Below are 114,198 nucleotides of genomic sequence, written 5' to 3'. Positions count from 1 at the left end.
ACACGGCGTGTACGAGGCCTTCCGGACACAGATCGAACGCGGAATCATCGAATATTGCGGTGCCACACTGGGATCGACAACCTTCGTTCACGAGTCGGACACGAAGAGCCGAGACGTCCTCGCCGCAGAAATCCACGACCTCAGCGAAAGCATCGCGTCCCGTGTCGCCTACCCTGCGACCGCGACTTCCCGTTGACGGTCAAAAACGGTCAACTGGCGCTTGACCGGCCCGTGGCCGCCCAGTAGCGAAGCGTGTCTCCCGAATGGCCGAGGTTGCGCGACAACTGATCAGCTGGGCGCACGCTATCGAGAAGTCCCCCGCACGCTTCGATTGCCCTACGCGAACCCGCGTTGGTCTCGTCGCACGTAATCAGGACGTCACTGAGCCCCACCGGGTCGTCGGCATACGTGAGCACTTCCCGCAGAGCAGCCGACGCTATCCCTTTCCGGCGTTCCGACGGCCTGACCCCATAGCCGATATGACCACCGACATCGGCCAAGAACTCATTCAAGCTGTGCCGCAACTGGATAGCACCGAGATACCTGCCGTCTCGAACGATCCACCAGTTGGTTGCCGGGACAATGTCGGGCCCCGGCAACGCCTCGGGCTGCGCCAACAACTCCTGCACCCAGTGCCCGAACCCATCGCGGGAGGCAAGGTCGAGATCCAGACGTTGCGCAACTCCCAAGGCCGAGCCGGGCTGATCCGCCTGCGGTCCGCCCCACTCGTCACGCGACTCCAACCAGGACACCCACAAGGCCTCGTCAGGCGCAACCAAATCGACTGTCATAGCAGCGATGCTACGTCGCACCCGCAATGGTCGAGACTTCGCCTCAATCCATCGCAAAAGCACATAGTGTCGATGTATGAGTGGACGATTCACAGCTGGGGTCTTTATCGTCGTCGTCAGTGTCGTCGCCGTTGCGTTGGTTTGGACCGGCGTTCGAGACTATGAATCTTTCACTCCACCGGTCGCGACGGCGGTCGATCGGGCAGACTGCCTCGCCCCTGATATCACCGCCGCGCTCGTAGCCCCCGAGGCACGCGACAGCAGCATCGCACTTCGCCCCGAGGGAAGTGGTTACCCGCCTCCTGATTTCAGCCCCGTTGCCGTTGTTCGATGCGAACGCGGAGAAACGTCCGACGGTGGGTTGACCATCGACTCCATACGCCTCGAGGGGGACATCCACGCGGTGGACGATGCATTCCGCGAACAGTCTCGTCGATTTCCTGCCAACGTCCGGGCCGACTGCGCGTACCGTCTCGTCCCGCCAGCCGGTTTGTGGCTGGTAGACGAAGCAGGAGCAGCCATACGCCCTACCTGGCCGACCGCGCCCTGCGGACTGCAAGAGAAACCACACGCAGCCCTGAGCCAACTACATGAGATCAGCCGCGCGCAGCATCCGGTCGACGGCATCTCCTCCGATGACGCCGGAACCTGCGCGGAGTCGATCGGACAACCGTTCCCGACGACCACTGAAGCTGACATGAGTCGCATGGCAGAACACGAAGACACTCACGCGCGCCCACTGACGGAAACAGCTTTGGCTACACCGATTTCCGACGTCGGCAGACTACTGGTGTGCCGCTATTCCACCGAACCGCCGCTGCCCGAGTCCCGAATCCGCTTGTCACGCCAGCAGAGTACTGATCTGATGGAGGTTGCATCCACCGCGCCACCTGCAGGCCCATGCGATCTCGTCGCCCATCACATCGCTTCGATCGACGTACTTCGTCCCGACGGATCGGGCGGCACGCGGATGGCAGTCGAACTCGACGGATGCCAACGCGTAAACCTCCTCGGACAACGTCAATTACCGCCCGCAGTCATTGCGCTCCTGTTGCAGTAGCGATGACCCACACCCGAGTTCATCGAGACTGATCGTAGAAAACCGACGATGAAATCACAGGTCTCGAATCGACGTGACGACAACCGGCCTGACCGGCTTGGGCGCCGCGCCGCAACTCGGTGGACGCGGCGCGAGTTCGGAGACTGCAGTCTCCACGGCCCATTGCCGGCCGTCCACATGTGCGACGACGCATGTCCCGTCACTCGCCTGCTCGATGACAGCCAAGTCGTCGATTCCGCAGGTTATTTGCTGTCGCACAGCAATTTCCGAAGCCTGCCCCGCAGGAGACCAACAACTCCGTCCACGCAGGCCTGGCAAATGGACCTGATCTCGGGAAGCCACCTCCACGGCCGTGACACTCTCACTTGCCGACAGACGGCCGTACGTATTGCCGCTCGGCAACAGGATCATCGACGGCGCGAATCGGTGCCCGCCGGTATGCGAACACTCCCACACCTGGGGTCCGAAGGACGACATCAGCGCTGCGGCGATCGGCCTGCCGAATACAGCGCAGCACTGGTCGCGCTTGCCGTGTGCGCAAACCAATACGACTGGCTCGGTCACTTGCTCGCCCAGTCCTGGTGGCGGCCCATCCAACAAGAAGAAATCGACGTCGAGTAATTCCATCGGCGAATCGATGTGCAACCTTTCACACCATGAGTCGCTCGGATCGGAGCGCGCAAGCAGGACGGTGTGTCCATCAGTCATCGGATCGGTGCGCCCGGGTCGCCGAACGAACATGATTCGTACGTTCGCTGCATCGGCTCGGCGGCTCAGCTCGGCGGCAAGCTCCTCCCCCAAGGCCGTACCGTCCAACACGTCACGACCCCACGCGGCATTGAATTCGAGGCATACCCAGCCCTGCACGACGGCAGCGCTGCCTGCCAGCGGCTCATCGACAGCAGACAGTGCGGAACAGGTTTCGGCTTCGATCACGAGGCCCATTGTGTCAGCCTCGCTGGGTGTCGATTAGCAAGTCCCTGTGGCCCAGTGACGCGGCAGCTCAATAGAACTTCTTGCCCTCCGCAAGCTGGTTCACGAACTTCTCGATCCGCCTGGCTCGCGTCTCCGGACGCTTTGCCTCCTGCAGTCGGTACGCGATGGTGAATCGGTTGGTGGAATTGAGCGTCGCGTAGAACTCACGAGCCTTCGGGTTTTCCGCGAGCGCATCGAGAAAGTCTTTCGGGACCTCGGCCTTGGCTGATCCCTCGTACGCGCGATCCCATCGACCGTCGGCCTTGGCCTTCTCGATCTCGGCGATGCCGGAAGGCTCGAGAAGTCCCGCAGCGTCGAGGCGGGCGACTATCTCGACGTTGCGTTTGGACCACGGACTCCGCGCGGTGCGTCGCGAAAACTTCTGTACGAAGAAATCGTCGTCGATTCGCCTTGCGAGGCTGTCGATCCAGCCGAAGCACAGGGCAACGTCCAACGCTTGGTCGTAGTCGATCGAACTGTGCGACGAGGTCTTCTTGGCCATTTTCAGCCAAAGGCCGGGGACCACCTCGTGGTTCTCGGACAGCCATCGACGGAACTCTGCTCCGTCAGCGAAGTATTCGGTGCCGAGTTCGACTGCCATCAGTGCTCCTCATTTTCGCGATACCCATACCCTGACAAAACCCTGCGACAAATATCCGAGAGTTCCGAGTGCGAGCACCCATTTGGCAATACTGACGGTCGAAGCGGCGCGAACCCTCGAGTCGGTGATCCTGTCGCGATGATCGAGGAAATGGAGTCCGACCACGTTCTCGACGTAGTCGCCGGCCGCCGACAGTACGGGCACTACGGCAAGGGCGCGCCGAGTTGCCGGGGAAAGGGGAACCCGCTCCCCGAGCCTCGTGCCCGCTGACCGCAAAGCCATCGCGTAGATCGCGGGATGTACGAAGTCGGGGTAGTAGTGACTACGAAATCGTGCCGTGGCCTCGTCGTCCATGGAGTCCAAGATCTCGACGTACCGGCGAGCGGAGAACGCCGTCTGCACTTCCAATACTTTGGGAGCCACCGGCCCGAGTAGGCGAGCAATATTCGCTTGTGAGACAACAAAAGCGGTGGTCCACAGTGCCATCGCCTTCGCAGATCCAGTTGGTGCCATGCCACGATCGTGCCATCTTCGCACAACAGAACGGAACGGCCCGACGGAAGAGCTCGCCGAAAATGTGAATGAGGTTGTAAAAAGCGGGCATCCCGTATCGATCATCGGTCCGATAGCGGGGAGCGCGCATGTCGCCCAAGTCCAACCCGACTGTTCTGTTCATCCACGGACTCTGGATGCACCCGACCACCTGGGACCCCTGGGCGCAGGTTTTCAACGCGCAGGGATACCCCACGATGGCGCCGGGGTGGCCAGGGGACGCGTCGACCGTGGGTGAGACGCGTGAACACCCGGAAGACATCGCGGGACACGGCATCGAGGACGTGACGGATCACTACGCCAAGGTGATAGCCGATCTCGACGAGCCACCGATCGTGGTGGGGCATTCGTTCGGAGGTTTGATCGCGCAGAAACTGCTGGGCCAGAAGTTGGCGACCGCGGCAATTGCCATCGACCCGGCTCAGCCCAAAGGGGTGTTGAAACTTCCCCTCGTTCAACTGGGCAGTGTTTTCCCGGTCCTGTCCAACCCCGGGAACTACCGGAAGGCGTACTCACACAACAGAGAGTCGTTCCACAAGTCCTTCGCCAGTGCCGTGTCCAAGGACGAGTCCGACGCATTGTTCGAGCAGTATGCGATTCCCGCCCCTGGTCGGCCGTTGTTCGAGGCAGCACTCGCCAACTTCGCGCCCCACAGCCCCGCTGCAGTAGATTTCAACGCCCGCCGCGGGCCACTCCTGATGATCGGCGGCGGCAAGGATCGCACAGTCCCGAAGGCCAGTTCGGACAGCTCGTTCAAGAAGTACGCCAAGGCCCCGACGATCAACGAATACAAGGTCTTCGGCGATCGAGGTCACTCGCTGACCATCGACCACGGCTGGCGTGAGATCGCGGACTACAGCCTTGCCTGGCTCGACAAGCAGGGCATGAGCCCGCCGCAAGGCAAGCACGAAAGTCAGTCTCAGCCGAAAGCTTGAAAACGACGGCGGTACACCTGCGGCGAGATTCCGAGATGCGTCGAAAATGCTCGTCGTAGGGATTCCGAACTGCCGAATCCCGCCAATTGCGCGGCTTCGGTCACCGAGTGGCCGGCATCGAGGAGCGCTTTCGCGGAGTCGAAACGGATCAACTCGACGTATTTGGCCGGCGTCGTACCGAGTTCTTCCCGAAAGAGCCTCGTCAGATGCCGTGGGCTCAGGTGCGCCAGGGCAGCCAGTTCGTCGACCGAGTACTCCCCCGCCGGATCGGCGGCCACCGCCTCGACCACTGCGCGAAGCGCGGGCACCCGGGGCCGCGGCCCGCTCAACGACGGCGAGAACTGTGACTGCCCACCTGGACGTTGGAGAAATACCACCAGAAGCTGTGCGACACGTCGGGCCATTTCTGCACCATGATCTCGCTCGAGCAATGCGAGCGCGAGGTCGATCCCGGCGGTCACACCCGCAGACGAGAACACCGTGCCGTCCTGGATGAAAATGGCGTCGGGAACTACCGTGATCTGCGGATAGGCGCGCGCCAGCGTTGCCGTGTGTTGCCAATGCGTCGTTGCGCGGCGTCCATCGAGCAGTCCACTCGCCGCCAGGATGAATGTCCCGGTACAGATCGAGGCAACCCGACCCGAACGTCTCGCCAGATCGCTCGCTGCCTCACGCAATTCCGGACTCACCGGCATCGACGGGAACACGTCGCCACCCATGACCAGCAACGTGTCGAAGGAACCGGAATCTGCGACGTCACAGTCGACCGGAATGCGCATGCCGGTCGACGAGTCGACATCGTGTCCACCTACCGAGCAGATCACCAACTCGTAGTTCGCTCCGCCGCGATTGGCCTCTGCGAACACCTCACTCGGACCTGCGACGTCGAGCAGTTTGACGCCGTCGAACACCAGGACGGCAACTCGATGCACTGCGGTCACGATCGCTCCCCTTCGTCCTGATCTGTGGACAGTATGGCCGAGATCAGGGTGCACCCGCGTGCGTGCTCGACCGACACTGGGACAGACCGAGAAATTCGCAGCAGCGACGAGCAGAGCAGGTACCGATGAACACGATCATTGCCGGTGTGAAAATCCCCGATTCGAAGATGGCTGCCGACGCCACCGAACTCGTCCGAGATACGGCGTCCGAGTTACTGTTTCACCACTCGCGACGCGTCTTCCTCTTCGGATCGCTGCAAGGCGCGCGTTTGGGACTGCACGCCGACCCTGAATTGCTATACGTCGGCGCCATGTTTCACGACCTGGGGCTCACCGAGAAATTCCGGGACAGTACGGCGCGATTCGAATTGGACAGCGCGGACGAAGCGCGGCGATTCCTCACCGGCTACGAAGTCGACGAAACCGACATCCGCAAAGTGTGGGAAGGCATCGCTCTACATACGACGCCCGAGGTCCCCTCGCGGCTGGAGCCCGAAATCGCCTTGGTGACAGCGGGTGTGGAGACCGATGTACTGGGAATCGGATACAGCGAACTCGACCGGGCCGACATCGACGCCGTCACCGCGGCCCACCCCCGTCCGGATTTCAAGAATCAGATCTTGAAGGCCTTCACCGACGGCTTCAAGCACCGTCCCGAAAGTACGTTCGGGACGGTGAACGCTGACGTACTCGAACATTTCGTGCCGGGATTTCGGCACATCGATTTTGTCGAGGTCATCCAGAACTCGGCTTGGCCCCAATAGAATTCGCAGTCATTTGGCCGCCTCACTCATCGCAGCGGCATCTTCTGCCCCGAACTTTTCCTCGAGGGTCTCCGGCGAATAGTCGAGGTCGATCTCGGCGACGTCGCGCCCGCGTGCAGACTCGATCGCCGAAAGTCGGCGCTGTGCACGGTCTGCGGCATACTCGAGGAACTCCTGATTGTCCAAACCGAACGGCTGCACCTCGAATTGATCGTTGACCCAGTTGATCATTCCGAGGGCCATGGGCATGAGTTCACCCATCCGCTGCTGGACGACGTCCCAGTTGTGATCGTCGGCGGCGACGTGCCTTCGGCAGGTGAACGTCCCCCAAGCCATGTGCCGTCGTTCGTCGTCACCGATCTTTCGCACCAATTGCTGCATGCCAGGGAGGATTCCGCGCGTCGCACAAACTTTCTGCCAGGCGTAGTAACCCGTCAGCGCCAGACTGCCCTCGATGACGTGGTTGTACGTGACGCTGGCACGCACCTGGTTGACCGGGCTGGGGTCTGTCTCGAGAATGCGTAGCGACGACGGCAGCTCCTCGTAGAACAGTTGCCGGTAGTACGGATTGTCAGCGACGTAGGAATGCAGGTCACTGGTCAATCCCACTTCGTCCATCCACAGCCGAAACACCTGGGTGTGCTTGGCTTCCTCGAAACAGAACTGCGTCAAGTACATCTCGTCGCCGAATCGTCCCTCGGTCGACATTGCTTTCATGAACGGTTGAATGTCTTCGGTGACGGCTTCTTCACCGGCGATGAACTGCGCACACAGGAAGGTGGCGCTGCGCTGTTGTTCGCTGGTCAGCTCCTGCCAGTCACGGGCATCCTGCGAAAAATCGAGGTCGGTTGGGTTCCAGAATTTGGCATTTCCCTTGGTGAACAATCGGAGTGGGAACGAATCCCAGTTCAACCCTCCCGACCGAAGAGAACTGAAACCTTCTCGCCCCGGCGAGGTGACAGTCATGACATTCCTTCTTCCCGAACCGAAGACAGATGCCCCACCAGCATGCCCGCAGAACTGAAACGTGAATCAGTTTTGACGAAATTCGATCTATTCCTTCAGGGAAACCCCCTTGGTCTCCATCACTGCGAAGAGCTTGGCGTTCATCTGAGCTGCCAGATCCGGCCGATACGAGCCGATGTTGAGCGGATTGGCGAGATTGTTCAGTTCCAAGGGGTCGGCTTGTAAGTCGTACAGTTCGTATTGCGGCGCAGCAACTCCCGCAGGATCGAAGTACATCGTGTACTTCCAGCGACTCTCGCGTATGCACCGAATGTGGTTGGGCTGCGTGACGATGTTCTGACCGTCGGGCGTCGCACAGTTCTGATCGTCGTAGGTGAACAGAATCGTGTCCTGAACCTGCGTGCTGGGACTTTGCGGATAAGCGGCAGCGTCGACGATGACCGGTGTCAGATCGGTACCCAGGAAGTTCCACGATTGACGCGCAGGCGCTTGGGCGAGCGTGGCGAGAGTGGGCATCACGTCGATCAACGACGCCAGGGCGTCGGTGCGAACGGGTTCGGGAAACAGCAAGGGGTTGCTGATGACCAGTGGAACGCGCAGTGTTTCCTCGTAGGCGTTGAACACTTTCTGCCGCAAACCTCCGTGGCTCATCCCCATCTCCCCGTGATCGGACATCCGAACGATCACCGTGTCGTCCAGCATCTGTGGAGTGGCTTCGATCGCGTCGAGCACGCTGCCGATGTGTTCGTCGACCACCCTGTGCATATAGGCGTAGAAGTTGATGTAGTTACGCGCCTGATCGGGTCCGAGCAGCGGCCCGAGCCCGGCTGCCAACAGCAGTTCCGACTGAACCTGGGCTGTCGGTTTGTGATTGAGCGCCAGGATCTCGTCGAAGGTGGGCGGCAAGTCGATACCCTGCTCGAAGGCGCCTGGCGCGTCCGATCCGTAGTTGTCGCACGTGCCGTTCATCGCGTTCCACGTCTGGGGGTACGCGAGGACATCGTGCGGGTTCACGAACGAGACGATCAGCGCCCAAGGCTGTCCGGATGCGACTGCGGGTCCGGAGAGAAACTCGACAGCTTCCTCGGCGACACGGCGATCATGGTCTGCGCACCCGCCACCGAAGTGATCCGGATTGGTGTCCTGGCCCGCGTCCGGCGGAATCCACCCCTCGAAGCCGAATCCTGCCACGTCCGCGCTTGTCGGATCACCACCCTCGACGCCTTTGCTCAGATGCCATTTCCCCCGGTACTGGACGTTGTAGCCGGCCGACGCCAGCAGCTTTGCCATGTTCTGTTCGGAGACCTGCAACTGGGGCTCGGTGGGTGAGACAGTGCCACCTTCGGTGAGCGTTCTGGTGACCCCGTGCTGCGCGGGGTAGAGGCCGGTGAAGAACGTACTGCGACTGGGCGAGCACATCGCGGTGTTGCACACTGCCTGGTCGAAACTCAGCCCGTGATCGGCAATCCTCTTGCGGTTGGGCAGATTCTGTTCAGCCCAGCCTTGTGGCCAGTACATCGGCCGGCGTTCCTGATCGGTGATGATGACAACGATGTTGGGTTTCTGCGGAAACCGATCGGCGGGTGCTGCTTGTACCGGCACCGCGCTCACCGCGCCGGCCGCGACGTCTGCCACTCCCGCGAGGACAAGGGCACCGACGCCACCGAGGAACGTCCGGCGCGGCAATGAATGACAATGCGGGGCTGGAACGTTCTCTGGGTTCACGGGCGTCGTCCTCTCGGAGGCGTTGTCGCCCCAGAGTTGACCGAATCACTCTTCGCTACACATGCGCGAGCAAACTGCCCGTGCGCTGATCAGTTCGATAACCCGATCCGCACAGCGCAGCGGATCCGGTGTCCGGCCGATACCGAGGGTGTCGACTATCGAAATCGTCCTTCGCACATCAGCCTCCTCGACACCCCACGACCAACCGAAGTCGTGATTCCAGAGCAGAACTGCGTTCTTCCCCGGATGGTGCCTGGCATGAACGGGAAGGACGATCACCGCATCCATGCTCGGCCCCTGCGGCCATCGGACGGTCTCACCGTGAACGGACCGTGCTACCGCGTCGACGTATTCGTGTGCGGACCAGTCGTTGCCGTTGGTATGCATGGAAGTACATTCGGTGCCACACACGTTTCGGATGGGTTCGTGGCATCACCGATCGAGTATTGCGCTTTCAGGAAATGAACGGCAACACAACGGATTCGAATTGGCGATGACCGTCGCGGTGGACACTGTGGCCGGTACGGAAAGAGACCAATTCGCAGCGTGCGACGGTGGCTGCAACAGCGTCGAGGCGAACAGGATCCACCATCCCGCCCAGACCTCCACGCAGGAACAACATGTCAGCCTCGATGAGCGGCAACCGATCCCACCACTGCGGATCCGGCCGGCGGAACTGCTCGAGCGCGGACCGCGTCATCGAGCGATCGAACGTCAACGCGGCTCGCGGATGCCGCACCAAACTTGTTGTGGCGTGCCACAGTTCTGGGACACTCGGCAATTTCCTCGCGAACACCTGTTCCGGGTCACCCGCACGTAGTGGTAACGGCGCTTCCTCGATGACCAACTTCCGCACCGCAGTGGGACGTTTCTGCGCGATCAACGACGCCGCGTGCCCGCCGAGCGAGTGGCCGACCAGGTCCACCTGCTCGAGTTCGAGATGATCACACACGTCCATGACGTCGTCCGCGAACTCCTCGAACAGATACGACGACGCACGAGCGCTCCGGCCGTGGCCGCGAAGGTCGACCGAGACAACTCGCCGGTTGCGTGATCGCAAGGTCCGCGCGAACTTGTCCCAGGTACCGCTGTCGCCGCCCATCCCGTGCACGAGGACTACCGGAGGCAGATCGGCCACACTGGGATGCGAGCCGGAATCGCGGTAGCTGATCTGGACCCCGCCGGCACTTCGTACGTTAGCGACACTCACGAGTTCCCAGGATAGACCCGTCCTCACGGATTGCTGACGCGGTCAGCCGAGGCTGCAACTCCCCTGGTCGCGTGACCTCGTCGTAGCGACCGAGTCCGATCCTCGCGATGTTTCGCAGCGACTCGCTTGCATCGGCGAAGTAGCCGCAATGCCCTCGAACGGCACCGGTACCGAAAACAATGGCTCCGTGCTGCGCCCGAACTGGAGACGGGCCGTGCCCGATGTGGCCGATCTTCACGCGTGGGAAGTAGCGGATCCAGTCCGACGGACCAAGCGCAGCCCAGAGATTTCCGGCAAAGCACAGGTCTTCGCGCGAACTGGTCCCCATCCCCGGACTACCCAGCACCACGCAATCGTCCACTCGCGCCGACGGGAGAGCGAGTCCGCACACCACGGCCCCGTAGCTGTGCCCGACGAGCGTCACATGCGCCGATCGCGGCAGGATACGAGTCAACCGCGCCAGATCTATCGCACCAAGTTCTGCAAGTGTCCGGGAGAACGACTCGAGAAATCCCCACGGCGTCCGATAACCGACCCACACGATCACCGCGACGCGGTCGTTCGGCCCGAGCGTTCGGAGCATCCTTCCCAGTGTCCATCCGCTCGCCCGTGGTCCTGTCGGACGGTTCTCGTCGAAGTAGTTTCCCAGTCCGTTGTCGTTGCCCGGCACGAAGATCATGATGTGCTCGGCTGTGGCGACATCGCCGAACACCTCCACGATCCGGCCTTCGCCGGACTCGTCGTATGCCAGAAGTTGTGCGTCGCGTAGCTCCATCGGCTCGTAGTGAAGTCGATCGGTTCCGGAAACGTCAGCTCGACCCGCCGTTTTCATGACACTCCTCGCGAAGAGTTGCAACGACGAGAATCATTGCAACAGTGAGTTTTTGAATGTCATCAACGCTAAGCGCCCGATGGCGTCAGTGCGATGGCGCCAGCGCCCCTACTGTTCGTACAGTCGACTCGACCATGTCCGGTACAGCTGGCTGTACCTGCGAGCTCATTCGTACACGCCCTCCACCGACCATCCACCGCCTTCACAGATCATCAGCAACGCCCGCGATTCCTCCAACAGCACCTGAGCCCGCGCGGCCGTGCGCGCCGAGGCTGCGTCCCACCATCGCTCGTCCACCGGCCAGGGCCCGGCCCATCCCTGCACTGCCCATTCCTTGCTCCCCCACTTCAGCCTTCCCGGCGGCGAGCTGAAGACACCGCGCTCAGTGACGTACACGGCGTTGCCGGCCACATCCTCCAGCCATACCTTGGGATTGTCGACGAAGATCGACCCCGGAGACGGCTGCGGCAGACGACCAGGCCACGGGGCTGTCGGATCATGAGCAGCTACCCGCTCGTCACCCAAGGGCAACAGGGTAATTCGCTCCGAGGGCCCTCGACCACCGCTCAGGACACCGACCTGAACCGATTCGCCGCCCAGAAGACCTTGCACGCGCACCAATGCTCGCCTGGCCCGCTCCTCCTCGTCGCCGACACCGCCCCACAGCCCCAACTGCAAAGCGCCGGCACTGACCACCTCCACCGGTTCCAGACGCAACACCGCTATGCCTGCGGTCGGCCGGGTCTCACTGCGCCCGGTGAGCCAGCCGTCCAGTTGCCATCGCACTCGATCGGCCGTTCCCTCCGGTGTCAGAGGTTCGGCGCAACGCCAAGTCCGAGAAAGATTTTCACCGTTGCCCGTGCTGGCCGAAATCGACAGGCGGGTGCACGCCACTGCGGCAGCCGACAATTTGTCGTGCAGGAGACTCGCCAAGGCGCGCCCGGCAAACGCTGCGGCATCCACCCGCTCGATCGACGGATCGTAATGCTGCTCCACTTCCAGATCCGGCGGAAGCGTCCGCGCCGACGGTGGCCGCTCGGGTTCACCGCGCGCCGCACGATGCGCGAGCACCGCATCGGCCCCGAAACGCGAAGCGACGTCCACTGCCGGTAAATCCGCGAAAGCACCGATGGTTCTGATCCCGAGCCTGCGCAGCAGATCCACCAACTCCCCGCGATGCGGCGCAGACAGACTGGGCTCGGCCGCCAACTCCGGCATGGGTAGCGGCGCCAGAAACCGTGCCCCCTCCCCCGGCGGCACCAGCGCTGCCCGGCGCGCGGCAATGACCGCTGTGGACAGTTGATCCGCCACACCCACCTGACTCTCGACGCCCGCAGCGGATGCCTGATCCACCAATCGTTCCGCCGCGGCTTCCTCCGAACCGAAGTACCGACTGACACCTCGCGCACTGAGCACCAACAAACCGGGACGGAGTACCTCGACGCCCGGTGCCACCGCATCGATGGCCGCGGCGACCGGCTCGAACAATCTGGCGTCGCGTTCCGGATCTGCCATCGCCACATACAGTTCCGGGCAGCGGGCCTGCGACTCGCGTCGGCGCAGGCCTCGTCGCACTCCCTCCGCGCGGGCCGTCGCCGAACATGCGATCACCCGATTACCCGAGGTGACCGCGACAGGATGCGTGGCAGGAAGATCGGCAAGCGCTGCCGCTGCCACCGCCGGCCAGTCCGGGCACCACAACGCCAGAACTCTGCTCACAGTGACACCACCCGCGACGACACCACCTGCTCCGACACCACCTGCTCCGACACGGCCTCGACCGGCCGGGAAGGTACCCACTCGACCCGCCCGGCTGCACTACAGATGTCCAGACGCGTGGTCCGGGGCTGGAACGAGCGCCCCCGAGCACGAACCGCGAGGCTCAGGGAACTGAGCCGACCACGCCCCAACTCACGGCCCTGACCGAACCCACCGTAACCATGAACCCGAGCGTCCAACCGAACTTCGGCCCCGTCCCAGTGACCTTCGGTGACAACAAGAGTCGAGCCCTTGCTCCGGGCGCGCGCCACCACCGCTCGCGCACGCGACGGGGATACCGACGCACCCGCCAATCCCAGAATCACCAGATCCATACCGTCGAGCAGCACAGCAGCGATCTCGACCGGATCCGGCCCAGGCGCCGGAATGAGCGCCAGACGTTCCAGTTGCGCACCCATCTCGTACGCCGCCAGCAATCCCAGTCGAGGTTGCCCGATGACTGCCACATGCCCCCCGGACGCCGTCACGGACGCGACCAATCCCAAGAGCAAGGAAGCAGCGCCCTCGACGGACACCACGGTTCCGCGCACCAAACCGCCCTGCGGTAGCAATGCCCCGATACCTTCCGGCACTGGGAGAACACCAGCCTTGTGCGCGCGGTCCACGACCGGTATTTCCCGGTCGGCAACACTCTCGAAGGCTGCTGCACTTGTCCCGGAAACACCAGCCACGGAAACACTCGGTCCCGAAAACGACGTATCGCCGCGAGAGGGAATGGACGCGATCTGTCGGCGGAGCTGTGCCAGCCGATCCTGACGGGACAACCCCGCCGCATCTGCCGACAGCTCCACCAACTCGGTCACCTCGGTCATCCCCATCCTCCGGAACACCGGAAAAACTCACTCGGCAGCAATCCATAACCAGCCGGCAAACCGCGGGGAAGTCGGGTCTGACATGCATCCAACGAACAGCAATTTCGAACATATTTTCGAACTGTTTTCAGTAAACCGTGTCACCCCCGACACGTCAAGCAGAGCAAAAAACCCAGTTCACAGGAGCCTCGAGCGTCACAGTGGCATCAATCCATTAACCTTGAGATGTGACAGCTCAGGAGCAGACCGGGAGGGGCATCGGGCCCGAATACCTGCTGGCGGGGCGGTACCGACTCCGCTCCAAGATCGGCGACGGAGGCATGGGCGCCGTCTGGCTGGCCCGCGACACCCTCCTCAGCCGTGACGTCGCGGTGAAACAGGTCACAAGCACGGAAGGCCTCGACACCGAAACGGCCGAAGAGGTCCGTGAACGTACATTGCGCGAAGGCAGGAACGCCGCAAAGCTCACCCACCCCCACTCCATCGCCATGTACGACGTCGCGATCGAGTCCGGTGAACCGTGGTTGGTCATGGAGTACTTCCCCGCCCGCAGCCTCGCCCAGGCGATGAACTTGGCCGACACGTTGCCACCGCTGGAGGTCGCGCAGATCGGCGCGCAGATCGCTGCGGCGCTCACCGAGGCGCACGCCGCCGGCATCGTCCACCGCGACATCAAGCCCGGCAACATCCTGATCGCCGACCGAGGCAAGTCTCTCGGCACCGTCAAGATCAGTGACTTCGGCATCGCCCGCGCAAAGAGCGACGTATCCGACACCCAGGACGAGGTCATCACCGGCACTCCCGCGTACTTTGCACCCGAAGTTGCCCGCGGCGACGATCCCACCGAGGCCAGTGACGTCTTCTCACTCGGGTCGACGCTCTACACGGTGATCGAGGGTCAACCGCCCTTCGGCATCGACTCGGACGCCATCGCTCTACTGCATCGTGTCGCCAAGGCCGAGATCTACCGACCCACCAAGTCCGGACCGCTCACCGACGTTCTCCTTCAGCTCCTCGAGCCGGACCCCACCCGTCGGCCGACGATGGCTCAGGCACGCGACGCGCTCGCTGCAGCCGCGACGGGCGGTGGCACGATCGAGCAGTTGATCGACGCTCCCGTCTACTCGTCCGAAGGCGCCGTGCCGGCGTGGGCTCACCGCACCACACAACTCGCCGACCCACACCGCCGCAATCGCCTGACCGGCTCCACGATCACCGGACTGCCTGCAGTGCAACAGAACACGCCACTGCGGAACGTCCCCAGCCCCATGGACATGTTCTCCTGGCCGCCGCGGATACCGACCGGCCCCGCCGATGCCAGCACCCGCGACAAGGTAGTGGCCTGGGCTCCCCTCGCCATGACAGGCATGGTTGCCGTCATCATCTTGGCCGCACTGATCGTCGTCATCCTGGTATTCACGGCCTGACCGGACGCTCTACGCGGGCAGAATGTTTGCGTTGAGGTGAAACACGTTGTCCGGGTCGTACTTCGCCTTGACGGCGGACAATCGCGCGTACTTCGCCGCACCGTAGGACGCTCGCACTCGGTCCTCGTCGACATCAGTCATGAAGTTGACGTACCCGCCTTGATTGGACGAGAACGGACGCAAGGCTTCCCAGGTCTCACGCACCCACGATCGATCCAATTCCAGTGTCCCGGCATCGGTGGCCGTAGCCGTCATGTTGCACACGTAATGTGGTGTGCGAGAACCACCGAACGCAGTGTCGTCCTCGCCGACGGAGGTGAAAGCTCCCTGCAGCGGAAAGATCGGCATGAAGGACATCGGCGACGATTTCTTGCCCGCTTGCTCGGTCAGAACATCGATCACGGCGTCGGAGAAATCCACCAGGTCCAAGGCCTTCTCATAGGCGTATGCACCCCATGGTTCCGATTCGTCGAGCATCGACTGTAAACCGATGTACGGGAGCGGGGTGACGAACTCGAACAGCGTCGGCACGCCCTCTCGAATCGGCGCAATCGCGTTCGAGTGTTCCTCTTCCGATCCGAAACCGGCTACCAGCAACGCGTATCCGGGCAGCAGGTGAAACTGATCCGGAACAAACGGTGCCGGAGGCGCGGACAAACCGACGGCAACCATCGCTCCGGCATTTCTCGGCAGGGCAGGCACCACTTCGCGGCACAGACGAAGCGCTGCGGGTCCGTCCTCCATCCCCCAGAAGAACAGTCCCAGATGCACTTCCGGACCGATCTCGCTCAGACGGTACTCGAACTCGGTGACCACTCCGAAGTTTCCGCCGCCGCCGCGCAGCGCCCAGAACAAGTCGCTGTGATCGTTCTCGGAGGCCCGCACGATCGAACCGTCGGCGAGCACCACCTCTGCCGACACCAGATTGTCGATCGCCAGGCCGAGCGTGCGCGTCAACCACCCCATGCCGCCGCCGAGGGTCAGGCCACCGACGCCGGTATCACTGATCACTCCACCGGTCACTGCCAATCTGTGTTCCTGCGTCGCGGCGTCGAGGTCGGCAATCGTCGCACCACCACCGACCCTGGCTCGCTTCGCGGACGGGGCGACACTGACTACGTTGATCGCACTGAGATCGATCATCACACCGCCTTCACACACCGAGGTACCTCGGTAGGAATGCCCACCACCTCTGACCGAAACCTCCAACGAATGGGCTCTGGCAAATGCAAGTGCCACAGACACATCCGACGCCGACCGGCACCTGGCGATCACCGCCGGACGATGATCGATCTGCCCGTTCCAGATCGACCTGGCGTCGTCGTACTCCGGATCTCGGGGGCTGAACACAGAACCCGTGATCGCCGATTTCAGTGGCGCGAACTCGACCGTCGTCATCATGCACCGCCCTCATCGGGTGTCGCGGTGAGAAGCAGGTACTCCCACTCCATCACGAACGGCTCGCTTCCGCTGCCGTACTTCTTTGCCAACTCGAGCAGATCGCGATCGAGCGCCTGCGTGCGGTCAGGATCGCCGGCGATGTTCCGGTACACCGCGATGGTCGGGCCGTAATTCTTCTTGAAGAAATCGCGGAAATCTTCCGGCCCGCTGAATGTGTCCACACGAAGTACGTCTTTCCTTGCGGCAACATCGCCGAGCAGATCACGAACATGGTTCTCGTCGCCCCACAAAGGCGCCGGCTGCGAACCAGGAGGCGGGGGCGGTGCATACGGCTTCATCGTTTTGAACATCTCGCCGATGAACCCCGTCGGAGTCCAACTCAGCACTCCGATCTTTCCGCCGGGTCGGCATACTCGCAAAAGTTCGTCCGCGGCGCGCTGATGATGCGGGGCAAACATCACACCGACGCACGAGAGCACTACGTCGAACTCGTTGTCGCCGAACGGAAGAGCCTCGGCATCGGCCTCCTGCCAATCGAGTTCGACACCCGCGAGCGCCGCGGCCTCCCGTCCTGCCACGAACAGTTCGGGAGCCAGGTCGGTGGCGATCACCTGCGCACCCAGCGCAGCCGCCGGAATGGCGGCGTTGCCGGACCCCGCCGCGACGTCGAGCACCCGATCTCCTTTCTGCACGCCGCATTCACGCACCAATACAGGTCCGAGTTCCGCGATGACCTGCGTCGCCACCGCCGGATAGTTACCGAGCCCCCACATTGCCCGGTGCTTGGCCTTCAGCTCCCGGTCCAACCCGAGAGTCCCCGTTGATTCACTCATTACCGTTCTCCTTCAATAATTTTCGTACTCGGAGCCCGACAGCGTTCATGCCGTTACTCCGACGCTACGACGACGGTTCGCTCCTCTCCAGTACGAAATCTGTACCGGAGCACCCCGGAGGCCTACGATCGAGAGATGGGGTCCTCGTACCACCAGTTCTGCCCCGTCGCCAAGGCGATGGAGCTACTCGACGAGCGGTGGACACTGCTTCTCCTCCGCGAACTGATCATGGGAAGCGAACATTTCAACGATCTCCGCCGCGGGCTGCCGCGAATGTCACCGACTCTGCTCTCGACCCGGCTTCACCAACTCGCGGTCGCCGGCATCGTGGAGCGAGAAGAAACCGACTGTGTCGTCAGCTATCGTCTGACCGACGCCGGCCGCGAACTGCGCCCTGTGGTCGAAGCTCTCGGCATCTGGGGTACCAGGTGGATCGGTGAACTGGGCGACGAAGATCTGGATCCGAAGCTGCTGCTGTGGGACATGCATCGCCGCGTGGATCATTCCGTGGTGCCTGAAGGCAAGACCGTGGTGCACTTCGCATTCTCCGGAGTACGTGGACATTCGCGGAACTGGTGGCTCGTCATCAATTCCGGTGAGGTGGACATGTGCGATATCGATCCGGGTTTCGACGTTGCAGTGTCGGTCTCTGCGGGCTTGCGGCAGATGACCGAGATCTGGCGAGGTAACCTGACCTGGTCGGACGCCATACGGTCCGGTGACGTCACCATTTCTGGGCCTACTGCGTTGCGTCGTAGCTTGCCTTCGTGGTTCGAGCTGTCGACTTTCGCGTCGATCCCGCGCCCCGCGTAGCGCGCGCTCACCAGCCCCGTTCCGTCCTGTTACAGAGCTGTTGCAGACCGTGACACCGTCGACGAACGGTGACCACCTGCCGGTGACACTGACCGAGAAGTCTCTGTTGTATGCCCAGCCACCGCGGAATCATCCGCTTCGTCGCACTCGGTGCAGTCGTGCTCGGTGCGGTCGCGCTCAGCTCCTGCTCGTACACAGAAGAAGCACAACCGAAGAGCGGTAACTACCTTGCCACTCAGCCTGATTCAGGACCCTCAGGCGGCGAGATCGAGGACGGCATCAGCTTGCAGGACACTCATGTGCCCGCGCTTGCTCGTCTCGATTCCGCACTGCTCGCGGCGCTCCAGTCGGCAGCGGCCGACGCACAGGCATCCGGCGTGGACATGCACGTCACGTCGGGTTGGCGGTCCGCGGCATACCAGCAGCGACTGTTCGACGAAGCCGTCGTCAAGTACGGCAGCGTGGACGAAGCGTCCAAGTGGGTGCACTCGCCGAGCCTGTCCAAGCATGTCAGTGGACAGGCCGTCGACATCGGACCGACCGACGCCGATGACTGGCTCATTCAGCACGGCAGCGATTACGGCCTCTGCCAGACCTACGCCAACGAGATGTGGCATTTCGAATTGGCAACCACTCCTGGCGGGGAATGCCCGCCACAACTGAGCAACCCCTCGGACGAGAGAGCGGAAGGCTGATCATGACACGAGTCAAACCAGCGAGACTGATTGCCGCACTGGCAGTCTTGATCCTCGGAGTCGTCGAATTCGAATTGGCGGTCAACACCACCGGTGGTCAGATCGTCGACCAACAACTCATGGTGGGCGCGGCCACCTCCGAACGCCTCAGCGTGTTCTCCGCCGAGTTCATCGGCCTCGTCACCCCGATACTGATAGTGGGAGGAGTGCTCGTGGCGCTCATGATCACATTGCGCAACAACCCGATTGCGCTAGCTTTACGCGTCGTCGTCGTGACCCTCGGTCCCATCACGACGGCCTGGGTTCTCAAACAATCGCTGGATCGACCGGACCTGAACGGTCTGGTGATGCACAATTCCTTCCCCAGCGGCACTTTGACGGCCATAGCTGCTCTGGTCTGCGCGATCGTGATCGTCACGCCCTCGAGGTGGCGGGCGGTCGTTGCGGTCAACGGTGCGCTGATCACCATCGGAACCGCGATCTCGGTAGTCGTGCTGCAATGGCACCGCCCGAGCGACGTGATCGGTGCACTACTGCTCGTCGGCTGCTACACCCTCGCTGTGTCGGCATTTCCGTTGAACACCAGCGTCGCCCGGCATGCGGTGCTGGCAGACTCAGGCAACGAGCGACTCTCGCGAGTGTGACCCCTGTACCCTTGGCTGACCGAGATTTCTCCGACCGCAGAAGGCCCCTGATCATGGCGAGTCCAAGGTGAGCTCATGGTGAGCATTCTTTTCATAGAAGACGATCCAGCCGTGGCCGAGGCAATCACGTTGGGACTGAACCGACTCGGGCACGACGTCAGCCATCGCCCCGACGGTAACGGTGATTTCGACGACGCCCTGGGTGCCACGGACCTCGTCCTACTCGACCTCGGGCTGCCGGGTGCCGACGGTTACGAGATCTGCCGACGTATCCGCACCCGAAGTTCGATCCCGATCATCATTCTGACCGCTCGGTCCGACGACATCGACACCGTCGCCGGCCTGGAAGCCGGTGCCGACGACTACGTCGTCAAACCGGCCAGTCCGCGCGTCCTCGACGCTCGTATCAAAGCCGTCGTGCGGCGCTCGGCACCGGCAACGACGCGCCCGGATGCGACGCCGGGTGCAGAGACGTTCGGCGACCTGGAATTGGATCGGTCGTCGCTGCAGGTCCGCAAGGCCGGGATGCTGCTGACCCTCACCCCGACCGAACTCCGACTGATCCTGGCGCTGACCGAGAACCCCGGACAGGTCCTGAGCCGCCGACAGTTGTTGTCCGCAGCCTGGGACCAGGAGTATCTGGGTGATTCCAGAATCGTCGATGCAGCAGTGCAGCGGCTGCGCGGAAAGATCGAGGACGACCCGGCCGCACCGACCGTCATCGAAACGGTGCGCGGGTTCGGGTATCGCTTCAACACCAGCCCAGCCCGATGAGACCGACCTGGCTTCAGGTCGACGGTCTGCGAACCAGGCTCGTGCTCGTGTTCATCGCAATCGTCGTGATCATCGCCGGGGCAACCGCGGGTGTCGTCTCGTTCATGGCACGGTCGTGGATCTATTCCAACGCTCAGGATGTCGCGACCGCACAATTTCGCGACGAACTGCAATACGTCAACGGAACACCGGTAGACGAGTTGACGCCTGCCAACCTCCAACAGATCTTCCAGTCCGACATGACGCTGATCGTCGACGGCGAAGTCATCCGTCAAGGATCCGTGGATGCGGCGACCATTCCGCCCAGCTTCGACGAAGGTTTGGACAGTCCGAAGCTGATCCGTTTCGAGAGGCTCGACTCCCAGCGCATCATGTTGGGAATGTCCGTCAATGTCGTGGACATGAGCGCGGACGACAGCTACGACAACGAGACATTGGTCAAAGCCGTCACCATCCGGCCGCTGGTCGGAGTGCAGGACAAGTTCGACGACCTGCTTCGAGCTGTCGGCCTCACCCTCGCCGCCGGTGTGTTGGTGAGCGGACTACTCGGGCTGTGGATCGCGTCGACGCTTGTCCGTCCGCTCAAACGCCTGGACAAGGCGGCCGCCCGCGCTGCCGACGGCGACCTCAGCGTCCGACTCCCCGAAGACGGAGTAGCCGAACTCGCCCAGGTCACAACAACGTTCAACAACATGGTCGCTCGCAACGAAGCGGTCATCCGAGGTCTGGAAGAATCGGAAGAGCAGTCGAGAAGGTTTGTCGCCGACGTCTCCCACGAGCTCCGGACGCCGCTCGCAGCACTGGTGCCGGTCAGTGAGATCCTCCGTGAAGAGATCCCCAATCTTCCGCCCGACGCCGCCGCTGCCGCGCGCATCGTGAGCAGTGAGATCGGCAAGCTCACTCGACTTGTCGAAGACCTCATCGAAATGTCTCGCCACGACTCTCAGCAAGCGCACCTCGTCCTCGACGACGTCGACCTCGTCGAATTGACCGAGCGCACACTCGAGAGCCGCGGATGGACAGACACCGTCGAACTGCGCGCACCCGAAAGTGTCAGCGCCAGAGTCGATTCGCGTCGGATCGACATTGTCGTCGCCAACCTCGTCGGCAATGCACTGCGCCACGGAGCGCCCCCGGTTCGCGTCGAGTTGAGCGTCGAATCCGGTTTCTCCGTCATCACCGTCGTCGACCACGGCCCCGGCATCTCACCCGAAGACCGGCAGGCGATCTTTCGGCGGTTCTACAAGGTCGACACCGCGCGCGGACGCAGCGAGGGCAGCGGACTCGGACTCTCGCTCGCCGTCGAGAACGTGCACCTGCACGGCGGCACCATCGGCGTCGACCAGGTGGATGGTCGCACGGTCTTCACGGTTCGCCTGCCCCGTCGCTGACCCCTTCCCGAGCGAACGTACCTTTCGGCGCACCCAAGGCGATCGTCGTACCGTTCACTCGAAAAGGGGTGGGCACTTCGCACCCTGAACCGTCCGCGTTTGACCAAATAATGGGATTCTGGTTTCAACATGTGAAACCACGGGAGTAGCGTCGGCATCGTCGAACAGCGTAGAGATCGGAGGGCACCATGACGCAGGCGTCGCGGCTGGAAAAGACGGCCGTCTCCCCGAAGACGTGGACGATGCTCGGAATCGGCGTCGCAGCCCAGGCCGCAGGCACCGTCTTCGTCAGCACCCCCGCCTTTTTGATCCCGCTACTGCATTCCGAACACGGCCTCTCGTTGACGCAGGCCGGAACTCTGGCCGCTGCACCCACTTTCGGCATGGTTCTCACGCTGGTGGCGTGGGGAGCGATGGCTGACAGATTCGGCGAGAAATGGGTCATCTCCATCGGGCTCGGCCTGACGGCGATCGCCGCGCTGGCCGCGACCACCACCGACAACTACACCCTCCTCGGGATCGCATTTCTGCTGGGCGGAATGGCTGCGGCGAGCACCAACGCTGCCAGTGGACGTGTTGTGGTCGGCTGGTTTCCCAAGGATCGGCGCGGCCTCGCGATGGGAATCCGGCAGATGTCACAGCCCCTGGGCGTGACCATCGCGTCGCTGACCATCCCGACTCTCGCTGCGAACGTAGGAATCGGTTCGGCCGTCGGACTGTCGGTAGCTCTCAACGGCGTTCTCGCCCTGATCTGCGCCGTCGCATTGATCAATCCCCCGCGGCCGGCGGCGCGGCCCACAGACATCCCGGCCGAAACGGTAAATCCTTATCGCTCGAACTGGTTCCTGTGGCGCATTCACGTCGTCTCGGCACTGCTGGTGTTTCCGCAGTTCACCCTCTCGACATTCGGTCTGGTCTGGCTGATCAGCGAGCAAGGATGGGACGCTGCGCCCGCTGGGCTCCTGATCGGGATCTCCCAGTTCGTGGGTGCACTCGGACGCATCGTTGTCGGCATCTGGAGTGATCGCGCCGGAAGCAGAGTAGGCCCGCTGCGGTTGGTTGCCGTCTCCGCGTCTGCGGTCATGTTGGCAATGGCGGCAGCCGGCGCAGCGCCTTGGGGCGTTCCCGCCTTGATCCTGCTGCTGGCAACCACTATCAGCGTCGCCGACAACGGTTTGGCATTCACTTCCGTGGCCGAAGCTGCCGGGCCGAAATGGCAAGGAAAAGCATTGGGCGCACAGAACACCGGGCAGTTCATTGCCGCGTCAGCAGTGGGCCCGGTGGTCGGTGCGCTGATCGGCGCGGTCGGCTACCCGCTCGCCTTCGCGATAGTCGCGGCATTTCCCGCCGCAGCAATTCTCTTGGTGCCCAGCCGCGATCGCGACATCAGCGTCTAGTCCCTCATCGGATTCGGTTGCACTGCAGGTCCCGTCAGATCACAATGCGGCTTGCAGGCAACCGAATCCGCTTCCTGAACAGGCTCTACTGTCGGAGTTCGGATCAGCGTCGCGGCGATCGCTGCACCGACCAACAGCAGTGCCACACAGATGTACATCGCGTACCGGAACCCGTCGGAGAAACTCGTCGGATCGACCAGACTTTCGGCGTCGATACCCACGAGGGCAGGCAAGGCCGCGACGGCAAGAAGTTGGCTCGTGCGAGCAACGGCATTGTTCACACCTGACGCGATTCCGGACTGCTCCACCGGTACCGAACCAAGCACCGCGGCGGTCAACGGCGCGACCATCACCGCCAGGCCGAGCCCGAACACCAGAACTCCCGGCAGCACGACGGTCAGGTACGACGCATCCGGGCCGATCCGCGTCATCAACACCAACCCCACCGCGGCAACGGCGGGCCCGACCGTGATCGGCAATCGCGGTCCGTGCGTCTGCGCGTAACTGCCCGCGCGCGAAGACAACAGCAGCAATGCCAAGGTGATCGGTACCGTTGCGACGCCGGCAGCCACCGGCGAGTACCCGGCAACCAATTGCAGTTGCAGCACGAGCAGGAAGAACACACCGCCCAGCGCCGCATAGACCGCAAGGGTCACCAGATTGGCCGCGACGAACATCCGCGAACGGAACAGGGACGGCGGCACAAGGGCACTCGGTGAGCGTCGTTCCACCACGACGAACAGGCAGAGCGCGATCACTCCGATCAGCCCGACTATCGGGTTGACCTCGATCAGCCCGTACGTCAGTGCGCCGAGACCGACTACTGCGCAGGCAGATCCGACCACGTCCAGGTGCTCGGGCGGATGCGGGTCGCGGCTCTCCGGTACATGGCGCACCGCTGCCCACACCACGACGATCGCCAGCGGGATATTGAGCAGGAATACCGATCGCCATCCCGCCACTTCCACCAGCCAACCACCGAAAAGCGGTCCGATGGCGCCGGCAACACCACCTAAACCCGACCACAATCCGATTGCCGCGCCGCGGTCCTCCTCACGAAGTGACGCGGAGATGATGGCAAGGCTGCCAGGTGTCAAGAGCGCAGCTCCCACTCCCTGCAGGATTCGTGCAATCACCAGAAACGTGATGTCAGGTGCAATTCCGCAAAGCAACGACGCGACCGCGAACCAGACCGTCCCCCACACGAATACCCGTCGCCGACCCCAACGATCACCGAGGGCTCCCCCGAGCAGAATCAGCGACGCCAAGGCCAAGGTGTAACCGCTGAGCGTCCACTGCAGTCCGGCGACACCGGAACCCAGTTCTTCACCGATGTGAGGAAGAGCAATGTTGACGACGGTGCCGTCGAGGAGAGCCATGCTCGAGCCGAGAACGGTGGCGGCGACAACCCAACGCCCACGCTTCGACGCGAGCGCCAGTGGTTCCGTCATCGGTCCATGGTGCGCCTTCACACGCAATCGCGAAAGAGCGCGCGGGAATTCAGTCGATCTGGCGACGATGTGCCCAACGCGTCAACGCATTGCGATTGGACTGCTGAGTCTTTCGCAGGACGTTCGATGCGTGAGTCTCGACCGTCTTCACGGAAATCACCAGGTCCTCGGCGATTTCACGGTAAGTGTACCCACGTGCCAGCAATCTGAGCACTTCGAGTTCTCGCGGAGTCAGCGAGTCGAGTTCCGGATCGAGTTGCGGCTCGGGTGCGTTGGAACGCCCGGTGAAGGAGTCCAGTACGAAGCCTGCCAGGCGAGGCCCGAACACTGCGTCACCACCGGCAACGCGTCGTACACCCTCGGCCAGTTCGGATCCCGAGATCGTCTTGGTCACGTACCCGCGCGCACCGCCGCGGATCACCGCGATCACATCCTCGGCCGCATCGGAAACGCTGAGCGCCAAGCACACCGGGCCGGAATCGATTCCGCGCAGAACTGCCACTCCACCACCGTCAGGCATGTGGACATCGAGCAGAACGACATGCGGTTTCGTCGAGTTGATACCCGCGATCGCCTCAGCGACGCCACCGGCTTCACCGACTACGTCCATGTCTGCCTCGCGCGAGAGTTCCGCCCTCACCCCGGAGCGGAACACTGCATGATCGTCGACAAGAAATACGCGGTACGGGGGCGGCGCAAGCGAAGTCACTGGGGCTGTTCCTCGGGGTTGTCGACACGGTCAGCAGTCTGGTCCCACTTTAGAGCAGAGTCACCGAGCGGCATGTGCACGCGGATCTCGGTGCCCTTTCCGATGTCGGATCGAACCACGACGCGGCCACCCCGTCGCTCGATGCGACCACGAATCGACTTGGCCAAACCCTGACGGTCCTCCGGCACCGCATTGACGTCGAATCCGACTCCGCGATCACGAACGAACACACTGACCTGGTCGCCCTCGACCTCGGCGAAAAGATTGATTTCCTTCTCCCCCGAGTGCTTTGCCGAGTTCACGAGAGCTTCACGCGTCGCACCGAGGAGCGCGGTGAACGCTTCCTTGGGCAGACCGTTCTCGACGCCTTCGCCTTCGAGTTGTACGTCGCCGACCGTGACGGGGCGGACCGTGACGCCATGCTGGTCCTCCACTTCACCGGCGATGATCTTCAGACCTTCGGTCAGGCTCGTGTGGTCGATATCCCCGCCGCTGAACAACCACTTGCGCAGCTCACGTTCCTGACCACGGGCCAGGCGCGCCACCTCTTGCGGATTGTCGGACTGCTTCTGAATCAGCGCCAACGTCTGAAGTACGGAGTCGTGCAGATGCGAGGCGATCTCTTCACGTTCGTCGTTGCGAATTCGGGCCGCACGCTCGGCGCCGAGAGCCCTCCACATCCGCAGCCACAGCGGCACCGTCAACAAACCGACACCGATCAGCGTCACCACCACGGCCAGCAGGGACGAGCGCAGTGCTTCGAGGTCGACCTGAGCGAGGACGACGACGCCGAGACCCAAGATGATCAAGGTCGCTCCCCCGACCACCCGCGCCCACGTGAGAACGGTAGGCCGCTGCGGCAAGCCGATGACGGTCCGGGGACCGTCGGAGTCGAACTCGCGCCACACCAAAGCGGCACCGATCGCGACGACGAAGAACGGTGCGAGCACCGAACCCGCCGTGCCGCTGAACAGCCAGGACAACGCGGCTGCGCCGCCCAATCCGAGTGCGATCAAGCCGTACGCCCGCTGCCGCTCGGCCGCGGACGGCTTCTGGGTGTCCGTGCCGGCTGAGGTGAAGATCCAGAGGGCGCCGTAAATCACGATGCCGGATCCGGCCATCGCCGCCAGAATCGCGAAGGCGACTCGAACCTTCAGGACGTCGATCCCGAGATGATCGGCGATACCGCCTGCAACACCGGCGACGATGCGACCGCCGGAGCGCCGCTCCAGCTTTCGCAATGGAACACCGCCCGGAATGGGCACACCCTTCTTCATGGGTACGGCATGCACCGGTACCCCGTTGACGGGCGGGCCTCCCGTGAACCCGGGAGCGGGACCGCTCACGAACGGCGGATCTGACAGATATTGCACATAGTCGATACTGGCACGAACCACTCGCAGTCACATCAGGGTCCAACCCTGAATCAGGGGGGCGCCCCTGGCCCCGATCGTCACAAAGATCAGGGTTGGCCCTGATGCGCGGAGGCCGCCCCGGAAGCCAGGATTGATTCATGAACAATCCGACTTTCCAAGAACAGATCCAGGATCTGTGGCGGACCCGCCCCGTGCGTCTGCCGGCACAAGGTCACGTGGCCGGGGTATGCGCCGGAATCGGATACCGGTACGGCATCGACCCCATTCTGGTACGTGTCGCGTTTGTGGCCTCCACTATTTTCGGCGGCTCAGGCATCCTTCTCTACCTCGCCGGGTGGTTGGTGCTCGCCCGCGCCGGTGACGGATCGTCCCCCGCACAGTCGTTGATGGGCCGCGGACACAGCTCCGATTCCAGTACCAAGACCATCGTCTTGTTGGTGGCTCTCGCCATCGCGGCTACGACCGTCGGGCCGGTCGGCGTCGGCCTGGGTGGTTCCGGTCTGATCGGGCTGATTCTGATGGTCGGAGGCCTGTGGCTGCTCTACCAACGAGCGCCGGTGCCGCCTGCACTGCCACAGAGCACGTCACCGTACGTCGGCGCGGGTACCGCGTATCCAGGCACGGGATTCACGCCCGGGCCGTTCACTCCCGGATACTTCGCACCCAATCAGCCGCCCGTGTACACGCCGTACACAAAACTCCCCGACAGCTACGTGCCCGAGGAACGGCCGGCCGAACAGTCACCGCAATCTCAGGCCGATCATCCGACGATCAACCTGTCGAAGGACCCGAGCGCTTCAGCCGCCGCCAATCCGACCGAGGTGATCGGCGAGGCCGCCATCACACCGCCCTCCTGGGATCCGCTCGGCGTCGCTCCGTTCGCCTGGGATCTCCCGGACCCGGCAGTCAAAGCCACGCCGCTGCTGCCTTTGCCACCACGTAAGCGTCGCTCGCGATGGACGCTGACAGTGCTCGGACTCGCGATCATCGTCGCCGCCGTCACCGGGGCAGCGGGCGCGGCAACCGGCAACGAGTGGTTCACTCCCGGCCGAGTCGGTGCTGTCGGACTCGCCGTCATCGCGCTCGGCCTGATCCTCGGGGCATTCTTCCGCAAGGGGTACGGCCTGCTGGTCGTCACCGGACCGCTCGTGGGTTTCGTGCTTCTCGCCTCGTTGGTCTACCCGATCGATTTCGACGCCTCGGGTGAGCAAAGATGGACTCCGGCAACCGCTTCCGAGTTGGAGCCGTCGTACTCGGGAGCCTTCGGAAGCTTCACTCTCGACCTCAACGGGGTCAAGTTCACCGAGGACAAGACCATCGACGTCGCGGCGTCGTTCGGTGAGTTCGTCGTCATGGTGCCACCAACCGTCAACGTCAAGAACAGCTGCACCGTCGTCATGGGTGACGGATCCGGTTGCCTCGACGGCGGAATACACCCGGGCCGTGATGTGACACCGGATTCGCCCACACTGACCATCAACGCCAAAGCTACGTTCGGCAGTCTGAAGGTGACGCAATCATGAGCGACTACGACGAGACCACAGAGCACGACGAGACCCGAGAATCCAAGCGCCCCTCGGCACTTCTGCTGATCGCCGGACTGGCCGCACTACTGGTCAGCGTGTGGGCGTTGGTCGGGCCGTTCTCTCTGGCGCCGGCAGCGAACATTCAATTCCGTTGGCTGTTCGTCGGTGCCGCCGTCGTGGCAGGACTACTGCTGGTGATTCTGCCGAATCGGCGCAACCGCAAGTAACTGCTGTGCGCCTTTATTAACCGCGGGGGGTTAATAAAGGCGCACAGTTGTTTTTACTCCCACTCGATAGTTCCCGGCGGCTTGCTCGTCACGTCGAGGACTACGCGGTTCACGTCCGCAACCTCGTTGGTGATTCGAGTCGAGATGCGCTCGAGGGTCTCGTACGGCAGACGCGTCCAGTCCGCGGTCATCGCGTCTTCACTCGATACCGGACGCAGCACGATCGGATGACCGTACGTCCGGCCGTCACCCTGCACGCCCACGCTTCGGACGTCGGCGAGGAGAACGACCGGGCACTGCCAGATGGTTCCGTCCAAGCCTGCAGACGTAAGCTCTTCGCGCGCAATGGAATCTGCCTGACGCAGGATCTCGAGGCGATCGCGGGTGACCTCACCGATGATGCGGATACCGAGTCCGGGACCGGGGAACGGCTGGCGTCCGACGATCTCTTCGGGCAGGCCGAGTTCGCGGCCCACTGCACGGACCTCGTCCTTGAACAGCAGACGCAACGGTTCGACCAACTTGAACTGCAGGTCTTCCGGCAGCCCGCCGACATTGTGGTGGCTCTTGATGTTTGCAGTTCCCGTGCCGCCGCCCGACTCCACGACGTCCGGGTAGAGCGTGCCCTGGACGAGGAAGTCGACGGTCGCACCATGAGATGCGTTCTCGCCCAGAACATCACTGACTGCGCCTTCGAAGCTGCGGATGAACTCGCGGCCGATGATCTTGCGCTTGGTCTCGGGATCGGTGACGCCTGCCAGCTCACCGATGAAGGTGTCCGCGGCATCCACGGTGATCAGACGAGCGCCGGTTGCCGCGACAAAATCCTGCTCGACCTGCGTGCGCTCACCGGCTCGCATCAAACCGTGATCGACGAAGACGCATGTCAACCGGTCGCCGATTGCGCGCTGAACCAAAGCCGCAGCGACAGCGGAGTCGACGCCACCGGACAGACCGCAGATGGCGTGTCCGTCTCCGACCTGCTCGCGAACCTGCTCGATCAGCGCATCGGCGATGTTCGACGCCGTCCACGCTGCCGGAATACCGGCAATCTCGTGCAGGAAGCGGCTCAGGACCTGCTGACCGTGCGGGGAATGCAGAACCTCAGGGTGGTACTGCACACCGGCGAGCTTGCGGGCGCGGTCCTCGAACGCCGCGACGGGAGCACCGTCGCTCGTCGCGGTCACCTCGAAGCCGGAAGGCGCTTCGGTGACGGCGTCACCGTGGCTCATCCATACCGGCTGCGTCGAGGGAAGACCGTCGTGGAGCAATCCGCCGGATACCGCGATGTCGGTACGGCCGTATTCGCGGGTACCGGTCTCGGCGACGGTGCCGCCCAGGGCGCCTGCCATTGCCTGGAATCCGTAGCAGATTCCGAAAACCGGAATGTCGTGATCGAACAGTGCGGGATCAAGCTTGGGAGCACCGTCAGCGTAGACACTCGAGGGCCCACCCGAGAGCACAACAGCCAAGGGGTTCTTGGCCACGATCTCCTCGACGGTCGTGGTGTGCGGAATCACCTCCGAGTAGACCTTGGCTTCGCGAACTCGCCGTGCGATCAACTGCGCGTACTGCGCCCCGAAGTCGACGACAAGAACTGGTCTCTGCTGCTCGATATCTGCCACAGGTGCAGTCTAATCGCCGCAGCCAGCGCTTCTGCGCATGCATGGACTCAGCCCGCTACTCGGCCGAGCGAGCGCGAGGTACGTCACTACAAAGGCCGCCCCTCAGAACTGCGCGGCGACCTCGCGCGGATCTAGACCACTGTCCAGGTCAACGGCGCCCCAATCGCCCGCACCTTAGCTTCGGCAATCAATTCGGCAGCATCATCGCAGGCCAGAGCCCGAAATGGACGAAGGATGAATTTTCTGGACGTTTGACCGATTCGCCTGAACCAAACGTCCAGTAAAGGTAATCTCGCCCGTCAAGTGATCAGGATCACGATCGCAAACGGCCGGCGCCGCCGAACGGCGCTCACCTCGAGGAGGACCTGTGCGTCGATTCCTACGACGACTCGCCATACCTGTCGCGGCTGTGACGGCTGCCGCCGGACTTCTAGTCCTCGGCACGCCGGCCACCGCTGACGAAGCCCCGCCGACCACTTTCACCGGCACGACCGACAACCTGATCTTCACGAAGAGTGTCATCGGGAACGCGGCAGTTCACCCAGGCGACACCGTCACGTACAAGACCGAGATCAAGCACAACGAAAGCGGCATCGAACGGTCGATCGCAAAGATCCGTGACATCCCGCCCGCAGGATTCGTCCTCGTGCCGGGCAGCGCCAAGGCCACCTACCTGGGTGTGACCAACCGGGCCACGATCAGCAACGAATCAGACGGCGGAGTCTCCGCGAAGTGCTCGAGCGGCTGCACCTTCCTGGTCGGTGGATTCGTCGTCAAGAAGAACCAACCCGTCACACTGGAAGCGACCTACACGGTCCCCGTCGGCACAGCATTCGGGACGTACGACAGCGGCATGCTCTTCGACGTCAACGCCTTCAGCACACAGCAGGGCCTCAACCCGATCAACGTCAACGTCCAGGTAGTCGACCCGTCTGTCGCCACCGGAACCACACTGGTTGCACCGGCAACGGCGAAGGTCGGCACGCCGGTCGACCTGACCGCGACAGTTGCGCCGTCCGACGCGAGCGGCACCGTCCAGTTCAAGGACGGCGGCAACGACATCGGCTCACCGGTCCCGGTCTCGGGCGGTAGCGCCACCCTCTCCCACACCTTCGACAGCGTCGGCGCCCACGACATCACCGCCGCGTACAACGCCGGTCCGGGATTCCACAGCTCGACCTCCGGAGTCCAGACCGTCGACGTCTCCGCGGACACCACCACCACGATCTCGGCCCCGAACGCCGCGCTGGTAGGTGACAGCATCACCGTGAGCGCTGTCGTCACACCGGCAAACGCCGTGGGCACGGTGCAGTTCAAAGACGGCGAGACCAACCTCGGCGCACCGGTGGCTGTAGTCAACGGAACGGCTTCCCTGACCCGCAGCTACGACGCTTCGGGTACCCACAGCTTCACCGCAGTGTTCACCGGCGAGGCCGGTTACGGCGATTCCGTCTCCACCGCAACCCAACTCGACGTCAGCGATCCCGACTGGGGAACCACGACCACAGTTGTCGAGCCACTCACCGCTGTTGTCGGTGAACCGACCAACCTCTCGGCCACCGTCTCCCCCATCCCGAGCAGCGGAACCGTGACGTTCAAGGTCGACGGCGCCGAGGTCGGTACCGCACCGGTCGGCACGGGTGACGGCGTCGCGATCCTCCCGCACACCTTCGCATCAGCGGGCGCTGCAGCCGTGACGGCAGAGTTCTCCGGCGGAACCGGATTCATCGGCTCCACGTCCACGTCGTTCACGGTGAACGTCACCGATCCCGAACCCGCCCGCGCCGACACCACGACGACTCTGACCGTCAGCGGCTCGGCTCAGGTCGGAAAGGCATTGCAGCTCAAGGCCACCGTCGCACCCGGAACAGCAATCGGAATGATCCAGTTCAAGTCCGGCACGACGCCCATCGGCGCACCCGTTGCCGTCGTCAACGGCGTCGCGACACTCACGCACACCTTCGACGACGAGGGAACGTTCGGCCTCACTGCCAACTTCGTCGGCGACGCCGGTTGGAAGAACTCCGTCTCCGGCCCGACGGTCGTGCAGGTCGGCACCGCACCGACCGACGGCGGCGGCACCGGAAGCGTGGACACCGGTTCGCTCAGCGGCCTCATCCCGCTCTTCGGAAGCTAGTCCCCCACATCAGCTTTGGACACCACTCCCGTACCCAGCTCAGGAGAATCCATGTTCGTGTACTCCAGACGTCGCATCGCGGCGCCGATCGCCGCCACGGCACTCGCCAGTGGCGTCATCCTCGCGGGAATCCCCGCATCAGCGGCCCCCGTGACAACAACCTTCGGCACGAGTTGCCTGGCAACCCCGTCCGCTGTCGCCGGTCCGACCACGCAGTCACAGTCCGGCTCGGTCATCGTCGACGCACCGGAATCCATCGGCGCCGGTGAAACCTTCGAGGTCACCATCCAACCCGGCCCGATCGCCTTTCCCGGCTCCGCTTCGGGGGCGACCGTCCAGAACGTCTCCCGCATCAAGGTCGACGTCGACGTTCCTGCGAACGCCACCCTGGTGGAAGCCACCATCGTCCCCGGCACTTCGGCGGGGCTCAGCGGTGTAGCGCCGAACATCCTGCGCGTCAACGAGAACGGCAACGTCGATCCCAACGGAACGATTCTGCGCCTCTCCGGAAACAACCAGGTCATCGGAAACAGCCCCAGCTCGAGCATCAACTCCGAGGGCGGCATCGTCGTCAAGGCGACCGGCAAGAACGTCGATGGTTCCAACAATGCCGACGGCTACACGCAGTTCCAGCTCCCCCAGGTCAAGGCAGTTCTCAAGGCCGGCGATTCAGGGGACGTCGCGATGAAGGTACGCACCGGCGGCAGCGCGGGAGCGTGGAACAACGATCGCAACTTCCTCACGTTCCTCCCCAAGGCCACCCTGGTCATCACCGCCTGGGCACCCACGCGATGCACCCCGCGTGACGCCGAGAACGGTCCGCTCAACAGCGGCGCAGGCCCCCTCGCCACGACGCGGATCATCGAGGCGGACAAGGCAACCACCACCACAGTCGTCGGACCGGCCAACGCCAAGAACGGAACTCCCGTCACCCTGTCAGCCAACGTGAGCGGCGGCGCAAACGGTGGAACCGTCCAGTTCTTCGACGGCGACAACCCACTCGAGGACGCCGTGCCGGTAACCGGAGGGTCGGCCAGCATCTCCCCGACCTTCACCGAGGACGGACCGCACTCCATCACCGCGAGCTACAGCGGAGCCCCTGGGTTCCTGGCGTCGACGTCGGCGTCGGCCAAGATCGTGACCGTCACGACCGATGCACCGCCGGACGCCGTGACCACTACCGCCACGGTGTCGCCGTCGACCGCGAAGGTCGGACAGGACGTCAACCTGACTGCCAAGGTCGATCCGCAGGGTACCGGCGGCACCGTCGATTTCATCGTCGACGGCACCGAAACGGTCAGTGCTCCGGTCGGAACCGACGGAGTTGCCGTCGCTCCGTACACCTTCACCTCGACCGGAACGCACAAGGTTGTCGCGAAGTTCACGGGCTCACCAGGATTCGCGCCGTCCGCTGCCCCGGCATTCCCGGTCAGTGTGACGACGCCGGCTCCGGCTGACGTCGAGACGACCACGATTCTCGACGCCGTCGGAACTGTTCAGAAGAACACCCCGGTGACGCTCAAGGCAACGGTCGATCCGTCCGGCGCCACGGGCAAGGTCCAGTTCAAGGTCGGTGACACCCTCATCGGTGGACCGGTCGACGTGGTCAACGGTGTCGCAACGGTACCGGCGACGTTCTACAACTCCGGGACCTACAGTGTCACCGCCGAATTCGTGGGCGCTTCGGGCTACACGGCCTCCGCATCCGCGCCGCAGACCCTGACCGTCCCCGGCGATACGGACGGCGGGCCCGGAGGCGGGACCGGCAGCCTCGACCTCGGCACTCTGTTCGGGTCGCTAGGAGGCTGACACTCTGAAACAGAGATGGGGCGTGTCGTCGAATCCTCGACGACACGCCCCATCTTCGTTCGCGGCGAACTATCCGGCTGCCGGCTCCGCCGGAACAGCGGTAGCTGTCTTGCCGCCGGTGATCTTCACGATCGGCAGGACCAGCGCGGCCGGAGCCGACGCCGGCACCACAGGCGACTTGGGTGCAATCGGAGCCAAACGCTCGTAGCCGCTGCCCTGGGCGGGACGCAGGTCGGTCTCCCCCTTGTTCGGCCACAGCGAGGCCGAGCGCTCGGCCTGAGCGGCAATGGTCAGCGACGGATTCACACCGAGGTTGGCCGAGACCGCTGCGCCGTCGACGACGCTGAGCGTCGGGTAGCCGTACACGCGGTGGTACGGATCGATGACGCCGTGATCGGAATCCGACGCGATAGCGCAACCGCCGAGGAAGTGCGCCGTCAGTGGAACGTTGAAGATCTCGCCCCACGTGCCGCCCGCGACGCCGTCGATCTTCTCGGCAACTCGACGCGTCGCCTCGTTGCCCTCCGGGATCCACGTCGGGTTCGGCTGACCGTGGCCCTGCTTGCTGGTGACCTTGCGTCGACCGAACAGGCCCTTCTTCGTGTACGTGGTGATGGAGTTGTCGAGGTTCTGCATGACCAACGCGATGATCGTGCGCTCACTCCAGTCCTTGACCGTCAACATGCGCAACATCTGGTACGGATTCTTCGCAACCACACCGAGGAACTTGATCCATCGGGGCGTCTTGCCGCCGCCGTCCGTCATCAAGGTCTGCAACAGGCCCATCGCGTTCGATCCCTTGCCGTAGCGGACCGGCTCGATGTGGGTGTCGCTGCTCGGGTGGAACGACGAGGTGATCGCCACTCCGCGGGTCAGATCGAGTGCGGGATCGACCTTGTACTTGCCTGCACCGACAATGGATTCGGAGTTCGTTCGAGTCAGCTCGCCGAGCTTGTCGGAGAGCTTGGGCAGCGCTCCGGTGTCCTTCATGTCGAAGAGCAGATGCTGAGTGCCCCACGTTCCGGCCGCGAGAATGACGTTCGCAGCCGTGTAGGTGCGGCGGTTCTTTCGTCCGAATGCACCGGTTCGCTCGGTGAACACGTCCCACGAACCGTCGCGAGCCTCACGAAGCCCGGACACGGTGGTCATCGGAATGATCTCGGCGCCGGCTGTCTCGGCAAGGCCCAGATAGTTCTTGAGGAGCGTGTTCTTCGCTCCGTGACGGCAGCCCGTCATGCACTCGCCACACTCGATGCAACCGGTGCGCTCGGGTCCGACGCCGCCGAAGTACGGGTCCTTCGCCTTCTTGCCAGGTTCACCGAAGTAGACGCCGACGGGCGTCTGGATGAACGTGTCGCCGACACCCATGTCATCTGCGACGGACTTCATGATCTCGTCAGCGGGCGTCATGTGCGGATTCTGCACGACGCCGAGCATCTTCTGAGCCTGCTCGTAGTACGGGGTGAGCTCGCTTCGCCAGTCAGTGATGTGCGCCCACTGCTTGTCCTGGAAGAACGGCTCCGGCGGCTGGTACAGCGTGTTGGCGTAGTTCAACGACCCGCCGCCGACGCCTGCGCCCGCGAGAATGAGGCAGTCGCGCAACAGGTGCACGCGCTGAATGCCGAAGCACCCCAGCTTCGGAGCCCAGAGGAACTTCTTGAGATCCCAACTGGTCTTCGCGAAATCTTCGTCGGCATACCGTCGGCCGGCTTCGATGACGCCGACCTTGTAGCCCTTCTCCACGAGACGAAGCGCGCTCACGCTTCCGCCGAACCCGGATCCGACGATCAGTACGTCGTAGTCCGTTGCCCGTTGCTTGCCCATCAGGACACCTCCACCGTGAACCGTAGTTACCCGCCAGTATGCACCTATCCCTTGTGACTACCACCACAAGGGGCCCCATAAGCGTAACCGCAAGTATCAGGAACGGAAGAAAGTCCTGCACAACGAACTGTGGCCCCGGTTCACGAAGAACCGGGGCCACAGAAAGGTACAAACTACGCGCGGACTGTCAGCCCGACCTTCTGGAACTCCTTGAGATCGGAGTATCCGGCCTTCGCCATCGACCGACGGAGACCACCGACGAAGTTCAGCGAACCGTACGGATCGTCCGAAGGGCCGCTCAGAACCTGGTCCAGACTCGGACGCTCACCATAGGAAACCGGAAGAAGTGCTCCACGCGGAACCGAAGGATGAGCCGCAGCGGACGGCCAGTACCAGCCACCACCCGGCGCCTCGGCGGACACGGCCAGCGGCGTGCCCAGAACGGCAGCGTCGGCACCGCAGGCGATGGCCTTCGCCAGATCACCCGAAGTTGCGATGTCACCGTCGGCGATGACGTGGACGTAGCGTCCACCCGTCTCGTCGAGGTAGTCGCGCCTGGCTGCTGCAGCATCGGCAATGGCCGTGGCCATCGGAACGCCGATGCCCAGGACCTCACCGGTGGTGGTTGCACCCTCGGTAGATCCGTACCCGACGATGACACCGGCAGCGCCGGTACGCATCAGGTGCAGCGCGGTGCGGTGGTCACTGACCCCACCCGCGACAACCGGAACGTCGAGTTCCGAGATGAACGTCTTGAGGTTGAGCGGTTCCTGCTCGGTGTGCACGACGTGCTCGGCCGAGATGATCGTGCCGTGGACGACCAGGAGGTCGATTCCCGCCTTGATCAGCTCCGGCGTCAGTGCGCGCGCATTCTGCGGGCTGACGCGAACGGCAGTGGTGACCCCCGAATCACGGACCTGCGCCACCGCAGCTGCCAGAAGACCGGCCTGCAGCGGTGCCGCGTGCAGCTCCTGCAAGTAGCGGATGGCCGCGTCGACGCCACCGTCCTTCTCGGCGATCTCGACGAGACGCCGGAGCTTCTCCTCGACATCGGGGTGACGGCCCCACAGGCCTTCACCGTTGATGACACCGAGGCCGCCGCGCTTACCCAACTCGATCGCGAAAGTCGGCGAGACCAACGCGTCGGTGGGATGTGCGAGGACAGGAATGTCGAACCTGTAAGCGTCGAGCTGCCAAGCAGTCGACACCTCCTTCGACGAACGAGTTCGCCGGGAGGGAACGATGTTCACATCGTCCAACTCGTAGGTACGTCGGGCCGTTCGACCCATGCCGATCTCAACGAGGTCGCGCACGCGCGCCCCTTTCTCGTGTACTGGTTGCTAACGAGCGGTGTAGTTGGGTGCTTCGACAGTCATCGTGATGTCGTGCGGATGGCTTTCCTTCAAACCGGCCGCCGTGATCTGGACGAACTGAGCGTTCTGCAGGTGCTCGATCGTCGCCGACCCCGTGTATCCCATGGCAGCGCGCAGACCACCGGTGAGCTGGTGCGTCACCTGCGAGAGCGGGCCACGGAACGGAACACGTCCTTCGATGCCTTCCGGAACCAACTTGTCCTCGGAAAGTACGTCGTCCTGGAAGTACCGGTCCTTGGAGTACGACTTGGCCTCGCCACGCGACTGCATCGCGCCGAGCGAACCCATTCCGCGGTAGCTCTTGAACTGCTTGCCGCCGACCAGAATCAGTTCGCCGGGCGATTCAGCGGTACCGGCCAGGAGTGAACCCAGCATGGCCGTCGACGCACCTGCGGCAAGAGCCTTCGCGATGTCACCGGAGAACTGGAGTCCACCGTCGGCGATGACGGGCACACCGAGAGGCTTGCACGCGGCAACCGCTTCCAGGATGGCCGTGACCTGAGGGGCACCGACACCGGCGATGACGCGGGTGGTGCAGATGGAACCAGGGCCGACTCCGACCTTGACGGCATCGACGCCGGCTTCGACCAGTGCCAGAGCACCCGCGCGCGTAGCGACGTTGCCACCGATGATCTGAACCCGCTCGCCCAGTTCACGCTTGAGCTTGGCGATCATGTCGAGAACGTTGGACGAATGCCCGTGCGCACTGTCCACCACGAGTACGTCCACACCGGCATCGGTGAGCGCCATCGCGCGCTGGAAGGCGTCATCGCCGGCACCGACTGCAGCGCCGACGAGCAGTCGACCGTCACGGTCCTTGGTGGCGTCGGGATGCTGCTCGGTCTTGACGAAGTCCTTGACCGTGATCAGACCGGTGAGCTTGCCGTTGCCGTCGACGATCGGCAGCTTCTCGATCTTGTGCCGACGAAGAAGGCCCAGTGCCACGTCAGCGGTGACGCCTTCCTGAGCGGTGATCAGGGGCATCTTGGTCATGATCTCCGCGACCGGGCGATTCTGGTCGACCTCGAAACGCATGTCCCGGTTGGTGACGATGCCAACCAGCTGGCCGGCGTCGTCGGTGACAGGCAGACCCGAGATGCGGAAACGAGCGCACTTCGCATCGACCTCACCCATCGTGTCGGTCGGCTTACACGTGACGGGATCGGTCACCATGCCGGCCTCGGAACGCTTGACCGTCTCGACCTGTCCTGCCTGGACCTCAACCGACGAGTTGCGGTGCAGAACACCCATGCCGCCGGCGCGTGCCATCGCAATTGCCATGCGCGACTCGGTGACGGTGTCCATCGCAGAACTGACCAACGGAATCCGCAGACGGATGTCGCGGGTCAGTTGACTGGACGTGTCGACCTGGCTCGGGATGACGTCGGACGCAGCCGGCAACAGCAGCACGTCGTCGTATGTCAGTCCCAGCATCGCGACCTTGTTGGGGTCGTCTCCTCCGGTGTGTACATGTCCTGCAGAACTACTCATGCGGTCAGGACCCTCCATGGACCTAGATTCGCCCAGGGCGACCGCTGTAGCAGCCGCCTCGAAACGGATTACGAAAGCTGGATATCGGATAGAAGGCGCCTGCACGGAAAGAAATTCCTGGCACCTTTTCCCGGCGTTGCACACCATGGTATCGGCTCACTCAAAGGTCCGAACCATCCCACCCACGCTGCGTGTACGCGTAACAAGTGGCGCTGACCCCCCTGACCTGCGTACCGTGGTGCTGTGCGTGATCAACTGCCCCCCGGTCTGCCGCCAGATCCCTTCGCCGGCGACCCAGCTGACCCCTCCGCGGCTCTCGATGCCATCGAGCCGGGCCAACCACTCGACCCCCACGAACGCCAAGCGGTCGAGGAGGATCTCGCTGACCTCGCTGTTTACGAGGCACTCCTCGCTCACCGCGGTATCCGCGGTCTCGTAGTCTGCTGCGAGGACTGCCAACAGGATCACTACCACGACTGGGACATGCTGCGCGCAAACCTGCTGCAGCTGCTCGTGGACGGAACCGTCCGCCCTCACGAGCCTGCCTACGACCCGATGCCTGAGGCATATGTCACGTGGGACTACTGCCGTGGATACGCCGACGCGTCGATGAACGAGGCGATGCACGGCGACGGTTTCGACAGCTGAGCGAAACCTCACCCAAGCTCATACGAAAGTGGCCGACAAGCAATTGCTTGTCGGCCACTTTCGTTTGAATTCAGATCGGAACGATGCGATCAGGGCGGGGGTGACGAAGAATCACCCGACGGAGACGAGGCCGGCGCCAGAGGCGTCGTTGTCGTCGTTGTCGTCGTTGTTGTCGTGGTCGTTGCCGTGGGCGACGATGACGGTGTCGACGACGCCGCGCTTGGACCAGGCGCCTGCATGATTCCAGGATTGGGCGTTGTCGTCGTGGTCACACCCCCAGGCAGCTGAGGGTTCGCCGGATTGACGGAGATCCCCGGAATCGCCGTGGGAGAGGTGGCAATCGAGGACTGCTGGTCGGTCGTCGACGGCGGCACTGCGGGTGACGTGGTCTCCTGGACCTGCGTCATCAACTTGCCCCAACGCTCGACGAGGTCGGTCTTGTCCTGCGAGTCCTTGACCGCATCGGCACGGTGAGCTGCGTTGTCCAGCACCATCTTTGCCGCAGGAATGTCCCCGGCAGCCAACAACCGCTCGGCTTTTTCCAGCTCGGAAGTCGTGTCGATCTTCGCAACTGTCGAGTTGGCCTCGTCGGCGAAGACGACCTGCTTGACGCCCCACAGGGCATCGCCGGGCTGGGCGTCGTACGCCATCGCCGTGGCGCCACCGAAGACCACTGCTGCAACTGCTGCAGCGGCGGCGATCGGACGAACCACACGCAATCGAGAACGGGAACGTGAACGCTGACGATCGGAGAAGCCGGACGGCGTCGCTGTGATTGCAGCGATGACATCGTCCAACAACGGACCCTCGGGCATCGGAGTCGCAACGACATCGTCACGCCATTGCGAGAGGATCAACGCAAGTTCGTACTGTTCGGTGCTATCGGTTGCTACCGGCCCACCATTCGAAATGGATTCGATCAGCGCATCGTCACGCCGAACCGCAGCCAAATCCACTGGCGTACCGTCGTCGGCGAGATCACCGAGATTCGAAGCGTCATGCCCCTCGTCTCTAGCCAAAGCTCTCACCTGCTTTCGTCACTTCTTTTTTCAGTTTCGCGATCGCTCTGTGCTGAGCGACTCGTACAGCTCCGGCGGTACTACCGACGGCGACGGCCGTTTCCTCGGCCGACATCCCGACCACCAGGCGAAGTATCAAGATTTCTCGATGCTTCTCCGGAAGTGTGCCGAGAAGTTCGTGCATCTGTCTGCTGGACTCCGAATCGAGAGCTCGCTGTTCGGGACCATCATCCAGTGCTATTACATCCGGTACTTCGGAAACGGGCTCCGACTTGTTACGGGCGGAGCTTCGATGTGCGTCCGCAACCTTGTGCGCGGCAATTCCGTACACAAAGGCCATGAACGGGCGTCCCTGGTCCTGATAACGCGGCAGCGCGGTCATCACGGCCAGACAGACTTCCTGTGCGACGTCGTCAGCGGACAGGTGTCCTCTCTCGGCCGCACCCACTCGACCGCGGCAGTAGCGCACCACCATCGGTCGGATGTTCTCCAGAACCAAAGCTAGAGCTGTACGGTCGCCCTGCGCAGCAGCGGCGACCGCGGTGTCCAACTCATCGCTCGTATTTGTCATCGTCAGCGAAAATCCTGGCGTTACAGTGGCACCTCCCGAGCGGGTGTGCTCCCGCTCTCAGCGGAACCCTCTAAGAGTAACCATCCGGACCGACTGGTCTCCGCATACCTGCCCAGCAGTCGCGATATCGATACAGCTCCTTCTGGAATGTTCTCCGGAGACTTCGGTGGAGTGGTTACGACAAAGGTAGGAGTGATCCACCACGCATCGCAATCAGATCGCCGATCTCCCGGGCACTCGGTGAGGTTCTCTCACCGCTGACACCTTCGATCAACAGAGACGACGCCCAGGCCAGGGGCAGCAGGCCGTATTGCCGGCACCGCGCGAACACATCTGCTGCCATCTTCACGGCTGCGCTCGCGTCGGTTCCGGTCAGCGCGGCGCTACGCAGCAGATCCGACTTCACGCGGTGCCGCACAGACTCCGATTCCGCTGACAATTCGACGGCGCGTTCTGCGTGTCTGCGGGCACGAGCGAAGTCGCCTCCCGCCAACGCCAATTCTGCGGAGACCCATTCGATCCGAATTTCCTGCCGCCACAGCCCGCCCTCGGCATCCAGACGCGCCCGACATTGCGCCAGCAGGCGCCAGCCGAGCGGGAGCCTGCCACAGCCGAGGGCGTCTGCGGCCAGACCGGTCAGAGCGTCACAGGCAGCCTCTGGATCACCTGGCAGGCCGCCGACGATCGCCAGTGCGCGCCCGTCCCACGTGGACGCGAGTGCATGGCGTCCGCTCTGGCGAAGAAACGACGCCCTCGTGCTGGCAGACAGAGAGGCAAGAACTCGATCCGAGTGCGCCGAGAACCCGGCCGTGAGCCGATCGAGGACATCCAATGCAGCCCGCGCTCTTGCGTAGTGGCCCTGACCACCCAGCACTACTGCCGTTGTCCACCAATCTCGGGTAGAGCAAGGCGCCGGGAGGCGGTCGAGATCCGGATCCGCACCGAACGCGGCAGACTCGAGGGACCCTAAAAGTGCAGTTGTTTCGTTGGGCACAGGTGATTGAGGGCGCGCAGGTGTCGACACAGGTTGATCATCGCAGCAGCACGAGCGGACATTCGCACGACCGGCGTCACACCAACGATGCCAAAAGTCGCACGAAACACGAAAAGGCAATTTTGTCGGAGTTAATCAGATATTCAACTGAGATTTGCCAAATGTACTCGTAATGATATTTAACGGGCATATATCCGTGACGTTAACTGCGCATTACTTATTGGACGGATGTCCTAGTTGAAACTTGGGCACTAAGTCCCGAAATGGAGTGCAACCCCGCCCACGCAATATCGGACAAATGACGCAAACCGAGCCGAATGACCGAGTGATTTCGCCGGGCGATCAGCCTCGAACATATCCCTGATCTGTGGGTTTCGCATCTCGAGCTGCCAGGCTTGCCGGCCGCCACCTCGATCGACCCAATTTCGACATCGGCGCAGAACAACGCACGAGGGGCCCGAAATGTAAATATATACTTCGTTAACTCTCGCATTTCGATATATGCCGATCGCCACTGAACGAGCCTATTGACGCGATTTACTCAGCACCCTTACGGTTAGCAAGCGTGAACGATTCAGAAGGCCCGGATAACCTCCGGGCAACTTGGTCCGCTCGTTGATCAACGCGAGCTTGCAGTAAGGAGTCAACATGCCTGCACCGAATCACCTTCCAGGCCCCAACGCAGACATCTGGGACTGGCAGATGCACGGTCTGTGCCGCGGAGTCGACTCCTCCATGTTCTTCCATCCCGATGGCGAACGCGGTAGAGCACGTGCCCAGCGCGAAACCCGCGCAAAAGAGATGTGCCGTCAGTGCCCGGTCCTGATGCAGTGCCGCAGCCACGCGCTGACCGTCGCCGAGCCGTACGGCATCTGGGGAGGAATGTCGGAAACCGAACGTGAACTACACGCGCGCCACCGTCGCACCACCCGCATAGCTTCCTGATACACGTAGGTACAGCGCACTAGGCCCCCGAGAGTTTTCGGGGGCTTTTGCGTGTGGACGGGACACCGTCGAAAAGAATTTCCGACACGACCCATCCGACCGACGCCCGCCTCCGAATGCCTTCTGACAGTGCACCTCAGCACATCCCTTCAGGAAGGCAGACCCATGAACACCTCTACTCGAGTTCTGGCAGTCACCGCAGCAGCCTCTTTCGCCGTCTTCGGCGTGGTCGGTTGCTCCTCCGACGACAACGATTCGTCGACCGACACGTCCAGCGCCGCCATGACGTCTTCTGCCATGGGATCGAGCATGTCTCCCAGCAGCGCGATGGCGGAGCCTGCTTCCGATCTGGTCGGTGCCGGTTGTGCCGACTATGCAGCTGCAGTGCCGAGCGGCGCCGGATCGGTCAGCGGAATGGCCCAGGATCCGGTTGCCACAGCGGCATCCAACAATCCGTTGCTCACCACCTTGACCGCGGCGGTCTCCGGCCAGCTCAACCCGGACGTCAACCTGGTCGACACTCTCAACGGTGGCGAGTTCACGGTCTTCGCACCGATCGACTCGGCATTCGCCAAGATCGACCCCGCCACGATCGACAGCCTCAAGACGGACAGCGCCACGCTGACCAAGATCCTCACCTACCACGTGGTTCCCGGCCAGATCGCCCCTGACGCGATCGACGGAACGCACCCCACCGCCGAGGGCGGAACGGTCACCGTCACCGGATCCGGTGACAACATCAAGGTCAACGACGCAACTGTCGTCTGCGGTGGAGTCAAGACCGCAAACGCCACCGTCTACCTCATCGATTCGGTGCTGATGCCGCAGTAGTCCCCACCTGCTGTGCGCCTTTATCAACCCCCCGCGGTTAATAAAGGCGCACAGCGGCCAACGGCGGGCCAAGAGAAAAGAACCGGACATGCACGCTACGGTTGTACGCGATGAAGCGAGACAACTCTTCGTGAGCGAGCCAGACCATGCGTCGGATGCGGCCGATGCATGCCCGACGGACAATTCTGCGGCCCGCACCGCGCGAATCGCGGAATCACGCGAGCTGGCAGTGATCCTCGCGAACGTCGCCGGTGGCGACCAGAGCGCCTTCGCCGAGTTCTACGACCGAACCAGCTCCCGTGTGTACGGCATGGTTCTTCGTGTACTCCGTGATCCAGGTTTCTCCGAGGAAGCGGTCCAAGAGGTCTACCTCCAGGCCTGGAAATCAGCCGACAGCTTCGACCCTGCCAAGGGGTCCGCGCTTTCCTGGCTCCTGACACTTGCACACCGGCGCGCAGTGGATCGCGTGCGCTCAGAACAGTCGAGTTCGGATCGACAGGCTCTCTACGACACCACCAATGCCACTCCCGAATTCGACGTCGTCAGCGACGAAGTGACACGAAGAGACGAGCATCGTGCTGTCACCGACTGTCTCGAAACGCTGACGGACACTCAGCGCCAATCGGTGACTCTCGCCTATTACGGCGGCCGAACGTACCGAGAGGTGGCCGAAGATCTCGGCGTGGCGATTCCCACGATCAAGTCGCGAATTCGCGACGGACTACTGCGCCTACGTGGATGTTTGGGGGTGATGTGAGATGGACGAAGAGCTGATCGACTACGCGTACGCCTACGCGATCGATGCGTTGGACCTCGACGAGCGCCGTGAGGTCGACAAACGACTTGCCGCTTCGGACTCCGCGACCCGCGCCGAATTCGACGCCCAGGTCCGGCTCACCGCCGAAACCATGGCCGCGATGACCGTCGTCGACGCCGTCGAGCCCCCGCCGTCGCTGCGCAGAAGCGTCCTCGCCTCGATCGCAGAACAGACCGCGGCTCCCAACGCCCCGGTTTCGCTGGCCGAGCGTCGTAACCGTCGACGCCCGTGGACCATGGCTCTTGCGGCGGCCGCCGCAGTCGCAATCCTGGTCGGCGGCATCGGAATCGGACGCACGCTGTCCGACAACACGCCGCCGCAGAACGCCGCGTCCGAAATCATGGCAGCACCCGACGTTCATGCCACGACGCGTGACATCCCGGGCGGCGGTAGTGCCACGACGCTGTTCTCGCCCTCCGAAGACGCCGCAGTCCTCGTGATGAACGATGTGACTCCCCCGAGTCCGGATACCGTCTACCAGATGTGGCTGGTGCCGGGCGACACCGACGACACCACGATGATCCCGATGGGGACGATGGCTCCGGGTGACGTCAAACCCACTACTCAGGTGGTGCTCGACGGCATCGGTCCGAATACGAAGTTGGCGTTCACTGTCGAACCGCCCGGCGGATCGCAGCAGCCGACGAGCGAGCCGTTCGCAACGATCCCGCTCATCTGATCGCCAGACGAAAAAAGATCCCCCACCGGAATCCGGTGGGGGATCTCTTCTTTGTCGAAACTACGAGCAGCGAGTCAGTGGCTGTGACCGTGTCCGGTGTCGGCAACTTCCTCGGTCGGCTTCTCGACGACGGCGCTCTCGGTCGTGAGGATCATGCGCGCGACGGAAGCGGCGTTGACCACTGCCGAGCGAGTGACCTTGACCGGGTCGACGACGCCGTCGGCAAGCAGGTTGCCGTAGGTGAGGGTGGCAGCGTTGAAGCCTTCGCCCTTGGTCATCTCGGCGACCTTGCTGACAACGACGGAACCGTCGATGCCTGCGTTGCTGGAGATCCAGAACAACGGGGCGTTGAGGGCTTCGCGGACCACGGCAACGCCGGTGGCCTCGTCACCCGTCAAGCCGAGGTTCCCGATCAGAGCCGTACCGGCTTGAACGAGAGCCGATCCGCCACCGGGGACGATGCCCTCGGAAACTGCTGCCTTGGCTGCGTTGACCGCATCCTCGACGCGGAACTTGCGTTCCTTCAGATCGGTTTCGGTGGCTGCGCCGACCTTGATGACGGCCACGCCGCCGGACAGCTTCGCCAGACGCTCTTCGAGCTTCTCGCGGTCCCAATCCGAATCGGTGTTCTCGATCTCGCGACGCAGCTGCGCAACGCGGGTCGCGATGTCGTCAGCGGTGCCTGCACCGTCGACGATGACCGTCTCGTCCTTGGTGACGACAACGCGGCGAGCGCTGCCGAGCAGCTCGAGGCCGGCTTCCTTGAGCGAGAGGCCGACGTCGGTGTTGATGACGGTGCCTGCCGTGACGACTGCGAGGTCGTCGAGGAATGCCTTGCGACGATCACCGAAGAACGGCGCCTTGACGGCGACGGCCTTGATGGTCTTGCGGATGGAGTTGACCACGAGGGTGGAGAGAACTTCACCCTCGACGTCCTCGGCGATGATCAAGAGCGGCTTGCCGGATTCGGCAACCTTCTCGAGCAGCGGAAGGAAGTCGGGAAGTGAGCTGATCTTCTCGCGGAAGAGCAGGATCAGCGCGTCTTCGTAGACGGCCTTCTGCGCATCGATGTCGGTGACGAAGTAGGGCGAGAGGTAGCCCTTGTCGAACTGAACACCTTCGGTGACAACGAGTTCGGTTGCAACGGTGGAGGATTCCTCGACCGTCACGACGCCGTCGGTTCCGACACGGGTGAGTGCCTCGCCGACGAGCTTGCCGATCTCTTCGTCACGCGAGGAGACGGTGGCGACCTGAGCGATCGACTTCTCGCCCTCGACGGGGGTGGCTGCGGCGAGCAGTTCCTCGACGACCTTGTCAGCTGCGGCGTTGATGCCGACGCCGAGAGCCATCGGGTTCGCGCCCGCTGCGATGTTCTTGAGTCCGCCGCGGACGATGGCCTGGGCCAGAACGGTCGCGGTGGTGGTGCCGTCGCCGGCAACATCGTTGGTCTTGGTGGCGACGCTCTTGACGAGCTGTGCGCCGAGGTTCTCGAAGGGATCTTCGAGCTCGATCTCACGGGCGATGCTCACACCGTCGTTGGTGACGGTGGGGCCGCCGAATGCCTTGGCGAGCACGACGTGGCGTCCACGCGGGCCCAAGGTCACCTTGACGGCGTCGGCAAGCTTGTCGACTCCGGCTTCGAGAGCGCGGCGTGCGGTCTCGTTGAACGCAATTTGCTTGGACATCTGTTCTGTCAGCTCCTGAATCTTCGGGGCGTGAACGCATTCCGCCCCGGGATCCTGGGTGGACTCCGGGGCGGATCACGTGTGTCTTACTTGGAGACGACAGCCAGCACGTCGCGTGCCGACAGGATCAGGTATTCCTGGCCGGCGTACTTGATCTCGGTTCCGCCGTACTTGGAGTAGATGACCGTGTCACCCTCCTTGACGTCGACCGGGATGCGGTTGCCCTGCTCGTTGACGCGGCCTTCGCCGACTGCAACGACGGTGCCCTCCTGGGGCTTTTCCTTGGCTGTGTCAGGAATGACCAGGCCGGAAGCCGTCGTCGTTTCAGCCTCGTTGGCCTGGACGAGGATCTTGTCCTCGAGCGGCTTGATGTTGACGCTCGCCACGATGAGCCCTCCACTTTGGGGTATGTGCGTCCGAGGCGATCCTCGGACAGCTGTTTGGGTATGCCGTTTACGGCGCGTCACTGCAGTCCCGTCGTCGCGGGTGCCGGAACTCGATCAGCGCCAATTGGCACTCTATACGTGAGAGTGCCAACCCTCAAGGACTGGGCGCATTTTTCTCTTCGTCCAGAGCGAAACAGGACAGCCGTCCACCACGTTCACCTATTGTTCACTTCGTGACGAACATCAATCGCCGTAGTTTTCTGACCTTCGCCGGACTCGGCGCCGTCGGCGCGGTCAGCCTTGGCAAGCCGTGGGGCCTGCAATATGCAGGCGCGTCGACCATTCCGACGTCAGGTCCTGGCACCACTCTCGAGTCCGTGTCCACCCCCGTCAGCAGCAGCGGCTACACCAAGCTCACCGCCGGACCCGGTTGGGCGAACATCGTGCGCAGCGAGTTGGCCGAGCCGAAGTCGGGACGCGAGGACCGACGCACCGCACTCGCCTCACTCGTGCAGCTGACCGACGTCCACATCGTCGACGCCCAGTCCCCCATGCGATTCGAGTACGTCCACCAGATCACCGGCTCGGCGTTCCGCCCCCAGGAGACCCTGACGGCGCACGGGCTGATTTCACTTGTCCGCCGGGTCAATTCGATCGGCAGTGGCCCGCACACGTCGCGACCCTTCGATGCCGTCGTCACCACCGGCGACAACACGGACAACAAGGAATTCGCCGAACTCGACTGGTTCCTCACCTCACTCAACGGCGGAACCGTCGTCGCCAATACCGGTGCCAAGGACCGCTACGAGGGTGTACAGAACTCGGGTGCCGATCTCTACTGGAACCCCGAGTCACCGATGCTCGACATGTACAAGAAGGCCGGATTCCCGGAGATCCCCGATTTCTTCGGTGCCGCTTTCACGCCCGTGTCGAGCCCCGGCCTGAACACCCCTTGGTACTGCGTGTTCGGCAACCACGACGATTCGGTGTCCGGCACGGTGCCCAGCGGCATCCCGCCGCTCGAAGCGATGTACACGGGATCTCTCAAATTCGAGGTGCCTGGTTCACCGGAGCAGGCCAAGCAGATCGACGTCGCCACCAAGTTCGATCCCAGTGCGATACCCGGAATCCTGTCCGCCTTCACGACGCCGCCGCGCCAGGTCACCCCCGACCCGTCGCGCGCGCCGTTCACACCGCGACAGTTCATCGCCGCACATCTTGATCCCGCGCACACCGGTCCCGGCCCCGTCGGACACGGTTTCGCCCCCGACGCCGGCGACACCGGTATCGGTTACTACTCGTTCGAGATCGCACCGGGCGTCGTCGGCATCAGCATGGACTCCACCAACCGCGCGGGCCTCGTCGACGGTTCGCTGGGCGCCGCTCAGTTCCAGTGGATCGAGAACACCCTGCGCGCCGGCAGCAGCACCTACTACGACGCCGCGGGCTCTCGCGTCACCGAGTCGCGAGGTGACACGTATTTCGTGCTGTTCAGTCACCACACGAGCGACACGATGGACAATCTCATTCCCGACCCCGAGAACGTCCTCGAGCCACGCCTGCGCGGTTCACAGCTTCTCGACTTGCTGCATCGTTTCCCGAACGTACTTGCCTGGGTCAACGGACACACCCACGAGAACAAGATCACCCCGTGGCCCGGCGCGACCCCCGAGCAGGGCTTCTGGGAGATCAACACCGCCTCTCACATCGACTACCCGCAACTCGGACGCATCATCGAGATCGCGGACAACCATGACGGAACGGTGTCGTTGCTTGCGACGCTCTTCGAGGCGGAGAGTCCCAATTCCGTCGACTACAGCGACAAGTCGGCAGCCGGGCTCGCCTCGCTGTACCGCGAACTGTCGTTCAACGACATCCACCGCGACCCGAAGCTGACGGGTACCGGCGTCGACCAGAACGTCGAATTGTTGGTCCACACCGGACGATGACTCCGATTGCCGCAGTGTCCTAGGTGATTTCAGGTCCGCTCGAAGGCGAGCGGTGCGATTTCGCCCACGACACTGCGGCAACGACGAATCGAACACCGAATCCGATCAACACCAGATTGCAGACGATCTGAAGGCTCACGAGCCCCCGGGCAAGGTCCGTCTGCGCGGCGATGTCACCGAATCCGACTGTCGAGAAGACGGACAACGAAAAGTACAGCGCCGCCATACGCGACAGCGGTTCGGTGAAACTGCCAGGGCTTGCATGCTCCACCGAAAAATAGGTGATGGACACCAACAACAAGTACGTCGGCATCACCACCGCCACAGCTTCGACCGCCTGCAGAGATGGCACATCGGAACGCAGAATTCGCCACACCTGCCAGGTGGTCACGGCAAGTACCGCGGCGCCTCCACCGATCAAGAGGAAGATTGCACTCGCGGTATGTACATCGATCCACGGCAGAAAGAAATACGCGCATCCGAAGGCGATCACCGTCAGCGTGGGCCGAAGCACTGCACCACGGATCAGCGCGCGTCGTCGTTCCCGGTCGATGTGGGGAGAATCGCCTTTTTTCCGCATGAATCAATGATCGACAATTTCGCAGGTAAAACCACCCTTTCGGTCCGAAAAGGACGTCACGGAGACGAAAAGCACTGAGCAATCCTCACGAACCTTCTGTAACGTTCATATAACGGCGGTCGATTGAACATTGACCGGTATTGACTGTGAGGAGGTGTGCGTTGAGTTGTTCACTGGGAATTTCCACTGGATCTTCCGGTGTCTATTCAGCACTCGTCGACACCGATACCAGCACAAACGCGCCAGGCGCCGTGCCTGCCGAGACTCGCTTCGTCTCGGCGGATCAGGCCAATTCCAACGTCGGTGACCTTGTCAGAGCATCCATCAAGCTGATGACGACGCAGGTAACGGACGGATCTGAAGCGCCGCGCTCGATCGGTGTCAGCTATTGCACGGACGATCAACTCGCGAGCATCAGGTCATCTCTTTCGCGCTCGCCGAAGCAGGTCCGTGCAATCCCCGAGCCTGCCGCCGTACACGCGTATCTCGCCGAGACAGGGAAAACCGAGCGGTACGACACGACAGCTCAGGTGGACGTCGGTGATCAAGGTCTGACGGTGTCCGTCGTCGACCACACCGGTGAAGTTCTGCACTCCGACCGTATCGACGCCCTCGCAGGGGCCGGAATCGACCGGGCATTGGTCGACTTCGTGACGGAGAAGGCGCCAGGGCACTTGCGCCGGTACACCGACGCGGAACTTCTTGCCGCCCGGTGCCATGTCGCCAAAGAGCAACTGTCCACGTCCACCAAGGTGACCGTCGACCTTCCGATCGACGCGATGGCGATCACGCGCGACGAGTTCGAGGCCATCATCGCCCCGGATATCGAGCGTGCCGTCACCTTCATCCGTGAAGTCGTGAAGGGCTCACCGCGGCCCGTCGGTGCCGTTGTACTCATCGGCGGTGGCGCACACATTCCGGCCGTGCGGTCCGCCGTCGCCGCTGCCGTCGACGTCCCCATGGTCGAGATCGTCGAGCCCGAGACTGCGGCAACCAAAGGTGCTGCACTCCTGGCAGATTCGATCACCGCAATTCGTTTCCCGCTGCTGGGCTCCGGAAGTGACCAGCGCTCCGGATCCACCGCCAAGGTATCGGGAGCGTTGATCGGTGCGCTCGTGGTCGGCGGACTGGTACTCGGTTACGGCGCAAAGGAATTGGTACCGACCGACGACACCGCGGTCTCGCCCGTCGGAACGGGGTCGACCACGACGACGGTGAGCCCCGAAGCGACACCGAGCACCGGATCGACGATCATTCCGTCTCATGATCCTCTGCCCTCGGTAGCCGGCAGCACGTATCCTCGGTACGGGTATCCCACCACCCCGTTCGACTCGCAGCCTTACGACACGCACTCGTACACAACGCATCAGTACACACTTCCGCCTGCGCCGATCCCGGACACCTCGACGACAACCACGCCGCCGACCACGACAACGACCACTCCGAATTGGCCGACCATTCCCGGAATCACGCTGCCCGATCCACCGGCGTGGTGGCCGACGCTACCGGACACCGAGGCGACGCCCCCGGTCGATCCGACCGAGGCAAACCCCGGCGGCGGTCTCGGCCCGGGTGAGAGCGGCGGCGAGAACCCGACGACGCCGAAGACTCCTGGATCCGGTTCCACCGAAACCGAAATCACTACCCCTGGTGGTGGTGATCCGACGACGAAGCCCGGTGAACCGAATACCTCGATGCCCGAAAACGGTCCCGCGACCACACCGGATCGGGAACCGGCCCCGGTCGGCTGATTCTCAGTCGGCCGATTTTCAGTGCATCAACTGGCTGACGGAGACCGACAGCCCCGGGTCCGTCGCAACACTCAATTCCGAAGGGCCTGCGCCGTTTCCGATCAGGTGAGCGGCCAACGATGCGATCATCACGCCGTTGTCCGTGCACAGTCGAGGTTTCGGAATGCGCAACGTGATGCCCGCTTCGGCGCAGCGCTGCTCGGCGAGTGAGCGGATACGCGAATTGGCCGTGGCGCCGCCGCCGAGAACCAACGTGTCGACCCCGACGTCCTTGGCTGCACGCACTGCCTTCATCGTCAGGACGTCTGCAACCGCTTCCTGGAACGAGGCAGCGATGTCCGGGATCGAAAAGGTCTCGCCTGCGCGCTCTTTCGATTCGACATAGCGCGCGACGGACGTCTTGAGTCCCGAGAACGAGAAGTCGTGCCGCGAATCGCGCGGCCCCGTCATGCCGCGAGGGAAGGCGATTGCGTTCCGATCTCCCTCTTGCGCAGCAGCATCGAGTGCCGGTCCACCGGGAAAGCCGAGTCCGAGCAGTCTGGCCACCTTGTCGAAGGCCTCACCGGCGGCGTCGTCGACAGTCGTGCCCAGTTCGACAATGGGCTTGCCCAGATCTTCGACGTGAAGCAGGTGTGTGTGACCGCCGGAGACCAACAATGCGACGCACGAGGGCAACGGACCGTGCTCGAGAGTGTCCACCGAGACGTGACCGCCGAGATGATTGACCGCATAGAACGGGATGTTCCATGCTGCCGCATAGGCTTTCGCTGCGGCTACACCGACCAGCAGCGCGCCGGCCAGGCCGGGTCCGATGGTGACGGCCAGCGCGTCGGGCTTCTCGATACCGGCGGCAGCAAGGGCACGGCGCATCGTCGGCACGATCGCCTCGAGGTGAGCCCGCGAGGCCACTTCGGGAACCACTCCCCCGTACCTGGCGTGCTGATCCACGCTCGATGCCACCTCGTCGGCCAACAATTCGCAGGTTCCGTCACCGTTCCAGCGGACGATACCGACACCTGTTTCGTCGCAAGAACTTTCGACACCCATGACGATCATGCTTGCTGCTCCTCAATTTCGCGGACACCGAGCACGGCAGGCCGTCTCATCGTGTACGCATCTGCCCCACTGGGCTGGTAGTACTTCTTTCGTGTTCCGACGATCTCGAATCCTTCCCGCCGGTACAGCGCGATGGCAGGTTCGTTGTCGGTGCGCACTTCCAGGAACACCGGGCACTGCCGTGAATCCGCCAGAGCCAGAAGCGCATCGAGCAACGCGCCGCCGATTCCGAGCCGCTGAGCCGAGGGATCTGTACCGATGGTGTGAACCTCGGCCTCCATGTTCGGCGACGCCCCCAACAATGCGACTCCGGCGTAGCCGAGGACGTGACCGTCAGGCTCCCGGGCAACGAAGTAATGATTATGTGCGCCTGCAAGTTCCGAGACGAACGCTTGTGCGCTCCAGGGTCCGTCGCCCGCGAACAACGCGCGCTCCAACTCCGCGCACCGTTCGGCGTCATCGACGTTCATCGGCTCGATGCTGTACTTCATCTGCTCTGTCTCACTTGCCACGTTCTGCAAGGGTCTTCGCGTCCGGGCGTCGGAGGTACAGCGGCTCCAGCGGGGCCGGAACCGAGCCGGACAGGATCTCGCGAGCAGCGACTGTCACCAACCCGGCCGGTGAAGGTGTCTCCGCCGGGTCGACGGGTAGATCGAAGAAGTCCACGTGCGAAGCGGATCCGGCAATCAGCGTCGAAGGCGAAGGATCGACGTCGCCGGCGGAATTCACAGCCGGTCCTTCGACGCGCACTCCGCCGTCATAACGCGCCCAGTAGATCTCGCGACGCCTCGCGTCAGTCACGACGAGCAGGCTCGGTGTGGTCGGTACCGCAGCCGCGATCGCATCGAGGCTGCACACGCCGTACACGGGAACACCGAGTGCGTCACCGAAGGCAGCGCCCGTCGCCATGCCGACACGCAGTCCGGTGTACGGCCCTGGCCCGACACCCACGACGACGGCGTTCAAGTCGGCCGGTGTGAGCCCTGCCTCTGCGAGGCATTCGAGGACGTGAGGGGTCAAGACCTCGGCGTGCGCACGAGGATTGACCGTGACACGCACGGCAAGCGTCTCCACTGTGTCCGGTGACTCTGCGTCCGGTGACACTGGGTCCGGTGACGAAGCCGACAGGGAGACGACTCCGGCAGTGACTGCCGGAGTGGAGGTGTCAATTGCGAGAACAAGCACGATTTCTCAGGGTACCCGCACGTGAAGAACTACTTCCGGCCCGGGAGGGTCACGACGTCCAGGACCAACTCGCAGTCCGCACATCCGATTCGGGTTCCCGATGAAGCTGCACTCGCAGGTGCCGTTCGACGAGCCTTTCCGCGACGTCACCACCCCATTCGACCACCACCACTGCATCGGTGAGGTCGGTGTCGAGGTCGAGGGCATCGAGTTCGTCGAGCGCATGCGGTCCGCTGTCTCCCAGCCGGTATGCGTCGACGTGGATCATGCCGACGGGAACTCCGCCGCCAGGGCGGATGCCCGGACGATGCTCACGAGCGATGACGAACGTCGGGGACGTCACCCGGCCCTGCACCCCGAGCCCGGCGCCGATTCCGCGCGTCAACGCGGTCTTGCCTGCCCCGAGTGGACCGTCCAGCACCACCAGGTCGCCGGCAACAAGTCCCGCCGCCAAGCGTCGGCCGAAAGCCTCGGTATCCTCGGCCGTTTCCAACGTGATCTGTCCGGACACGGGAAGTCCCGTGGAGTTCTCAGCCGACATCGGACCGCTCTTCTACCTGCGCTCGCTGCACCAACTTGTCGATTGCGTCCGTCACGATCGCCGGGAACTCGAGCTGCACCAGATGGCCGGCCCCGTGAACTCGCACGAGTTCGGATTCGGGGAGATCGGCGGCGAGACGCTTGGAGCTGATGAACGGAATCATCATGTCTTGATCGCCGCAGATCACGACTGCCGGTGTGTGCGCGAGGACCTCGAGAGAAGTGGACTCGTCGTGCAGTTCCAACGTCCGCAGGAAATTGACGATGGTCACAACCGAGGTGCGGTCGAGCATGCCGTCCGAGAGTTCATGCAGCCGTGGGCTGACATCGGTGCCGTACGAGGCCGCACGCAGGATCGGCGTGATCAATACTCGCGCAGCGCCCCGGGCATGCTGAACTACTCCTGGTGAGGTGCGCACTGCCAACCGGAATCCGTCGATGATCGGATTCTGCAGATTGCGGGTCAGGCCGGTCTCCGCCAGGCCTGCCGCCGTCGTCGCGACCAGCCCCACGCCGATGACTCGGCCCTCGAACCATTCGGGTCGCTGACCGGCGAGCGCGAGTACCGTCATGCCGCCCATCGAGTGACCGACCAGAACTATCGGCCCCTTGGGTACCTTGGCCTCGACGACGGTCGCGAGGTCGCGGCCGAGCTGAGAAACCGTACAACTCTTCGAACGCGGCATGCCCGAGTCTCCGTGTCCGCGCTGGTCGTAGAACACCATGCGAACCTTGTTGCCCCATCGCTCTTCGAGCTGGCGGCGCTGGAAATGCCAGGACAGCGCACTCAGGCAGTATCCGTGCACGAAAACGACTGTCAGCGGAGCGTCGTCCGGTCCCACTTCGCGAACTGCCAGCTCGACACCGTCCTCGGTGCGCACCGTGCTCTTGCGGTCGCGCGTCATGAGGTCGAAGTCCTCGTCCGCGTAGATTTCCCGGCCCGGACGCGTCGCGGTCTTGAATGCGTTCACGCCGGCCATCGAGCCGAGCGCCACGGCGCTGAGCAGGCCACCGAGAATGCTCATCTTTCCTGCAGTCTTCATGACGTCTCTCCCCCGATGTACGTACGCACAGTGCGTCCACGTATCCCGGTCACGACCTCGTAGTGAATGGTGTCGAGTACGTCGGCCCAGGCCTGCGCGTTGGGTTCGCCGTGATCGCCGTTGCCGAAGAAGATCGCGGTGTCGCCTTCGCGAACTCCGTCACCGTCCGGACCCAGGTCCACCAATACCTGGTCCATGCAGATTCGCCCGACAGCCTGGCGACGCTTACCGCCCAACTGCACTTCGAACTTGCCACTCAGTGAGCGAGACAAACCGTCGGCGTAGCCGACGGGAAGCAGCGCAAGAGTGGTGTCGTGCGGTGCGACCCACTGATGCCCGTAGGAGACGCCCTCTCCGGCGGCTACCTTCTTCACCAGAATCACCTTCGCTCGCAGCGTCATCGCCGGTCGTAAACCGAAATCTCCGAGTTCGGGCACCGGAGACAATCCATATATCGCGATTCCGGGCCGAACCATGTCAAACCGCAGGTCAGGACGGGTGACTGTAGCAGCGGAGTTGGAAAGATGAACGACTTCGGGGTCGAATCCGCGAGCGCGGACGTCGGCAACCGCGTCGATCAAACGCTGCTTCTGCATGTCGATGACGTCGTGATGCGGTTCGTCCGAGTGCGCGAGGTGAGAGAACACTCCGCGCAGCCTGATCGTGCCCTCGTCCCGCGCAGTGGCGAGGTCGTCGAGCATCTGCGGCCACTCGGTTCTCGATACGCCGTTGCGATTGAGACCGGTGTCCACCTTGAGCGTCACCATCGCCTTTTGTCCCAGAACCCGTGCCGCGTCGACGACAGCGGCCAGGTGTCGCGGGGAGGACACGCCGATCTCGACGTCCGATCGGATCGCCGAGGCGAAATCGGCGTCGACGCCGTGCAGCCAGGCAAGAACGGGAGCGGTGATGCCTGCCTCGCGAAGGACCAGTGCCTCCGCGATGGTGGTGACGCCGAGTTCCCGGGCTCCCGCCGAGAGCGCCGTCCGCGCCACCGCAACTGCGCCGTGGTTGTATCCGTCCGCCTTGATGACCGCCATCAACGCTGCATCCCCGGCAAATTCACGCAGAACACGCACGTTGTGCGCGATCGCGTCCAGATCGACGACTGCCTCCGTCTGCGGCCCTACTGCGTCGTCGAGTCGGCTCGCCTTCCCCTCCGCAGGCTCCTTCGGTGCTCTTCCCTGGGCAAGCGTCATGGCGACAATCCTGCCACCCACGCAGAATCGGACACGTGTTCGGGTTTGAACACCCTCAATCGAGGGCAAAAGAGCGAAGCACACGCACCGATTCCCGCAGACCTCCCAGCAGGGGTGAAGCCGAAATCGGTGCTCCGGCGACATCCCTCTGACCGCCGGCAGCGGCGATGTTCGCAGCCAACGCGTGAGCCCGCGCCCCGACGGCCCCGGCTTCGAGAGGGCTCAGACCCGACGCCAGCAACGCACCGATCACACCGGAGAGGATGTCACCCGAGCCTGCCGTCGATGCCCAGGAGCCGCCGGCGTCGTTGACCAGCACCTCACCGCCGGGATCCGAGATCACCGTCGTATGGCCCTTCAACAGGACCGTGACTCCGAGGCGTGCGGCAAGAGCACGCGTGGCCGCGATCCTGTCGTCGCCAAGAGTTGTGAATCGAGCGAACTCGCCGGCGTGGGGCGTCAACAGTGTCGGCGCGGTCCGGGCTGCGACAAGTTCGGGACGCTGAGCGAGGAGGGTAAGTCCGTCCGCATCGACAACAACGGGTACATCAGTAGCCAGCACCGACGCCAGAAGTCGCGCGGCGTCGTCGTCGGTACCCATACCGGGGCCGACCACCCACGCCTGAACTCGCCCGGCGGCTTGGAAGGTCTCACTCGCAATCACCTCCGGGAACCGGGCGAGCACCTCGGTGGCGCCGTGCCCGGCGTAGCGGACCAGGCCGGCGGTCGCGGTCACCGCGGCACCGGTACAGAGCACGCCCGCGCCGGGATACTGCTCACTTCCCGCAACGATGCCCACCACACCCTGCGAATACTTGTCGTCCTCCGGACCGGGCACCGGCCACAGCGCACCGACCTCCGCCGGATCGAGCGAACCGAATTCGGGTTCGCCGACGCTCAATCCGATGTCCACGAGTTCGACACGACCACACAGCGGAGCCGCGAGTACGTGTACCGGCTTGAGCGCACCGAATGTGACCGTCACATCAGCGGTCACCGACGGGCCGTCCACTGCGCCGGTGTTCGCGTCGACGCCGCTCGGAAGATCGACCGCCACGATCGGTGCATCCACCTGGCCGACGAGATCGGCCGCGTCAGGCCGTAGACCGCCGTGCCCGGAAATCCCGACGATGCCGTCGATCACCAGATCCGGCGACCCGACTTCGGCGGCGACTCGGCCGCCGGCCTTCAAGAGAGCATCGAGGCCCGCCCGATGAGCGCGCGCCGGATCGAGCAACACGGCCCGCACGCTCACACCTCGTTTGCGGAGCAACGCACCGGCCCACAGGGCATCACCGCCGTTGTCGCCCGTACCGACCAGCAGCGTCACCGACCGATGCGCGACCGACCCTGTACGGGAACGCAATTCGTCCGCGACTACTCGCGCAAGACCGTACGCCGCTCGACGCATCAGCACCCCGTCGGGCAGCTTGTCGAGCAGCGGCGCCTCAGCTGCTCGCACCTGATCGGCTGTGTAGTACCCACGCATGTCGGAACCCTTCAGTTGCCGTCGCTACCCTCGAAACCATGAAATCACGTCTTCGCCCGGCAATCGCGGGTCTCGTGCTCGCTCTCGGTCTGGTCGGGTGCAGTTCCGGCACCGACTCCACACCACCGGCTCCGGAAACGACGGCCAGCGGACCCGTGGTGACCATCTCCGGGATGGCGTACTCCCCCGCGTCCATCACCGTGAATGTCGGCGAGACGGTCACGTGGGTGTTCGACGACAACGGAATGGCCCACGACGTCAACGGCCTCGGGGACGCCAAGGGCAAACTCCGCAGTCCGCTCAAGAAATCGGGAACCTACACCTACACGTTCACCGAACCCGGAACCTACGACTACACCTGCACACCGCATCCCGAGATGCGCGGAACCGTCGTCGTCGAGACGCCGTAACGCGCTCGGACCCCACAGTCTTGCGACTGCGGGGCCCGATTTTCTAGCGAAAGCTACTCGACCGTAACCGATTTCGCCAGGTTACGCGGCTTGTCGACGTCGTAGCCACGCGCCGCGGCAACCTCGGCCGCAAAGATCTGCAACGGAACCGTGGACAGCAACGGCTGCAGCAGAGTCGGTGACGCCGGAATCTCGATCAGGTGATCCGCGTGCGCCGCGGCGACGGTGTCGCCTTCCTCAGCGATGACGATAGTCGTCGCCCCGCGCGCCTTGATCTCCTGAATGTTGGACACCAACTTCGAGTGCAGGACAGCGCGGCCCTGCGGCGACGGCATGACGATGATGACCGGAAGGTCCTCCTCGATCAAGGCGATCGGGCCGTGCTTGAGCTCACCGGCGGCAAAGCCCTCGGCGTGCATGTACGCGAGTTCCTTGAGCTTGAGCGCACCCTCGAGCGCCACCGGGTAGCCGACGTGACGCCCCAGGAACAGCACGGTCGACGCGTGCGCGAACTGGCGCGCCAACGCGCGCACCGGTTCTGCCGTCTCGAGTACCTTGCTGACCAATGCGGGCATCGCTTCGAGGTCGGCGTACTCGCGGGCGACCTCGTCCGGATACTTGGTTCCGCGAGCCTGCGCCAAAGCCAAACCGACGAGGTAGTTCGCGGTCACCTGCGCCAGGAACGCCTTGGTGGACGCGACCGCGATTTCCGGTCCTGCCCGGGTGTAGAGGACTGCGTCGGCTTCACGCGGGATCTGTGCACCGTTGGTGTTGCAGATCGCCAGGACGCGTGCCTTCTGGTCCTTGGCATGCTTGACAGCCTCGAGCGTATCGGCCGTTTCCCCCGACTGCGAGATTGCGACAACAAGCGTCGAGCGATCGAGAACCGGGTCGCGGTAACGGAATTCGCTGGCGAGTTCGACCTCGACAGGTAGACGCGTCCAATGCTCGATCGCGTACTTCGCCAACAGACCGGAGTGGTAAGCGCTACCGCAAGCGACAACGAACACCTTGTCGACGTCGCGCAGTTCCTGATCGGACAACCGCTGCTCGTCGAGGACGATCTTCCCGTTCTCGAAGTGGCCGAGGAGCGTGTCGGCGACAGCGGTCGGCTGCTCTTCGATCTCCTTGAGCATGAAGTAATCGTGACCACCCTTTTCGGCGGCCGCGAGATCCCAGTCGATGCGGAACGGGCGTCCTTCTGCCTCGTTACCCGCGAAGTCGGAGATCCGGTAGCTGTCGGCAGTGATCACCACTGCCTGATCCTGTCCGAGTTCAACCGCATCGCGTGTGTGCTCGATGAATGCAGCGACGTCGGAGCCGAGGAACATCTCGCCCTCACCGACACCGACTACGAGCGGTGTCGAGCGGCGCGCGGCGACAATCGTGTCCGCATGATCAGCGTGCGTGAAGACGAGCGTGAACGCACCTTCCAACCGACGAACCACCGACAGCGCACTCTCGATGAAATCACCTGCCGTCGGCCCCTGGGCGTACGCCCGGGCGACGAGGTGAACCGCGACCTCGGAATCCGTGTCGCTCTGCAGTTCGACGCCTGCAGCCTCGAGCTCCGCACGCAGCGGGGCAAAATTCTCGATGATTCCGTTGTGAACGACAGCCAGCTTGCCCGAGGCATCACGATGCGGGTGCGCATTGCGGTCCGTCGGACGCCCATGCGTCGCCCAACGGGTATGGCCCATACCGGACGTACCGACGAAGTGATCCGCACCGTACTCGCCGAGCTCCGCCTCGAGGTTGGCCAACTTACCGGCCTTACGCTCGATCTCGACCCCACCGGTTCCGTCGAGAATCGCGATTCCCGACGAGTCGTACCCGCGATACTCCATTCGTCGCAAAGCCTCCACCACAACGCCCAGAGCTGGGCGGTGGCCGACGTATCCCACGATTCCGCACATGGTGACTCAGGGTACTTGGACATCGGCGGTGGGCGCATTTTGCGGTTCCCGCACCTGGTTGCGGCGTCCGCTCCGCATACACGAGGCGGCTCATCGGATAACGTCTTCAACCGTGGCACCGAAACTGAAGACACTGACCCGTGAGCTGTCCAAGCGCGGCCCGCACCGAGTTCTCCGCGGCAACCTCGCCCTGGCCGGACAGCCGGGTGTCGTGTACACGCCGGAAACCGGTTTCAATCTCCCCGCCGTTGCCTTCGCGCACGGGTGGATGGTCGGGTCCCACAAGTACGAGCAGACACTCCAGCACCTCGCTTCCTGGGGAATTGTCGCAGCGGCGCCCGACAGCGAACGCGGTCCGGTCCCGTCACATCTCGGATTGGCTGCAGATCTTCGAGCGACGCTCGACATCTGCGTCGGCGTGCGACTCGGCCCCGGCCAGATCAGCGTCCAACCCGATCGGGTCGCCTTTGCCGGTCACGGCATGGGCGCGGGCGCGGCGGTACTGGCCGCAGCGCAGCGCGGGGATGTCGGTGCGGTAGCCGCACTGTTCCCGGCCCCGACAGCACCCAAGGCGGAGAACTACGCGTCGAAGATCACAGCGCCCGGATTGATCCTCGCCGGCGAAGACGACGTCGATTCCTTGACCAGCAATGCCCGGCCGCTGAGCGTGGAGTGGGGCGGTCCTGTCATCGCACGTACCGTGAACGACGCCCAAGACGCCGGACTGATCGAAGGCCGCCGACTCCTCGGCGCCCTGGGCCTCGGTGGATCCGAGCGCAAGACACAGGCCGCCACACGGTGCCTGCTCACGGGCTTCCTGTTGTTCCATCTGACCGGCGACAAGAAGTACAAGGATTTTGCTGATCCCGACGTCGAGATTCCGCACACGGCGCCGTTGCTGCCGGTCGAACCTCACTCCGACGCGCGGGCCAGCCAGCTGTTGCGTAAGTAGGAGTCCGTACTCGCCACCGACTCCGGCGGCGAGCACGGCGGCGTCGGCGTCGGCTCTGACGCGGATCGCAGATACGGGCCGGCTCTCACGGTCCCATCCGTGTCATTCTCGGCGGATGTCGTTTCGGACGGCGGCTCCTGGCGCGATTCCGCGCTCGCTGCGGCCACTCTGCGCTCACGGAAGTCGTCGAGTTGAGAGTCGAGGGTTCGACGGATCGCTTCGAACGGCGCGTGAACGGACTTCACAGCGGACCAGCTCCGGCCAACTCAGCGCCCGTCTCTCCGTCGGGAGCCACGATCGACTCGTCGGGGACTGTGGAAGGCGGCTCCGGGTCCGGCGCGGGCGAGACTTCGGCGGTGGTTTCGACCGGCACCTCGTGCTCGCGAATCTCAGGGTCGGGAGTTTCGGGCTGGAGTGTCGCAGGCTGGGACGCTTCTTGCGGGCGCGCCTCGTGCAGCGACATCTCCGGATCGGCATCGAGCACTATTCTCGGCCAACCATTTTCGCTCAACTCCAGGGTGGCCGACACAGAGTTCCCGTCAGCACCTGCAACATCCAGACTCACCCCACGACCGTCGGACGCAATCGAGAAGCCCCAAGTGTTGCCGCCGATCGAGAAAGAGACAGGAGCGGCGGCGACACCGGATGCACTCGGCTCGGCGATCGGAAAGGTTGACGTGAACGCGTCTGTCACCCACTGGGTCGCGGCGTCAAAAGCATGACCAACCGCGCTCGCGCACTCCGCACACGCCCTGTCGAATTCATCGCGAGTATCGAGATACGCCGAACGAAAAACCGTGTCCAGCCATGGCGCCGCACCACGACCGGTGGAAGCGACGTGAGTCAGCTGGTCGATCTCCCCCGCACCCAGACCGCCGATCGTCGCCCGGTCGAGGCTTGCCACCTTGAAAGCCTTGTCTGCCAAAGCCGTTCGAACCGTCCGCGCGAACTCGTCGGCCAGCGTGATCAACAGTGGCGCCGAATCCGCATCGGACCGAGCTTCACGCCGCGCCGCGAAGGCCTGATCTACGACCGCACCCACGCCGGAAACATTCCACACTGCAGGAAGATTCTCCGCCAGGGTCGTCAGCATCGCGATCTCGGCGACCGAACCGTCCACCGCTGCGGCCATGTCCGACGCATCTCGCATTAGTGCCTCGAAATCGATACCAGCCTCTGCGCGATACGCATCCTCGTAGGACGAAAGCATCCGTTCTTCGAAGCCCAACCGAGAGGCCAGGTCGTGAAATCGATCGAAGAACTGCAGTCCCCTCGCACCAGCATCCAGGATTTCGTCAGGACGCACGCGTGAATCACGCAGTGCAAGAATATCTTCGACGCAATAGTAGCTGTTTGGTACTGCCTGTGCGGTACCTCAAAACGCGAACGCGTAATGAGGGGCTAAACCGAACCGACGATCTCGGCCAACTCGTCGGCCAGCTTCTGCGCGAGCGGAAGTTCGGTGGCCTCGACCATGACGCGGACCAGTTGTTCTGTCCCGGACGGGCGCAGGAGCACGCGACCACTGTCACCGAGGACGCGCTCTGCGTCCGCGACTGCTGCGAGTACCGACGGCGATGCTGCGACTGTCGCCTTGTCCCCGACCTTCACGTTGATCAGAACCTGCGGAAGGGTTGTCATCGTTGCGGCCAGTGCGGATGCCGACTTACCCGTGCGAGCCATTCGTCCGAGCAGCCGGAGGCCGGTGAGAATCCCATCGCCCGTGGTGCCGAACGCCGGCAACACGACATGGCCTGACTGCTCGCCGCCGAGGCTGTATCCGCCCGCGCGCAGTTCCTCCAAAACGTAGCGGTCGCCTACGGCAGCAGTCACGATGTTGATACCGGCCTCGCGCATCGCGATGTGCAAACCGAGATTGCTCATGACAGTCGCGACGAGAGTGTTCTCGACCAACTCGCCGGCGTCGTTCATCGCGATCGCCAGAACTGCCATGATCGCGTCACCGTCGACCACCGCTCCGGTCTCGTCGACGGCCAGGCAACGGTCGGCGTCGCCGTCGTGCGCGAGGCCTAGGTCCGCCCCGTGATCGACTACGGCTTTCTGAAGATTCTCCAGGTGCGTCGATCCGCAGCCGTCGTTGATGTTGAGGCCGTCGGGCTCGGCGCTGATCGCGATGACGCGAGCGCCCGCTGCCGCGTAGGCAACCGGTGCGAGCGCGGAAGCAGCGCCGTTGGCGCAGTCGACCACAACGGTGAGTCCAGCGAGTGGCTCGCTCGCCGCGCTCGCCAGATGCGCAAGGTACAGCTGAGCGGCGTCGTCGACCGTACGGACGCGGCCGATCCCGGCACCTGTCGGTAGGACGGGCGGTGCAGTGCCGTCGAGTGCATCCTCGATCGCCACCTCGACAGCATCATCGAGCTTGTGTCCACCGGCTGCGAAAATCTTGATTCCGTTGTCCGGCATGGGATTATGCGATGCAGAGATCATGACACCGAGACTGGCGTCGAGCTTTGCCGTCAAGTATGCAACTGCCGGAGTCGGAAGAATACCCACGTCGAGCACGTCGACACCCGCGGAACTCAACCCTGCGGTCACCGCGGCTTGAAGCATCTCACCGCTGGCGCGAGGATCGCGGCCGATCACGGCGGTCGGACGTTCGTCCGCGGTATCGGCTGTCAGTACGCTCGCCGCGGCAACTGCCAATCTCAATGCAAGATCTGCAGTCAGATCCGAATTGGCAAGTCCACGAACACCGTCAGTACCGAACAACCGACCCATAGAACGACTCCTGAATCCTGTGAACCTCGAGAAGGGAACTCGAGAAGGGAATTTCTCCGAGAAACACAAGAGCGAGCGTCCGGTAACGATGGACGCCCGCTCTTGTGGTGAACAGGTGCCGAAGCAGACCCGTCGGGTCAACCTCGGCAAAGCATCAGCGCTTGGAGTACTGCGATGCCTTACGGGCCTTCTTCAGGCCGTACTTCTTACGCTCGACCGCGCGGGCGTCACGCGTCAGGAAGCCTGCACGCTTGAGGGCCGGACGATCATCAGGGGTTACCTCGATGAGTGCGCGCGCGATAGCCAGACGCAGTGCGCCTGCCTGACCGGACGGGCCGCCACCGTGCAGCAGTGCAATGATGTCGAAAGACTCGGGACGCTCGACGAGCACCAGCGGAGCCTTGATCAGCTGCTGGTGAACCTTGTTGGGGAAGTAGTCCTCCAACGTACGACCGTTGAGCTTGAACTGACCGGTACCGGGAGCCATCCGGACGCGAACGACAGCCTCCTTGCGGCGACCGACGGTCTGGACCGGGCGATCGAGGACGATCGGTGCGAGCGTAGCTGCAGCAACCTCTTCGACGACCTCGACTGCGTCAGAGACAAGCTCTTCCACTGCTTCGATGTTCTCTTCGGACACGTTCTGCTCTTCCGGCGATGTCACTGTGCGACCTGCTTGATCTCGAACGGCACCGGCTGCTGCGCGGTGTGGGGGTGATTCGGGCCCGCGTAAACCTTGAGCTTGCTGCTCATTGCGCGGCCGAGCTTCGTCTTGGGGAGCATGCCGACGATGGCCTTCTCGACGAGACGATCGGGAGTCCTGTCGAGGACCTCACCGACAGTGCGGGACTTCAGGCCACCCGGGAATCCGGAGTGGTGGTAAACATTCTTGCCCTGCAGCTTGTTGCCGCTGATGGCAACCTTCTCTGCGTTGATGATGACAACGAAGTCACCACCGTCGATGTGCGGCGCGTAGGTGGGCTTGTGCTTGCCACGCAGCAAGTTCGCTGCCTGAACGGCAAGACGGCCGAGCACCACGTCAGTGGCGTCGATGACGTGCCACGTGTGGGTCACATCTCCGGCCTTCGGGGTGTACGTAGACACAGATCTTCCTCGTCTTAATTCATTCCACTGCTGACCATGTGCGTATCGCGTAAACGATCCTCGGCGGCCAGTTGAGACCCGAGAACCGCCGGTCTCCACGCATTTCTGCCGGAGCCCTACGGCACGCCACCGATAGACGATACCGGTCTACCCGCTGCCAGGTCAAAGCGCAGCCATTCCTGCCAACAGCATCATCGTCCAGCACAGCGACGCGAGCGATCGACATGCGCCTGCCCCGGCAACCTGACGGTACCGGGGCAGGCGGGGTGTCATCACGGCATGGGATGTTGTCAGCGACCGAACCCGTTTGCGGCGATCCGATCAGCTTCCTGCATCTTCTCCGAGCCGCTCGCCGTCGCTCCGGCGATCTGCGCGAGAACCATGTTCAGTTCTTCGGAAGCCTGGGCCCAGCGACGCTGTGCGTCGTTCCACGCTTCGGAACCTGCCCCTTCCCAGCCTGCTTGCAGCTTGTCCACGACAACCTTGATGTCGCCCTGTTTGTCGTTGATCGCTTTGGCCTGCTGTTTCATCTGATCGGACAGCATTGCGAGGCCGCCGAATTCGTACTTGATCCTGTCGGACATAACTGCTCCCGGTTCGGTGTGACTGGAGAGAACTTGTGAGAACTAACTTGTGAGAACTACTGGCTGAGGATTGCTTGATCGGACGATGAAGTGCTGGCGGTCAGGACATGTTCACCGTCGCGCCGCGAAGCGAGCTGACGTTGTCGTCTTCGGTCGAGTCGAAGGTTCCCGCGGCCTGTTTGATCTGCTCGCAGATGTCGGTCAGAGCTGTGTCCAACTTCAGGGCCGCGCTGTTGTATCGCTCCATGATTCCTGCGTATTCGACCTGCGCCGCACCGTTCCACGAATTGTGCGAAGCGTCGGCCTCCGACCGAACAGCGTTGACCAGCCCCCTGATGTCACCGAGATGTCCGTCGATGGTCCCCGCCGAATCGATCAATTCAGCGGTAGTTGCGGTAAAGCCCATGTCGTCCCCCTGGATTCGGTGAGTACCGTTCGGTATCGGCGATCACACACAACGGGCTTTGTCCGTCGGATGTGCACCGGGGTCGAGCGGAACTCCCTGATGTGCGCTACACATACTTTGACGCGACCTTCGTACCAACGGTTCCGGCCCGACCGAAGAATATTTTCAGAACCGACCGATCCGGTCACGGTGTGAATTCGACCGACTGCCACATCCGCAGGCAGTCCGCTTCGAGACTGCCCCACTCACCGACCAGATACTGGCAGCCGATACTCACTTGCCGTCCGTTGTCGACGTACACGCGCCAACGCACCTCGGAGAAATCGTCCGGAAACTCGACGTACACCACTGCCCGTTTTCCTGCGGCATCGTCGAGCACAGCAAACTCTGCGAACCGCAAGGGGTCCTCGAACGTCGAAAACTGCTGACGCAAAACAGCTTCGACGGAATCGAATCCCACACCTTCCGCAAGACGTTTCTCGATGACCACGATCTTGCGATCCGCACCCGAACCGGGTACCAAATCGGTACGCCCGCTCGAGGTCCCTCGCGACAGAAGCTTCCAATCGGAAGGCAATTCTGCCGCAATGCTTCCCACGTCCACACGAGTAAGTTCCGGCGTGGCCCCGGACTCGATCGACGAGATCGAAGTCTTCGGTGCAGGCGTTTCCTGCTCTTTCGACGCCTCCACGATCTCGACTTCGACTTCCGCCGTGGCTGCGACCGACCCCGCCAACCGAGAATCGCCTCGATCGCGAGTGGACACCACGACCGTTGCTGCGACCGCACCGGCGACGGCGACCACCGCAAGCGCCGCCGCGAACCATCGACGGCCTCTTCGCCGCCCGCCGACGCGACGCGGCGAAGAGGCATTCGAGTCCGCGCCAGAAATCGACTTCGCGCCATCCGTATCGCCTACCCACCCGGCGCCGAAAGCCGAATTGTCGACGATTCGTCCCGAACTGTCCCGCGCGGTTGTCTGGCGAACGAGCGTCTGAGGATCCACCAGAGACGCAGCCACCCGGCTCTCGTCCAGAATTCGGATGCTCGCGTGGCCGTGAACATTCGTCGACCCCCGTTCGAGCGAAGCCGCAACAGCATGAGAGCTCGGCCCGACCAACACCACAGCGTCCCGAACCGATAGATCCCCGATTGCGGAAAACAACCCCGCAACGTCTGCGATCTCCGAACTTTGTGTTCCGTCGATTCGGAGTTCACCGTCGACCTCAGCGACAACAGAAGCGACCACCGTTCCGCCTCGCAGTTCGAGGACGACACACCGCGATCGCCAAGCCGTATGAGCCGACCTCGCCGCCGCGATCGACGTCGGAACGAGTACGACGTCGTGCGCCACTCGACGTGCGGCATCGAGCAATCGCCGCCTGCGTGGGGCACCCCAATCCGAGGGATGACTGAGATGAAGAATGTCTGCGTCGACGATTCCGCACCCGTCCATCGCACTGGAGATCAGCCTGGCCACCTCCAAGACTGTCGGGACAACCCGACCATCCACGTCGACATAATCGTCGTCGATGTAATCGATCGCATTCTTACCGGCCGCACCGGGGCCCGACGTCGGTTCGCGTCTGAGGTCTGCACTGCAACAGAATTCGCGTTGACCCGATACGACCCAGATATTCGATGCACCCCAATGTAACGAGACCGACACTGCGGACGGAGCGGTCACAGCGGTGGCATCCACGGAACTTGGACAAGTTGGGTTTGCGAGCGGGAAACGTAAACCCCACGGCCTTCCGGCATCGCCGACGCGCGGACAGTGCCGACGAGATTTCCCTCGTCACGACTTCCGCTCATGATCAATCCGGCCGGCGCCATGTCGCGAATTCTCGCAATGACCGGCTCGTACAGTGCTCTGGCCGCACCACCGGAACGGCGGGCAATAACCAGGTGCAAACCGATGTCCTTGGAGTGCGGAATGTATTCGAGCAACGGCGCCACCGGATTTCCACTCGGTGTGGCCACAAGGTCGTAGTCGTCGATCAGTACGTAAATCTCCGGCCCACTCCACCAAGATCGTTCCCGCAATTGCTGCTGCGTTGTTCCGGCGTTCGGCATTCTGGCAGCGACGATCCGAGCCAAGTCGACCATCAACTCACCGAAGGTCGTCGACGACGCCGAGTACCCGCCGAGGTGATTCCCTTCGACCACGCCCAGCAGGGAATGCCGATAGTCACCGATGATCAGCTTGGCCTGGGCCGGTGTGTTCGACGCGATGATCCCTTCGGCTATTCCACGCACGAGAGATGTCTTCCCACACGCGGTGTCGCCGAATATCAACAGGTGCGGGTGTTCCCGGAAGTCCATGTACACCGGGGCGAGGTCGGTCTCACCGAGCCCGATCGGCACGGTGAGGCACCGACCGTCGGCCGCACTCGGTGAGGGCCACCGGGTCCCGGCAGCTTCGAGAAGTTCTGCCCGCAAGTAGGAATCCGGGAGCATCCGCACGGTGGGTGCCGGACGCGAATTCGACATGGCTGCAATACGTTCGACCGTCGCCACCACAGCCGTACTCGAGTTCTCACTACCCGGTAGGCCGTCGATTCGAGGTAGTCCGGTGAGAAGGTGGAGTCCGTCGCGAGTGATGCCACGACCCGGTCGACCTTCCGGCACCAGGCCGGCTTTCCGGCGACCCGCATCCGAATCTCCCGGATCACCCAATCGAAGTTCGATGCGAGTACCCAGTTGATCCTTGAGCGCCGGCCGGATCTCGGCCCACCTCGACGTCGTGACGATCACGTGTACACCGAAGGACAAACCTTGACCGGCGAGCGTGTTGATCTGGGGCTCGAGTGATTCGAAATCCGAACGAACGCTTGGCCAACCGTCGACGACGAGGAAGACGTCACCGTACGGGTCCTCTCGGAGTCCCGCAGCCTCACCTTCCCCGGCGGGATCAACTGTTCGCAATCTACGGAAATCGGCCATCGATTCGATGCCGAGGTCACGAAACAGTCGCTCCCGTTTGGCGACCACACCGAGTACCTCGGCAACTGTGCGCCGGACGCGGTCGGAATCCAAACGGTTTGCCACCGATCCGACGTGCGGCAGATCTTTCAATCCGAGGAGCGTTCCACCGCCGAAGTCGAGGCAGTAGAACTGAATCTGTTCCGGCGTGTGCGTCATGCTCAGAGACAAGATCAACGTGCGCAACGCCGTCGACTTTCCCGACTGCGGGCCGCCGACAATCGCGAGGTTGCCAGTCGATCCGTTGAGATCGGCGACGAGTAGATCGCGGCGCTGATCGAACGGCCTGTCGACTATGCCGAAGGGTGCGCTCAGATTTCCGCGAGGTTGATCACCGGTCGCCCACCGCGGCAACAACTGGTCAAGCGTCGGAGATGACTCGAGCGGCGGGAGCCACACTTCATGCGCACGTGGACCGTGACCGCGCATGCGGTCTACGAGGACTCCCATGAGAGTACGTGCATCGTCACCGATTTCACCCATGTCGACGACGTCGGGCTCGACGGGAACGACAACGGCCTCTGGTCCGATCACGGGCTTCGCGGTAAACGGCAGCGGCGCCAGTTCGACGGGGGAATCGACCGAGAATCGAGTGGGCACGATCCGCTCGCCCTCGTACGGGCCTGACACGTACGCACCTTGGAAGCGAACGATCTCAGCAGAATCGGACTTCAGGTATCCCGCACCGGGTGTACCCGGAAGGTGATAAGCATCGGGAACGCCGAGGACGGAACGAGACTCGTTCGCCGAGAACGTTTTCAACCCGACGCGATACGAAAGATGGCTGTCGAGACCCCGAAGCTTTCCTTCGTCGAGTCGCTGACTGGCCAGCAGCAGGTGAATGTGAAGTGACCTGCCCAATCGCCCGATGGCCACGAACAATTCGGCAAATTCCGGCTGTTGACTGAGCAGTTCGGAAAACTCGTCGACGACCACGAAGAGTGCCGGTAACGGATCGAGTGCAGCGCCGGCCAGCCTCGCCCTCTCGTAATCGGACACGTTTGCGAAGTTTCCTGCCGCACGCAACAGTTCTTGTCGACGATTCATTTCGCCGGCGAGCGCGTCCTTCATACGATCGACCATCGCCAATTCCTCGGCAAGGTTGGTGATGATCGCAGCAACATGCGGTGCCTCCTCGAGGCCGAGAAAGGTTGCACCACCTTTGAAGTCGATCAGGACGAGGTTCAGTGCGTCGGGAGAGTGGGTCGCGATCAGGCCGAGCACCAAGGTTCGCAGGAACTCCGACTTGCCAGAACCGGTGGCTCCGATACACAGCCCGTGCGGACCCATACCGTTCTCGGCCGACTCCTTCAGATCCAGTTCGACGGGGTTTCCGTCTTGTCCGACACCGATCGGCACGCGGAGTCGGTCGCGCCCCTGACGTGGAAGCCAGCCATGCTCAGGATTGAACCTCGCAACGTTTCCTATCCCCAACATCTGGCTCCACGTCCGAAGGGATCGGTCGTCGTCAGCTGCGTCGACGGCATTCTGCGATGCCGCACGGAACGGTGCGATGCGACGCCCGAACGCCTGCGCCAGGCTCGTCGTCGCAGCGTCAGGCCTCGCAAAGTTCTCAACTCCTGCGCTGCTCACCGCGCCGATCTGATCGCTACCGACGACCAGTCGCAACCCACGCATCGCCACCAGCCGCGGGCAGAACCCGCAGAGGTCGAGGACAGTCACCGAGTCGAGCCCGAATTCGGACAACAGGCCGGTGTCACCTTCGAGTAAGCCACCGTCCACGACCAGCACGAGATGCGGAACGCCCGCACTGGCTGGAGTGTTGCGAGCGAATCGAGCACGCATCGAAAGCGGTTCCCCGAGGGAACTTTCGAATTCGAGATACGAACCGAACACCATGCGTGCAGTGCCGGTGCCGTCCTGAGACTGCGGGTGTTGCACGTGTGGGAGCCACTTGACCCACTCCCACTCGGATTCGGTATCGGGACCGCACACCACCGCAACTTGGAGCGTGTCCGGACCGTGGAATGTGCACAGCTGCATCAACATCGAGCGGACAAGCGCACGAGCGGAATCTCTCTGCCCCTCGATGGACATCGCAGCAAATCCGCGAAGCGAGACGGCGGTCGGCAGGTCCTGCACAACCGAATGTGCACGGACGAATCGCCGAAGTGAGACAGCAGCGACGGGTTCGAGATCCTCGACCGGCCCGGTCTCCGGAGACACGAGTCTGGTGGCCAATCGCTGTGTACCCAGACCTACCCGAACGTGGCAGTAGTCCGAGTCGGTGATCTGACGCTCCCACATCCGCACAGTCCCGGCCAGTGTCCAGAGCAGCGACGGCTCGGGATTGCTCCACTCGAGAGCAGCACGCTGCGCACCAGACGTCGCAGCAACATCACTACGCATCTGATCCAGGTACCGGAGGTAGTCCTTGCGGTCCTCGTTCGCTTCGGACGCTCTTGCTCCACCGCTACGACCGCCCCCGGCGAGCATTCCGAGCATCGACACCATCATCATGACCGGAAACAGCAGGGACATCGGATTGCGCGCCATGCCGGAAGAGAACATCAGCGCCACCATGCCGATCATGGCAACCACCATGATCACCGGAAGTAGTTTGGTCAGTAGGTTTCCCGGCGTGACGCGAGGTATCTCCGGTGGGGCCTGAAGCGTCACCTCGCCGCCCGGTGTGCGCGGCGATTCACGTCGTGCTCGACGCGCAAATCTGACAGTGCTCAATTCACCCACCCCCATCGGTGCTGCAACTGTTGCCGCCAGGCGCCTCGTCCGACTACCGCCGGCCCCCCAAGGCGTACTCGCGCAATTGCAAGAGAGTAGATCACAACACCGACACTCGGGTCGGTGCCACCTGTTGTCGGCGCTGTCTCCGATACAGGCGCGCAGTTCATGTCGTATTGTTCGGGTGAACTGGGGTGACGCGAAGGGGGAATCGCGTCATGGGAGGGGACAGATCTTGACCAGCACCACTACAACCAGCGCTGCGAACACCGGAAACGGACGAGGCGCGAGTCATTCTGCCGAACTGTGCAGGTTGACGGTACTTTCAGCCCATTCGCAGGTGGATCTTGCGGTGCCGCTTCGTGTTCCACTCACCGTGGTCATTCCGGGCATTGTGGACACAATTGTCAACCACAGCAATTTCAACGAGTTCGACCACACCACCGAACAATTCGAGCCCGTCGACTGGACTCTGTCGAAAGTCGGCAGGGCACCGCTGGCACCGACGCTGTCGCTGCACGAGCACGGAATCCGCGATGGAGAATTGCTCGTACTCGAGGCCTCGGACACCGCTGCCCCGCCCCCACTCTTCGACGACATCATGTACACCGTCGCGGCCACGGATGCGGACGTCTACCGACGCTGGACTCCGGTCACCGCGCGCATTGTCGGCTCGACCGCCGCCCTCGTCGCTGCGCTCGTCGCGGCCCTCGCCCTGGTCCTCGGCGACACGGGACTGATCGGCGCCGTCTGCGGCGGAGTGACGTCTTTGGTGCTCACCGTCGCCGCCGTCGTGGCAGCGCGGGTGTACGGAGACTCTGGAAGTTCCGTCACGCTCGGATGCGCTTCGGTGCCACTGGCGTTCGTCTCCGGCGCACTCTGCGTGCCCGGCACTGTTCTTTCGGCTCATCTGCTTCTCGGTTCGGCATCTGCCGCTGCGGTAACTCTGATCTGCTTCCGCTTGTGCGGCGCCGGATTAGCTGTCTTCACAGCACTTCTCGTCGTCCTTCTCGCGGCGGTGGGCACCTTTGCCGTCACTACCACGCTTCCCGAGGCGCGCACCGCGACCGTCAGCGGCGCGGTGATTGCCGCCGCATTGATCGTTCTCACGTTCACCGCTCGACTGTCGATGTTGTTCGCGCGACTACCGCTTCCCCCTGTTCCGACGCCGAGTAATCCCCTCGACGACGACCGCGACGGACTGCCCGAACCCGAACTACCCGGGCTGACCGAGTTGGCGGAAAGGGCAGGGCGGGCGCGTAGCTATCTGACCGGGCTGATCGTGGCCACGTCAGTGGTCGCGCTCGTCGCTGCCGTCGCACTCGCGTGGTCCTGGCCTGGTCAGGGGATCGTCTGGCCGAATCTTGCTCTCGCATTCGCGACGGCCGTCGTGCTGATGTTTCGCGGGCGCACCTACGCGGGCGCACAGCAGGCTGTGCCACTCATCGCGGCAGGCATCTCGGTGATTCTCGTTCTCCTGGGCGACATGGCATGGACCCATCGCGACCATGCATTGGTCGTCTTCGCCATCACGATGACCGTTCTCCTCCTGGCACTGGTTCTGGGAATCCTTGCCCCCCAGAACACATTCAGCCCCGTGATGCGACGCGCTGCCGAGCTGTTGGACCTCGCTGCGATTGCAGCAATCGTTCCGCTGATCTGCTGGGTCAGTGGCCTCTTCGCGCTCATGCGTGGCCTCTGAGCGATCGGTGATCGATGGTGATTCGACGTGCAACAAACATCTGCGCCAGTCTCGTGATCGTTGCCTTCAGCGTTCTCGCCGGGGCAGGTGGCGCATCGAGCGCGGTTCCCTCCCCCATCGATCCTGCAATGCTGCCGGAGGACGGTCCGCCCGCACCTCCACAACCCACCGAACAACGAACCCTGTGCGTCCCAGCCGTGGCAGGTGGTGACGATGCGGACATTCCACGTTCTCAACGAGATCTGGGATTCGATTCTGTGTGGCCGATCACCAGAGGGGCAGGACAGCGAATTGCCGTCATCGACACCGGTGTCAGCAGACATCCCCGGCTGCCGTCGCTCGACGGCGGCGGTGATTACGTCGGTACCTCCGACGGCACCGACGATTGTGACGCACACGGAACTGTCGTGGCCGGTCTCATCGCCGCCCAGCAAGCCGAGGGTTCCGGATTCTCCGGAGCTGCGCCGGACGCACAGATAATTTCGATCAGGCAGTCCAGTGCCGCCTTCTCGGTGGCCGGCCAACGCGAAGACCCTGCTGTAGCCGAGAACTCATCCGGGTACGGAAACGTCGACACCATGGCATCGGCCGTCCGTCACGCTGCGGACATGGGTGCAAGCGTCATCAACATCTCCGAAGTCGCCTGCAAGCCTGCCGGGGACGGGATCAGCGACCAACGACTCGGCGCTGCAATCGAATACGCCACGATCGCGAAGAACGTCGTAGTCGTCGCAGCTGCAGGGAACGTCGGATCCGGAGGTTGCAAGAACCAGAATCCGCCGCCGGATCCCCTCAATCCCCTGGCCGATCCATGGAACTCGGTTGTGACGATTGCCAGTCCGGCTTGGTACGACGACTATGTCCTCACAGTGGGGTCGGTAGACCCCAATGGCGCCGCCAGTTCCTTCAGCCTCGGCGGTCCATGGGTCGACGTGGCGGCGCCCGGCACCGGAATCACCTCACTTCACCCGACGTCGCCCGGTCTGACCAACGGGGTGTACGGCTCCGACGGCGCCGTACAGTCGTTCAACGGGACCAGTTTCGCTGCGCCCCTTGTCGCGGCAACCGCCGCACTGGTCCGGTCGGTTCACCCGGAACTGACTGCGCTTCAGGTCATGCAACGTATCGAAGCCACCGCCCACGCTCCGGCGCAGGGTTGGAATCCCTACGTCGGTCACGGCGTCATCGATCCACTTGCGGCAGTGACGGGCGAATTGGCCCCAGGAGAACGCGTCAAGGTCAACCATCAGTCGGTGTCGATCGATCCCCTACCCACGCCGCCGACCCCCGACAACCGATCTCGCGACACGGCACTCGTCGGAGCCGGAACGGTCGGCACCCTCGCCCTACTCACGCTGTTGGCATCGATGCCTCTTCGTCGAGTAATTCGTCGGCATCTTCCCGAACGCCAGAAAATCGATCCCTGAACCGTCAGCAGTGTTCAGTTCACCGGAGCGGCCGGCGCAGTATCGGGGGCGATTCCGTCGTGAGCTATCAGTGCATTGCTCTTCTCGAGCGCGGGACCTGATGCAAGTAGGTCGAGCATCTGCCAAGGCGCGCGATCAGGCGTTCGCGTCAATCCGAGCGCGCGAGCGGAGGTTTCGTCCGGTACGCCGTACTTCACACCGGTATCGGCTACGTAGAACGCTCCGTCGTGCCTGGTGCTGTTCGTCTCGATTCCGGTCGCTTGAACAAATCCGCCGAATCCCTGTTCGACATGGACGTTGTCGAGATTGTCACCCGATCCGTCCGCCTGCGCCAAGGACACCAACTTGCCACCCTCCGGGATCGGAACCTGCAATCCAGCGACAAGTTTCAGCGTTGCAGAACTACTTTCGGCGCCCTCGACTGCAGGTGAGGGAGCCCATTCCAGACAGCCGACAGGTGCGCCGTGATCATCGACGATCTCCGGAACCACCCGCGGCAACAAGTCGACGGCCAGCTCACTCACCGAGGGAATACGACTGATGGCATCAGGGGTGACGCTCGCGATCCCGCCGGCGCCCTGCGAATCCGAGAAGTAGATCAGTTGGGCGAGCGCCGCACCGATCTTCTGGATCCCGTTCTCGAGTACCACGTAGTACTGCGGGTCCGCACCCACCGAAACCTGGACGACGGAGCCGACAGTCTTGTTCTGCAGAGGAAACCGGGGCGCCGATCCCAGTTGGCGGATTCGCGGAGCCGCGATGCGCGGAACTTCGGGAATCGAATTGAGGAATCCGATACTGATCGGTCGCGCCTGTGCTCCTTCCAGGCCCAAAGCCCGCATGATCGCGGGATCGTCCACATCGATTTCCGCTCGCTTCCCGTCGTACACGAGAAAGTGATCGGAACCCGACTTCACCAGGAATGCACGGTCATTCGTCAGATATGTCGTGTTTTCGCCGACATTGGACGAGCCGACCAGGACCGAAGTCGTCAACGATTTTCTCCCGTCGGATCCGACGGAATCGCACACCGTCCACGCGGCGTTGGTAGGGTCGGCCGATTCCGGCAGCGCGGACGGTGCGCCGGGAATGCCGACGAGCGCGCCCCGGGGTTTCGCCTCGACCTCGGATGCCTTGACTATTGCCGGTTTTCCTGGCGAACCCAGAATCAGTCGTGCGGAGGCCAAGTTCAGCACAGGGCGAAACGTACCCTCCATGGCGACGAACATCGCGCCCGATTCCTTTGCAACGACGATCTCTGCATCGCCGATTCTGTCCTGTGGCCGAAACAGAGCGAGTACAGCGCAACCCGCCAATCCCACTGCAGCGAGGACTATTCCGACGGTGAACGCGCGCGACTGTGATCGCATCGGATCGTGAAGCATCCGCACGTCTCGTCTGACCAGCGCATGTTCCATCCGCCTGACCAAGAATCGGTACCCGTTGACCTGCCAGCGCGTGGTAGGTGTCGCAGCCATCATTCCCCCCGTGCCTTACATCCCCTTGCGAAGACACAGTACAGTTCCGCTGGGGCGGAAATTTTCGGGTAGTTCGCAGGTCAGGTATCGGGGAGGAACCGTGGACCGATCGCGGTTGAAGCATTGGCCGTCGTCACACAGGATTTCGACGCGCGAGTTCGTGCCGGCACAGATTTTCGGAATCGGTGCGGGCGGAATCGCGATGGCCAGTGGGCTCGATTGGTTCTGGGCGCTGGCAATCGGTTGTGTGGTTGCCGGATCAATGCTGCTTCATGTGGGCGGTTGGTCGGTAATGTCCTGGATTGTCAGGTACTTTCGCTATCTGCACCGCAAGGAAGTCGACCGCAGCACGATCGTCAGTTTTCACACTCCCTCCGAGCAGTCCATCGGGCTCCGAGTGGACGGATCTTCGCTCGTCGCTGTCGTCGAGATCGCTCCTCCACGCGACTACCTGACCAGGATCGGCCGTCATTCGTTCGACGCTTCCCACCTTCTGCCCACGGCAGCCCTCGCCAATTGTCTCTATCAGCACGACATCTCACTCACCGGCATCGACATCGTCAGTCACGGATACCGCGCCGCGTCGGGAACGCCGGCCACCGAAGTCTACGAACGTCTCATCGGACCACTACCAGCCACCGCCACCAGAAGTGTTTGGCTTGCACTACGTTTCGACGCGCTGGAGGGTGGTGCAGCAGTCGAACGCCGGGGCGGGGGCGAACAGGGCGCCGGCCGCGCGATAGCTGTTGCCGCCAATCGTGTCATCCGGGTGCTCGATTCAGCGGGGTGCAAGGCGCGGATCCTGACCGCACCGGAGATCGCGTCGTCCACTGCCCAGGTGACAAGAGGAGTGGCCGGCCACGAGGTCACCGAAACGTGGCGAAGTACCCCCTTGCCTGGCGTGTCCAACGTCGGATTTGGGATCGAACCCCGTTTCATCACCACTGCGACCCTGACCCGAGTGTGGGCAGTGGCAACGGTCGGGACGTCCGTGACAATTCGGTTACGACCCACCGGACAACGCGGAGAGGCGAAGGTCAGTGCGACATGTCGCTTCACCACGCGCAATCCACCTGAGAACGCACCGCTGGCCGGTTTGGTCTCGCTACGTGGGCGCCAGCGCGACGGATTGCTGACCAACTTGCCAACCGCATTGGCCGCGCTGGACGGCATCACGCCGGACGTTCGCATGGACGGGGGTGCACTCGACTCACTCGCTCTACCCCTTGCCGGGTGCGGCCAACTCATCGGCTCGGACCGAAACGGGCACGGTGTCGCGGCCAGAATTTCGGGGCCGGGCGTCAACACCGTTCTTGTCGCCGGCGAACTCTATCTGGCTCAGCAGTTGATCTTTCGAGCCATCGCGACCGGCGCACTGGTACTCGTCCACACCGATCGACCTCAAGCGTGGACCGCGCTCACCGACTCGATGGGAGTGCCTGACCGACTCCGCGTGTCCGGGCAGGGCGGTGGGCCTGAGGGCGCCTTCAACACTGTCGTGTTCGACGGCGTCGAGGGGTTATCTCCGCGTGCCGGCGTGACCGCAATCTATGTGTACGGACATCCACGCCAATGGCCTCGGATCGACCCTGAAATCTCGATAGTCCAGCCATTCGCACTCGGTGACAAGATCACGGTCGAAACCGGCCGTACACGCGTCGACCTGACTCTGGTGACCATCGCTTCCGAGACATCGTTCATCGGCCGTCCACGAGCCGGCGACGCTCACCAGATGGCGTGATCACGTATGTCCAAGATCAGCCGGGATAGGGATCACTTGCACGTTGCATCCGCAATCCGCTTCCCCACCAATCCAATTCACGAATCATCTTCTCGCTTGCATCGATCGCAATCGAATCGACGCCGTACGGCTCGTGTCCGAATTGCTTACGCACCCGGTGGATGGTCACGCTTTGACGCACCGAGACCATGTGCAACTCCGCCACCACTTGCCTCATTTGCTCGACGGCCCGAACACCACCTGAAATCCCGCCGTAGGACACGAATCCGATCGGCTTGGCACGCCACTCGTGTTTCACCGAATCGAATGCGGTCTTGAGAGCAGCCGGATACCCGTGGTTGTATTCGGAGGTCACGGCGACAACAGCGTCGGCGCGCCCGATTCGCCGGCGGAAAACCTCCGTGGCAGGTGAATCAGAGAAATCCTGGGGCAACGACAGCTCTCTGAGGTCGATCACCGATACGTTCCACGACGGGTTCGCGGTTGCGCGCTCGACAAACCAGTCCGCCACTGCTCGTCCCATTCGCCCCTCGCGGACCGAACCTACGATGACTTCGACGTTCAAAGGTGCCATGAACGTCGATGCTAGCGACTGATCACGCAGTGATCCCGTCCGTGATGAGTGCTGCCAGTTCCCGATAAGCGCTGGCATCGTCCAGACCAGTTGCCCGGTAGACCGCGCGTTGCTGAATCCGAACCATCGTCGCCGCAGCGGCATCGGCGACAAATGATGCGTGTACCTGCCGGAATGCGCCCGAATCGACTCCCTCGACGATGAGCGATCGCACACGATCAGCAGCGATCGACGTGTTCGTCTCGTAGACCTGGCTCGCCGACACCGATTCGGCCAGGTCTTCCATGAACTGACTGGACGCCGCGGACAGCCGATCACCCACTGCTTCGAGATACACCGCGACTCGACGAGGCGGGGCCGTTTCGGCGGCGACTGCACTCTCCACTGCATCGGTCGCCGCCCGGAAGAAGTGCACTGTCACAGCCCGCACCAGATCCTCTTTGCCGGCCGCCACGGTGTACAAGGTGCTCTTGGAGCAGTGCAGACGAGCTGAGATCTCGTCGAGCGTGAGGTGGGCGAAACCCTCGCTCAAGAACAGTTCGACCAGTTGATCGAACAACTCTGCCCTGCGCGCAGTCGTCTTGTGAACCAGCCTTGCCATACCTACGACAGTACTGCAGTATCGTTCTCAGTACTATTACCTAGCTAGGAGCCGACCGTGCCCGTCGAACGCCTGATGCCCAGCCAAGAAGCTCGCGATCTCATCGAACTGACGCGTGATGTCGCGGACAAGGTACTCGCGCCCAAGGTCAACGAATACGAGAAGGCCGAGAAGTATCCAGACGGAGTGTTCCCCGCACTCGGACAGGCGGGTCTGCTGAGCCTTCCGTATCCCGAGGAGTTCGGCGGCGGCGATCAGCCGTACGAGGTGTATCTCCAAGTGCTCGAAGAGATCGCCTCACGCTGGGCAGCGGTTGCAGTGGCGGTGAGCGTGCACAGCCTGTCGTGCTTCCCGCTGTTCACCTTCGGCACCGACGAACAGAAGAACCGCTGGCTACCGGACATGCTGGGCGGCAACACCATCGGCGCGTACAGCCTTTCCGAAGCGCAGGCCGGATCCGACGCCGCCGCGTTGTCGTGCAAGGCGACGCCCACCGACGGTGGCTACCGCGTCAACGGTTCGAAAGCCTGGATCACCAACGGCGGCAAGGCGGACTTCTACAACCTCTTCGCACGCACCAGTGACGACGGTTCACGCGGCGTCTCCTGCCTCCTGGTGGACAAGGACACCGAAGGCCTCATCTTCGGAAAACCCGAAGAGAAGATGGGGCTACGCGCGGTTCCCACTGCCTCCGCGAACTACGACGACGCCTTCATTCCTGAGGAGCGATTGATCGGTCAGCGCGGCCAGGGGCTGCCGATTGCCTTCAGCGCTCTCGACTCCGGCCGACTCGGAATCGCTGCCGTTGCCGTCGGAATCGCTCAAGGCGCGCTCGACGACGCGGTCGCTTACGCGAAGGAGCGCAAGGCATTCGGCAAGCGGATCATCGATCACCAGGGACTCGGTTTCGTGCTCGCGGACATGGCTGCCGCAGTCGACTCCGCGCGAGCCACCTACCTCGATGCAGCCCGCCGCCGCGACGCCGGAGTTCCGTATTCACGCAACGCGAGCGTCGCCAAGCTCGTGGCCACCGACGCGGCAATGAAGGTCACCACCGACGCCGTTCAGGTATTCGGCGGGTACGGATACACCCAGGACTTCCCCGTCGAGCGCTACATGCGCGAGGCCAAGATCACGCAGATCTTCGAGGGCACCAACCAGATTCAGCGATTGGTCATCGCGCGCCAACTGGCGGGATAGCCCCCCCGATACGAATGCCCTCCCACACAGAGTGGGAGGGCATTTTGCATGGTGATGTTCAGTCGCCGCAGCATCCACCCGAAGACGGAATCTCGCGGGTCTCACGGGTAATCGCGTTGCGGGCAGCCAGTTCCGAGTAGTCGGGGTAGTCCACGCGGACCAACGAAAGTCCGTGCGCCGGAGCAACGAGGATGGAACTGGATCGCGACGTTTCGTCGAGCAACCCTGCCACCCAGTCGGCGGTGCGCCGTCCCTCACCGACGGAGAGGACTGCGCCGACAAGACTGCGAACCATCGACCAGCAGAACGCATCGGCATTCACGTACGCCGTGAACACCGTGCCCTCTTGGGTCCAGTCGAAACGCTGCAGCTCCCGCACCGTCGTGGCGCCTTCTCGACGCTTGCAGAATGCCGCGAAGTTGTGCAGACCCAGCAGCCGATTCGACGCTTCCTGCATCGCTCCGAGATCGAGTGGTTTGGGATACGAGACGGTGTCGCGTGCGCGTAGTGGTTCCACTCCGAACGCCGCGTTGGTCACCCGGTACTCGTAATAGCGTCGCATCGCGGAGAAGCGCGCATCGAAGTCACCCGGAACCACCGATATCTGTTTGACCCGAACGTCCTTGGGCAGAAATCGTGCAAGTCTGCGCACGAGTCGCGACGGATCGTCCGGGAGCAACTCTCCCGGAACGTCGACGTGCGCTACCTGACCGGTGGCGTGGACACCGGCGTCGGTTCGACCGGCAACGGTCAACTGAACCGGGTGTCGAAGCACCGTTCCCAACTTGTCTTCGATCTCACCGCACACGGTGCGCAGATCGGTCTGGCGGGCCCAACCCGAGAAGTCGGTGCCGTCATAGGAGATGTCGAGCCGCAATCGAACGAGCCCGCCGTCCCCGATGGGGGCGGCGGGCTCGTTCGATTCAGCGTGTGCCGAAACCAAGGGAGACTAGTCCTTCTTGGCCTCTTCGGCCTCGGGAGCGTCGGCCGCAGTTGCGGTCTCGTCCTCGATGGCCTCGACGACTGCGTCAGCGTTCTCGACCTCAGCGTCGGTCGCGTCGGCCTCTACGGCCTCGACGACGTTCTCTGCGGCGGGAGCTTCCTGCGAGGACTTGACGCGACGAGCGCGGTCAGCCTCGGAGGTGACGGTCTTTTCCTTGACGAGCTCGATGATTGCCATCGGAGCGTTATCACCCTTGCGGGGGATCGTCTTGATGATGCGGGTGTATCCACCGTTACGGTCCGCGTAGAACGGGCCGATCTCGGCGAACAGGGTGTGAACGACATCCTTGTTGCGGATGACCTTCAGCACCTCACGACGGTGAGCCAGCGTGCCGGCCTTTGCGTGCGTGACGAGCTTCTCGGCGTAGGGGCGCAGTGCCTTGGCCTTGGACTCGGTGGTGGTGATGCGACCGTGCTCGAAGAGCGCGGTAGCCAGATTGGCGAAAATCGCCTTCTGGTGGGAAGCCGACCCGCCGAAGCGGGCACCCTTCTTGGGCTTGGGCATGATGATCTCCTAGTAAAGGACCTGAGCTGCTACAGCTGTTCGGTCTCGGCGTAGTCCTCGGTACCTTCGGCATCGCCGAAGGAACCGGCATCAGTGTCACTCCACGTTCCGGTGGCGGCGTCGTAGCCGGCAACGGTGGTGGGATCGAAGGATGCGGGGCTGTCCTTGAGGGACAGGCCGAGCGAATGCAGCTTGACCTTGACCTCGTCGATGGACTTCTGTCCGAAGTTGCGGATGTCGAGCAGATCGGACTCGGTACGGCCGACAAGCTCACCGACGGTGTGAACACCTTCGCGCTTGAGGCAGTTGTAGGAGCGGACCGTGAGGTCCAGATCCTCGATGGGGAGTCCGAAGGAAGCGATGTGATCGGCCTCGGCAGGCGAGGGTCCGATCTCGATTCCTTCTGCTTCGACGTTCAGCTCACGGGCCAGGCCGAAGAGCTCAACCAGGGTCTTGCCCGCCGAAGCGAGCGCGTCCCGTGCGGTGATGGAGTTCTTCGTTTCCACGTCGAGAACGAGCCGATCGAAGTCGGTGCGCTGTTCGACGCGAGTGGCCTCCACCTTGTAGGTGACCTTGAGCACCGGCGAGTAGATCGAGTCGACCGGGATACGGCCGATCTCTGCGCCGGACGCCTTGTTCTGAACGGCGGGGACATAGCCGCGACCGCGCTCGACTACGAGCTCGATCTCCAGCTTTCCCTTGTCGTTCAGGGTGGCGATGTGCAGATCAGGGTTGTTCACGGTGACGCCTGCCGGGGGCACGATGTCGCCTGCAGTAACAGCGCCGGGGCCCTGCTTGCGGACGTACATGGTGACCGGCTCGTCCTCTTCGGAGTTCACGACGAGGCCCTTGAGGTTCAGGATGATGTCGGTGACATCTTCCTTCACGCCCGGGACGGTGGTGAACTCGTGGAGAACGCCGTCGATACGGATGCTGGTGACAGCAGCGCCGGGGATCGACGAGAGCAGCGTGCGGCGCAGCGAATTGCCGAGCGTGTACCCGAAACCTGGCTCCAGGGGCTCGATGACGAACTTCGAGCGGTTATCAGCGATGACCTCTTCGGTCAGCGTGGGTCGCTGAGAAATGAGCATTGGTATTTCCTCCTGTACGGACGTCCACTATTTGACGCCCACGATGGGAAAGGGCCTGCGGCCCTGTGAGTGGTTGAGGAGTCCGGAGACTCCTCAACCACTCACGGGGTGCGAAGCGCCTTACTTCGAGTAGTACTCGACGATGAGCTGTTCCTGCAGAGCAATGTCGATCTGCGCGCGCTCGGGAAGCTGGTGAACCAGGATCCGCAGACGCGAGCCGACAACCTGCAGCCACCCGGGAACCGGGCGATCGCCGACGGTCTCACGCGCAACCTGGAACGGAAGCGTGGAGAGCGACTTCTCCTTGACATCGATGATGTCGTACTGCGAGACGCGGTAGCTCGGGATGTCGACCTTCTTGTTGTTCACGAGAAGGTGACCGTGCGTGACCAGCTGACGTGCCTGACGGCGCGTGCGAGCGAGGCCTGCGCGGTACACGACGTTGTCGAGACGCGACTCGAGGATGCGAAGCAGGTTCTCGCCGGTCTTGCCGGGGCGGTTGTTCGCCTCCTTGTAGTACAGGCGGAACTGCTTCTCCATGACGCCGTAGGTGAAGCGAGCCTTCTGCTTCTCCTGCAGCTGGAGCAGGTACTCGCTCTCCTTGATACGCGCGCGGCCGTGCTGTCCGGGCGGGTACGGGCGACGCTCGAATGCCTGGTCGCCTCCAACGAGGTCGACGCGCAGACGACGCGACTTGCGGGTGATGGGTCCGGTATAACGTGCCATTTTCTTCTACCTATCCTTCCCGCTATACCCGACGCCGCTTGGGCGGACGGCAGCCGTTGTGCGGCTGGGGGGTTACATCGGAAATGGTGCCGACCTCGAGGCCAGCGGCCTGGAGGGAACGGATTGCGGTCTCGCGACCGGATCCCGGTCCCTTGACGAAGACGTCAACCTTCTTGACACCGTGCTCCTGCGCCTTACGGGCAGCGCTCTCAGCAGCAAGCTGAGCGGCGAAGGGAGTCGACTTACGCGAACCCTTGAAGCCGACGTGTCCCGAAGACGCCCAGGAAATGACATTTCCGGCGGGGTCCGTGATGGACACGATGGTGTTGTTGAAGGTGCTCTTGATGTGAGCGGCGCCGTGCGGGATGTTCTTCTTATCCCTGCGACGCGTCTTCTGGGTCTTCTTCGGACCGGTGCTACGTGACTTCGGGGGCATTACTTCGCCTTCTTCTTGCCGGCAATGGTGCGCTTCGGACCCTTACGGGTACGGGCGTTGGTCTTGGTGCGCTGACCACGCACGGGCAGACCACGACGGTGGCGCAGGCCCTGGTAGCAGCCGATCTCGATCTTGCGACGGATGTCGGCCTGAACCTCGCGGCGAAGGTCACCCTCGACCTTGAGCGACTCCTCGATGTACTCGCGGAGCTTTGCCAGGTCCTCGTCCGAGAGGTCCTTGCTCCGGAGATCCGGGCTGACGCCGGTGGCGTCAAGGATTTCCTTGGAGCGGGTACGGCCGATGCCGTAGATGTATGTCAGTGCGATCTCCATGCGCTTTTCGCGAGGAAGATCAACACCAGAGAGACGTGCCATGGTGGCATTTCCTTATCGGTGTGCGGAGGTCTGCTCCCAGCCCTTCCCCTGTGCCTCTTGCCGAGTACCGACGCCCGAAGGCGCAGATGATCTCATCAACTAACTCAGTGGGGCCCCGGCCTCCGTGCCGGGGGTGAACCATTGTCCGACCTTGGCGATCGGTGAACGATCGCGTGGGGTCTCGTCAACAATGGCTGGTACTGGGAGGTCTTCTTTGCTTGTTGCCAAGCAGATCTTCGAAAAGCTAGATCTAGCCCTGACGCTGCTTGTGACGCAGGTTCTCGCAGATCACCATGACTCGACCGTTACGGCGAATCACTTTGCACTTCTCGCAGATCTTCTTGACGCTCGGCTGAACCTTCACGTCTTCTGATCTCCTGTTTTGTCGCAGCCCGCCGCGATGAACCGCGGCAGACATACTTCTCCCTGACCCAGGTCAGGTCCGGGAAGTTCGTTACTTGTAGCGGTAAACGATGCGTCCGCGCGACAAATCGTAGGGCGAGAGCTCTACGACAACGCGATCTTCCGGGAGGATGCGAATGTAGTGCTGACGCATCTTTCCGCTGATGTGGGCGAGGACCTTGTGGCCATTCTCGAGCTCAATGCGGAACATCGCATTGGGCAGCGGCTCGACTACTCGTCCTTCGACCTCGATGGCCCCGTCTTTCTTAGCCATATCCTCCGCGATCCGTTTGGTTTGGCATGCTTCGTGCATCGGCTTCCGTTACATTGGCACGCAATGGAAAGATCGTCGGCAGTTCGAAAGCCCGATCCCGGAGCGATCCAGGCGTAGGCACACGAACTATCGACGCGCATAGCGCACCGCCTAGCCATGTTACGCGATGTAAACGACCAGGCCAAATGCGCCTCCGGTCAGGGTGACGACACACACCGCTCCCCCACCGAAAAAGTCCCAGCCTCGAAATGAGGCTGGGACTTCTCGAACATGAATCATGCTCGCTGCCAACACTTGTCAGCGACTGTGTCGACTACTCCGGCCGGAGTGTCAGAATCCGCGGACCGTCTTCGGTCACTGCGACAGTGTGTTCCCAGTGCGCCGCACGGGACCCGTCGGTCGTCACAACGGTCCAGTCGTCGTCGAGAATCACCGTGTCGGTGGTGCCGAGCGTGAGCATCGGCTCAATCGCCAGGCAAGATCCGACAACCAGTTCAGGACCCTTACCCGGGGCACCTTCATTGGCGAGGAACGGATCCATGTGCATTTCCCGGCCGATTCCGTGTCCGCCGTATCCGTCGACGATGCCGTAGGAACGACCGTGCAACTTCTCGGCGGCATGAGTACCGACCTCGATCGCGTGCGAAACATCCGTCAGACGGTTGCCGGCGATCATTGCCGCGATCCCGGCTTCCATAGAAAGCCGAGTGGCTTCGCTGAGCTCCTGATCGGCGACGCTGATCTCACCGACACCGAACGTCCAAGCGGAGTCACCGTGCCATCCGTCGAGGATCGCGCCACAGTCGATGGAAACCAGGTCGCCTTCAGCCAGGATGTCCTGAGCTGAAGGGATTCCGTGAACGACGCGATCGTTGACCGAAGAGCAGATCGAGCCGGTGAAGCCGTGGTACCCGAGGAACGAGGGCACGGCGCCGGCGTCACGAATGACGGATTCAGCGACCGCGTTCAATTCCAAAGTGCTGACACCGGGCTTCGCCGCAGCGCGAACCGCCACCAGAGCCGAACCCACGATGGCGCCGGCAGCAGCCATCGCGTCGAGTTCGCCCGCGGAGCGGAACGGAACAACCTTGCGTTTGCGCCCGAAGACCATTACTTACCCAACGCTGCCAGTGCGCGAGCGTTGACCTCTTCGACCTCGCCGATCGCGTCGACGGAGACGATGCTGTCCTTGTAGTAATCGAACAGCGGTGACGTCTCGTCGCGGTAGACCCGGAGTCGGTTGCGAATGACGTCCTCGGTGTCGTCTGCACGACCGCGGGCGAGCATACGCTCGACCACGATGTCCTCGTCGACGACGAAGGAGAGGACACCGTCGAGCTTGGTGTCGAGATCCTTCAAGATTCCCTCGAGTGCCTGAGCCTGTTCGACCGAGCGCGGAAATCCGTCGAGAAGGAAACCGTTTGCTGCGTCCGGTTCTGCGACGCGAGCCTTCACCATGTCGTTGGTGATCGAGCTCGGTACGAGTTCGCCGGCGTCGATGTACTTCTTTGCTTCCACACCGAGAGCGGTGGCCTGACCGATGTTCGCGCGGAAGAGATCACCCGTGGAGATATGGGGAACGCCGAACTTCTCGGACAAGATAGCGGCCTGGGTGCCCTTGCCGGCACCGGGAGGACCAAGGAGGACAAGTCTCACTTGAGGAACCCTTCATAGTTACGCTGCATTAGCTGACTCTCGATCTGCTTCACGGTGTCCAGGCCGACGCTGACCATGATCAGCACCGCGGTGCCACCGAACGGCAGGTTCTGCGCGCCGCCGCCATTCCCGATGTCGAGGAACAGGTTGGGCAGAACAGCAATGGTGCCGAGGTAAATCGCACCCGGAAGGGTGATGCGACTCAGCACGTAGTTGAGGTAGTCCGCGGTCGGCTGACCGGGTCGGATACCGGGGATGAAGCCGCCGAACTTCTTCATCTCGTCGGCGCGCTCTTCGGGATTGAAGGTGATGGCGACGTAGAAGTACGTGAAGAAGACGATCAGGCCGAAGTAGATCGCGATGTACACCGGGTTGGCCGGATTCACCAGGTAGGTGTTGATGAGGCGCTGCCACCAACTGGGGTCGACCGCTGTACTGGCCGAAGTCAGCTGTGCAATCAAGTTCGGGAGGTACAGCAGTGAAGACGCGAAGATCACCGGGATGACGCCGGCCTGGTTCACCTTCAGAGGCAGGTACGTCGAGGATCCGCCGTACATCTTGCGTCCGACCATCCGCTTCGCGTACTGCACCGGGATACGACGCTGACCCTGCTCGACGAAGACGACACCGGCGATGATCAGCAGCGCTGCGAGGCAGACGAAGGCGAAGACCAGCGGACCACGGCTGTCGAGGATTGCCTTGCCCTCGCTCGGGATACGCGATGCGATACCGGCGAAGATGAGGAGGGACATGCCGTTGCCGACGCCACGTTCGGTGATGACCTCGCCGAACCACATGACCATGGCAGCACCGGCAGTCATGACCAGCACGATGATGACAAGACCGAAGATCGACTTGTCGGCGATGATGTCGTCACAGCCCTGGAGCAACTGTCCGCGTGCCGCAAGAGCGACGATGCCGGTCGACTGCAGGATTGCCAGAGCAATGGACAGGTAACGCGTGTACTGCGTCATCTTGGCCTGGCCGGACTGGCCTTCTTTCCGAAGTTCCTCGAACTTCGGAATCACCACGGTCAGGAGCTGCACGATGATGCTCGCCGTGATGTACGGCATGATGCCGATCGCAAAGATCGACATCTGCAGCAGAGCGCCGCCGGAGAACAGGTTGATCAGCGAGTAGATACCTGCTGAGTCACCGGAGTTGGCGATATCGATGCACTGACGCACACGGCCGTAGTCGACACCTGGGGACGGGATGAGAGCGCCGACCCGATACAGAGCCACCAAGCCGAGGGTGAAGAGGATCTTCCGCCTCAGGTCTGGGGTCCTGAGGGCCGAGACGAAGGCGGAAAGCAAAGATCCTCCTGGCACGACGGTAGGGAGACAGATCGTTTTGACCTGTCGAACTTTTGAACTCTAACAGTGAGCATTTGGGAACTAGGCGGGCAGACCACGAAAACCGGGTAAGCCGAAGATACATTTGCCACTCGGTGACCAGAATACTGGCCCGTCCGAGCATGCACGACCAATCTGTGACACGACCTCGTACCTGTGACACGACCTCGTAGACGCCGATGGCCGCACCGCAGCAAACGCTGCGCTGCGGCCATCGGACTAGCTACGCGTGATCACTCACAGCTCGGTGGCGGAACCACCGGCAGCAGCAATCTTTTCCTTGGCGGAACCGGTGAACTTGTCGACGGTCACCTGAACGGCAACTGTCAGTTCGCCGTCGCCCAGAACCTTGACGAGCTGGTTCTTGCGGACTGCGCCCTTGGCGACGAGATCCTCGACCGTGATTGCTCCACCTTCGGGGAACAGACGGGCGATGTCGCCGACATTGACGACCTGGTACTCGACGCGGAACGGGTTCGTGAAGCCCTTGAGCTTGGGCAGACGCATGTGAAGCGGCATCTGTCCACCCTCGAAGCCCACGCGCACGGTGTTACGTGCCTTGGTGCCCTTGGTACCGCGACCTGCGGTCTTACCACGCTTGCCGCCCTCACCGCGTCCAACACGAATCTTGTTGGACTTGGATCCCGGAGCGGGGCGCAGGTGGTGCAGTTTGATGGTCATGGTTAGACCTCCTCAACTGTTACGAGGTGGCGCACCACGTTGATCAGACCGCGGTTCTGTGCGTTGTCCTCACGAACAACGGTCTGACGGATGCCCTTGAGACCCAGCGTGCGCAGAGAATCCTTCTGGTTCTGCTTGGTCCCGATGATGCTCTTGATCTGAGTGACCTTGAGATCTGCCATTACTTCACACTCCCAGCAGCCTGTGCGCGAGCGCGAAGCATGCCGGCGGGTGCAACCTCTTCGAGGGTGAGGCCGCGGCGAGCCGCAACTTCCTCGGGACGCTGCAGACCCTTGAGCGCAGCAACGGTCGCATGCACGACGTTGATGGCGTTGTCGCTACCGAGCGACTTCGACAGGATGTCCGCGATACCAGCGCACTCCAGCACGGCGCGCACAGCGCCACCGGCGATAACACCGGTACCGGGGCTTGCCGGGCGAAGCATGACGATGCCGGCAGCAGCCTCACCCTGAACGGGGTGAGTGATGGTGTTGGCGATCATCGGGACGCGGAAGAAGCTCTTGCGAGCCTCCTCGACACCCTTCTGGATGGCCGCGGGAACTTCCTTGGCCTTTCCGTAGCCGACGCCGACCAGTCCGTTGCCGTCTCCGACGATCACCAGAGCGGTGAAGCTGAAGCGACGACCACCCTTGACGACCTTGGAAACGCGGTTGATCGTGACAACGCGCTCGATGAACTGTGACTTCTCCGCAGCGTTTCCGCCACGGCCACCGTCGCGACGGTCACGGCCGCCACCACGGTTGTCCCCACGAGCGTTGCTGTTGTCACCGCTGTTGGGGCCATTCTGTCCGGCGGGTCCGCTTCCGCCGTCACGCCTTTGACGTCCCGGCATCAGGCTGTCCTTCCGTTGAAAATGTTGGTCATCAGAACTTCAACCCGCCTTCGCGAGCCGCGTCTGCCAGGGCCGCGATGCGACCGTGGTAGCCGTGTCCGCCGTGGTCGAAGACAACTGCTTCCACGCCGGCAGCCTTGGCGCGCTCGGCGATCAGCTGACCGACCTTCGCGCTCGCAGCCTTCTTGTCGCCTTCTGCCACGCGCACGTCTGCTTCGATGGTCGACGCGGAGGCCAGGGTGTGGCCGGCCAGGTCGTCCACGAGCTGGACGTGGATGTGGCGCGAGGACCGGTTGACGACCAAGCGGGGACGCTCGGGCGTGCCGGAGACCTTCTTGCGGAGACGGAAGTGACGACGCGTCTTCGAGAGACGACGCTTGGTGGACGCATCCTTGCCCAGCGGAATCCGCTTGGCTTTCTGGTTTGCAGTCTGGCTCATATCACTTACCCGTCTTTCCGACCTTGCGGCGGATCTGCTCACCCTCGTAACGCACGCCCTTACCCTTGTACGGGTCCGGACGACGGAGACGACGGATGTTGGCCGAGATCTGCCCGACCTTCTGCTTGTCGATGCCGGACACCGAGAACCGGGTGGGCGACTCGACGACGAAGGTGATGCCTTCAGGAGCCTCGATCGGCACCGGGTGGCTGAAGCCGAGCGCGAACTCGAGGTCCTTGCCCTTCAGTGCCACACGGTAACCAACACCGTGGATCTCCATCTTCTTCGTGTAACCCTCGGTGACACCGGTGATGATGTTCGCAACCAGGGTCCGCGACAGACCGTGCAGCGCGCGGCTACGACGCTCGTCGTCGGGGCGCGTGACGCTCAGCGAGCCGTCCTCTGCCTTTTCGATTGCGATGGGCTCGGAGATGGTCAGCGCGAGGGTGCCCTTGGGACCCTTGACGGTGACATCCTGGCCGCTGATCGTGACGTCAACGCCCGCGGGGACGGTGACCGGAATCTTTCCAATACGCGACATTGTGGTGGCCTCCCTTACCAGACGTAGGCGAGGACTTCCCCGCCTACTCCTTGATTGGCCGCCTGGCGATCGGTGAGCAGACCGGACGACGTGGAGATGATGGCCACGCCGAGGCCTCCGAGGACCTTGGGCAGGTTGGTGGACTTCGCGTAAACCCGGAGACCGGGCTTGGAAACGCGACGCACGCCGGCGAGGCTACGCTCGCGGCTGGGACCGTACTTCAGATCGACGATGAGGGTCTTGCCGACCTCTGCGTCTTCGGTACGGAAATCGGAGATGTAGCCCTCGCGCTTGAGGATCTCGGCGATGTTCGCCTTGATCTTCGAGTGGGGAAGCTTCACCTCATCGTGGTACGCCGTGTTGGCGTTGCGCAGACGCGTCAAGAAGTCTGCGATGGGGTCAGTCATGGTCATAGGTCGACCTCGACACCTTTCTCGCTGTGGTTCCCATGCAACACCGGACGAATCCGATCGTGGGCCTCCAGCAATTCGGCTGGGCCGTCCGACTTGTGTCAGACGGCGTAAGTTACCGCACCGAGCTGAACGCATGCGTCAGCCACGGCAACCGCTCTAGTGTAGGGAACTTTGGCGCAGGTGTCCACCGGGATCCCATGTCGCCTCCCCCACTGCCGCCCGAAGGATGCGATCGGGAAGCTATCGACGCACCCCGAAATCTGAACTGCTCGTTCGGCACCGAAGAACGACACCGACGAACGATGATCGCTTTCAACCAGAGTCGCAGCGGGGCAGTTCTTTTCAGGATCGGCACGATTCACATCTCGATGAAAACCACGAATGGGCGTGGGTTCCAAAGGAACCCACGCCCATTCACATGCGTGGTGTGACGAAGCCCGAGGGCCTCAGATCACCAAGAGCTCTTGCGAACTCCGGGAAGCTCGCCGGCGTGAGCCATCTCGCGAACGCAGATACGGCACAAGCCGAACTTGCGGAACACCGAGTGCGGGCGACCGCACCGCTGGCAGCGGGTGTAGGCGCGAACCGCGAACTTGGGCTTCTTGTTGGCCTTGTTGACCAATGCCTTCTTAGCCATGCGCTCAGTTCTCCTTGAACGGGAAGCCGAGGTGCTTGAGCAGTGCACGGCCTTCTTCGTTGTTGGTTGCGGTGGTCACGACGGTGATGTCCATGCCGCGGGGGCGATCGATCTTGTCCACGTCGATCTCGTGGAACATCGACTGCTCGTTGAGGCCGAACGTGTAGTTGCCGTTGCCGTCGAACTGGTTGCCCGAGAGACCGCGGAAGTCGCGGATACGGGGCAGAGCGACAGACACGAGGCGGTCCAGGAACTCCCACATGCGGTCACCACGGAGGGTGACGCGTGCACCGATGGGCATACCTTCGCGGAGCTTGAACTGCGCGATGGACTTACGTGCCTTGCGGATCTCGGGCTTCTGGCCCGTGATCAGCGACAGGTCATGGACAGCGCCGTTGATCAGCTTGGCGTCACGGGCAGCGTCGCCGACGCCCATGTTGACGACAACCTTGACGACGCCGGGGATCTGCATGACGTTCGAGTAGTCGAACTCGCTGTTGAGCGCGTCCTTGATCTCAGCGCGGTAGCGTGCCTTGAGGCGCGGCTGGACCTTGTTTTCGGTGGAGGTCATGTCAGATGTCCTTCCCGTTCTTCCGGGAAATCCGAACGCGCTTGCCGGACTCTTCGTCGGTGCGGTAGCCCACGCGGGTGGGGTTTCCGTCCGAGTCGACGACTGCAACGTTGGAAACGTGGATCGGGGCTTCCTGCGTGACGATGCCGCCGGAGGATGCTCCGCGCTCGTTCGCGGAAACCGCGGTGTGCTTCTTGATTCGGTTCACGCCTTCGACGAGGACCTTGTCGGTCGCGGGGTAGGCCTGAATGACCTTGCCCTTCGCGCCCTTGTCCTTGCCGGCGATGACCAGAACGGTGTCACCCTTGTGCACCTTCATCACAGCACCTCCGGGGCAAGCGAAACGATCTTCATGAACTTCTTCTCGCGCAGCTCACGGCCGACGGGTCCGAAGATGCGGGTTCCACGGGGATCACTGTCAGCCTTGATGAGCACTGCAGCGTTCTCGTCGAACTTGATGTAGGAACCGTCCGGACGACGGCGCTCCTTGGTCGTGCGAACGATGACGGCCTTGACGACCTCACCCTTCTTGATGTTTCCACCGGGGATTGCGTCCTTGACGGTGGCGACGATGACGTCACCGATCCCGGCGTAGCGACGTGACGAACCGCCGAGAACGCGGATGCAAAGGATTTCCTTGGCACCCGTGTTATCAGCGACGCGAACTCGCGACTCCTGCTGAATCACTTGATCTCCCTAGACCTGGAATTTCGTGCGCAACGGATTACCGACCCGGTGCGCGCGGTCATTGTTGCCACCTGCGTCGTGTCTGAGCTGCAGTCCCACCGACTGACGTCGGGAGACGATCACTGCAAGCACCGTTCGAGCTGCGCACGTGAAGACACACCTCTGCCACAGGCAACCGTTCTATTGTAGGGAAGGGTTCACCGAATACCAAATCAGCCGTACTCGACGCAACTCGAACCCTTCGCCCGGAAAGCCCCGAAAGCCCCCGGAAAGCCGAATGGCCCACTCCCCCAAGGGGAAGCGGGCCATTCGGTGATACTCGATCAGCTCGAGGATTCGATCAGGCTTACTTGGCCTTTTCGAGGACCTCGACCAGACGCCAGTGCTTCGTCGCGGACAGCGGACGGGTTTCCATCAGCTGAACGCGGTCGCCGACGCCGGCAACGCCGTTCTCGTCGTGCGCCTTCACCTTGGTCGTACGGCGGATGATCTTGCCGTAGAGCTTGTGCTTGACGCGGTCTTCGAGCTCGACCACGATCGTCTTTTCCATCTTGTCGGACACGACGTATCCGACACGGACCTTACGGCTCGCGCGCTCTTCTGTGCTCACTGCTTTTTCCTCACTCATGCCGCGTCACCTGCATCCGGACCCACAGCGAGTCCGAGCTCACGCTCACGCAGGACGGTGTAGATGCGCGCGATCTCGTGACGAACGGTGCGCAGTCGTCGGTTGTTGTCCATCTGGCCGGTAGCCATCTGGAAACGAAGGTTGAAAAGCTCTTCCTTCGACTCACGGAGCCGGGTGACCAGCTCGTCTTCACTGAGCTCGCGGAGCTCTGCTGCTGGGGTTCCAGTAGCCATCAGAACTGCTCCTCTCTGGTCACGATCCGGCACTTGCACGGGAGCTTGTGCATCGCGCGGCGCAGGGCCTCACGAGCAATCTCCTCGTTGGGGTATGTCATCTCGAACAGAACGCGTCCGGGCTTGACGTTGGCAATCCACCACTCGGGCGAACCCTTACCGGAACCCATTCGGGTTTCGGCCGGCTTCTTCGTGAGGGGGCGATCCGGGAAGATGTTGATCCAGATCTTGCCGCCACGCTTGATGTGCCGAGTCATGGCGATACGAGCGGACTCGATCTGCCGGTTGGTGATGTAGGCAGGCTCGAGAGCCTGGATGCCGTAGTCACCGAAGGTCACCTGGGTACCGCCCTTGGCGGCACCCGAACGGCTCGGGTGGTGCTGCTTGCGGTGCTTGACCCGCCGTGGGATCAACATGCGTCAGCCCTCCTGATTCTGTTCAGTTGCGGGAGCATCGGCGGTTGCGGTCGCTGCGCGGCCGGCCTCGGTGCTGGTCGCAGTGGTACCGGTGGCACCGGAACGACGCGGACGGCTCGGACGCTCACGACGCGGGCGATCCCCGGCCGGTGCGGCCGTGTTGGCGGCGAGCTCACGCTTGCCACCGACGATGTCGCCCTTGTAGATCCAGACCTTGACGCCGATGCGACCGAAGGTGGTCTTGGCCTCGTAGAGGCCGTAGTCGATGTCCGCACGAAGCGTGTGCAGCGGCACACGGCCTTCGCGGTAGAACTCCGACCGGGACATCTCGGCGCCGCCGAGACGACCGGAGCACTGAACGCGGATTCCCTTGACGTTGGGCTGACGCATGGCCGACTGGATGGCCTTGCGCATTGCACGACGGAAGGCAACGCGGTTCGAGAGCTGCTCGGCCACACCCTGTGCGACGAGCTGTGCTTCAGCTTCTGCGTTCTTGACCTCGAGGATGTTCAGCTGAACCTGCTTGCCGGTCAGCTTCTCGAGCTCGGAGCGGATGCGATCGGCTTCGGCGCCGCGGCGGCCGATGACGATGCCCGGACGTGCAGTGTGGATGTCCACGCGAACACGGTCACGGGTGCGCTCGATTTCGACCTTCGCGATTCCTGCGCGCTCCATGCCGGTGGCGAGGAGCTTACGGATCGCGACGTCTTCCTTGACGTACTCCGCGTACTGCTTGTCTGCGTACCAGCGAGACTTCCAGTCGGTGGTGATGCCGAGACGGAAGCCGTGCGGGTTGATTTTCTGGCCCACTACTGAGCACTTCCCTTCCGGCGATTACGGGTCGATGTTCCGGTCTTCGGCAGGCTCTCCACGATCACGGTGATGTGACTGGTGCGCTTGCGAATACGGAACGCACGTCCCTGTGCACGCGGCTGGAACCGCTTGAGGGTCGCGCCCTCGTCCACGAACGCCGTAGCAACGACAAGCGTGCTGGGGTCGAGGTCGAGGTTGTTCTCGGCGTTGGCTGCTGCGGAGGCGATCACCTTGGCGACCGGCTCGCTCGCTGCCTGCGGCGCGAACTTCAGGATGTTCAGGGCGTCTTCAACCGAGCGCCCGCGGACCAGGTCCACAACTCGACGTGCCTTCATCGGCGTAACGCGAACGTGCTTCGCTACAGCCTTGGCAGTCGGGTTGGCGGTTTCGGTGTTGCTCATCGCCTCTTCGCCTTCCGATCATCCTTGATGTGACCCTTGAACGTGCGGGTCGGTGCAAACTCTCCGAGCTTGTGTCCGACCATGGAGTCGGAAACGAACACGGGGACGTGCTTGCGGCCGTCGTGAACTGCAAACGTGTGGCCGATGAAGTCCGGGATGATTGTCGAACGACGGGACCAGGTCTTGATGACCTGCTTGGTTCCCTTTTCGTTCTGTACATCCACCTTCGCGAGGAGGTGGTCATCGACGAACGGGCCCTTCTTAAGGCTGCGTGGCATCCTTCACTCCCTCCTAGCGCTTGTTCTTGCCGGTGCGGCGGCGACGGACGATCATCTTGTCGCTTGCCTTGTTCTTGCGGGTACGGCCTTCAGGCTTACCCCACGGGCTGACCGGGTGGCGTCCACCTGAGGTCTTGCCCTCGCCGCCACCGTGCGGGTGGTCGACCGGGTTCATCACGACACCACGAACGGTCGGGCGCTTGCCCTTCCAACGCATACGGCCGGCCTTGCCCCAGTTGATGTTCGACTGCTCGGCGTTGCCGACCTCGCCGACGGATGCGCGGCAGCGCACGTCGACGCGACGGATTTCACCGGAAGGCATACGCAGCGTGGCGTAGCTGCCTTCCTTACCGAGGAGCTGGATACTGGCGCCTGCGGAACGAGCCATCTTGGCTCCGCCGCCGGGACGCAGTTCCACACCGTGGATGGTGGTACCAGTCGGGATGTTGCGCAGCGGCAGGTTGTTGCCCGGCTTGATGTCGGCGCCTGCACCGGACTCGACCGGTGAACCCTGCACCAGGCCCTTGGGGGCGATGATGTAGCGCTTCTCACCGTCTGCGTAATGCAGGAGTGCGATGTTTGCTGTGCGGTTGGGGTCGTACTCGATGTGAGCGACCTTTGCCGGGATGCCGTCCTTGTCGTTGCGACGGAAATCGATCAGTCGGTATGCACGCTTGTGTCCGCCACCCTTGTGACGGGTGGTGATACGACCGTGTGCGTTACGTCCACCGCGACCGTGCAGCGGGCGAACCAGCGACTTCTCGGGGGTCGACCGAGTGATCTCGGCGAAGTCCGAGACGCTCGAGCCACGACGGCCCGGTGTTGTCGGCTTGTACTTACGGATTGCCATGAGTCTTCTCGTCCTCTATGTCTCGTCAAGTCCCGGCGCTTACGCGACCGGTCCTCCGAAGATCTCGATGGGCTTGCTGTCAGCGGACAGGGTCACGAGCGCGCGCTTGGTGTCCTTGCGCTTGCCGTAACCGAATCGGGTCCGCTTACGCTTGCCCTGACGGTTGGCGGTGTTGACGCTGGTCACCTTGACGCCGAAGACCTTCTCGACGGCAATCTTGATCTGCGTCTTGTTCGAGTCCGGGTGCACCAGGAAGGTGTAGGTGCCTTCCTCGATCAGTCCGTAGGACTTCTCGGAGATGACCGGAGCGAGCAGGATGTCGCGGGGGTCAGCGATGGTGCTCACTTGGCGTCCTCCTTGTTCTGAGCGCTCTCTGCGGGCCCGTGGATGAACGCGTTGAGTGCCTCGACGCTGAACACGACATCGTCTGCATTGAGCACGTCGTAGGTGTTGAGCTGGTCGGGTGCAATGGGATGCACGCCTTCCAGGTTCTGCACGCTCTTCCAAGCGGCTACATCCTGGCGACCCACGACGAGCAGCAGCTTCTTGCGATCCGAAATCTCGCCGAGGAACGCGATTGCGCCCTTGGTCGAAGGCGTCTGCCCTGCAACCAGTTCGGTGATGACGTGGATGCGCTCGTTGCGTGCGCGGTCAGAGAGGGCTCCGCGAAGAGCGGCTGCCTTCATCTTCTTGGGGGTGCGCTGGCTGTAGTCACGCGGCTGCGGGCCGTGAACGGTTCCGCCGCCGACGAACTGCGGTGCGCGAGTCGAGCCCTGGCGTGCGCGGCCGGTGCCCTTCTGGCGGTACGGCTTCTTGCCACCGCCGCGGACGTCGCCGCGGGTCTTGGTGGAGTGGGTTCCCTGACGAGCAGCTGCGAGCTGCGCGACGACAACCTGATGGAGAAGCGCGATGTTGGCCGGAGCGTCGAAGATCTCAGCGGGGAGATCGACGGTGCCGTTGGTCTTGCCGCCGGCGACCTTGACGTCCAGGGTCAACTTGGTCTCGGTGCTGGTCATGCCCGTGCACCACCCTTCACTGCACTCTTGACGATCACGAGGCCGCCCTTGCGGCCGGGGATCGCACCCTTGATCAGCAGCAGGCCGTTCTCTGCATCCACCTTGTGGACCGAGAGGTTCTGCGTCGTGATGCGGTCGCTACCCATGCGTCCGGACATGCGCATGCCCTTGAACACGCGGCCGGGAGTTGCACAGCCACCGATGGAGCCCGGGCGGCGGTGAACAGCCTGGGTACCGTGCGACGCGCCCTGTCCCTTGAAGCCGTGACGCTTCATGGTTCCGGCGAAGCCCTTGCCCTTGCTGGTTCCGGTGACGTCGACGTATGCGCCGTCCTCGAAGACCTCGGCGGTGAGCTCCTGGCCGACCTCGTAGTCGGAGGTGTCCGCAACGCGGAGCTCCACTACGTGGCGACGCGGGGTCACACCAGCCTTGGTGAACTGGCCGGAAGTCGGCTTGTTCACCTTGCGCGGGTCGATGGCGCCGAACGCGAGCTGAACGGCGCTGTAGCCGTCACGCTCTTCGGTACGGATCTGGGTTACGACGTTCGGCCCAGCCTTCACGACGGTGACCGGGACAACCCGGTTGTTCTCGTCGAAGACCTGGGTCATGCCGAGCTTGGTGCCCAGGATTCCCTTGATCTTGGTATCAGTCATTGTTTTTGTCTCCGCCGTCACTGAATGTTCACGTCGACACTGGCCGGAAGGTCGATGCGCATGAGCGCGTCAACCGTCTTCGGCGTCGGGTCGAGAATGTCGATCAGCCGCTTGTGAGTACGCATCTCGAAGTGCTCGCGCGAGTCCTTGTACTTGTGCGGCGAGCGGATGACGCAATATACGTTCTTCTCGGTCGGCAACGGCACAGGTCCAACGACGCGGGCACCCGTACGGGTTACCGTCTCGACGATCTTGCGCGCTGACGCGTCGATCGCCTCGTGGTCGTAGGCCTTGAGCCTGATGCGGATCTTTTGTCCCGCCACGCTTAGTGTCCTTTTCTTGCCGCGTTTCGTAGCCCGCCTGGTCAGGCTCGAGCTACCTCGTCTGCACAGTCCTTGCCTGGACGATGACACGACGAACACTGAAGCGATCGGGACCAAGTCCAAGTTCTCGGGAGTACCGAGATTCGGATCGAGATCAGGATCTGCTGCCGCTGTTCGTTTGTCATTGTTCTCCGGTACACGCGGTCGGGCGTGTCGCCTTCTCACTCATCCTGCGCCGGACAATCTTTCGATTATCTGGCGCGTGATGCGTACCGGACGTGTTCGATGTCGAACACAAAGTAGGTACTGCTTCCGTCCTGCATTACTTCTCGTCTTGCATGGTCACAGTCGTTGACCCGATTACCCTGACGGGATCTGCGATCGATCGTCTGTGACGTCTTACCCTTACCCGATCACGGCCGCAATCGACCGCGTCCCGGACAAGGCAACCCGACCAGTATGCCGTACCTGGCCCAAATCCTCAACTCCCCCAAACTGCCTTTTCCGAGTGAGCTGCGCGACAACAACCTTACTCAGAAGTAAGATACGCCTATGACTACCTCCAGCCCTACCTATCGCGGATGGCAGAAATTGCCGGACAACGCCCTCGGACATGCAGTTTTCTCGGCGGCGATGTCCATTCGCGTGCCCTATTTCGCCTCTGTTCTCCCCCGGGTGACCAAGTTGGAACCAGGGCTCTGCGAGGTCCGCTCCCCCAAATGGTGGGGCGTCCACAATCATCTCGGCACTTTCCACGCGATCGCTGCCTGCAACCTCGCGGAGGTCGCGATGGGCATGCTGAGCGAAGCGACGGTTCCGAACTCGCACCGCTGGATCCCCAAGTCGATGAAGGTCGACTACCTCGCCAAGGCCGAGACCGGCCTGCGGGCGGTCGCCCGACTCGAGACTTTGCCGGACTTCGCGGCGATCGAGAGTGGCACGGAACTTCTCGTTCCCATCTCGATCTTCGACCGGGGCGGCAAGGAAGTAGTCCACGCCGAAATCACCACCTGGGTCTCCCCCAAGTAGGCACTCACGAACCCGCCTGCATCGCAACCTGATTCGCCCGCCAATCAGGTTTCGCAGAATTAGGCACCACCGCAGGTTTCGGCGAATGACGATCGTGGAACACCTCCCCGAACGGCGATGGTCGGTCGGGGTGCCGGTGTCCGGAGGTGGGTTGCGTTCCGGGCACCACATTGTCGACCTCGCGTCACGCCGAGCACCGGGAGGCCTCGTGGAAGAGTTCTTGACCACAACGAGTTCCGAAGCAGGCACGCAGACCTCGTCGTATCCGGACGAGGCCGAGGGATTGGACAGCTTCCGGCGCGACCTCGACGCCATCGACGCTCTACTTCTCGAGACGGTGCGGCAGCGGCTGGAACTCTGCCTGCGCATCGGCGAGTGGAAGCGCTCCCGCGAGGTTCCGATGATGCAACCCGGCCGTGTCCGCCTCGTGCAGGAGCGGGCGCGTGAATTCGCCCGTAGACACGACCTCTCCCCCGACTTCTTCAACGCCCTGTACGAGCTGATGATTGCCGAGACCTGTCGACTCGAAGACCTGGTGATCAACGCACCTGTTGAGGAGGAGGACACTGTTCGGGAATCCGTCGGACCGAGATCAGGATCATCGACATGAGTTCCCGCACCCTTCTGGTGGACAATTACGACTCGTTCACCTACAACCTGTTCACCCTGTTGACCGAGGTCAACGGGGTTGTGCCGACCGTGGTCCGCAACGACGCGGATTGGGATTCCCTCGATCTCGCGTCGTACGACAACGTGGTCATCTCCCCAGGTCCCGGCCGGCCGGATCGCGACCGTGATTTCGGAATCAGCCGCCGTTTCATCGAAGAAGCGCCTCTCCCACTTCTCGGTGTCTGTCTCGGCCACCAGGGCCTGTGCGAGTTGTTCGGCGCGGACGTGGTGGTTGCGCCCGTCCCGATGCACGGCCGAATTTCGCTGATCGATCACGACGGTTCGGGCATCTTTGCCGGACTTCCGTCGCCGTTCCGAGCTGTTCGCTACCACTCGTTGACCGTCGAGAATCTGCCGAACGCCTTCGTTCGTACCGCGTGGACGTCCGACGGTCTGCTCATGGGTGTCCGGCACCGGACCAAGCCGATGTGGGGAGTTCAGTTCCATCCGGAGTCCATCAGCACCGAGTTCGGCATAGATTTGCTCGCGAACTTCCGCGATCTGTCCGTCGGACGCACTCTGGATTCGGTGATCCGACCCGAACCTGTTCCGCAAACACCCGACCTGCGGCCGGCGATCAACTACGACGTCGACGACGTGACTCTCGATTTTGCAGTGGACCCGTCGGCGGCCTATGCAGCACTGTTCGCCGACGGCCCGAACGCGTTCTGGCTGGACCGCGCGGCAACCGCAGAGCCGAGTGCGCGCTTTTCGATTCTCGGCGATTCGTCGGGGCCGCTGGCCGAGTTCATCACGTACGACGTGCAAGCCGAGGTACTGACTGTCAGCCGAAAAGGCTTGTCCGACGAGCACATTCGAGTTCCTTTCTTCGATTACTTGGACGCACAACTCTCGACACGCTTCGTGCCCTCGCATCCGGAACTCGACTTCAACCTCGGCTACGTGGGCTACCTCGGCTACGAACTGAAAGCACAGACCGGAGGAAGGGCAGTCCATCCGGCACCCACTCCTGATGCCGCTCTGGTGTTTGCCGATCGCGCCGTCGTCATCGATCACACCGCGGGCCGCACTCACGTTTTGAGGTTGCGCGAGAAAGTCCGGGACGCCGGCTATGACGATTGGCTCGAATCGACCGTCGACACCCTGGCGCGGATCGGCGCGGACCTTCCGGAACGCACCCCCGTTCCGCTGATCAGCGACACCGTCTGGACGCAGGCTCGCCTTCGGCATGATCGCGATCAGTACCTGTCGTTGATCGGAACGGCCCTCTCGGAGATCCGGGCAGGTGAGTCCTACGAGGTGTGTCTGACCAACATGGCGAGCGTCGACGAGACGATCGATGCACAGCAGGCGTTCGAGTATCTGCGCTCGATCAATCCGACGCCGTACAGCGCACTTCTCGACTTCACCGGTATCTCGGTGGTCTCGGCCTCGCCTGAGCGGTTCCTTCGTGTCGACTCGGCCGGCAACGTCGAGTCCAAGCCGATCAAAGGGACCCGCCCGCGCGGCGTCACCCGAGCGCGTGATGCTGCCCTACGGCAGGACCTGCTCGACAGCGAGAAGGACCGCGCCGAGAACCTGATGATCGTGGACCTCACCCGCAACGACCTCACCAAGGTCTGCGTTCCGGGAAGTGTCCACGTTCCGAGGCTGTTCGCGATCGAGTCGTACTCGTCCGTTCACCAAATGGTGTCGACGGTGCGCGGACACCTGAGTCCGGGGTCGTCGGCGGTGGACTGTGTGCGTGCCGCGTTCCCCGGTGGATCGATGACCGGCGCCCCGAAGGTACGGACGATGGAGATCATCGACCGCCTCGAATCAGGCCCACGTGGGGTCTACTCGGGATCGATCGGGTACTTCGCGCTCGGTGGCGCCGCGGACCTCTCGATCGTGATCCGGTCGCTGGTCTGCACCGAGAGCGGCGTGACCTTCGGAATCGGCGGTGCCATCACAGCGTTGTCCGATCCGGAAGAAGAATTCGACGAGACCACGGTCAAGGCGTCCACGCTGCTCCGTGCGCTCGACGCGGTGTCCTCACGGGTCCTCGAGTACGGCGGGTAGATCCAGCCATGACGGCGTCATCAGGCACAGCGACGGTTGTCGGCGGGCTGGGTGCCGTCGGATCCATGTTCGTCGAACTGCTTCGCGCCGGGGGGTCGACCGTCACCGTCGTCGACCCAGCAGGCAGCGATCCCGACGGAGATGTAGTCGTCGGAGACATCACGAAACCCAGTGAGCAAGCCCTCGCGCACGTGGAGTCCTCGCGCATCATAGTGCTCGCGGTTCCCGAACAGGTCGCTCTAGCCGCACTACCGAGCCTTCGGACATCCGGCGCTCTCGTTGTGGACACGCTGTCGGTCAAATCGCGGATGGACGCAGCAATCGCCGACGCCGGCCGAGAAGGGGAGTTCCTCGGACTCAACCCCATGTTCCGTCCGTCGCTCGGGCCACGCGGTCGGACCGTCATCGCAGTGCCGTACGTCGGCGGTCCGCAGTCCGACAGATTCCTCGACGTCGTGCGCTCGTGGGGAGCGTCGGTCGCGGTGATGGACGCCGATCGTCACGACCGGTTGGCCGCAGCTACCCAGGTTCTGACACACGCGTCGGTGCTGGCTTTCGGCGTTGCCCTGGCCGAACTCGGAGTTTCCGCGGACGAACTCCTCGCGGTCGCCCCTCCCCCGCATCGGGCCTTGCTCGCGCTCCTGGCGCGTGTAGCCGGCGGCGAACCGGAGGTGTACTGGGACGTACAAGCGGGCAATCCGTACGCAGGTGCGACACGAAAAGCACTGTTCGATGCCACCGCACAGGTGGACAGGGCGGCCGAGACCCTCGGCGACTTCACGACGCTGATGAAAACCGCCGACGCGGCGCTCGACAATCGCTCAGGCGAATTGAACGCGGAGTGCCAGAGCTTGTTCGATCGCATTGCCGAAGGGCACAGAGAGATCGCCGAAGGGCACAGAGAGTAGGGCACGATGAGACCTGGAGTGAGTCCGCCCAGCCTCCCGGAGTACGACGCCTCCGATCCGGTCGAGAGTGCAATCGTCCGCCGCCTTGCGAGCAATTGGGCGCGCCGGGCAACCGTGAAGAAGGCGGAGCCGGAACTGGACGATCTCTTCGATTCGTCGCTGTCCGACTACCCCGAAGCACTTCTCCCGTTCGCGGAGCATCCGACCTACCTGGCATTGAGACCCGAGCAGAAGCAACGCCTGCAAGCCTGGGCATGGATCGCGTTCAACAAGAACGTCATGGACATCGAGAAGTACGTCGTCAATCCCGGCTTCGACGTTCTCGCCGAAGACCGACTTGGCGTCGGTCTCGGAGATTGGGCTGCAGTGGCGGTCAATCAGGCGATGGTCGACGAGCAATATCACACGCTCATGCACTTCAATGCCAGTTCAGCGACCCGTCGAGGCAGGGGCTGGGGGCTTCCGGCCAAGGCACTGCCAGACGTCCTGACGGTCCACACGCGGGCGCAAGCCCTCGGCGCAGCCGATGGGCCTCGCAAGATTGCCCTGACACAGTTGGCCTTCATGACCGTCGCCGAGGTGTCGATCACCGCATACCTCGACCTGATCTCGGACGACCCGGGCGTGCAGTCGATCAACCGCGCGACAATCCGGCTGCACGCTCGCGACGAGTACTGCCATGCCTCGATTGCCGGGGAATTGGCCGTGCTGGTCTGGGATTCCCTGGGTGGAGGAGATCGCAGCTATCTACTCGAAAGTTTCGAGGACGCGATGCGTGCGTTCAGCGGGACCGACTTCGGCGCGTGGCGAGCAATCATGGAGATCGAAGCCGTAACCGGCGGACAGAAGATGCTCGACGATGTCGAATCTGCGAAAGAAAATTCACTATTCCTACAGGACTACAGTGGGATTCAAGCCCTGTACGGAAAGATTGCACCTCGATCGGGGCTCACTTGGAATTTCACAACCTAGGTCATGCAGTATTCCGAAGAAATCTTCGTGACGACGAAAGAGTTCGTGCACACCCTCAGCCCGCCCGAGCCTCACGATTATCTCCGCGTCGATTCGACCGATAATGCCGCTACGTGTAAATCTTCGACCCCGCCGAACATATTCTTGATTGACTCTGCTGTGTCATCGGACAATTAATGCCCACGACTATAATATCGTCGACGTAGCCACCGCGCCAACAATGCGTCAACGCAAATCGCAATGTACTCGCACTCGTCATGTTCACGACCTACGGCCGAAAGTGTCGAGTTCGCCATCTGTCGATAAAAGAACGGATTGCCAACCGCGACTGCCCTAGCGCCCGCTGGAAAAAACGGACATGGAGCGGATTAACCCGCGAACCGGGCAAGACCACCCTATTCGCAATCGAGAAGAACTACCTGCGCCAATACCAACCCTATCGCCTGGCAACGTGATCGAAGATGTTAGAAATCAGCCGGATCAAGCGCATGTGACTTTTGACACAAGGTAAATTTCAGGGTGAGCGACGCCTGCAGAGTCGCTGGCAGACCCGTTTCCCACAGACGACTGAGCTCGACGACCGAAGTTCCGGCCAACCCCTCCGGTAACATCTGACCGGAGAACGCAGATATGAGACAGAAGGCATCTGTGCGCCCGTCGGGAGCGCGTGCCCGTTCCGACCATGCAGACAGCGGAGTGTTGATGCCCTTTTCCACGGACGCAGCAGTACTAGTGGAGGACGTACATAAGTCTTTCAAGAACGTGCACGCGCTGCGGGGGATCAACTTCGTCGCCCCACGCGGCACAGTGCTCGGAATCCTGGGCCCGAACGGCGCAGGCAAAACCACCACGGTGAAGGTGCTTTCCACGCTCATCCGCCCAACCAGTGGGCGCGCGACCGTTGCAGGCTACGACGTAGTGCGAAACGCACCTGAGGTTCGACGCTCCATCATGATGACGGGCCAATTTGCGGCTCTCGACGATTCGCTGACAGGGCGCGAGAACATCGAACTGTTCGGTCGCTTGATGGGACTCGACAGGATGTCGGCGAAGGTCCGGGCTGCCGACCTTCTCTCGCAGTTCGATCTCGTCGAGGCCGGATCGCGCGTCGTACGAAACTATTCGGGTGGTATGCGGCGACGAATCGACATCGCGTGCGGTCTCGTCGTTCGACCCGAGGTTGTCTTCCTCGACGAACCGACAACTGGTCTGGATCCGCGAAGTCGACAGAGCGTCTGGTCGTTGGTCCAATCACTGAAGGAACAGGGCATCACGGTGCTCCTGACAACTCAGTACCTCGAGGAAGCGGATCTACTCAGCGACAACATCATCGTCATCGACAAAGGCGCGGTCATCGCCGAGGGAACGGCCGATGAACTGAAGGCTCGAACCGGTGCAAGCTTCTGTGAGATCGTCCCTTCGGATCTTCAGCAATTGGCTCACGCGGTCCACGCACTCGGAAATCTCGTCCCGCGTGACTTCAGATTCGACCTGGCGCAGGAGAGTGGCCGAATCGCCATACCTGCCCCTGTTGGAGCCGGAACGCTCTCAGAAGCATTACGCCGTTTGGACCACGCGCGAATACCGCTAGCTGACATCGCACTTCGCCGCCCGTCACTCGACGATGTCTTCCTCTCACTCACAGGTGAGCAACACGTAAGTGAGACACAGTGACAACGACAACCAAGTTCGGGGTCGATCAGGTCACGGTTCGAGGCGGATCCCTCAGTAAGATTGCGGTTCCCGAAGCCTTGAGCGTCGGCAAGCATCGCCGTCCTCACCCGTCAGCGATCAATCAGTGGTGGGTCCTGACGGCCCGAACCATCAAATCGATGGTCAAGCGCTACGAATTGTTGATCGCGGTCATCGCGCCGCTGATTTTCACGATCGGCTTCTACCTCCCGCTGAAGTTCGTCATGCAGCTTCAGGGCATCAACTACGCCCAGTTTCTGATGCCCATCATCGTGCTGCAAGCCATGGCTTTCACGTCGATCTCCGCTGCCCAAATGGCTTCGACTGAATCAATCACAGGTTTCAGCAACCGAATGAAGACCATGCCCGTCGTCGGGCCGGTTCCTTTACTGTCCCGCCAATCCAGCGGGTTTGTGCGATCCACAGTTGCCCTTGCCGCAGCTTTGACCTTTGGCCATTTAATTGGTTTCCGATTCTCGGCCGGATTCGCTCAGGCTGCTCTGTTCTGCGCGATTGCCCTTGCCTTCAGTACATGTCTATCCTTCGCCGGCGACGCAATCGGCTCGTTGTCGAAGAGCCCTCAAGCGACAAGCCAGGCGCTCACGTTGCCGCAACTTATCCTCGGCATGCTGTCGTGCGGTTTTGCGCCCGAAACTGGCTTTCCCGAGTGGATCCGCCCATTCGTTCGAAATCAACCAGTATCCCAGTTCTCATTCGCCATGCGCGATCTCGCGCAAGGCGGCGTAACTTGGAACGTGCTGTTCCCGGTGGTGGCGTGGACGATCGGGTTGATTGCTGTATTTGCACCACTCGCCTTCTGGGCAAGTTTGAGGCGATCATGAGTGAGCCGACTGATCGTTTCATGGCAGTTGTCCGCCCTGCGGAGGGGTTCAACTTCCCATACCCAGACAAAGCGTTGCCCGAGAATTCGCTCAATGCGCTTGTCGTGCACAGTTTGATTCAGGCCAAACGACTGCTGATCACCTGGATGCGCGACCCTTCGACAACCATTCAGGCCCTCGTGTATCCAGCGTTCATGCTTTTGATGTTCCGGGTGGTGTTGGGCAATTCGATTTCCGCAGCCACCGGGCAAGCAAGCATCTTCGGAACCGTGCCGCTGATCATTCTCGTCGGCGCGATGTTCGGATCGATCGCAAGCGCCGTGGGACTCAAAGGCGAACAGGCATCCGGACTGCTCAGCCGGTTCTGGACGCTACCCGCACACCGCGCATCAGGTCTTGTCGGACGCATGATTGCTGAAGCTGTCCGTGTCCTCGTCACATCAATCGTCATCCTCGCCGTCGGATATGCGCTCGGCTTCAGGTTCAATCAAGGCCCGCTTGCGGCTGTGGCGCTCCTGGCTTTGCCGATTGTGTTCGGTGTCGGTTTCGCGATGATGGTGACTGCGCTGGCAACTGTCTCCGCGAATCTGCCACTTGTCGAGATTGTTTCAATTTCATGCACTCTGTTGATGTTCTTCAATTCGGGCTTCGTACCCGTCATCGCCTATCCGAAGTGGCTACAGCCCATCGTCGCTGAACAACCCATGTCGGTGGCAATCGACGCGATGAAGGGTTTGTCGTTAGGAGGACCGGTGGCCGAGCCTATGATCAAGACACTGATCTGGTCACTGGGGATGGTGGCAGTGTTCATTCTCCCGGCGATTAGAGGATTCCGACGAGCAGCAGAAACCGCGTGAAGACCTTGAAATCATCGGCGACCACGTTTCGCGAAGCTGCCGATCGTAACGATGGCGTATGAGTAACCGACTTAGCTGTCTGAGAACCACGTTAAACGCTGGCCGCAATTGCGCCGAATGCGACCATGCAACGAGAGGGAAGTAACTTGACGCGAATGAATCAATCCGTGTGGCGGCGTGTGACTGAAGTTGCCGCCCTCACAATGGCCTGCGCGCTGATTCCAGTCGGAATTGCGAGTGCAGGGACTCCTGCTCACCAGCAGGATGGCGACTCGTCTGAATCAAGCGCGGACGGTTCGTACATCGAATCGGTCGAAAGAATCAACGGACGCCAGCAGATCGTCAACGTATACGCAGCGTCTATGGATCGCACAGTTCCAATTCAGGTCATCACGCCTGCGGACAACTCCGTGCCACGCCCTATCTTGTATCTCCTCAACGGCGCGGGCGGCGGCGAAGACTCGGCAACGTGGGAGTACCAAACTGACGTCGTCGACTTCTTCCAGGACAAGAATGTCAATGTTGTAACGCCTGTTGGCGGCCGGTTGTCGTACTACACCGATTGGGAGAAAGAAGACCCCAAACTCGGCAAGAACATGTGGAGTACCTTCCTTGGCAAGGAACTCCCACCGCTGCTCAACAAACAACTCGGCAGCAACGGGGACCAATCTTTGGCAGCGATCTCGATGTCAGGTACCTCAGTTCTCAATTTGGCCATCGAGTACCCAGGTTTCTACAAGTCGGTTGCGGCGTACAGCGGCTGTGCGCAAACCAGCGATCCCCTCGGACAGCAGTTCGTCAGGACTACCACTGAGTGGATCGGCGGGGTTGATGACATCCAGAACATGTGGGGTCCGTTCGACAGCGACGGCTGGCGAGAACATGACCCACTGGTCAACGCAGAGAAGCTTCGGGGGACTCAGATTTACATGAGCACCGGGAGCGGGCTGCCAGGCTTCCCCAACGACACACCAGCGAATCCACGTATTCAGGACGGCCGCGCTGCAATGTTCGATCAAATCGTCGTCGGAAGTCCGATCGAGCTGGCAACGAATCTGTGCACCTCGAACATGGCAAAGCGGCTCTACGAGCTGAATATTCCCGCCGTGGTCGACTTCCGGCCGACCGGCACCCACTCGTGGGGATACTGGCAAGACGACCTGCACAAGTCCTGGCCGTTTATTGCTCAGTCACTCGGTTTCTGATCCCATCCGATTCCCTCGTCGGCAAGTCCCGGCGAGGGAATCACCTTATGCATTGCGCGAGGAAGATATTCATGCGGTCCAGTCAGATCATGTTGGCGACGCTATCGGCATGCGTGTTGCTGTTAGGAACCTCGGGAGCTGCATCTGCGGGACCGCGAGAACCGTCCCCTGGGTTTTCGGCTATGGGGGCATCACCTGAAGGCGCTAACGACTGGAACTGCACGCCGACTGCCGACCACCCTCGCCCAGTCGTGCTCGTCCACGGTACGGGCGTAAGTATGGTCGACACGTGGGGCACACTCGCTCCGCAACTGTCTGACCTAGGCTACTGCGTATTCGCCCTCAACTACGGTGGCGCGCAAGAAATCCTTAATCCCGCCGCCGTGCATTGGGGCATCACCGATATCGGTCGGTCCGCAAAAGAGCTTGCGACCTTCGTCGAATCTGTTCGATCCCACACCGGCGCACAGCAGGTCGACATCGTCGGTCATTCCCAGGGCGGAGTAGTCGCTCGCCAATATCTGAAGTTCGAGGGAGGTGCCACGCCTTCAAATCCGTCCCAGAATGCGGTGCACTCCCTCGTTAGCCTCGGCGCTACTAATCACGGCACAACTTTCGGCGGCCTTCAGGCTAATGCTCAAATGCTTTCCGCAATGGGAGTGCCCGGTGACCTGCTGGTTCAGACGATCTGGGGCCCCGCCGGAGTTCAGCAACTCGGTGGGACCCCCTTCCTGGCTGCGCTCAACGCTGGATCTGAAACACAACCAGGCGTCGAGTACACGGTGATCGCCACGACTCAGGACCAGATCTCGACTCCTCCCGAAGCGACGTTCCTCACTGCGGGACCCGATTCCGAGGTTCACAATGTCTGGGTTCAAGACGGCTGCCCCGGAAGTACCGTTTCGCATGCTCAATTGGTTCTTGCTACGGATTCCCTCAACCTAGTGAAGTCCGCGCTCGATCCGAGTTTCTCGCCTCTCCCGTGCGGGTAGGCTCCCATCTCGTTGAGGGCTCTTTAACTTTGAAAGAGCAGCCTGAAAGCTGACGTGCGGCGACTGATATTATGACGCAGGTCTAGTATCCGCGGAGAACGGCAGACCCAGCTTACTTCGGGTTTTGAAAATATTCCGGATGGAAATGCGCTCCGTGGCAGGATCGTACGCCAAATGAAGCGGCCACAAGACCGTATGCATCAATACGTTAATTCCGAAAAGGGTCGTCAGGACGGGGTTCTTTATGCCATGTCGAGCATATGTTCGACGCGATGCGCTGACATAACTGGCATATTCCAGCGGTGACGTCCAACTGCGACGACCCGATATTTCCGCTCGCATTCCCAGCAACTGCACGATCTCTAGCTTCTCGTGAATCAAACACATAGTGAGATCAATATCTTCATGCAGTTCGTCGGAAGGATCGAGAAGTTTGCTCACCGAGTCCCAAACCTCCCGACGAATTGCCATATTGTTCCCCTGCAACATCGGAAGTGACCTGCCGTCCTTGATCTTACCTCGTTCAATCTGACGATCGATGGATCGTGTGCGATAGTTCGAAATCGGAGTTTCGTAGAGATACGATAGTCCGGTCGCAGCCGATACGCCCTCATGCGATTCAAAGAACTCGATTATAGTTTTTGCCCAGCCCGCGGATACGACTGTGTCCGCATCAATTCGGCCGATCATCGACCCGGTAGATGTCTTGAAACCAGCGTTCCTTGCATGAACCACACCAGGAGCGCTCTCGGAAATTACTTTTATTTTTTCGAATTTCTCAGCATACTTTTTCAGAATCGAAAGCGATTCATCACTCGAATTATTGTCAACAATGACAATCTCATTTACAGACTCACCTTGATCCAACAGGGCATCGATACAGCGCTTTAGATATTTTTCCTCATTGTAGACGGGAATCACGACGGAAAGTGTCAGCGCGGGCATGCGGACACAATACCTCATCGGAACCGTCCTCACGCTGACGCCGCGAATCCACTGTATTGCCTGACCAATTCAGGACGCCGGCTATCCCCACACCCACAGCACGGTCGGCACGAACTTCAGCGCCGATTCTGATTGGCCCGACGCGGGCGCCGGGAGGCGGCCGGCGATACCCGCCTCACACCCGCCGGGCAAATGAAGTCCACCACCTGCCGACGAAATCCAGCGCCTCTGCAATGAGGACACCGGTTTCGACGGTTCGGCAGATGGCCCGACGACAGGATTAGCCTGGTTCTGATTCCCGCGAAGTGGTCGGATTCGGTGAAGAAACTTTCGTCCTCGTATCCCGTTACCCACAAATAGACAGGATCTGGGCTAGGGGTTCATCAATTCCCGTCCCAATGCCCCGTTAACTATCGGACCCACGACCATCAGCCCTTCGGGCGACATCATATCGACGTGTGCAATATCGACTGGCGTCTCACTAACAGCGCCTCGGACAAACTGACGCCAAATATCTGCGCGGATCACTGCCGAGCCTTCATCGCTTGAGCTGACGAACACAATCTCACCGTCGAAGATCGGCGGGGTGTACTCGTTCATCAACCGATGCATCCGGGCAATACTGACGAAGAGGCGCTGAATTCGTTCAGCCGTCAAGCCGACCTTCTCGCCCTCCACCAGCGACATCAATGCCCTAGCACGCTCTAGTGAGAACTCCTCAAGTTTCTCGTCTGTGTGGAGGGCGATACCGATATTTCCGATCTCGGAACGCAAACCGTCCACGAATTCTGCTTCATCTACCTTGGCGACCGCACCGTCGAGGAGTATCAGCGCGCTGACCTTTCCGCCCAGTTCCTCGATCCGCGCCGCAACACCCTGCGCGAGAACACAGCCAAGCGACCACCCGAGAATTCGGTATGGACCCTCCGTCTGCACTTTCATGATCTCGTCTGCATAGCGGTACACGTAATCGGACAACGTCTGTGCGTCGAATCCCTCCTCCGTCAAGGCCGGAGTCTGCAATCCATATATCGGAACATTTCTATCGACGTGAGCAGACAGCGGCGCATAGGGCCACGCTAGCCCCATCAAAGGGTGGATACAGAATAGTGGGCGCTCAGTTCCTGTCACACGAATTGGCATCATCACCTGAATCGCGTTATCTCGGTCAGTTTCAAAGCCGACACGCATTCCAACTCCGAGGCTGTCTGCCAATGTGCCGACTCCCGAGTTGGTGAACAGAACGCGCACCGGAACGTCCGTCGATATCGCATTACCAAGCCTGGATACCGCGCGCATCGCGATCAGTGAGTTACCGCCGAGCTCGAAGAAGTCATCGTCCAACCCGACTCCGTCGACCCCGAGGAGTTCGCCGAATACCTCGGCTACGAGACGTTCCATGTCCGTGACGGGTGCACGGAACGCCCGTGTCTCGAATACCGGGGTCGGCAACAACTTACGATCCAACTTTCCACTGGTATTCAGCGGCAAGGCATCCATTACGATAACTGATGACGGCACCATGTACGACGGCAGTTTCTTCGACAAGAAACTCGTTACATCCGAGGTTTCGACTACGCCACCATCAGTCGGCACGATGTACGACACCAACGCGGTTGCGCCCGAGGTCAATTCCGTGCCGATTGTCACACTCTGCTCGACGCCAGGGTATTCCGCCAGTGCCGCATCGATTTCGCCGAGTTCGATTCGGAACCCACGGACTTTGACCTGAAAATCGCTTCGGCCGACGTACTCGAGCTGAAGGTCTGTCGTCATCGCGTCTCCAGCGGTCCAACGCACTAGATCGCCGGTGCGATACATTCGCGCACCCCCGTTCGCATACGGGTTTGCCACAAACCGATCAGCAGTCAACCCCCGCCGTTCGTGGTAGCCACGGGCTAGAACGTCACCCGACAAATACAACTCACCGCGAGTTCCAACGGGAACTGGATTCAGCTGCGCGTCCAGCACTAGCGCCGTGACGCCTGAGATCGGCGAGCCGATTGTCACTGGGCTTTCCGCAATCAATGAGGCATACGTCGAGATGATCGTCGTCTCTGTTGGTCCATACGCATTGAAGTACGACCTTCCCGGCGCCCACCTGGCCAAGAGATCCGGAGACGTAACGTCGCCGCCGACCGAAACCACCTCTAGATCAGGCAAGGTATCGGGATCCATCGTTCCAAGCACCGCGGGAGTGATGATCGCGTGGCTGACACGTTCGGAACGGATCAGATCTGCCAACTCAGAACCACCCAGCACAGATGGAGGAACGACGACCAGCGTCGCACCCACGTTGAACGCCAACATCCATTCGAGAACCGAAGGATCGAAGCTCGGCGCGCAATTGTGGAGAATACGAGACTCACTAGAAACGGAGTACAACTCGCTCGCGATATTCAGCAATCCGAGAAGCCCCGAATGAGTTACGGCTACGCCCTTGGGTTTGCCCGTAGAACCCGACGTGTAGATCAGGTAGGCCGGATGTTCGGGGCGCAGAACTGAGACTCGATCAGTTTCGCGGATGGGCGACGCTTCCTCAGCCGAGCACATCTCTATTGTCAGTGCATCATCGATCATCAGCCATTGAGCAATTTCCGGCAATGTTTCCGAGATAGCGGAGGTTGTCAGCCCAAAGGATGCACCCGAATCCGAGAGCATGTGCTCAATTCGATCTGACGGATGTTTGGGATCGATCGGTAGGTAGGCCGCCCCCGACTTTGCAACCGCCCATACCGCGAGCACCATCTCATACGACCTAGAAAAAACCAGCGGCACGATCGATTCGGGACCAAATCCACGTCCGATGAGAACCCTGGCAAGTCTGGATGACATCTCATCGAGTTCCCCGTAAGTAACCGATCGACTACCAGCTCGGACTGCAATCGCAGTGGGATCGACCTCGCAAGCGGCAGTAAGTATATCAACCAGCCGACTTTGAGGCATTTCGGTCGCGCCGTCGACGTTCGTCAACATCCTGCGTTCGTCGACATCCAGGATATCTATGTCACCCAAGACAATCGACTGATCAGCAACGACCGCACCGATGATCCGCT

At 62.3% G+C, this 114,198-nt stretch carries 119 protein-coding genes (1 of these 119 only partly in view); 38 read left to right on the top strand and 81 right to left on the bottom strand.

Features of this window, described 5'->3' with window-relative positions; translation table 11 throughout:
- Window positions 1-196 carry the 3' end of an NAD(P)H-dependent oxidoreductase gene (locus QRN54_RS07385; RefSeq protein WP_042923456.1) on the top strand. The gene continues 419 nt to the left of window position 1, outside the view, so only the last 196 of its 615 coding nucleotides appear in the window; its start codon lies off the left edge, out of view; its stop codon occupies window positions 194-196.
- Between the two features lie 13 nt (window positions 197-209).
- On the opposite strand, the gene QRN54_RS07380 is transcribed toward QRN54_RS07385, so the two are convergent.
- Window positions 210-791 carry a GNAT family N-acetyltransferase gene (locus QRN54_RS07380; RefSeq protein ID WP_285181803.1) on the bottom strand — a complete coding sequence of 194 codons (582 nt, stop codon included), beginning with the start codon at window positions 789-791 and terminating at the stop codon, window positions 210-212.
- 76 nt (window positions 792-867) lie between these two features.
- Between QRN54_RS07380 and QRN54_RS07375 the strand changes: the two genes are divergently transcribed.
- The gene (locus QRN54_RS07375) at window positions 868-1,851 is read left to right on the top strand and encodes a hypothetical protein (protein WP_285181802.1); all 984 of its coding nucleotides are present in this window, start codon (window positions 868-870) and stop codon (window positions 1,849-1,851) included.
- Window positions 1,852-1,905: 54 nt separating this feature from the next.
- Here the strand turns inward: QRN54_RS07375 and QRN54_RS07370 are convergent, their stop codons facing one another.
- Genes QRN54_RS07370 through QRN54_RS07360 form a run of 3 tightly spaced genes read right to left on the bottom strand, consistent with a single transcriptional unit; the run spans window position 1,906 to window position 3,940 of the window.
- Window positions 1,906-2,796 carry a ferredoxin family protein gene (locus QRN54_RS07370; protein ID WP_003940919.1) on the bottom strand — a complete coding sequence of 297 codons (891 nt, stop codon included), beginning with the start codon at window positions 2,794-2,796 and terminating at the stop codon, window positions 1,906-1,908.
- A gap of 58 nt (window positions 2,797-2,854) precedes the next feature.
- Window positions 2,855-3,427 carry a YdeI/OmpD-associated family protein gene (locus QRN54_RS07365; protein WP_007727476.1) on the bottom strand — a complete coding sequence of 191 codons (573 nt, stop codon included), beginning with the start codon at window positions 3,425-3,427 and terminating at the stop codon, window positions 2,855-2,857.
- Window positions 3,428-3,436: 9 nt separating this feature from the next.
- Window positions 3,437-3,940: a hypothetical protein gene (locus QRN54_RS07360; protein ID WP_042449832.1), complete on the bottom strand. Its 504-nt coding sequence runs from the start codon at window positions 3,938-3,940 to the stop codon at window positions 3,437-3,439.
- 128 nt (window positions 3,941-4,068) lie between these two features.
- Between QRN54_RS07360 and QRN54_RS07355 the strand changes: the two genes are divergently transcribed.
- The gene (locus QRN54_RS07355; protein WP_042923446.1) at window positions 4,069-4,914 is read left to right on the top strand and encodes an alpha/beta hydrolase; all 846 of its coding nucleotides are present in this window, start codon (window positions 4,069-4,071) and stop codon (window positions 4,912-4,914) included.
- Here the strand turns inward: QRN54_RS07355 and QRN54_RS07350 are convergent.
- Window positions 4,899-5,855 carry a GlxA family transcriptional regulator gene (locus tag QRN54_RS07350; protein WP_007727480.1) on the bottom strand — a complete coding sequence of 319 codons (957 nt, stop codon included), beginning with the start codon at window positions 5,853-5,855 and terminating at the stop codon, window positions 4,899-4,901. The two genes, QRN54_RS07355 and QRN54_RS07350, sit on opposite strands and share 16 nt — an antisense overlap.
- 125 nt (window positions 5,856-5,980) lie before the next feature.
- Between QRN54_RS07350 and QRN54_RS07345 the strand changes: the two genes are divergently transcribed.
- On the top strand, window positions 5,981-6,619 hold the full coding sequence (locus QRN54_RS07345; RefSeq protein ID WP_030535114.1) for an HD domain-containing protein: 639 nt from the start codon (window positions 5,981-5,983) through the stop codon (window positions 6,617-6,619).
- 9 nt (window positions 6,620-6,628) lie between these two features.
- Here the strand turns inward: QRN54_RS07345 and QRN54_RS07340 are convergent, their stop codons facing one another.
- The 7 genes from QRN54_RS07340 to imuA' all read right to left on the bottom strand — a co-directional run bounded on the left by QRN54_RS07340 (window position 6,629) and on the right by imuA' (window position 13,943).
- Window positions 6,629-7,585 (bottom strand): R2-like ligand-binding oxidase, encoded by a 957-nt coding sequence (locus QRN54_RS07340; RefSeq protein WP_003940790.1) that lies wholly within the window; start codon window positions 7,583-7,585, stop codon window positions 6,629-6,631.
- Window positions 7,586-7,672: 87 nt separating this feature from the next.
- Window positions 7,673-9,310 (bottom strand): sulfatase family protein, encoded by a 1,638-nt coding sequence (locus QRN54_RS07335; protein WP_042923441.1) that lies wholly within the window; start codon window positions 9,308-9,310, stop codon window positions 7,673-7,675.
- A gap of 45 nt (window positions 9,311-9,355) precedes the next feature.
- Window positions 9,356-9,697, bottom strand: a complete 342-nt coding sequence (locus QRN54_RS07330; protein WP_007727485.1) for a DUF6292 family protein — start codon at window positions 9,695-9,697, stop codon at window positions 9,356-9,358.
- A 67-nt stretch (window positions 9,698-9,764) separates the two neighbouring features.
- Window positions 9,765-10,520, bottom strand: a complete 756-nt coding sequence (locus QRN54_RS07325) for an alpha/beta fold hydrolase (RefSeq protein ID WP_030535116.1) — start codon at window positions 10,518-10,520, stop codon at window positions 9,765-9,767.
- A complete protein-coding gene (locus QRN54_RS07320; RefSeq protein ID WP_058226413.1) occupies window positions 10,507-11,352 on the bottom strand; it encodes an alpha/beta hydrolase in 846 nt (281 codons plus the stop codon). The genes QRN54_RS07325 and QRN54_RS07320 overlap by 14 nt, the downstream gene beginning before the upstream one ends.
- Window positions 11,353-11,517: 165 nt before the next feature.
- A complete protein-coding gene (locus tag QRN54_RS07315; RefSeq protein WP_058226536.1) occupies window positions 11,518-13,071 on the bottom strand; it encodes a DNA polymerase Y family protein in 1,554 nt (517 codons plus the stop codon).
- Entirely contained in the window at window positions 13,068-13,943 is an 876-nt protein-coding gene (gene imuA' / locus QRN54_RS07310) for a DnaE2-dependent mutagenesis accessory factor ImuA' (RefSeq protein WP_285181801.1), read from the bottom strand. Before imuA' ends, QRN54_RS07315 begins: the two co-directional genes overlap by 4 nt.
- A gap of 227 nt (window positions 13,944-14,170) precedes the next feature.
- On the opposite strand from imuA', the gene QRN54_RS07305 reads away from it, so the two are divergent.
- Window positions 14,171-15,370 carry a serine/threonine-protein kinase gene (locus QRN54_RS07305; RefSeq protein WP_003940952.1) on the top strand — a complete coding sequence of 400 codons (1,200 nt, stop codon included), beginning with the start codon at window positions 14,171-14,173 and terminating at the stop codon, window positions 15,368-15,370.
- 9 nt (window positions 15,371-15,379) lie between these two features.
- On the opposite strand, the gene QRN54_RS07300 is transcribed toward QRN54_RS07305, so the two are convergent.
- Together QRN54_RS07300 and QRN54_RS07295 are read right to left on the bottom strand one after the other, a co-directional pair.
- Window positions 15,380-16,771: an FAD-binding oxidoreductase gene (locus QRN54_RS07300; protein ID WP_285181800.1), complete on the bottom strand. Its 1,392-nt coding sequence runs from the start codon at window positions 16,769-16,771 to the stop codon at window positions 15,380-15,382.
- A complete protein-coding gene (locus tag QRN54_RS07295; protein ID WP_007727495.1) occupies window positions 16,768-17,604 on the bottom strand; it encodes a class I SAM-dependent methyltransferase in 837 nt (278 codons plus the stop codon). The genes QRN54_RS07300 and QRN54_RS07295 overlap by 4 nt, the downstream gene beginning before the upstream one ends.
- Before the next feature lie 135 nt (window positions 17,605-17,739).
- On the opposite strand from QRN54_RS07295, the gene QRN54_RS07290 reads away from it, so the two are divergent.
- From QRN54_RS07290 to QRN54_RS07265, 6 genes are all read left to right on the top strand, one after another.
- Window positions 17,740-18,417, top strand: a complete 678-nt coding sequence (locus QRN54_RS07290; protein WP_003940889.1) for a winged helix-turn-helix transcriptional regulator — start codon at window positions 17,740-17,742, stop codon at window positions 18,415-18,417.
- Between the two features lie 110 nt (window positions 18,418-18,527).
- On the top strand, window positions 18,528-19,112 hold the full coding sequence (locus QRN54_RS07285) for a M15 family metallopeptidase (RefSeq protein ID WP_003940687.1): 585 nt from the start codon (window positions 18,528-18,530) through the stop codon (window positions 19,110-19,112).
- Window positions 19,113-19,114: 2 nt separating this feature from the next.
- Window positions 19,115-19,756 (top strand): phosphatase PAP2 family protein, encoded by a 642-nt coding sequence (locus tag QRN54_RS07280; RefSeq protein ID WP_042449719.1) that lies wholly within the window; start codon window positions 19,115-19,117, stop codon window positions 19,754-19,756.
- 75 nt (window positions 19,757-19,831) lie between these two features.
- Window positions 19,832-20,530: a response regulator transcription factor gene (locus QRN54_RS07275; RefSeq protein WP_058039028.1), complete on the top strand. Its 699-nt coding sequence runs from the start codon at window positions 19,832-19,834 to the stop codon at window positions 20,528-20,530.
- Window positions 20,527-21,921, top strand: a complete 1,395-nt coding sequence (locus QRN54_RS07270) for a sensor histidine kinase (RefSeq protein ID WP_003940854.1) — start codon at window positions 20,527-20,529, stop codon at window positions 21,919-21,921. Before QRN54_RS07275 ends, QRN54_RS07270 begins: the two co-directional genes overlap by 4 nt.
- A 188-nt stretch (window positions 21,922-22,109) precedes the next feature.
- Window positions 22,110-23,318, top strand: a complete 1,209-nt coding sequence (locus tag QRN54_RS07265; protein ID WP_285181799.1) for an MFS transporter — start codon at window positions 22,110-22,112, stop codon at window positions 23,316-23,318.
- Here QRN54_RS07265 and QRN54_RS07260 read toward each other — a convergent pair.
- The 3 genes from QRN54_RS07260 to QRN54_RS07250 are packed head-to-tail and all read right to left on the bottom strand — an operon-like array spanning window position 23,315 to window position 26,755.
- Window positions 23,315-24,769, bottom strand: coding sequence for an MFS transporter (locus QRN54_RS07260; protein WP_054782321.1), 1,455 nt, complete (start codon window positions 24,767-24,769; stop codon window positions 23,315-23,317). The genes QRN54_RS07265 and QRN54_RS07260 overlap by 4 nt on opposite strands.
- 49 nt (window positions 24,770-24,818) lie before the next feature.
- On the bottom strand, window positions 24,819-25,478 hold the full coding sequence (locus tag QRN54_RS07255; RefSeq protein WP_003940972.1) for a response regulator: 660 nt from the start codon (window positions 25,476-25,478) through the stop codon (window positions 24,819-24,821).
- Window positions 25,475-26,755, bottom strand: coding sequence for an ATP-binding protein (locus QRN54_RS07250; protein ID WP_037125680.1), 1,281 nt, complete (start codon window positions 26,753-26,755; stop codon window positions 25,475-25,477). Before QRN54_RS07250 ends, QRN54_RS07255 begins: the two co-directional genes overlap by 4 nt.
- A gap of 236 nt (window positions 26,756-26,991) precedes the next feature.
- Here QRN54_RS07250 and QRN54_RS07245 point away from each other — a divergent pair, with 236 nt between their 5' ends.
- Together QRN54_RS07245 and QRN54_RS07240 are read left to right on the top strand one after the other, a co-directional pair.
- Entirely contained in the window at window positions 26,992-28,377 is a 1,386-nt protein-coding gene (locus tag QRN54_RS07245; RefSeq protein WP_007727507.1) for a PspC domain-containing protein, read from the top strand.
- The gene (locus tag QRN54_RS07240) at window positions 28,374-28,607 is read left to right on the top strand and encodes a hypothetical protein (protein WP_042926362.1); all 234 of its coding nucleotides are present in this window, start codon (window positions 28,374-28,376) and stop codon (window positions 28,605-28,607) included. Before QRN54_RS07245 ends, QRN54_RS07240 begins: the two co-directional genes overlap by 4 nt.
- A gap of 53 nt (window positions 28,608-28,660) precedes the next feature.
- Here the strand turns inward: QRN54_RS07240 and guaA are convergent, their stop codons facing one another.
- Window positions 28,661-30,232, bottom strand: a complete 1,572-nt coding sequence (gene guaA, locus QRN54_RS07235; protein ID WP_007727510.1) for a glutamine-hydrolyzing GMP synthase — start codon at window positions 30,230-30,232, stop codon at window positions 28,661-28,663.
- A gap of 367 nt (window positions 30,233-30,599) precedes the next feature.
- On the opposite strand from guaA, the gene QRN54_RS07230 reads away from it, so the two are divergent.
- Both QRN54_RS07230 and QRN54_RS07225 read left to right on the top strand, forming a co-directional pair.
- Window positions 30,600-32,369: an Ig-like domain-containing protein gene (locus tag QRN54_RS07230; RefSeq protein ID WP_285181798.1), complete on the top strand. Its 1,770-nt coding sequence runs from the start codon at window positions 30,600-30,602 to the stop codon at window positions 32,367-32,369.
- Between the two features lie 51 nt (window positions 32,370-32,420).
- Window positions 32,421-34,178 (top strand): Ig-like domain-containing protein, encoded by a 1,758-nt coding sequence (locus QRN54_RS07225; protein ID WP_058039025.1) that lies wholly within the window; start codon window positions 32,421-32,423, stop codon window positions 34,176-34,178.
- Window positions 34,179-34,247: 69 nt separating this feature from the next.
- Here QRN54_RS07225 and QRN54_RS07220 read toward each other — a convergent pair whose 3' ends face one another.
- The 3 genes from QRN54_RS07220 to guaB all read right to left on the bottom strand — a co-directional run bounded on the left by QRN54_RS07220 (window position 34,248) and on the right by guaB (window position 38,866).
- Window positions 34,248-36,002 (bottom strand): GMC oxidoreductase, encoded by a 1,755-nt coding sequence (locus QRN54_RS07220; RefSeq protein WP_003940689.1) that lies wholly within the window; start codon window positions 36,000-36,002, stop codon window positions 34,248-34,250.
- Window positions 36,003-36,175: 173 nt separating this feature from the next.
- Window positions 36,176-37,315 (bottom strand): GuaB3 family IMP dehydrogenase-related protein, encoded by a 1,140-nt coding sequence (locus tag QRN54_RS07215; RefSeq protein ID WP_003940976.1) that lies wholly within the window; start codon window positions 37,313-37,315, stop codon window positions 36,176-36,178.
- 27 nt (window positions 37,316-37,342) lie between these two features.
- A complete protein-coding gene (guaB, locus tag QRN54_RS07210; RefSeq protein ID WP_003940903.1) occupies window positions 37,343-38,866 on the bottom strand; it encodes an IMP dehydrogenase in 1,524 nt (507 codons plus the stop codon).
- Window positions 38,867-39,109: 243 nt separating this feature from the next.
- Between guaB and QRN54_RS07205 the strand changes: the two genes are divergently transcribed.
- Complete coding sequence (locus QRN54_RS07205) at window positions 39,110-39,514, top strand: DUF5319 domain-containing protein (protein WP_003940777.1); 405 nt, start codon at window positions 39,110-39,112, stop codon at window positions 39,512-39,514.
- 89 nt (window positions 39,515-39,603) lie between these two features.
- On the opposite strand, the gene QRN54_RS07200 is transcribed toward QRN54_RS07205, so the two are convergent.
- The 3 genes from QRN54_RS07200 to QRN54_RS07190 all read right to left on the bottom strand — a co-directional run bounded on the left by QRN54_RS07200 (window position 39,604) and on the right by QRN54_RS07190 (window position 41,978).
- Window positions 39,604-40,542: an anti-sigma-D factor RsdA gene (locus QRN54_RS07200; protein ID WP_228402069.1), complete on the bottom strand. Its 939-nt coding sequence runs from the start codon at window positions 40,540-40,542 to the stop codon at window positions 39,604-39,606.
- Entirely contained in the window at window positions 40,526-41,104 is a 579-nt protein-coding gene (locus tag QRN54_RS07195) for a sigma-70 family RNA polymerase sigma factor (protein WP_003940953.1), read from the bottom strand. Before QRN54_RS07195 ends, QRN54_RS07200 begins: the two co-directional genes overlap by 17 nt.
- Before the next feature lie 175 nt (window positions 41,105-41,279).
- Window positions 41,280-41,978: a hypothetical protein gene (locus tag QRN54_RS07190; RefSeq protein ID WP_474338670.1), complete on the bottom strand. Its 699-nt coding sequence runs from the start codon at window positions 41,976-41,978 to the stop codon at window positions 41,280-41,282.
- 768 nt (window positions 41,979-42,746) lie between these two features.
- On the opposite strand from QRN54_RS07190, the gene QRN54_RS07185 reads away from it, so the two are divergent.
- The 4 genes from QRN54_RS07185 (at window position 42,747) to QRN54_RS07170 (ending at window position 45,370) form a co-directional block, all read left to right on the top strand.
- Entirely contained in the window at window positions 42,747-43,043 is a 297-nt protein-coding gene (locus QRN54_RS07185; RefSeq protein WP_003940939.1) for a WhiB family transcriptional regulator, read from the top strand.
- A 165-nt stretch (window positions 43,044-43,208) separates the two neighbouring features.
- The gene (locus tag QRN54_RS07180; RefSeq protein ID WP_007728616.1) at window positions 43,209-43,874 is read left to right on the top strand and encodes a fasciclin domain-containing protein; all 666 of its coding nucleotides are present in this window, start codon (window positions 43,209-43,211) and stop codon (window positions 43,872-43,874) included.
- 88 nt (window positions 43,875-43,962) lie between these two features.
- Window positions 43,963-44,631 carry a sigma-70 family RNA polymerase sigma factor gene (locus QRN54_RS07175; protein ID WP_007728615.1) on the top strand — a complete coding sequence of 223 codons (669 nt, stop codon included), beginning with the start codon at window positions 43,963-43,965 and terminating at the stop codon, window positions 44,629-44,631.
- Window position 44,632: 1 nt separating this feature from the next.
- The gene (locus tag QRN54_RS07170) at window positions 44,633-45,370 is read left to right on the top strand and encodes an anti-sigma factor (protein ID WP_064443365.1); all 738 of its coding nucleotides are present in this window, start codon (window positions 44,633-44,635) and stop codon (window positions 45,368-45,370) included.
- A gap of 74 nt (window positions 45,371-45,444) precedes the next feature.
- Here QRN54_RS07170 and groL read toward each other — a convergent pair whose 3' ends face one another.
- Both groL and groES read right to left on the bottom strand, forming a co-directional pair.
- Window positions 45,445-47,055 carry a chaperonin GroEL gene (gene groL, locus QRN54_RS07165; protein ID WP_003940715.1) on the bottom strand — a complete coding sequence of 537 codons (1,611 nt, stop codon included), beginning with the start codon at window positions 47,053-47,055 and terminating at the stop codon, window positions 45,445-45,447.
- 86 nt (window positions 47,056-47,141) lie between these two features.
- Window positions 47,142-47,441 (bottom strand): co-chaperone GroES, encoded by a 300-nt coding sequence (gene groES, locus QRN54_RS07160; RefSeq protein WP_003940763.1) that lies wholly within the window; start codon window positions 47,439-47,441, stop codon window positions 47,142-47,144.
- A 233-nt stretch (window positions 47,442-47,674) separates the two neighbouring features.
- Here groES and QRN54_RS07155 point away from each other — a divergent pair, with 233 nt between their 5' ends.
- The gene (locus QRN54_RS07155) at window positions 47,675-49,390 is read left to right on the top strand and encodes a TIGR03767 family metallophosphoesterase (RefSeq protein WP_050656359.1); all 1,716 of its coding nucleotides are present in this window, start codon (window positions 47,675-47,677) and stop codon (window positions 49,388-49,390) included.
- Window positions 49,391-49,409: 19 nt separating this feature from the next.
- Here QRN54_RS07155 and QRN54_RS07150 read toward each other — a convergent pair whose 3' ends face one another.
- On the bottom strand, window positions 49,410-49,970 hold the full coding sequence (locus QRN54_RS07150) for a potassium channel family protein (protein WP_054782245.1): 561 nt from the start codon (window positions 49,968-49,970) through the stop codon (window positions 49,410-49,412).
- Window positions 49,971-50,131: 161 nt separating this feature from the next.
- On the opposite strand from QRN54_RS07150, the gene QRN54_RS07145 reads away from it, so the two are divergent.
- Window positions 50,132-51,721 (top strand): Hsp70 family protein, encoded by a 1,590-nt coding sequence (locus tag QRN54_RS07145; protein WP_285181796.1) that lies wholly within the window; start codon window positions 50,132-50,134, stop codon window positions 51,719-51,721.
- Window positions 51,722-51,739: 18 nt separating this feature from the next.
- Here QRN54_RS07145 and tsaD read toward each other — a convergent pair whose 3' ends face one another.
- The 7 genes from tsaD to QRN54_RS07110 are packed head-to-tail and all read right to left on the bottom strand — an operon-like array spanning window position 51,740 to window position 58,233.
- The gene (tsaD, locus tag QRN54_RS07140; protein WP_007728610.1) at window positions 51,740-52,777 is read right to left on the bottom strand and encodes a tRNA (adenosine(37)-N6)-threonylcarbamoyltransferase complex transferase subunit TsaD; all 1,038 of its coding nucleotides are present in this window, start codon (window positions 52,775-52,777) and stop codon (window positions 51,740-51,742) included.
- Complete coding sequence (gene rimI, locus QRN54_RS07135) at window positions 52,774-53,268, bottom strand: ribosomal protein S18-alanine N-acetyltransferase (protein WP_054831463.1); 495 nt, start codon at window positions 53,266-53,268, stop codon at window positions 52,774-52,776. Before rimI ends, tsaD begins: the two co-directional genes overlap by 4 nt.
- Before the next feature lie 10 nt (window positions 53,269-53,278).
- Window positions 53,279-53,962, bottom strand: a complete 684-nt coding sequence (tsaB, locus tag QRN54_RS07130; RefSeq protein WP_054188122.1) for a tRNA (adenosine(37)-N6)-threonylcarbamoyltransferase complex dimerization subunit type 1 TsaB — start codon at window positions 53,960-53,962, stop codon at window positions 53,279-53,281.
- Between the two features lie 49 nt (window positions 53,963-54,011).
- Window positions 54,012-54,503: a tRNA (adenosine(37)-N6)-threonylcarbamoyltransferase complex ATPase subunit type 1 TsaE gene (gene tsaE, locus QRN54_RS07125; protein ID WP_064073930.1), complete on the bottom strand. Its 492-nt coding sequence runs from the start codon at window positions 54,501-54,503 to the stop codon at window positions 54,012-54,014.
- A complete protein-coding gene (locus QRN54_RS07120) occupies window positions 54,493-55,545 on the bottom strand; it encodes an alpha/beta fold hydrolase (RefSeq protein WP_285181795.1) in 1,053 nt (350 codons plus the stop codon). Before QRN54_RS07120 ends, tsaE begins: the two co-directional genes overlap by 11 nt.
- Window positions 55,542-56,744, bottom strand: a complete 1,203-nt coding sequence (alr, locus tag QRN54_RS07115) for an alanine racemase (RefSeq protein WP_007728606.1) — start codon at window positions 56,742-56,744, stop codon at window positions 55,542-55,544. The genes QRN54_RS07120 and alr overlap by 4 nt, the downstream gene beginning before the upstream one ends.
- Before the next feature lie 55 nt (window positions 56,745-56,799).
- Window positions 56,800-58,233, bottom strand: a complete 1,434-nt coding sequence (locus QRN54_RS07110; RefSeq protein WP_042922489.1) for an NAD(P)H-hydrate dehydratase — start codon at window positions 58,231-58,233, stop codon at window positions 56,800-56,802.
- A 38-nt stretch (window positions 58,234-58,271) separates the two neighbouring features.
- Here QRN54_RS07110 and QRN54_RS07105 point away from each other — a divergent pair, with 38 nt between their 5' ends.
- On the top strand, window positions 58,272-58,643 hold the full coding sequence (locus QRN54_RS07105; RefSeq protein WP_003940908.1) for a plastocyanin/azurin family copper-binding protein: 372 nt from the start codon (window positions 58,272-58,274) through the stop codon (window positions 58,641-58,643).
- Between the two features lie 53 nt (window positions 58,644-58,696).
- On the opposite strand, the gene glmS is transcribed toward QRN54_RS07105, so the two are convergent.
- Window positions 58,697-60,559: a glutamine--fructose-6-phosphate transaminase (isomerizing) gene (gene glmS / locus QRN54_RS07100; RefSeq protein ID WP_003940837.1), complete on the bottom strand. Its 1,863-nt coding sequence runs from the start codon at window positions 60,557-60,559 to the stop codon at window positions 58,697-58,699.
- Window positions 60,560-60,671: 112 nt separating this feature from the next.
- On the opposite strand from glmS, the gene QRN54_RS07095 reads away from it, so the two are divergent.
- A complete protein-coding gene (locus tag QRN54_RS07095; protein ID WP_003941000.1) occupies window positions 60,672-61,511 on the top strand; it encodes a poly(ethylene terephthalate) hydrolase family protein in 840 nt (279 codons plus the stop codon).
- Here QRN54_RS07095 and QRN54_RS07090 read toward each other — a convergent pair.
- From QRN54_RS07090 to eccCa, 9 genes are all read right to left on the bottom strand, one after another.
- Entirely contained in the window at window positions 61,472-61,756 is a 285-nt protein-coding gene (locus QRN54_RS07090) for a hypothetical protein (protein ID WP_042922488.1), read from the bottom strand. The genes QRN54_RS07095 and QRN54_RS07090 overlap by 40 nt on opposite strands.
- Window positions 61,753-62,817: a hypothetical protein gene (locus QRN54_RS07085; RefSeq protein WP_285181794.1), complete on the bottom strand. Its 1,065-nt coding sequence runs from the start codon at window positions 62,815-62,817 to the stop codon at window positions 61,753-61,755. Before QRN54_RS07085 ends, QRN54_RS07090 begins: the two co-directional genes overlap by 4 nt.
- Before the next feature lie 95 nt (window positions 62,818-62,912).
- Complete coding sequence (gene glmM / locus QRN54_RS07080; protein ID WP_285181793.1) at window positions 62,913-64,250, bottom strand: phosphoglucosamine mutase; 1,338 nt, start codon at window positions 64,248-64,250, stop codon at window positions 62,913-62,915.
- 154 nt (window positions 64,251-64,404) lie between these two features.
- Window positions 64,405-64,914 carry a 30S ribosomal protein S9 gene (gene rpsI, locus QRN54_RS07075; RefSeq protein ID WP_007728596.1) on the bottom strand — a complete coding sequence of 170 codons (510 nt, stop codon included), beginning with the start codon at window positions 64,912-64,914 and terminating at the stop codon, window positions 64,405-64,407.
- Entirely contained in the window at window positions 64,911-65,354 is a 444-nt protein-coding gene (rplM, locus tag QRN54_RS07070) for a 50S ribosomal protein L13 (protein ID WP_003940842.1), read from the bottom strand. Before rplM ends, rpsI begins: the two co-directional genes overlap by 4 nt.
- 290 nt (window positions 65,355-65,644) lie before the next feature.
- Window positions 65,645-65,938, bottom strand: coding sequence for a WXG100 family type VII secretion target (locus tag QRN54_RS07065; protein ID WP_285181792.1), 294 nt, complete (start codon window positions 65,936-65,938; stop codon window positions 65,645-65,647).
- Window positions 65,939-66,038: 100 nt separating this feature from the next.
- A complete protein-coding gene (locus QRN54_RS07060) occupies window positions 66,039-66,344 on the bottom strand; it encodes a WXG100 family type VII secretion target (RefSeq protein ID WP_003940986.1) in 306 nt (101 codons plus the stop codon).
- Between the two features lie 184 nt (window positions 66,345-66,528).
- Entirely contained in the window at window positions 66,529-68,031 is a 1,503-nt protein-coding gene (locus QRN54_RS07055; protein ID WP_285181791.1) for a type VII secretion-associated protein, read from the bottom strand.
- A complete protein-coding gene (gene eccCa, locus QRN54_RS07050; protein ID WP_285181790.1) occupies window positions 68,028-72,032 on the bottom strand; it encodes a type VII secretion protein EccCa in 4,005 nt (1,334 codons plus the stop codon). Before eccCa ends, QRN54_RS07055 begins: the two co-directional genes overlap by 4 nt.
- 235 nt (window positions 72,033-72,267) lie before the next feature.
- On the opposite strand from eccCa, the gene eccD reads away from it, so the two are divergent.
- Window positions 72,268-73,734: a type VII secretion integral membrane protein EccD gene (gene eccD, locus QRN54_RS07045; RefSeq protein WP_007728587.1), complete on the top strand. Its 1,467-nt coding sequence runs from the start codon at window positions 72,268-72,270 to the stop codon at window positions 73,732-73,734.
- A 14-nt stretch (window positions 73,735-73,748) separates the two neighbouring features.
- On the top strand, window positions 73,749-75,161 hold the full coding sequence (gene mycP / locus QRN54_RS07040; RefSeq protein ID WP_285181789.1) for a type VII secretion-associated serine protease mycosin: 1,413 nt from the start codon (window positions 73,749-73,751) through the stop codon (window positions 75,159-75,161).
- 14 nt (window positions 75,162-75,175) lie between these two features.
- On the opposite strand, the gene eccB is transcribed toward mycP, so the two are convergent.
- On the bottom strand, window positions 75,176-76,642 hold the full coding sequence (eccB, locus tag QRN54_RS07035) for a type VII secretion protein EccB (RefSeq protein WP_285181788.1): 1,467 nt from the start codon (window positions 76,640-76,642) through the stop codon (window positions 75,176-75,178).
- 97 nt (window positions 76,643-76,739) lie between these two features.
- On the opposite strand from eccB, the gene eccE reads away from it, so the two are divergent.
- Entirely contained in the window at window positions 76,740-78,380 is a 1,641-nt protein-coding gene (gene eccE, locus QRN54_RS07030; protein WP_285181787.1) for a type VII secretion protein EccE, read from the top strand.
- A 16-nt stretch (window positions 78,381-78,396) separates the two neighbouring features.
- On the opposite strand, the gene QRN54_RS07025 is transcribed toward eccE, so the two are convergent.
- Both QRN54_RS07025 and QRN54_RS07020 read right to left on the bottom strand, forming a co-directional pair.
- Window positions 78,397-78,954: an NADPH-dependent FMN reductase gene (locus QRN54_RS07025; RefSeq protein WP_285181786.1), complete on the bottom strand. Its 558-nt coding sequence runs from the start codon at window positions 78,952-78,954 to the stop codon at window positions 78,397-78,399.
- Window positions 78,955-78,976: 22 nt separating this feature from the next.
- Window positions 78,977-79,555: a TetR/AcrR family transcriptional regulator gene (locus tag QRN54_RS07020; RefSeq protein ID WP_285181785.1), complete on the bottom strand. Its 579-nt coding sequence runs from the start codon at window positions 79,553-79,555 to the stop codon at window positions 78,977-78,979.
- 57 nt (window positions 79,556-79,612) lie between these two features.
- Between QRN54_RS07020 and QRN54_RS07015 the strand changes: the two genes are divergently transcribed.
- Window positions 79,613-80,755, top strand: coding sequence for an acyl-CoA dehydrogenase family protein (locus QRN54_RS07015; protein WP_285181784.1), 1,143 nt, complete (start codon window positions 79,613-79,615; stop codon window positions 80,753-80,755).
- A 58-nt stretch (window positions 80,756-80,813) separates the two neighbouring features.
- Here the strand turns inward: QRN54_RS07015 and truA are convergent, their stop codons facing one another.
- The 32 genes from truA to rpsJ all read right to left on the bottom strand — a co-directional run bounded on the left by truA (window position 80,814) and on the right by rpsJ (window position 99,009).
- Window positions 80,814-81,698, bottom strand: coding sequence for a tRNA pseudouridine(38-40) synthase TruA (truA, locus tag QRN54_RS07010; RefSeq protein ID WP_007728581.1), 885 nt, complete (start codon window positions 81,696-81,698; stop codon window positions 80,814-80,816).
- A 6-nt stretch (window positions 81,699-81,704) separates the two neighbouring features.
- Entirely contained in the window at window positions 81,705-82,262 is a 558-nt protein-coding gene (gene rplQ, locus QRN54_RS07005) for a 50S ribosomal protein L17 (protein ID WP_007728580.1), read from the bottom strand.
- 29 nt (window positions 82,263-82,291) lie between these two features.
- Complete coding sequence (locus QRN54_RS07000) at window positions 82,292-83,353, bottom strand: DNA-directed RNA polymerase subunit alpha (protein ID WP_003941016.1); 1,062 nt, start codon at window positions 83,351-83,353, stop codon at window positions 82,292-82,294.
- A gap of 120 nt (window positions 83,354-83,473) precedes the next feature.
- On the bottom strand, window positions 83,474-84,079 hold the full coding sequence (rpsD, locus tag QRN54_RS06995) for a 30S ribosomal protein S4 (RefSeq protein ID WP_003940769.1): 606 nt from the start codon (window positions 84,077-84,079) through the stop codon (window positions 83,474-83,476).
- A gap of 22 nt (window positions 84,080-84,101) precedes the next feature.
- Entirely contained in the window at window positions 84,102-84,515 is a 414-nt protein-coding gene (rpsK, locus tag QRN54_RS06990) for a 30S ribosomal protein S11 (protein ID WP_003940683.1), read from the bottom strand.
- A complete protein-coding gene (rpsM, locus tag QRN54_RS06985) occupies window positions 84,515-84,889 on the bottom strand; it encodes a 30S ribosomal protein S13 (RefSeq protein ID WP_003940834.1) in 375 nt (124 codons plus the stop codon). The genes rpsK and rpsM overlap by 1 nt, the downstream gene beginning before the upstream one ends.
- A gap of 250 nt (window positions 84,890-85,139) precedes the next feature.
- Window positions 85,140-85,253, bottom strand: coding sequence for a 50S ribosomal protein L36 (gene rpmJ / locus QRN54_RS06980; RefSeq protein ID WP_003938068.1), 114 nt, complete (start codon window positions 85,251-85,253; stop codon window positions 85,140-85,142).
- A gap of 90 nt (window positions 85,254-85,343) precedes the next feature.
- Window positions 85,344-85,565: a translation initiation factor IF-1 gene (gene infA / locus QRN54_RS06975; protein ID WP_003418601.1), complete on the bottom strand. Its 222-nt coding sequence runs from the start codon at window positions 85,563-85,565 to the stop codon at window positions 85,344-85,346.
- A gap of 313 nt (window positions 85,566-85,878) precedes the next feature.
- Window positions 85,879-86,676: a type I methionyl aminopeptidase gene (gene map / locus QRN54_RS06970; RefSeq protein ID WP_003940806.1), complete on the bottom strand. Its 798-nt coding sequence runs from the start codon at window positions 86,674-86,676 to the stop codon at window positions 85,879-85,881.
- Entirely contained in the window at window positions 86,676-87,221 is a 546-nt protein-coding gene (locus QRN54_RS06965) for an adenylate kinase (protein WP_003940868.1), read from the bottom strand. The genes map and QRN54_RS06965 overlap by 1 nt, the downstream gene beginning before the upstream one ends.
- Window positions 87,218-88,537: a preprotein translocase subunit SecY gene (secY, locus tag QRN54_RS06960; RefSeq protein ID WP_003940773.1), complete on the bottom strand. Its 1,320-nt coding sequence runs from the start codon at window positions 88,535-88,537 to the stop codon at window positions 87,218-87,220. Before secY ends, QRN54_RS06965 begins: the two co-directional genes overlap by 4 nt.
- A 276-nt stretch (window positions 88,538-88,813) precedes the next feature.
- Window positions 88,814-89,257, bottom strand: a complete 444-nt coding sequence (gene rplO / locus QRN54_RS06955) for a 50S ribosomal protein L15 (RefSeq protein ID WP_003940829.1) — start codon at window positions 89,255-89,257, stop codon at window positions 88,814-88,816.
- 2 nt (window positions 89,258-89,259) lie between these two features.
- The gene (rpmD, locus tag QRN54_RS06950) at window positions 89,260-89,439 is read right to left on the bottom strand and encodes a 50S ribosomal protein L30 (RefSeq protein ID WP_003940751.1); all 180 of its coding nucleotides are present in this window, start codon (window positions 89,437-89,439) and stop codon (window positions 89,260-89,262) included.
- A complete protein-coding gene (gene rpsE, locus QRN54_RS06945) occupies window positions 89,439-90,110 on the bottom strand; it encodes a 30S ribosomal protein S5 (RefSeq protein ID WP_003940718.1) in 672 nt (223 codons plus the stop codon). Before rpsE ends, rpmD begins: the two co-directional genes overlap by 1 nt.
- Window positions 90,111-90,141: 31 nt before the next feature.
- Window positions 90,142-90,549, bottom strand: a complete 408-nt coding sequence (gene rplR / locus QRN54_RS06940) for a 50S ribosomal protein L18 (protein WP_003940996.1) — start codon at window positions 90,547-90,549, stop codon at window positions 90,142-90,144.
- Between the two features lies 1 nt (window position 90,550).
- Window positions 90,551-91,090: a 50S ribosomal protein L6 gene (gene rplF, locus QRN54_RS06935; RefSeq protein ID WP_003940970.1), complete on the bottom strand. Its 540-nt coding sequence runs from the start codon at window positions 91,088-91,090 to the stop codon at window positions 90,551-90,553.
- Window positions 91,091-91,104: 14 nt separating this feature from the next.
- Window positions 91,105-91,503 (bottom strand): 30S ribosomal protein S8, encoded by a 399-nt coding sequence (gene rpsH / locus QRN54_RS06930; RefSeq protein ID WP_003940873.1) that lies wholly within the window; start codon window positions 91,501-91,503, stop codon window positions 91,105-91,107.
- Window positions 91,504-91,954: 451 nt separating this feature from the next.
- Complete coding sequence (locus tag QRN54_RS06925) at window positions 91,955-92,140, bottom strand: type Z 30S ribosomal protein S14 (RefSeq protein ID WP_003940698.1); 186 nt, start codon at window positions 92,138-92,140, stop codon at window positions 91,955-91,957.
- A gap of 4 nt (window positions 92,141-92,144) precedes the next feature.
- Complete coding sequence (rplE, locus tag QRN54_RS06920; protein WP_003940924.1) at window positions 92,145-92,711, bottom strand: 50S ribosomal protein L5; 567 nt, start codon at window positions 92,709-92,711, stop codon at window positions 92,145-92,147.
- Between the two features lies 1 nt (window position 92,712).
- On the bottom strand, window positions 92,713-93,030 hold the full coding sequence (rplX, locus tag QRN54_RS06915) for a 50S ribosomal protein L24 (RefSeq protein ID WP_003941019.1): 318 nt from the start codon (window positions 93,028-93,030) through the stop codon (window positions 92,713-92,715).
- A complete protein-coding gene (rplN, locus tag QRN54_RS06910) occupies window positions 93,030-93,398 on the bottom strand; it encodes a 50S ribosomal protein L14 (protein ID WP_003940951.1) in 369 nt (122 codons plus the stop codon). The genes rplX and rplN overlap by 1 nt, the downstream gene beginning before the upstream one ends.
- Before the next feature lie 346 nt (window positions 93,399-93,744).
- Window positions 93,745-94,026, bottom strand: coding sequence for a 30S ribosomal protein S17 (gene rpsQ, locus QRN54_RS06905; protein ID WP_003941020.1), 282 nt, complete (start codon window positions 94,024-94,026; stop codon window positions 93,745-93,747).
- Entirely contained in the window at window positions 94,023-94,259 is a 237-nt protein-coding gene (gene rpmC / locus QRN54_RS06900) for a 50S ribosomal protein L29 (protein WP_003940734.1), read from the bottom strand. Before rpmC ends, rpsQ begins: the two co-directional genes overlap by 4 nt.
- Window positions 94,259-94,675: a 50S ribosomal protein L16 gene (gene rplP, locus QRN54_RS06895; protein ID WP_003940899.1), complete on the bottom strand. Its 417-nt coding sequence runs from the start codon at window positions 94,673-94,675 to the stop codon at window positions 94,259-94,261. Before rplP ends, rpmC begins: the two co-directional genes overlap by 1 nt.
- Before the next feature lie 3 nt (window positions 94,676-94,678).
- Entirely contained in the window at window positions 94,679-95,485 is an 807-nt protein-coding gene (gene rpsC, locus QRN54_RS06890; RefSeq protein WP_003941003.1) for a 30S ribosomal protein S3, read from the bottom strand.
- Window positions 95,485-95,889, bottom strand: a complete 405-nt coding sequence (rplV, locus tag QRN54_RS06885; RefSeq protein WP_003940717.1) for a 50S ribosomal protein L22 — start codon at window positions 95,887-95,889, stop codon at window positions 95,485-95,487. The genes rpsC and rplV overlap by 1 nt, the downstream gene beginning before the upstream one ends.
- Window positions 95,886-96,167 carry a 30S ribosomal protein S19 gene (gene rpsS / locus QRN54_RS06880; RefSeq protein ID WP_003940820.1) on the bottom strand — a complete coding sequence of 94 codons (282 nt, stop codon included), beginning with the start codon at window positions 96,165-96,167 and terminating at the stop codon, window positions 95,886-95,888. The genes rplV and rpsS overlap by 4 nt, the downstream gene beginning before the upstream one ends.
- Before the next feature lie 13 nt (window positions 96,168-96,180).
- The gene (rplB, locus tag QRN54_RS06875) at window positions 96,181-97,017 is read right to left on the bottom strand and encodes a 50S ribosomal protein L2 (RefSeq protein WP_003940895.1); all 837 of its coding nucleotides are present in this window, start codon (window positions 97,015-97,017) and stop codon (window positions 96,181-96,183) included.
- 39 nt (window positions 97,018-97,056) lie between these two features.
- Complete coding sequence (gene rplW, locus QRN54_RS06870; RefSeq protein ID WP_003940990.1) at window positions 97,057-97,362, bottom strand: 50S ribosomal protein L23; 306 nt, start codon at window positions 97,360-97,362, stop codon at window positions 97,057-97,059.
- Window positions 97,359-98,033: a 50S ribosomal protein L4 gene (gene rplD / locus QRN54_RS06865; protein WP_003940723.1), complete on the bottom strand. Its 675-nt coding sequence runs from the start codon at window positions 98,031-98,033 to the stop codon at window positions 97,359-97,361. The genes rplW and rplD overlap by 4 nt, the downstream gene beginning before the upstream one ends.
- Window positions 98,030-98,686 carry a 50S ribosomal protein L3 gene (gene rplC, locus QRN54_RS06860; RefSeq protein ID WP_003940826.1) on the bottom strand — a complete coding sequence of 219 codons (657 nt, stop codon included), beginning with the start codon at window positions 98,684-98,686 and terminating at the stop codon, window positions 98,030-98,032. The genes rplD and rplC overlap by 4 nt, the downstream gene beginning before the upstream one ends.
- A gap of 17 nt (window positions 98,687-98,703) precedes the next feature.
- Window positions 98,704-99,009 carry a 30S ribosomal protein S10 gene (rpsJ, locus tag QRN54_RS06855; protein ID WP_003938093.1) on the bottom strand — a complete coding sequence of 102 codons (306 nt, stop codon included), beginning with the start codon at window positions 99,007-99,009 and terminating at the stop codon, window positions 98,704-98,706.
- Window positions 99,010-99,561: 552 nt separating this feature from the next.
- Between rpsJ and QRN54_RS06850 the strand changes: the two genes are divergently transcribed.
- From QRN54_RS06850 to QRN54_RS06805, 10 genes are all read left to right on the top strand, one after another.
- Entirely contained in the window at window positions 99,562-100,038 is a 477-nt protein-coding gene (locus QRN54_RS06850; RefSeq protein ID WP_003940943.1) for a hotdog fold domain-containing protein, read from the top strand.
- 85 nt (window positions 100,039-100,123) lie between these two features.
- A complete protein-coding gene (locus tag QRN54_RS06845) occupies window positions 100,124-100,648 on the top strand; it encodes a chorismate mutase family protein (protein WP_019747551.1) in 525 nt (174 codons plus the stop codon).
- Window positions 100,645-102,729, top strand: coding sequence for an aminodeoxychorismate synthase component I (gene pabB / locus QRN54_RS06840; RefSeq protein ID WP_007728560.1), 2,085 nt, complete (start codon window positions 100,645-100,647; stop codon window positions 102,727-102,729). The genes QRN54_RS06845 and pabB overlap by 4 nt, the downstream gene beginning before the upstream one ends.
- An 8-nt stretch (window positions 102,730-102,737) precedes the next feature.
- The gene (locus tag QRN54_RS06835; RefSeq protein WP_285181782.1) at window positions 102,738-103,637 is read left to right on the top strand and encodes a prephenate dehydrogenase dimerization domain-containing protein; all 900 of its coding nucleotides are present in this window, start codon (window positions 102,738-102,740) and stop codon (window positions 103,635-103,637) included.
- Between the two features lie 6 nt (window positions 103,638-103,643).
- Window positions 103,644-104,609, top strand: coding sequence for a diiron oxygenase (locus tag QRN54_RS06830; protein WP_285181781.1), 966 nt, complete (start codon window positions 103,644-103,646; stop codon window positions 104,607-104,609).
- Between the two features lie 702 nt (window positions 104,610-105,311).
- On the top strand, window positions 105,312-106,283 hold the full coding sequence (locus QRN54_RS06825) for an ATP-binding cassette domain-containing protein (RefSeq protein WP_037129211.1): 972 nt from the start codon (window positions 105,312-105,314) through the stop codon (window positions 106,281-106,283).
- Window positions 106,280-107,143: an ABC transporter permease gene (locus tag QRN54_RS06820; protein WP_003940946.1), complete on the top strand. Its 864-nt coding sequence runs from the start codon at window positions 106,280-106,282 to the stop codon at window positions 107,141-107,143. Before QRN54_RS06825 ends, QRN54_RS06820 begins: the two co-directional genes overlap by 4 nt.
- On the top strand, window positions 107,140-108,000 hold the full coding sequence (locus QRN54_RS06815; protein ID WP_003940805.1) for an ABC transporter permease: 861 nt from the start codon (window positions 107,140-107,142) through the stop codon (window positions 107,998-108,000). The genes QRN54_RS06820 and QRN54_RS06815 overlap by 4 nt, the downstream gene beginning before the upstream one ends.
- Window positions 108,001-108,155: 155 nt before the next feature.
- Window positions 108,156-109,205 (top strand): alpha/beta hydrolase, encoded by a 1,050-nt coding sequence (locus QRN54_RS06810; protein WP_003940678.1) that lies wholly within the window; start codon window positions 108,156-108,158, stop codon window positions 109,203-109,205.
- Between the two features lie 71 nt (window positions 109,206-109,276).
- Window positions 109,277-110,197, top strand: coding sequence for an esterase/lipase family protein (locus tag QRN54_RS06805; protein ID WP_081558773.1), 921 nt, complete (start codon window positions 109,277-109,279; stop codon window positions 110,195-110,197).
- A 69-nt stretch (window positions 110,198-110,266) separates the two neighbouring features.
- Here the strand turns inward: QRN54_RS06805 and QRN54_RS06800 are convergent, their stop codons facing one another.
- Complete coding sequence (locus tag QRN54_RS06800) at window positions 110,267-111,142, bottom strand: glycosyltransferase family 2 protein (protein WP_285181780.1); 876 nt, start codon at window positions 111,140-111,142, stop codon at window positions 110,267-110,269.
- A 372-nt stretch (window positions 111,143-111,514) separates the two neighbouring features.
- Window positions 111,515-114,198, bottom strand: a 2,684-nt coding sequence (locus tag QRN54_RS06795; RefSeq protein WP_285181779.1) for a non-ribosomal peptide synthetase, incomplete at its 5' end; no start/stop codon positions are given.

The organism is Rhodococcus sp. MEB032, from assembly GCF_030208925.1.
Classification (GTDB): domain Bacteria; phylum Actinomycetota; class Actinomycetes; order Mycobacteriales; family Mycobacteriaceae; genus Rhodococcus_F; species Rhodococcus_F qingshengii.
This window is presented reverse-complemented; position numbering and strand designations above follow the sequence as displayed.

Excerpts from the sequence above, each read along its gene's own strand:
- QRN54_RS07265 (WP_285181799.1), top strand. The coding sequence starts at position 22,110 with ATGACGCAGGCGTCGCGGCTGGAAAAGACGGCCGTCTCCCCGAAGACG.
- rplO (WP_003940829.1), bottom strand. The coding sequence starts at position 89,257 with ATGACCATCAAACTGCACCACCTGCGCCCCGCTCCGGGATCCAAGTCC.
- rplC (WP_003940826.1), bottom strand. The coding sequence starts at position 98,686 with ATGACTGATACCAAGATCAAGGGAATCCTGGGCACCAAGCTCGGCATG.
- tsaD (WP_007728610.1), bottom strand. The coding sequence starts at position 52,777 with ATGATCGTCATGGGTGTCGAAAGTTCTTGCGACGAAACAGGTGTCGGT.
- eccB (WP_285181788.1), bottom strand. The coding sequence starts at position 76,642 with ATGATGGCTGCGACACCTACCACGCGCTGGCAGGTCAACGGGTACCGA.
- glmS (WP_003940837.1), bottom strand. The coding sequence starts at position 60,559 with ATGTGCGGAATCGTGGGATACGTCGGCCACCGCCCAGCTCTGGGCGTT.
- QRN54_RS07150 (WP_054782245.1), bottom strand. The coding sequence starts at position 49,970 with ATGCGGAAAAAAGGCGATTCTCCCCACATCGACCGGGAACGACGACGC.
- QRN54_RS07245 (WP_007727507.1), top strand. The coding sequence starts at position 26,992 with ATGAACAATCCGACTTTCCAAGAACAGATCCAGGATCTGTGGCGGACC.
- glmM (WP_285181793.1), bottom strand. The coding sequence starts at position 64,250 with ATGGGTCGGTTGTTCGGTACTGACGGTGTTCGTGGACTTGCCAATTCG.
- QRN54_RS07025 (WP_285181786.1), bottom strand. The coding sequence starts at position 78,954 with ATGGCACCTTTGAACGTCGAAGTCATCGTAGGTTCGGTCCGCGAGGGG.
- rplD (WP_003940723.1), bottom strand. The coding sequence starts at position 98,033 with ATGACCAGCACCGAGACCAAGTTGACCCTGGACGTCAAGGTCGCCGGC.
- infA (WP_003418601.1), bottom strand. The coding sequence starts at position 85,565 with ATGGCTAAGAAAGACGGGGCCATCGAGGTCGAAGGACGAGTAGTCGAG.
- QRN54_RS07065 (WP_285181792.1), bottom strand. The coding sequence starts at position 65,938 with ATGTCCGACAGGATCAAGTACGAATTCGGCGGCCTCGCAATGCTGTCC.
- rpmC (WP_003940734.1), bottom strand. The coding sequence starts at position 94,259 with ATGGCTACTGGAACCCCAGCAGCAGAGCTCCGCGAGCTCAGTGAAGAC.
- QRN54_RS07320 (WP_058226413.1), bottom strand. The coding sequence starts at position 11,352 with ATGAAAACGGCGGGTCGAGCTGACGTTTCCGGAACCGATCGACTTCAC.
- QRN54_RS07270 (WP_003940854.1), top strand. The coding sequence starts at position 20,527 with ATGAGACCGACCTGGCTTCAGGTCGACGGTCTGCGAACCAGGCTCGTG.
- QRN54_RS07280 (WP_042449719.1), top strand. The coding sequence starts at position 19,115 with ATGACACGAGTCAAACCAGCGAGACTGATTGCCGCACTGGCAGTCTTG.
- rpsQ (WP_003941020.1), bottom strand. The coding sequence starts at position 94,026 with ATGAGTGAGGAAAAAGCAGTGAGCACAGAAGAGCGCGCGAGCCGTAAG.
- QRN54_RS07180 (WP_007728616.1), top strand. The coding sequence starts at position 43,209 with ATGAACACCTCTACTCGAGTTCTGGCAGTCACCGCAGCAGCCTCTTTC.
- QRN54_RS06835 (WP_285181782.1), top strand. The coding sequence starts at position 102,738 with ATGACGGCGTCATCAGGCACAGCGACGGTTGTCGGCGGGCTGGGTGCC.
- QRN54_RS06845 (WP_019747551.1), top strand. The coding sequence starts at position 100,124 with ATGACGATCGTGGAACACCTCCCCGAACGGCGATGGTCGGTCGGGGTG.
- QRN54_RS07295 (WP_007727495.1), bottom strand. The coding sequence starts at position 17,604 with ATGAGTGAATCAACGGGGACTCTCGGGTTGGACCGGGAGCTGAAGGCC.
- rplF (WP_003940970.1), bottom strand. The coding sequence starts at position 91,090 with ATGTCGCGTATTGGAAAGATTCCGGTCACCGTCCCCGCGGGCGTTGAC.
- QRN54_RS07195 (WP_003940953.1), bottom strand. The coding sequence starts at position 41,104 with ATGACAAATACGAGCGATGAGTTGGACACCGCGGTCGCCGCTGCTGCG.
- QRN54_RS06830 (WP_285181781.1), top strand. The coding sequence starts at position 103,644 with ATGAGACCTGGAGTGAGTCCGCCCAGCCTCCCGGAGTACGACGCCTCC.
- rplP (WP_003940899.1), bottom strand. The coding sequence starts at position 94,675 with ATGTTGATCCCACGGCGGGTCAAGCACCGCAAGCAGCACCACCCGAGC.
- rplR (WP_003940996.1), bottom strand. The coding sequence starts at position 90,549 with ATGAGCCAGACTGCAAACCAGAAAGCCAAGCGGATTCCGCTGGGCAAG.
- tsaE (WP_064073930.1), bottom strand. The coding sequence starts at position 54,503 with ATGTCGGCTGAGAACTCCACGGGACTTCCCGTGTCCGGACAGATCACG.
- QRN54_RS07365 (WP_007727476.1), bottom strand. The coding sequence starts at position 3,427 with ATGGCAGTCGAACTCGGCACCGAATACTTCGCTGACGGAGCAGAGTTC.
- QRN54_RS06815 (WP_003940805.1), top strand. The coding sequence starts at position 107,140 with ATGAGTGAGCCGACTGATCGTTTCATGGCAGTTGTCCGCCCTGCGGAG.
- QRN54_RS07240 (WP_042926362.1), top strand. The coding sequence starts at position 28,374 with ATGAGCGACTACGACGAGACCACAGAGCACGACGAGACCCGAGAATCC.
- QRN54_RS07290 (WP_003940889.1), top strand. The coding sequence starts at position 17,740 with ATGGGGTCCTCGTACCACCAGTTCTGCCCCGTCGCCAAGGCGATGGAG.
- QRN54_RS07060 (WP_003940986.1), bottom strand. The coding sequence starts at position 66,344 with ATGGGCTTTACCGCAACTACCGCTGAATTGATCGATTCGGCGGGGACC.
- QRN54_RS07120 (WP_285181795.1), bottom strand. The coding sequence starts at position 55,545 with ATGAAGACTGCAGGAAAGATGAGCATTCTCGGTGGCCTGCTCAGCGCC.
- map (WP_003940806.1), bottom strand. The coding sequence starts at position 86,676 with ATGGTCTTCGGGCGCAAACGCAAGGTTGTTCCGTTCCGCTCCGCGGGC.
- rpsK (WP_003940683.1), bottom strand. The coding sequence starts at position 84,515 with ATGCCCCCGAAGTCACGTAGCACCGGTCCGAAGAAGACCCAGAAGACG.
- QRN54_RS07300 (WP_285181800.1), bottom strand. The coding sequence starts at position 16,771 with ATGATGACGACGGTCGAGTTCGCGCCACTGAAATCGGCGATCACGGGT.
- groL (WP_003940715.1), bottom strand. The coding sequence starts at position 47,055 with ATGTCCAAGCAAATTGCGTTCAACGAGACCGCACGCCGCGCTCTCGAA.
- QRN54_RS07110 (WP_042922489.1), bottom strand. The coding sequence starts at position 58,233 with ATGCGTGGGTACTACACAGCCGATCAGGTGCGAGCAGCTGAGGCGCCG.
- QRN54_RS07345 (WP_030535114.1), top strand. The coding sequence starts at position 5,981 with ATGAACACGATCATTGCCGGTGTGAAAATCCCCGATTCGAAGATGGCT.
- QRN54_RS07375 (WP_285181802.1), top strand. The coding sequence starts at position 868 with ATGAGTGGACGATTCACAGCTGGGGTCTTTATCGTCGTCGTCAGTGTC.
- QRN54_RS07380 (WP_285181803.1), bottom strand. The coding sequence starts at position 791 with ATGACAGTCGATTTGGTTGCGCCTGACGAGGCCTTGTGGGTGTCCTGG.
- rpmD (WP_003940751.1), bottom strand. The coding sequence starts at position 89,439 with ATGGCAGATCTCAAGGTCACTCAGATCAAGAGCATCATCGGGACCAAG.
- QRN54_RS07250 (WP_037125680.1), bottom strand. The coding sequence starts at position 26,755 with ATGAAGAAGGGTGTGCCCATTCCGGGCGGTGTTCCATTGCGAAAGCTG.
- QRN54_RS07360 (WP_042449832.1), bottom strand. The coding sequence starts at position 3,940 with ATGGCACCAACTGGATCTGCGAAGGCGATGGCACTGTGGACCACCGCT.
- rpsE (WP_003940718.1), bottom strand. The coding sequence starts at position 90,110 with ATGCCGGGACGTCAAAGGCGTGACGGCGGAAGCGGACCCGCCGGACAG.
- rplE (WP_003940924.1), bottom strand. The coding sequence starts at position 92,711 with ATGACCTCCACCGAAAACAAGGTCCAGCCGCGCCTCAAGGCACGCTAC.
- QRN54_RS07340 (WP_003940790.1), bottom strand. The coding sequence starts at position 7,585 with ATGACTGTCACCTCGCCGGGGCGAGAAGGTTTCAGTTCTCTTCGGTCG.
- QRN54_RS07170 (WP_064443365.1), top strand. The coding sequence starts at position 44,633 with ATGGACGAAGAGCTGATCGACTACGCGTACGCCTACGCGATCGATGCG.
- rpsD (WP_003940769.1), bottom strand. The coding sequence starts at position 84,079 with ATGGCACGTTATACCGGACCCATCACCCGCAAGTCGCGTCGTCTGCGC.
- QRN54_RS06805 (WP_081558773.1), top strand. The coding sequence starts at position 109,277 with ATGCGGTCCAGTCAGATCATGTTGGCGACGCTATCGGCATGCGTGTTG.
- QRN54_RS06850 (WP_003940943.1), top strand. The coding sequence starts at position 99,562 with ATGACTACCTCCAGCCCTACCTATCGCGGATGGCAGAAATTGCCGGAC.
- QRN54_RS07355 (WP_042923446.1), top strand. The coding sequence starts at position 4,069 with ATGTCGCCCAAGTCCAACCCGACTGTTCTGTTCATCCACGGACTCTGG.
- rpsM (WP_003940834.1), bottom strand. The coding sequence starts at position 84,889 with ATGGCACGTCTCTCTGGTGTTGATCTTCCTCGCGAAAAGCGCATGGAG.
- QRN54_RS07220 (WP_003940689.1), bottom strand. The coding sequence starts at position 36,002 with ATGGGCAAGCAACGGGCAACGGACTACGACGTACTGATCGTCGGATCC.
- QRN54_RS07105 (WP_003940908.1), top strand. The coding sequence starts at position 58,272 with ATGAAATCACGTCTTCGCCCGGCAATCGCGGGTCTCGTGCTCGCTCTC.
- QRN54_RS07275 (WP_058039028.1), top strand. The coding sequence starts at position 19,832 with ATGGTGAGCATTCTTTTCATAGAAGACGATCCAGCCGTGGCCGAGGCA.
- QRN54_RS07000 (WP_003941016.1), bottom strand. The coding sequence starts at position 83,353 with ATGCTCATTTCTCAGCGACCCACGCTGACCGAAGAGGTCATCGCTGAT.
- QRN54_RS06800 (WP_285181780.1), bottom strand. The coding sequence starts at position 111,142 with ATGCCCGCGCTGACACTTTCCGTCGTGATTCCCGTCTACAATGAGGAA.
- QRN54_RS06925 (WP_003940698.1), bottom strand. The coding sequence starts at position 92,140 with ATGGCTAAGAAGGCATTGGTCAACAAGGCCAACAAGAAGCCCAAGTTC.
- rplV (WP_003940717.1), bottom strand. The coding sequence starts at position 95,889 with ATGAGCAACACCGAAACCGCCAACCCGACTGCCAAGGCTGTAGCGAAG.
- QRN54_RS07330 (WP_007727485.1), bottom strand. The coding sequence starts at position 9,697 with ATGCATACCAACGGCAACGACTGGTCCGCACACGAATACGTCGACGCG.
- rimI (WP_054831463.1), bottom strand. The coding sequence starts at position 53,268 with ATGAAGTACAGCATCGAGCCGATGAACGTCGATGACGCCGAACGGTGC.
- QRN54_RS07370 (WP_003940919.1), bottom strand. The coding sequence starts at position 2,796 with ATGGGCCTCGTGATCGAAGCCGAAACCTGTTCCGCACTGTCTGCTGTC.
- alr (WP_007728606.1), bottom strand. The coding sequence starts at position 56,744 with ATGACGCTTGCCCAGGGAAGAGCACCGAAGGAGCCTGCGGAGGGGAAG.
- rpsH (WP_003940873.1), bottom strand. The coding sequence starts at position 91,503 with ATGACCATGACTGACCCCATCGCAGACTTCTTGACGCGTCTGCGCAAC.
- rplB (WP_003940895.1), bottom strand. The coding sequence starts at position 97,017 with ATGGCAATCCGTAAGTACAAGCCGACAACACCGGGCCGTCGTGGCTCG.
- QRN54_RS06825 (WP_037129211.1), top strand. The coding sequence starts at position 105,312 with ATGCCCTTTTCCACGGACGCAGCAGTACTAGTGGAGGACGTACATAAG.
- mycP (WP_285181789.1), top strand. The coding sequence starts at position 73,749 with ATGGTGATTCGACGTGCAACAAACATCTGCGCCAGTCTCGTGATCGTT.
- imuA' (WP_285181801.1), bottom strand. The coding sequence starts at position 13,943 with ATGACCGAGGTGACCGAGTTGGTGGAGCTGTCGGCAGATGCGGCGGGG.
- rplQ (WP_007728580.1), bottom strand. The coding sequence starts at position 82,262 with ATGCCCAAGCCCAAGAAGGGTGCCCGCTTCGGCGGGTCGGCTTCCCAC.
- rpsS (WP_003940820.1), bottom strand. The coding sequence starts at position 96,167 with ATGCCACGCAGCCTTAAGAAGGGCCCGTTCGTCGATGACCACCTCCTC.
- QRN54_RS07185 (WP_003940939.1), top strand. The coding sequence starts at position 42,747 with ATGCCTGCACCGAATCACCTTCCAGGCCCCAACGCAGACATCTGGGAC.
- rplX (WP_003941019.1), bottom strand. The coding sequence starts at position 93,030 with ATGAAGGTGCACAAGGGTGACACCGTTCTGGTCATCGCCGGCAAGGAC.
- guaB (WP_003940903.1), bottom strand. The coding sequence starts at position 38,866 with ATGAGTAGTTCTGCAGGACATGTACACACCGGAGGAGACGACCCCAAC.
- pabB (WP_007728560.1), top strand. The coding sequence starts at position 100,645 with ATGAGTTCCCGCACCCTTCTGGTGGACAATTACGACTCGTTCACCTAC.
- QRN54_RS07285 (WP_003940687.1), top strand. The coding sequence starts at position 18,528 with ATGCCCAGCCACCGCGGAATCATCCGCTTCGTCGCACTCGGTGCAGTC.
- QRN54_RS07175 (WP_007728615.1), top strand. The coding sequence starts at position 43,963 with ATGCACGCTACGGTTGTACGCGATGAAGCGAGACAACTCTTCGTGAGC.
- QRN54_RS07225 (WP_058039025.1), top strand. The coding sequence starts at position 32,421 with ATGTTCGTGTACTCCAGACGTCGCATCGCGGCGCCGATCGCCGCCACG.
- QRN54_RS06810 (WP_003940678.1), top strand. The coding sequence starts at position 108,156 with ATGAATCAATCCGTGTGGCGGCGTGTGACTGAAGTTGCCGCCCTCACA.
- QRN54_RS07260 (WP_054782321.1), bottom strand. The coding sequence starts at position 24,769 with ATGACGGAACCACTGGCGCTCGCGTCGAAGCGTGGGCGTTGGGTTGTC.
- QRN54_RS07020 (WP_285181785.1), bottom strand. The coding sequence starts at position 79,555 with ATGGCAAGGCTGGTTCACAAGACGACTGCGCGCAGGGCAGAGTTGTTC.